This window comes from Streptomyces sp. NBC_01515 (assembly GCF_045040345.1).
Taxonomy (GTDB): domain Bacteria; phylum Actinomycetota; class Actinomycetes; order Streptomycetales; family Streptomycetaceae; genus Streptomyces.
The window spans coordinates 6276868-6388598 of record NZ_CP109416.1; the positions used below are offsets into that span (position 1 = coordinate 6276868).

Below are 111731 nucleotides of genomic sequence, written 5' to 3' on the forward strand. Positions count from 1 at the left end.
GGGACACGACGTTCGTGGAACAGTCGCACCTGTGGTTCAACGCACTGTGGGAGACGATCAGTTCGGAGCTCACGCTGACACCCACGAGCTGATCGCCTCCCGCAGTGGCTGACCTGATGTGACCTTGGGGGCGGCCTTCGGGTCGTACGGTCACAGGGCCGGTCCGGTGACCAGCAGGGCCAGGACGACGGCCCCGATGGAGCTGATGGCCGGGCTCTTGGCCTTGATGCCGATGGAGAGCAACAGCAGGCCGATGATCCCGGTGGCGCCGTACTTCCACTGGACGATCTGCTCGAAGCCGACGACGAAGACGGCGGAGAGGAGGGCGATGGCAGGCACGGTGGTTCCCCCTTCGGGCTGTGGAAGCAAAACTTCCACCAACTTGGAGAAGTTGGCAGCCAACTCTGCTTAAGTTGTTCCCGATTGGCACCTACTCACACCTACTTACAATCAGGTTCCAAACAACTCCCCTTAGATGGGACAGAGTTATACCGTTTGGTCGTGACCCAGGAGAACGTGGCAGTGAACGGCAGCAGAAGCTTCTCGCCCCAGGAGATCGCCGACGCCCTACGCGACCGCATCCGCACCGGCGACCTCAGGGCAGGAGACCGCCTGCCCACCCAGGCCGACCTGGCGGAGGAGTTCGGGGTCGAACGAGGCGCCGTACGCCAGGCGTTGCGACTCCTCCAGGAGGCGGGCCTCCTGACCAACGTGAGCAAGGGGAGTCCGCCGCGGATCGCGGTGCCGCCGGCGCCGGCAGCGGGCGAGCCCCAGCCGACCATGGTCGGCCTGGCCCCGCGCCTGTCGGACGCGTTCGCGGCATCGAACGTACGCGTGGACGTCGTGTGCCACACGGCGGAGACACTGATGCTGGCCCTGGGCGAACCCCTCCGCCAGATCCACGAGGGCCGCCTCGGCCCCCAGTCGATCGAGGTCCGCATCCTGGTCCCCTCCAAGGAGATCACCCTCGCGTTCCCCGTCCCGGCCGACGGCAGTGGCGAGGACAACTCGGTCCACCAGCGCTGGCTGTCGATGCGCAACGCCCAGGGCCAGGTACTCCAGCACAACCTGCTGGCCCTGAGAGCCACGCACGGCATGGACGTACACGTCACCTTCCGCGCCCTGCCCTTCACCCCACCCGTGAAGCTCTACCTCCTCAACGGCCAGGAGGCGCTGCTCGGTTACTACTTGCTGACGCGGCGGGAGGAGGAGTACGGCAGCCAGACCCTGGACATGTACGACGCCCTCGGCTCCCAGTCCCTCCTCTTCTCCTTCCAGCGGCAGAGCGGCGAGCGGGACGCCGCGTTCGTGGATCAGTCGCAGCTGTGGTTCGACGCCCTCTGGGAAACCATCACCACGGACCTGACACTCTCCTAGTGACTCCTGATACGACGCAGACTGAACCGGTGACAGTAGAGACAGAGAACCTGCGAGAACTGATCACCAAGGCCCGCAACGTCCTGTTCGACTTCGACGGTCCGATCTGTCGGCTGTTCGCGGGGCACACCGCGGAGCGCGTGGCGGGCGAACTGGTCGAATGGCTCGAAGGGCGGGGACTGCACGGCCTGTTGACGGAGGCGGAACGGGACTCCCTGGACCCGCACATGGTCCTGCGCGCCGTCGACCGCCGGCACCCGGGCAGCGACCTGGTCGCGGAGCTGGAGGAACGCCTCACGCAGGAGGAACTGCGGGCCACGGACTCGGCGATGCCCACGGCGTACGCCGACCCGCTGATCCAGACCTGGTCGGCGGTGGGCTCACGGCTGGCCATCGCCACCAACAACTCCCCGCGGGTGGTGCGCACTTACCTGTCCGGCCGCGGGCTCTTGTCCCGCTTCGCCCCGCACGTCTACGGCCGCACCCAGGACCTCCAACTCCTCAAGCCCCACCCGCACTGCCTCAACCGTGCGCTGAAGGGCCTGGGCGCCGCACCGGCGGCCACCTTGATGATCGGCGACACTCCCACGGACTTCGAAGCCGCGGAAGGAGCCGGAGTGTCGTTCCTCGGCTACGCGCGTAACGACCGCAAGGAGAAGGTGCTGCGCGACGCGGGAGCCGAGCATGTGGTCGGCTCCCTGGACACGGTGTTGCGGATGCTGCGGGATCAGGCCTGAGTCATCAGGAGCACGAAGATCACGGCTCCGACGGACATGCAGGTGGTGTTGCGGGCCTTGAAGCCGACGCCGAGCAGGAAGAGGCAGAGGAGGCCGAGGGCCCCGTAGCGGGACTGCATCAGTTGCTCCACGCCGAGAGACATAACCGCCCCCAGCAGTTCTAAGAAGATCACGGGACCCCACCCCTTGTTTCTCTCTGCTTGTTTCTCTCCGGCACTGGTTCTGTCCGGTTGCGGATCAACAACCGTTCCAATTGGACTGGTTGCCGTAAATTTGATGTGCCCTGATGGCTTGATCGGTTAACGTAACCGCCCTATTTGCATGATGGGCGGTCACATTGAGCCGCCAATATGGCTGGAAGCGGTTTGGTCGCCATGCCGAAGAGGTACGGTCGCGATGTGAGCTCAGGACGTGGCGAAGGCGGCGGCAGGGAGTACAACACCCTGCTGGAGGAACTCCGTGTCCGTATTGCCGACGGGACGTACGCGGTGGGCCAATCGCTGCCCACGCAGCGCGAGTTCGCCGACGAGTTCGGGGTCTCCCGTGACACGGTGCAGCGTGTGCTGCGCGAGCTGAAGGACGAAGGGTGGATCGAGTCCCGTCAGGGAAGCGGTTCGCGGGTGGTGAAGAGCCCCATACACTCCGGCAAGGTTCCGCAGCAGGCACCCCGGCTGCGGGCGGCCCTGGGGCCCTTCGTCACCCGGGCGTTCGCCCAGCCGACGGTGCGGCTCGACGTCTTCACTCTCACGTCGGAGAGCCTGGACGCCCATGTCCGGCTGCAGGCCGAGCACATCCGTACCGGGGAGATCGCCACCCCCGAACGCATCGAGTTGCGGATGCTGTTGCCCTCCGAGTCGCTGGAACTGCCGTACCCGCGGGCTCTGAAGCCGGTGGGCGAGCCTGAAGTTGCCTATGGACCCGAACAATTGGACCGGTTGCAGGAACAGATACAGGAACGGCTGCGAGGCATCACCCGAAGGCACACGACGTCGCTGCGCGCGGCCCTGCGGAACCTGGAGACGGAGGGACTGGTGCCGTCCGTGGAGGTGGAGGTCAGGAGCATCCCCCTGGTCCCCGCCTTCAAGCTGTACCTCCGCCCGGGCGCCGAGGCGCTGTTCGGGCCCTACGAGGTGGTGGAGCGCTCCATCCTCCTCGACGACGGGACGGAGATGGACGCCCTCGACGTCCTCGGCCTGGGATCGACGTTGATCAGGCACGTCAACGACGAGGGTGATCCCAACTCCACCGGATCGGTGTTCATCGAGACCATGCAGGCCTGGTTCGACGCCTGTTGGGAGCGCTTGGCTGTGGCGTTCTGAAATCCGCAGGTCATTGGGTCTACGTCATCAGGTGAGTTGCGTTTTATCGATGTTGTGACTCCCGTTCCGGTCTTGGGCATTACAGTGTGGCCACCCATCTCGCGGCGCATGAACACCAGCGGCGACGTACAGCTATTCAGGAGTGACCTTGGGTGGTCCGCCAATGCCCCGAGCTCCCTTTTCGGAGAGGGAGGCGCATGATGCGTTCACCTCGCTCGTGGCTTGCGCCAGGGTCGAGGGAGAGTTCAGTCGGGGGCACCACAATCTGAACCATGTGGTGCAGCCGCCGGGTTCGGTGAGTGCACGGCTGCCGGAGCTGAGGGGGCATGAGCGGGTCACCATCCGTCAGCGGATCGGTGACGCGCTGCCCGTCGTCATCCGGACGTGGCAGGACGAGGCAGAGATCCTCGACGCGCTCCGCGGAGTGCTGCCCCATGTGCCGCAATGCCTCATCAGACACGGCGACATGACGGTTCTGAGCTATGTGCAGGGGGTGCCCCTGTCGACGATCTGCCGTAACGGCAAGCGGGTGGACTCTGATCTGATCTCAGCCCTCGCGGGCCTGCTCGCGGACATGACGCAGGTGCGCAGAAAGGATCTGCCACCGCTGCCGCAGTCCTGGCCCCGCAACGGCCGGGACAGCCGGGCCTTTCTCCGGACTCTGGCCATGACGACGGAGGAGCAGATCCGGAAGCGCAACTGGTCGGAGTTCGGCGGTCTGTTCGCCACGCTGGGCATTCCCGAGGACGCCATGGTGCGGTTCGCCGAGCGGGTGCCGGCCATGACCAGCCGCCCCTTCAGCCTGCTCCACACCGATCTGCACCGTGACAACGTGATCTTCTCGTACGACGGTGACCCGCCCCTGATCTGCGTCGACTGGGAGCTGGCTACCTTCGGCGACCCGGTGCACGACCTCGCCACCCATCTCGTACGCATGGACTACCCGGGTGAGCAGTGGTCCGAGGTGATGGACGCCTGGCGCACCGCCATGGACCATCGGTGCGGTGACGCGGTGCAGGGCGCCGAGCGGGATCTGAAGCACTACATCGATTTCGAGCGCGCGCAGTCCGTCTATCCGGACGTGATCCGGGCGGTGACCTCGCTCGGTGACAAGTTCGACCAGCGGGAGCTGGATGCCGCGACGCACGCGGTGCACCGGGCGTTGGTGGCGGCGGAGAGTCCCCTGCGGCTCAAGAGCGTGCCGGATGAGCAGGCCATCGAGGGGATGCTCTTCCGGTGGAACGTGTCCAACGGCAAGCGGCACAGCAAGGACCGGAACAAACTGACCATCGCCTGGAAGCGGGACTTCAGGGTTCCTGAGCACCCGAAGTTCCCGGCGTGGGCGGTCCGGGACGCGCTCTTCGGGGAGGGCGCCGCTCCCGCGGACCATGTGTTCAAGGGGACGGCCCATCTCAGTACGGCGGTGTGGGTGCGTGGCATCCCGTTGCCCGTCATGGTGCGGCGGAAGGTGGGACCGGCCAATCCGCGGGAACGGCGGTACCTCAACGAGCATGCCGTTCTGCGAGCGATCGAGAAGTCCGGGGTGAAGGTGCGTGCCCCGCGGGTGCTGGCCCTGGGCACCAGTCATCGCCATCTGAAGGACCAGTTCACCATCCATTCCTACGAGGGGCCGAAGGGCGAGATCCGGCACCCGGACCATCCCACCGAGGGGCTGCTGCCGCACGAGGCGGACGATCTCGTCGACCAGCTCTGTGAATTGACGAAGATCGACTGCGACGAGCTGGGCTCGGACACTCTGGGCCAGGACTTCTACCTCGGGCTGCGCCTCGAACTGCTCCGCATGGTGTCCGAGCTCCCCAAGGAGACGCTGGCGCTGGCCCGCGAGCTGGGCCTGCCCGGAAACGTCATCCGCCTGGGGGAGATCCTCGACCGGCACATGGTGACCCCGCGCCGGTCCGTGCTCCTGCACGGTGACCTCAACCCCTGGAACCTGGTGCGTCGCGAGGACGGCACGGGACTGACCCTCATCGACTGGGAGATGGCGATGGTGGGCGACCCGCTCTACGACCTGGTCCGCCACATGCACCTGACCCCGACGAGCCCGGACATTCGCGATCGGCTGTTCACCCGCTGGGCGAGGAGGATGCCGGAAGAGTGCACCAAGGGCTGGCGCGAGGGCTGGAACGTGTACCGCTGGATCGAGACCGTGCGGTCCGCCTATGTGGACCTCGACCGGCTCGTGACCGGAGACAGCCTGGAGGCTCCCAACGTCCGCCGGGCGGTCGACACCTACGCCATGACCCTGAGAACGGCGACCGCGTCACTCGGGCTCAGGGACAGATCGACGGCAAATCCCTATCTTGCCTTGGCACTTCCCGGGCCCGACCATGGACAGACGCGGACGCACGAGCACCCCGCGGAGGCATGACTCCTGACTGTGCGTCGCGTGACGGGGGAGAGGGGCTTCGATGGCCGGCGGTGGAAGAGGGCTGCCGGAAAGCACCCTGGGTGAGCGGCTCAGGCGGTTCCAGGCCCGCTACGAGCCGACGATCACGCGGCTTGTGCTCCTCTCCGTCTTCGTCGTCGGGCTGATCGCACAGTTCGTGAAGCCGGTGGGCGACGCCCTCCAGGGCAAGGTGTTCCTCGGCAGCGCCCTTCTCAGCGTCGTGGCCTATGTGCTGTACAGCAAGGTCAACGACCTTGACGCGTCGCTCAGGGTGCCGTCGCGCGCCCAGGTGAAGTCGTCGGAGCTGGGCACCTTCGTGACCGATGCCTTCCGCGACCGGACGGTGGAGATCAGTTTCCTCGGCTACACCGGCGAGACGCTGTACAACGAGCTCTATCACCGTCTGGAGGAGCTCCACGAAGATCCCGGTCCGACGCGGGAGGTAGTGGTCAGGTTCCTGGTCCCGGACTTCCGCGTTCCCATGACCGTGCCCTCCCGGGTGGGCGAGGGAGGCGTTCCCGTGGATGACGTGGAGTTCCGCGAACGGGTGGAGCTCAAGTGCCAGGAGTACGACCAGAGGCTGTCGGGCATCGCGCGGCGGCTGATGTCGGTGGGGCGGGTGACGGCCGCGTGCGAGTACCGCTTCTACCCGGGCATACCGCGCGACAAGATCTGCATCTTCAACCGGAAACTGGTCCTGCACGGTCTCTACGACGTGTCCGCCCGCACCATGGGGCTCAGTCCGGAACCGGACTACTACGACCCCCAGGGGTATCGCACCGACCTGAGTGTCTGGTCGCGGGAGGACACCGACGACGCCAAGGCCGCCATCGCGACCTGGAACAAGCACTTCGACGCCCTGTGGGAACTGGCCGAGAGGCCACCCTGGCACAGGGGCACGCCTGCCTGACCGCGCGCTCGGCTAGGGAGCGGCGTCGAACAACGGGATCAACTCCTCTTCCTCGTATGTCAGATGGGCCTCCAGCGCCGTCGTCAGCCGCTCCACCTCCGCGCGGACCACCGCCGGTTCCCCGGTCGTCGCGAGCGTCGCGCGCAGTTCCTCCACCAGCTCCGCGATCCGTTCGTGTTCCTCGCGGAGGCGGGTCAGGGCCGGGGCGGCGGTGGGGTGGCGTTCGGTGATGAGAGGGAAGAGGACGGTGTCCTCGCCGGTGTGGTGGTTGTGGAGGCCCTGGCAGAACGTGAGGCAGTTGACGCGGAGTTGGGCGCCGAGGGTGGTCGGGTTGGGGCCGGTGGTGAACTCGGCGCGGATCAGGGAGAGTTCGTGGCGGAACGCGTCGTGGACCACCTTGATGGCCTCGCCGAAGGATGCCGCGTTGATGGTTCCCGGGCCGCCCTGCGCCAGGCTGTGGAGGGCTACGACCGGGATCACCCGGTCGGTCTTCTCCTGGTACGTCGCCCAGCCCGGGTCCGCCTCCACCGCTCGGGCGAAGAGCTGGTCGCGTTCCTCGCCGGTGAGGACCTCGGCTCGGGCCTCGTAGGTGAACACGCCGCTCTCGACGGTGACTTGGGGGTGGACGACGAGGTTGTGGAACCAGTCCGGGTGCCGGTCGGAGCCGGCCGCCGAGGCGATGACGAGGACCCGGTCGCCGTCGGGGAGGTAGCCGACGAGGGTGGTGTGCGGGGTGCCGGTGCGGGCGCCGGTGGTGGTGAGGAGGAGCAGGCGGGCACCCTCGAAGTAGCCGCTCATACGGCCCCGGTTGGCGCGGAACTCGTCGATGACGGGTTGGTTGAAGTCGTTGGGCATGCGGTGGTGATCTCTTCTCTCTGTCGCTGCGCGGTGATGTGATGACTCGAATCGACTTCGACTTCGACTTGGACGCAGTGACAGATGGCGGGGCTCTCGCCCGCCTCGGCCTCACTCGGAGGCCGGGTACCCGACTCGCTCACGGCACAAGGCCGACCCGGCAGTCATGAGGGGGACGGTAGCGTCCGTCGTATGACTGATGCCACCGAATTCGAGGACATCCCTACGACCACCCTCGCCGATCTGCTCGGCCACGCGCAGGTGTTGGACCTCGGGGTCCGGGCGTTGTGGGGACCGATGGCGCGTCTCGCCGGGCCGGCCTTCACCGTGCGGTGTCCGCCCGGCGACAACCTCATGCTGCACGCGGCGATCTACCGTGCCGAGCCCGGTTCGGTCGTCGTCGTTGAGTCCGGTGATGTGGAGTACGCGCTCGCCGGGGGGAATGTGTGCGCCGTAGCGCAGCGGCGCGGCATCGCCGGGTTCGTCGTCGACGGGGTGATCCGGGACGTGGGGGAGGTGCGGGCGGCCGGGTTTCCCGTGTTCGGGCGGGGGGTCGTGCCGATCCCGGGGGTCAAGAAGGCTGTACTGCCGTTGAACGAGCGGGTGCGGTGCGGGGGCGTCGCCGTCGACGCCGGGGATGTCGTGGTGGCCGACGAGGACGGGGTCGTGGTCGTACCGGGTGCGCGGCGGGCCGAGGTGCTCGCGGGGGCGTTGGCGCGGTTGGCCCAGGAGGGCGCCGAGAGCCTTGACGAGTGGGAGGCCGCGCATCGGGCCCGGGTCGACGAACTGCTGCGCGCGGGCGGGTTCGAGGGGTGACGGGCGTGGCGGAGGAGTGGAATTTGGCGGCCGTGCGTCGCGTGGGAGCGGAATGGCTGACGGGCGTGGCGTGGGGGCGGATTGTGTCCGATCCTGTTGGCGATGCTCCTCTTCCTTGATGTCGACGGGACGCTGCTCCCCTTTGGTGCGTCGCGGCCCTACCCGGTCTACGAAACGGGCTTCGCGCCGCCGGCCGTCGCCGCCCCTCCGCTCCTGACCCGGATCGACCCCTCGCTCGGGCCGCGGCTCGCCGCGCTGCGGTGCGAACTCGTGTGGGCGACGACCTGGATGGACGACGCCAATGTGTGCGTCGCGCCCTGGCTCGGGTTGCCCCAACTCCCCCTGGTGGACTGGCTCGAACCGGCGGAGGGGAGTGAGCGCGAGGGGGAGAGTGCTGTCGGCGGTCGCCTGCACTGGAAGACCCGGTCGCTTGTCGCCTGGGCTGCCGGGCGGCCTTTCGTCTGGGTCGACGACGAGATCCGGGACGCCGACCGCGACTGGGTCACCGCCCACCATCCCGGGCGGGCGTTGTTGCAGCGCGTCGACCATCGGTACGGGATCACGGGTGCGGACTTCGATGCGATGGAGGCGTGGGTTGCGGTCAACCTGTAGTAAGGGGTGGGTAGTTGAGGAGCGGCGGAGGGTGAACCGTTAGAACGGGGGCTCTTCGGACGCCAGTTGCCGCAGCCACCTCGCGCTTTGCGTCGCGCCCGCTGCCCGCGTCTCGTCGGTCGCCCCGGGGAAGTGCCGGCCCCAGGAGACCGCGCGGCCGATGACGCCGAGCCGTCCCGCCAGGGTCAGCGCGCGGCGAAGTTCCTTGCCGGTACGGCCAGTTGCCGTCCAGGGTTCCAAGTAGGCGTCCCGCAGGCGGGGCAGCGCCTCGGGGCCGTAGCGCTCGGTGACTCGCCCCGCGGGGACCAGGAAGCTGCAGAACGGGTGCGATACGGCCGCGTCGCCCCAGTCGAAGAAGGTGAAGCGGCCGGGCCCCTGGTTGAACAGCTGGCCGTCGTGCAGGTCGGAGTGGTCGAGGGAGTCGGGGATGCCCAAGTCGGCGAGTTCCGCTGACCAGTTGAGCAGGCGTGGCCGTAGGGCGTGCAGGGTGGTGGGGTCGGCGTCGGGGGCGGGGTGTCGTAGCGGCGCCGGTGTTTTGTCCAGGACCGACCCGATGAACTCCACTGTCTCGTCGAAGACTTGGGGGAGGGCCGTCGTCCTCGCGCTGGGGACGCCGAGTTGTTCGAGGTCCTTGGTGTACGGGACGAGGGCGCGCTGCATCGTCGCGTACTGGCGCAGCGGTTCCTCCCAGGCGCGGGCGTCGGTGGGGGTGCGGTCGAGGACCTGCCGGAAGAGTTCGCCGCCGTCGGGGAGGAGGGACCAGCCGCGGTCGGCGTCGACGGCGAGGGGTTCCAGGACGTACTCCGGGACCCAGCGGGCGAGTGCGGCGGTGAGCGGTGCCTCGAAGGCGCCGGCGGGCGGATTGGCCTTCAGCCATACCGAGGTGGAGGTGGAGGTGGTGGCGCCTTCTACGGGGATGCGGACCAGGACGGACCACGGGCGGAGGCGTACGCCCCGGCGGGCTGTTCCGCTCTCGCGCAGGCCCCTTGCCGTGAGTTCGCGGGTGGCCCAGGCGAGGGCCGCGTTCCGCCAAGTCGCCTGGTCCCAGGGTGTCTTGGCGTTCTCGTACTGGCCTCGGTCCATGACCGTCGATGTGTCGTCGCCGTCGCCGTCGCCGTCGCCGTCGCCGTCGTTGTCGTTGTCGTGCATCGGGTCATTTCAGCAGTGGGGCCGTCCGGGTTCCATCGAATTCCGCGCGGTAGCGTGCCGATCATGGCGGACTGGGAGCTACGGGCCGCGTCGGCCGCCGATGTCGACGCGATCGCCGAGCTGCGTGCCGTCGTACTGCGCGATGACCTGGAACGGCTCGGGCGGTACGACGCGCGGCGGGTGCGGCAGCGGTTGCGGGACGGGTTCGAGCCGGGGTGGACCTGGGTGATCGAGGTGGGCGGGGCGTTCGCGGGGTGTGCGGCGCTACGGCCGGACGCGGGCGCCCGTTGCCACTGGCTGGAGCATTTCTATGTGGGCGCGCCATATCAGGGGCGCGGGATCGGTTCCGGGGTGCTGGGGGAGCTGCTGGAGCGGTGCGACCGGGATGGGGGCGGCGTCGTACGGCTGAACGTGTTGCGAGGGAGTTCGGCTCGGCGCTTGTACGAGCGGTACGGGTTCGTCGTCGAGGCGGAGGACTCGGTGGACGTGTTCATGGTGCGTGCGGGGAGCGAGCCGAGGGCAGCCTCCTGAGCTGCGTCTTCGGCGTCCGGACCGGGCCGGCCTGACATTCGCGGGGGCTGTGTCGTCGTACGGGTATGAACACAAGAATCCGGTACGTCAGCCTCGGTCTGCTGGCCGTGGTCAGTCTGTACACAGGGCTGTGGGCCTACTTCTCGCCGACGGGGTGGTACGCGAACTTCCCCGGGCTCGGGCTGAGTTGGCTGCCCCAGCTGGGTCCCTACAACGAACACCTCGTCAAGGACGCGGGGTCGATGTTCCTCGCGCTGGCCTGCCTGACGGTCATCGCGCTGCGCCATGTGCGGAACACCCGGCTGGTGCAGACGACGGGTGCGGTGTGGCTGGTCTTCAACGTGCTGCACTTCAGCTATCACGTGCAGCATCTCGACATGTACGGGACGCGTGACCAGGTGCTGAATGCCGTGTCCCTGGCCGCGTTGATGCTGTTGTCGGCGGTGTTGCTGGTGCCGACGTTTCCTGGACGGCGGGGTGACACCCAGTGAAGGAGAGGGCCGGCATGCGGGTGGCGGTGGCGGGCGGTACCGGGCTGGTCGGGCGGTACGTGGTCGAGGAACTGGTCGCGGCCGGGCGGGAACCGGTGGTGCTGAGCCGGTCGCGGGGTGTGGACCTGGTCGCGGGCGGCGCGGGGCTCGATGCGGCGCTGGAGGGTGTGGACGCGGTCGTCGACGTGAGCAACGTGACGACCACGAGCGCGCGGAAGTCGGTCGCGTTCTTCGAGGCCGTCGGGCGCAATCTGCTGGACGCGGGGGAACGGGCCGGCGTACGGCATCACGTGGCGCTGTCGATCGTCGGCATCGACCGGGTCGGGCTCGGCTACTACCAGGGCAAACTCCGCCAGGAGGACGTGGTGCGGGGTGGGTCGGTGCCGTGGTCCGTGCTGCGGGCGACGCAGTTCCACGAGTTCGCGGAGCAGACCCTCGAACGGGTGCCGAAGCCGTTCGCTGTGGTGCCGCGGATGCGGACCCAGCCGGTCGCCGCGCGCGAGGTCGCGCAGCACCTGGTGAAGCTGGCGGTGGGCCCGGCTCAGGGCATGGCCCCGGATCTCGCCGGGCCGCGCGTCGAGCAACTCGTCGACATGGTGCGGCGGTTGCTGCGGGTCCGGGGGGAGCGGCGGTTGGTGGTGCCGGTGCGGATGCCGGGTGGGGTGGGGGCGGCCATGACGGGGGACGGGCAGTTGCCGGTGGGGGGTGGGGTGCGGGGTCGGCAGACGTTTGACGAGTGGCTCGGGGAGCGGAATGTGGACGAGGGCGTGCGGGGCGTGGACGAGGATGCGAGGGGCGTGAAGGAGGGCGTGCGGGGCGAGCGGGAATCGTCGGGCGGGCGGGATTCGCGGGACCCGCGGGACTCGCAGGGAGGGTGATTGTCGCGGTGCCGTTCAACTCGTCGTCCGGATTGTCGTCGGGATCGGGTCAGGGCCCGACTGTCCCGGCTACCCCGGCCATCCTGAACTCGCAGGACTCGCAGGCAGGGTGATCGTCGCCGTCCGGACCAGGCCAACCCGGCCATCGCGAACTCGCAGGATTTACAGGGAGGATGATCGCCGCCGTGCCGTCCAACTCGCCGTCCGGATCGACGCCTGGATCGGGCCAGGGCCCGGCCACCCCGCCGGTCCCGGCCAACCCGGCTGTCCCGACGCTCGGTTCGCTCATGGCCGAGCGTCGTCGGCTGCTCAACCTCGGGTACCGGATGCTCGGTTCGGTGCAGGATGCCGAGGACGTCGTACAGGAGACGTACGCCCGTTGGTACGCGCTGTCCGAGGAGGGGCAGCGGTCGATCGACGCGCCGATGGCTTGGCTGACGCGGGTCGCCTCGCGGATCTGCCTGGACCAGTTGGGGTCGGCGCGGGCCCGGCGGGAGCGGTACACCGGTGAGTGGTTGCCGGAGCCGGTGCGGCACGGGGCCGGGTGGGCCAGTACGGGCGGGGCGGGTGCCGACGATCCCGCCGACCGGATCACCCTCGACGAGTCGGTCAGCATGGGGATGCTGGTGGTGCTCGACTCGATAACTCCCGCGGAGCGCGTCGCCTTCGTCCTCCACGACGTCTTCGGCCTGCCGTTCACCGAGATCGCCGAGACGGTCGGCCGTACGCCGGCCGCCTGTCGCCAACTCGCCTCGTCCGCCCGCCGCCGCCTGGCCCACCGCCCGCCCGGCAGCGCCACGGCGGAGGAACACGGGCGCGTCGTCTCCGCGTTCCGCGAGGCCTGTGAGACCGGGGACCTCGACGCGCTGGTCGCCCTGCTCGACCCGGCGGTCGAGTCGCGCAGCGACGGGGGCGGCAAGGTGCGGGCGGCCCTGCGTCCGGTCGTCGGCCGCGACAAGGTGGCTCGCCTCTTTCTCGGGCTCATGCGGCGGGAACCCGAGGTGGAGCTGGTTGAGGATGACGTGAACGGGACGCCTGGGGTGGCGGTACGGATCGGCGGGATCACGTTCGCTGTGCTTGCGGTGGGGGTGGGGGGTGGTGGGCTGATCTCCGATTTGTGGTTGGTGGTCAACCCGGACAAATTGCGGGCTTGGAATGGGTACGGCGATGGCGATGGGTACGGCGGCGGTGAAGCTCCGTGATGGCTTCGCTCGCCCTGGGGGCCGTCACTGACCTGCATGGCATTCCTCGCCCCGCAACGATCAACTGCGGGGGCAGTGTGGCCAATTGGGGCGCTCAGACTGCCGCGTCGTCGACGAGTCGGCGGAGGTCCGTCGTACAGGCGTTGCCAGACCGGGCGTTGTCGGACGGGGCCTTGTCAGAGGGGTCTGGCACAGTGCCCGCGTGGACATCGATACCTTCTGGGGTCTCATCGAGGAGTGCCGGCGGCAGGCGCGGGGCCGGGGCGAACGGCTCGCGTGGTTGCGCGGTGAGCTGTCGCGGCGGCCGTTGGCCGAGATCGTGGGGTTTCAGGTGTGCCTGGACGAGGTGACGTACGAGGCGTCCGCCTGGGAGCTGTGGGCGGCGGCGGAGCGGATCCTCGGTGGCCGGTGTTCGGACGACGGGTTCTGTTGCTTCGGGTTGTGGATGGTGGGGCTCGGCCGGGATGTGTTCTCCCGGGCGGTGACCGGTCCCGATGCCGAGCCTGATGCCCTGGCCGACGCCCCGGAGGTCCGGGAACTGGCCCGCCGCCCAAGGGAGTTGTGGAACGACGACTGGCCCGACTGGGAGTCGCTCGACTACGTCGCCATGGAGGCGTACGGGATCGCCACCGGTGTCGACGACGACGGCGACGCGTTCGATGACGCCGTCGAGGCGGAACAGGGTGAGGGGAACGGTGGTTCAGGGCCGCTCGGCGAACGTCGGGGCGTGCGCGGCGAGGGTGAGGCGGCGCACGGGCTGCCGAGACTGAGCGCGATGTTTCCGGTGAGGCCGCGCTCAGGGTTGGTGCTGTGACGGGCTCGATCGGCGTGGTGCGGTGCTGGGTGTCGGGCGTTCGGCGGGCCGGGGCGCGGTCATGTCGAGGAGGAGCAGGGCGTCGTGGTCGGGGGTGCCTGGCTCGGCGGTGTAGACGCCGATGCGTTGGCCGGGGGTGCCTTCCACGTGCAGGGACTGGGAGGTGAGGGTGAGCGTGCCGACCTGGGGGTGCTGGAACGTCTTCTGGGTGGGCCTGCGGCCGGTCACTTCGTAGCGCTCCCACAGGCCCGCGAAGTCCGGGCTCTTGAGGAGGAGTTCACCTACGAGGCTGGTCAGGTCGGGGGCGTCGGGGGCCGTGCCGGCGATGGCGCGCAGCCGGGCGACGCAGCCGGTGATCTGCCGGTCCCAGTAGCCGGCGAACAGCTCGCGGGCCGCGGGGTGGAGGAAGAGGTAGCGGGCGAGGTTGCGCTGCTTGACCGGCCAGTCGTCGAGGCCCGGGTAGAGGGCGAGGCCGCCGGGGTTGTAGGCGAGCATGTCCATGCTGCGGCTGATGACGTAGGCGGGGTTCGGGCGGAGCGATTCGAGCAGCAGCCTGAGGTGGGGGCGCACGGTGCGGCTCGGGGCCGGGGGCGGTTCGGGGGCGTAGCGGGCGGCACGGGCGGCTAGTTCGCGCAGGTGCTGGTGCTCCTGGTCGTCCATGTGCAGGGCGCGGGCGAGCGCGTCGAGGACGGCGGGGCTGGGGCGGGTCTCCTTGCCGCGTTCCAGGCGCACGTAGTAGTCGATGCTGATGCCGGCGAGGGTGGCCAGCTCCTCGCGGCGCAGGCCGGGGGTGCGGCGGAGGCCGGTGCCGACGGTGAGGCCGACGTGTGCGGGGCTGGTCTGGGTGCGGCGGGCGCGCAGGTAGCGGCCCAGCTCGGCGCCCTCGCTGTGCGCGCTCTCGGATGGCATGACTCCAGTCTCACCCGTCCGGTCCGTAGCGCGCGGGCGCGTGAGGGGCCCTGCCGTTACCCCTGAAGAGCCCGCCCTGCCACACCGGCGTGATCCGGGCCAAGGTGGGTGAGGAAGACGCCGGTACCCCCGGCCCCGCTCAGCCGCCGCAGGTATCACCGCGGGCACCATCGCGGGCACGACCTGCCGGGCCGGGCGGGAGTGGGGGTGGGTGAGGGTGCCGGGCGACGCAATGAACCGGAGAGGGCGCGATGCGGTACATCAAGCTGCGTGACGTGGAGGTTTCCCGGATCGGGCTGGGCGCCATGGGCATGTCCCACGGCTACACCGGCTCCGGCACCGACGACGCGGAGTCGATCCGGACCGTGCACCGGGCGCTGGAGCTGGGCGTCACGCTCATCGACACCGCCGAGATCTACGGCCCGTACACCAACGAGGAGTTGCTGGGCCGGGCGCTCAAGGGACGCCGGGACCAGGTGGTGCTGGCGACGAAGTTCGGCCTGGTCTCGCACGGCGGCGGAGGTGCCTGGAACGTGGACTCCGGCCCGGCGAACATCCGTACCGCCGTCGAGGGCTCGCTGAAGCGGCTGGGCACCGACCACATCGACCTGTACTACCAGCACCGGGTCGACCCGGACACGCCGATCGAGGAGACCGCCGGCGCCGTCGGCGAGCTGATCACCGCGGGCAAGGTGCGGGCCTTCGGGCTCTCCGAGGCCGGCCCGGACACCATCCGCCGCGCGCACGCCGTCCAGCCGGTCAGCGCGGTGCAGTCGGAGTACTCGCTGTGGACGCGGGGGATCGAGGAGCGCGTCCTGCCCGTCCTGCGGGAGCTGAACATCGGCCTGGTGCCGTTCTCCCCGCTCGGGCGCGGCTTCCTGACCGGCACGGTCCGCTCCACCGACCAGTTCGACGCCACCGACTTCCGGCGTGACAACCCGCGTTTCTCCGGCGAGAACTTCGGGCGCAACCTCGCGATCGCCGACGAGGTGCAGGCCCTGGCCACCGAGGTCGGTGCCACGCCCGCGCAGGTCGCCCTGGCCTGGCTGCTGGCCCAGGGCGACGACATCGCCCCGATCCCCGGCACCAAGCGGGTCGGCCGCGTCGAGGAGAACACCGCCGCCGACACGCTCACACTGACCGCCGGGCAACTCACCCGGCTCGGCAGCCTGCCACCCGCGGCCGGCGACACCCACACCGAGGCCCAGGCCCGGTTGCTCGAACGCTGATCACTTGGACCGACCGGCACGGGCCGTGTTGAGACGGGCCGTCACGTGTATGGCGGTGCGCGAACGTTGTTCAGCCGGACCGCTCGGCACGGGCCCTGTTGGATCGGGCCCGTCATGCGTACGGCGATGCGCGAACGCTGTTCAGGCGGACCGCCTGGCACGGCCCCCTTGCTGGAGCAGGTCCGTCACGCGCACTGCGGTGCGCGAACGCGGTTCAGCTGAACCGCCCCGCCCCGCACGGCCCCCGCCCCGCCCCGCTCCCCGCCCCGCTCCCCGCCCCACACACCCGCCGCCCCCGTCGAAGCAGACCCGTCACGCGTACGGCGATGCGCGAGCACTGATCCCCGAACCACCCGCACGACCCCCGTTTGGAGCAGACCCCTCATGCGTGCAGCAGTGATGTACGGAGCCGGAGACGTCCGTGTCGAGGACCGGCCCGACCCGAAGATCGTGCGGCCGGGCGACGCCGTCGTACGCACCCTCGCCGCGTGCGTGTGCGGCAGCGACCTGTGGCCCTACGCGTCCATGCCCGCCACCGACACCGGCCGCCCCATGGGGCACGAGTTCCTCGGGGTCGTAGAAGAGACCGGCGCGGACGTGACCGGGCTGACGGCGGGTGACCTGGTCGTCGCCCCGTTCACCTACAGCGACAACACCTGCGACTACTGCGCCAAGGGGCTGCAGATCTCCTGCCGCAACGGCGGCCGGTACGGCTTCGACGGCGTCGACGGCGGGCAGGGCGAGGCCGTTCGCGTCCCGTACGCCGACGGCACCCTGGTGAAGCTGCCGGTGGCCGCCGACTCCGCGCTGCTGCCGTCGCTGCTGGCACTGTCGGACGTGATGACCACCGGCCACCACGGCGCGATCACCGCAGGCGTCGGCCGCGGCGACGCGGTGCTGGTCGTCGGGGACGGCGCGGTCGGCCTGTGCGCGGTGATCGCCGCCAAGCGGCTCGGCGCCGAACGGATCGTGCTCGCCGGCCGCCACGGTGCGCGCACCGACCTGGGCCGCGCCTTCGGCGCCACCGACGTCGTGGCCGAGCGCGGCGACGAAGGCATCGCCCGCATCCGCGAGTTGACCGGCGGTGTGGACAAGGTGATCGAGGCGGTCGGCACCCGCCAGGCTCTCGACACCGCCCTGGGCGCGGTCCTGGACGGCGGCACCGTCAGCCGCCTCGGTTTCCCGCAGTACGAGCAGGGACCGCTCGGCCCGGCCGGGTTCATGCGCAACCTCACCCTGACCGGCGGCGCCAGTCCCGCCCGCGCCTACATCGAAGAGCTGCTGCCCGACGTCCTCGACGGCACGATCACCCCGGGCCGTGTCTTCGACCAGGAATTCGCCCTCGACCGTACGCCGGACGCCTACCGTGGCATGGCCGACCGCCAGGTCCTCAAGGCCCTCGTCCGCCCCTGACCGAGCCGTAGCCGTCGCGTCCGAAGTGGTCTGTCATCCGATGCCTGACGCCTTGGTGAACCGGGTCACCAGGGAGACGAACCGGCCGGAGTCCTGGACGAGCATCGCGTGGCCGGCGTCAGGGAACATGACCAGCTCGGCGTGCTTGGCCCGCTGAGTGATGATGCTCGCGTTCCGGGGCGGGGTGATCTTGTCGAGGGAGCCGTTGGTGATCAGCATCGGGATGGTGCTGTCGGGGAGCTTGTCCCAGGTGCCCTCGAAGGACCCGTACGCCTGTCCGGCCTGGTATTGACGCAGCAGCGTCTCGTCGCTGACCTTCTCCGGCGGGATCAGACCGAGCTGCTCGATGTACGCGGCCCGCGCGGCGGTGGCGTCGGCGGGGAAGAGCAGGTCCATCATCTGCGGCCCCGTGGTCTTGGGGCTGTTGAGCTCCTTGGCCACGGCGGGCGGCGTGTTGACGGCCTCGCTGCCGCCGAGGTCGCCGCCGGTGCTCACGAGCGCGCTGATGGCACCCGGGTGGAGCGCGGCGACGGTCAGGCCGATCTCGCCGCCCATCGACCAGCCGAGCAGGGCGGGGTGCCGTAGACCCAGCGCCTTGATCAGACCGACGGTGTCGTCCGCCATGAGCGGAATGGTGTCGGGGACCGAGGTGTCGTCGGTCGTGTGGCCGACGCCGCGGTTGTCGAAGATCGTGACGTGGTAGTGTCGGCCGAGCCGGCTCAGCAGGTCGGCCGTCCAGTCGCTCATGGTGCCGGTGTCGCCCATGACCATGAGGAGGTCGGGGCCGGAGCCGAACTGGCGGTAGCCGATCGTGATGCCGTTGACCGGGATCCGGCGCACCGGTCCGAGGAACGCGCCCCGCCCGCTCGGGGCGGAGTTCGGGACGACGGTCGACGCCGCCTTGGTGGCGGTGATGGCCGTCGCCCGTGTGCTCGGCCTGCTGCTGGATGCGCCGGTCGCGTGCCCGTCGCCGGACGAACAGGCGACCGCTCCGAGGGCCACCGTGGCGACGGCCACGGCCAGCCGGGGCAGGGTGCGGGCACGCGGTGTGCGGTGCGATGCGGACATGAGGGACCTCCGTGCTGATCGTGTGTGGGTGGGGGTTGAGCAGGAGATGAGCTGTGGGTCCGGTGCGCGGGTCGAGCGCCGTGCCGCGGGCTGGTCCGCGGCTCAGACGTAGGCGCCCGGGCGGTGGGCCGGCTTGTTCGCTTCGCGGTCGGCCCGTGCCTGGAGCAGCTGGCCGCGGATGACGATCGTGCCCAGGCGGACGACGACCTCGCCGACCGCCATCAGGAGCAGGGCGACGACCCAGGCCTGGCCGCTGGTGATGGTGTGCGCGGCGGAGAAGCTGGTCACGTGGGCGGCGCCGGAGGGGTGCGTGGACCACACCGCGAAGCCCAGGCGGAAGCCCATGCTGATGATCCAGAGTGCGGCCGCACCGCTGGAGGCCTTGATCAGCACGTGCCCGTCGGCGTGCCGGACACGGGTGAGCAGACCGCCGGCGAGGCCGAAGACGATCCCGGTGGCCGCGAAGATCACGGCCAGCGGGATGTCGTTGCCGGCGGTCGGGATGTCGGTCAGGTAGTTGCTCGCGGCCCAGGTGATCATGCCGAGCGGGAGCAGGATGGTGCGGGTGGTCAGCCGCTCCTCGCGCAGCTGGCGAAGAACGATGAGCAGGAGCGCGATGTCGATGAACCAGTCGGTCGTTGTCATGGGTACGAGCATTCGCCGATGCGCCCCGAACTCCTTCAACCCAGGGGTGTAACCCGGGTTGAGGTCCGCGCCGTTACCGCTCGGGGTTGTCGACTACCGCTCGGTGTTGTCGACCAGGCCGAAGCGCCAGGCCCAGGCGATCAGCGCGCCGCGATCCTCCAGCGCCAGCTTGGCCAGGACGTGGTTGAGGTGCGTTTTCACCGTCGCCAGGCTGACGACCATCTCGCGCGCCACCTGCCGGTTGTTCAGCCCCTTCGCCAGGAGCCGTACGACGTCGACCTCCCGCCTGGTCAGCCCCTCGGCCTCGGGAGGAAGCGTCGCCGGTGAGGACGCGGGCGCGGCGGCGGGCGCCTTGGGCTCCGTCACGACGAGCTGCACGAGCCGCCGCTGCACGGCCGGGTCGAGGACGGTCCGACCGGCCGCCACCTCCCGGACCGCGGCCAGCACCGCCTCGCCGGTCGCGTCCTTGGTCAGGTAGCCGAGCGCGCCGGCCCGCAGCGCGGGCATCACCGCGTCGTCGTCGGCGAACGTCGTCAGGATCAGCACCTGTGTCGCCAGGCCCGCCGCCACTATCTCGGCCGTCACCTGTGCGCCGTCGAGCCCGGGCATCCGCAGGTCGACGAGGGCGACGTCGGGCCGCTCCGCCACGGCGAGCCGCACCGCCTCGTTCCCGTCGCCGGCCTGCCCGACCACCTCGATGTCCGCCGCCGAGGTCAGCAGCAGCACCACCCCGTCCCGCACCACCGCCTGGTCGTCCGCGACCAGCACCCGAATCGTCACGCGTCCGCCTTCCCGTCTGCCGTAATGCCGCCTGCGTTGGTGCGAGGTGCCTTGGCGTCGCCCGCTGCGGCACCAACCTCGTAAGAGGTGTCCGCCGCGGCGCCATCGTCCTCCACGACCGGCACACGGAGCGCGATCCGCCAGCCCGGTCCCTCGGGCGCCGGTCCGGCGGTCAACGAGCCGCCGACGGCCTCGATCCGCTCGGCCATGCCGCGCAGCCCCGTGCCGCTGCCCTGTACTCCCGACGGGCCGCGACCGGCCGGCAGCCCACCGTCCCGTACGACAGCGCGCAGCTCGGAGCCCTCCCACACCAGGTCCACGTCGATGGCGCTACCGGTCGCGTACCGCGCCGCGTTCGTCATGGCCTCCTGCACCGCCCGGTACACCGCGTGCCCGGCCTCGGGTGCGAGCCGACCGGTCCGGCCGCTGACGCGCAGCCGCGCCTCGCCTGGAAAACCCCTGGTCAGGCCGTCGATATCGGCCACGCCCCGGAGCGGTACGGAACGCAGCGCACCCACCGCCGCGCGGGCCTCCTGCACTCCGTCGCGGGCGAGTTCGGCGGCGCGGTCCAGCGGCCCGGTCAGCGTCGCCGGAGCACCGTCACGCCGCGCGATCGCCCTGACCGCCTGCAACTGCATGGACAGTCCGGCGAGGCTGTGCGCGAGCACGTCGTGCATCTCGTGGGCGATCCGCCTGCGTTCCTCAAGGGCCGCCGCCTCCTGCCGGGCCGCGCGGGACGCCTCCACCTCGGCCAGCAGCGCGACCGCGCGGTCCCGCTCGGCCTGGAGCGCGGCGTGCTCGATCGAACGGTCGGCGAGCAGCCACACGCCGACGGCCGACAGCAGGCCGGCCACGCTGCCGAAGATCACCACGACCGCGACGCCGAAGCCGGCCGCCAGCAGCGCGACGCAGGCGTTGCGCACCGGCCCGGCCGGGATGCACATCGGCAGCACGGCGGCGGCGGCCAGCACGGGAACCTCGCCGAGCCCGTTGGGCACGAGCGCCATGATGGCGAAGCCGGTCCCGATGGTCAGCGCGACGCCGAACCAGGTCAGCGGCGTCGGCAGGGCCCGGCCACTGAGCACCATGCCCAGCTCGGCGCAGAGCCCGAGCACGGCGACGACGACCTTCAGCGCCGTCCCGTCGGCCGCGATCACCGAGACCACCACGCAGGCGATCAGCGCGCCCGCGCCGATCACGTCACCACGCTCGAAGATCCGGCGACGGCCGGGACCGGCCGCGGACCGGATCATGTCGGGCCACCTACTCACCATTCCCGCGCTCCGTTCGCCATCGGCCGGCTCCCGCCGTCCGCGCACCGCGCGTCCCCCCACGTGACCACGGCTGCGTCGGGCACGACCGACGCGGTGCACGCACGGCCGGCGGCGCACGGCGGCGAGCATATACGTGGCGTCGGCACGTGCCTCGCCGCGCTCGGTCACCGGCCCGGCACGTGGCATGGCGCACTTTTGCAAGCAGGTGCTTGCAATAGTTAGCGCGGGTGGTGCAAGGTGGAGGCATGGCAACGCTCAACGTCGGCAATCTCGGGGAGTATCTGCGTGAGCAGCGGCGCACCGCGCAGCTGTCTCTGCGGCAGCTCGCCGATGCCGCCGGGGTGTCGAATCCGTATCTGAGCCAGATCGAGCGCGGGCTGCGCAAGCCGAGCGCGGAGGTGTTGCAGCAGGTCGCCAAGGCGCTGCGGATCTCCGCCGAGACGCTGTACGTGCGCGCCGGCATCCTCGACGCCGAGCGGGACCGGGACGAGGTCGAGACGCGTGCCGTCATCCTCGCCGATCCCACGCTCACCGAACGGCAGAAGCAGGTGCTGCTTCAGATCTACGAGTCCTTCCGCAAGGAGAACGGGTTCGAGATCGCCGACGGGGGCGAGGACGGCGGCAGTAGCAGTAGCCCCGGCGTGGCCGATGTCGGCGACGGTGGCGAGGGCGGCGACGGTGCCGCGCCGCACGAGACCGCCGGTTGACCCGACGACGTACACAACACAAAACCCTCAGCTGATAGCAACCGGGAGGACCATCACCATGGCCATCACCGATGACCTGCGCAAGACCCTGAGCGACCCCACCCCCCTCTACTTCGCCGCCGGCACCGCCGACCTCGCGCTCCAGCAGGCCAAGAAGGTTCCCGGCCTGGTCGAGCAGCTGCGTGCCGAGGCGCCGGCCCGGATCGACGCCGTGCGCGGCACCGACCCGAAGGCCGTGCAGGAGAAGGCCGCCGCCCGTGCCAAGGAGGCCAGTGCCAAGGCCAAGGAGGCGCAGGAGACCTTCCAGACCAAGGTCAACGAGTTCATCACCAGCCTCGACGGTGACCTCAAGAAGCTCAGCAGCACCTTCGACGCCGACCTGAAGAAGTTCGGCGAGTCCGCCCAGGACTTCGCGCTGCGCGGGGTCGGCGTCGCCGCCGAGTACGCCGTCAAGGCCCGTGAGGCGTACGAGAAGGTCGCCGAGCACGGCGAGCAGGCCGTGAAGACCTGGCGCGGCGAGGCCGCCGACGAGATCGAGGAGCTGGCCGTCGCGGTCGAGCCCGACCCGACACCGGTGGCCGAGCCCGTCGTGGTGAAGGCCGAGACCCCGGCCCCGGCCGCTCCGCCGAAGAAGCCCGCCGCGGCCGCGAAGAAGGCCCCGGCCCGCAAGACCACCGCCAAGAAGACGACTCCGCCCGCGAAGTGACACGTACGGGTGATCGGTAACGGGTCGGGCACTCCATGAGTGCCCGGCCCGTTCTTCGGGTACCGGGAATCCCGTTGCGGGTACGGTGACCGCGTAAGAACTAGCCGAGTCTGGTGGTGGACGTAGTGCTGATGCAGGGCTTCGCAGGGTTCATGTGGCTGTTGAGCACCGCCCTGATCATTTTCAGCGGCTTCGCACTCGTCGACGCCGCCACGCGTCGCGAGGACGCCTACCGCGCGGCGGACAAGAAGACCAAGCCGTTCTGGCTGATCGTCCTCGGGATCGCCTTCGTGGTGAACCTGATCTTCAACATCCTGTCGTTCCTGCCGATCATCGGCCTCGTCGCGACCATCGTGTACATGGTCGACGTACGCCCGGCCCTCCGCGGCCTCCCCGGCGGCGGCCGCAGCCGCAGAGGCGGCTCCAGCAGCGACGGCCCCTACGGCCCGTACAACGGCGGCCGCTGAAGCCGTACGGCGACCACCGCACCGACCGGTCGCGCCGCTCGCCCCGTTCGCTACGGAGCTACGGCGCGCGGTCCAGCAGCACTACCGCCACGTCGTCCGTCAGCTCGCCGCCGTTGAGGTCGCGGACCTCGTTGACCGCGGCCCGGAGCAGTTCCTCGCCCCGCAGGCCCTCGGCGAGCTGGCGGCGGACCATGGCCACCATGCCGTCCTGGCCGAGCCGTTCGCGGCGGCCCTCGCCGATCCGGCCCTCGATCAGGCCGTCGGTGTAGAGCATCAGGCTCCACTCGGCGCCCAGTTCGACCTGCATCCGGGGCCAGCGGGCGCCGGGGAGCAGGCCCAGGGCGGGGCCGTTGTTGTCGTAGGGGAGCAGTTCGGCGGGGCGGCCGGGGCGGGCCAGCAGCGGGGACGGGTGGCCGGCCAGGCAGAGGCCGGCGCGACGGCCGTCGGGGGCGATGTCGACCGTGCAGAGCGTCGCGAAGATCTCGTCGTCGGAGCGCTCGTGCTCCAGGACCTGCTGCAGCGTGCCGAGCAGCTGGTCGCCGCAGAGGCCCGCCAGGGTCAACGCGCGCCAGGCGATGCGGAGTTCGACCCCGAGCGCGGCCTCGTCGGGGCCGTGACCGCAGACGTCGCCGATCATCGCGTGCACGGTGCCGTCGGGGGTGCGCACGGTGTCGTAGAAGTCGCCGCCGAGCAGCGCGCGGGAGCGGCCGGGGCGGTAGCGGGCGGCGAAGCGCAGCGGGGAGCCCTCCAGGAGGGGGGTGGGCAGCAGTCCGCGTTCGAGGCGGGCGTTCTCCTGGGCGCGCAGCTTGGACTCGGTGAGCTTGCGCTCGGCGCGGTCGGAACGTTTCCGCTCCACCGCGTAGCGGATCGCGCGGCTCAGCAGCCGGCCGTCCAGCTCGTCGCGGAAGAGATAGTCCTGGGCGCCCACGCGGACCGCCTCGGCGCCGCGCTCGGTGTCGCCGGACGCCGTGAGGGCGAGGACGGCGTGGTGCGGCGCGAGCCGCAGGACGTGCTTGAGCACGGCCAGCTCGTCGTCGGTGCCGTCCCCGGCCCGGGCGGGGGCGGGCAGCGCGAGGTCCAGCAGGATGCAGTGGACGTCGTCCGTGAGCAGCCGCTCGGCCTCGGTGAGGTTGCGGGCGGTGCGGACCCGGATCGGCTTGCCGGTCGGGTCGACCAGCTCGGGCACGACCGGCGAACCGCCGGGGTCGTCCTCGATCATCAGCAGGGTGAGGTGACCGGTCGGGGTGCCGTGGGCAGGGGCCTGGGCAGCGCTCGGCGCGGCGCCGGCCGGGCGGTCGTCCGCCTTGCCGTCGTCGGCCGTGTCCTGCGGGCGCGGAGCCGCCGTGGCTTCGGATACGGCTCCGGAGACGGCTTCGGACACGGCTCCGGGCACCGCCGTGGTGGCGGCTGCGGAGCTGTCCCCGGTGATGCCTCCGGAACTGTCTCCGGAGGGGCCGCCGATCGCGGGCCCGGTCTGCGCCTGACCACTTTCCGCGGCCGGGACGGCTCTCTGCCGCGGTATGGGTGCGGGCATCGTCCTGGTTCCTTCCCTCCCCCCGAGGGCACGGCGGAGCGAGGGACCTCGACCCACCGACCGGGACCATAGCGGTAGTGGGCGCCGTAAAGGAATGGTGTGAGGCAGGTCGCCCGGCAGGCGGCCACTGTCATATGCCGTGATCTGTACGGCAGTTGGGCAGGGGGGCTCCTACCCGGGGATGACGAAGGTCACGCCGGGAGGGAGTTTGGGGCGGGTGGTGCGTGCGCCAGGTCACGTGGCCCGGGTCACCGGCCACGCGCCCCGCTCACCAACTGGACGTATTACGCATCCGGTCGCACAACACCCAATATCGGCATCGAGCCCGCCCCCGCGACCGTCACCGTCCGCCCCGGCCGCGGGGCGTGGATGATCGCGCCGTCGCCGATGTACATGGCGACATGGCTGGCGTCGGCGAAGTAGATGATGAGGTCGCCGGGGCGCATGTCCTTCTCGGCGACGTGCGGGAGCTGCTTCCACTGCTCCTGCGAGGTGCGCGGGATCGGGTCGCCGGCGCTCGCCCAGGCCTGCGAGGTCAGCCCCGAGCAGTCGTACGTCGACGGGCCCTCGGCGCCCCACTCGTACGCCTTGCCGAGCTGGGCCGTCGCGTAGGCAACCGCCGCCTTGCCCGCAGCGGACGCCTTGCCACCGGTGTCCTTGAGGGCGCCGGAGTCGAGCCACGCGGTCTGCGCCTTCAGCGCGGCCTGCTGCTCCAGCTTGGCCAGCCGCTCCTTCTCCTGCTTCTCCAGCCGGGACTCAAGCTTCTCGGCCGCCGCGATCTGGGTCGTGACCTTCTTCTTGGCGGTGGCCTTGGCCTGGCGGTTCTTCTCCAACTGCTGCCACTGGGCGGAGGCGTCGGCGGTGTACTGCTTCAAGTCCTGCTGGGTGCGGGTCAGTTCGGCGATCAGGCCCTTGGTGGCGCGCTGGCCCTGGAGGACCCGGCCGGTACCGTCCAGGAACGCCTGCGGGTTGTCGCTCAGCAGCAGCTGCGCCTCGTCCGGGATCCCGCCCGTGCGGTACTGGGAGCGGGCCGCGGCACCGGCGCGGTCCTTCAACTCGTCCAGCTTCTCCTGGCCCTTGACGATCTTCTTGGCCAGCTCCACGATCTCCGCGGACTGCTTCTGGGACTTCTCCTCGGCCGCGTTGTAGGCGTCCGTGGCGACGGCGGCGTCGTGGTAGAGCGCGTCGAGCTTCTCGCGTACGGCCTCAAGGTCCTTGTTGGTCACAGGGGTTGGGGACGCGGTCGCGGACGGGGTCGACGAAGGCGTCGGAGCCGGGCTCGCGAACGCGATGCCGGGTGCCGCGAGTACGGTGACCGCGCAGACGACCGTGATGGCCGTCGTGATCAGGACCCGCCTGCCCGCTCCCATACCCCTGCCCCCACTTCTGATTGACCGTCAGTAACTTACGGATGCCTGGGGGATCGTGCCATGTCCCTACAGAAAGCGACAGAGGCAGGACTTCCTGTACTTCTCTCCTTTCCTTCCAGGTCATGGGCTGTGACGAACGGCCGCCGGAGATCGTTCCCCACACACCACACCCGCAACCGGATTCACCCGCGCGGGGCCAACGCCCCCCAGGACACGGTCACTTCGCCCTGCCGCCAGCGCACCGGACCGTCCGTCACCGGCCAGTTGGCCGACACATACCGAACGGCCTGGGTCCAGCGCTGCCGCGCACCGTAAGAGGCGAGGGGTGCGGCGGAGGCCCAGGCGTGATCGAAGTCGCGCAGGAAGGCGTGCAGGGGCTCGCCGGGGACGTTGCGGTGGATGAGCACCTTCGGGAGGCGGGCGGCGAAGTCGGACGGGCGCTCCAGCGACCCGAAGTGGGCGGCGAAGGTGACCGTGCGGGGACCCTCCGGCCCGAGGGCGATCCAGACGTGGCGGCGACCGATCTCGTCGCAGGTGCCTTCCACGAGCAGACCGCCGTGTGAGCCGACCGCCGGGTCGGCGGGCGTGAGGCGGCCACACATGAGTTCCCAGGCCCGGGCCACCTTGGACTCGTCGTACTGGCGCAGCACGTTCGCGGCCCGAATGAGGGTGATCGGACCTCGGACCGGGATCTCGAACCCTCCGCGCCGGAAGACCAGACCCTCGCGTGCGTACGGCTCCGCCCTCTGGACCCGCACCGGTTCGATCTCCACGCCCACGACACGCGTGCGGGGAGCGACGGTGCGGAGCCTGCCGAGCAGTTCCACGGCCGTCCAGGGCGCGGCGCCGTAGCCGAGGTCGACGGCGACGGGATCGACGGCCCGGCGGAGCTCGGCGCCGTGCGTCGCCGCGATCCAGCGGTCCATACGGCGCAGGCGGTTGGGGTTGGTGGTGCCGCGCGTCACCGTTCCTACGGGGCGGGTGGCTGCGCGGGCTGTCATGTGTACGAGGGTAGGCGGCACGGGGTGAGGGGCGCGGCAGGGGCATAGGCCGCGGCTGTCCTTGCCCTGTGCCCGGCCCGTTGTCAGTGCCGCCTGGCAGGATCGGAGATCGGGTCGGACGAGGTGGGGGCGGGATCGGTGAAGGTGCTTGTCAGCTGCGAAGTGCATGTTGATTACGGCCAGGTGTTCGTGGAGAGCGGCGGGGGCGACTGCGACCTGCACGACGCTTTCGCCGGGCAGGAGGGCGTCGGGCTCTGCGGGGGCGGGACGGACGGGACGCTGTTGCTTCTGACCGGTCTGCGCATCGGCGGCGTCGACTTCACCGCCGAGCTGCACGACAGCCGGCCCGAGCTGGACGAGACGTGGGAGGAGATCGTAGAGGTCCCGTTCCGGCCGGTGTCGGGGGAGACGGTGCTGCGGCAGTGGAACGGGAAGGCCCGGTGGGAGCTGGGCCTGGAGGAACGCGACTACCGCGTGCGGTACTCCGCCGTCGGCATGGACGCAGGCCGGAGCAAGAACGTCCGGGAGGACGACGAACCGCCGACCGACGACCGGTACCTGCTCCAGATATGGCCCGCCGCGCCCGAACCGGCCCGGCTGCTCAAGCGGACCGGCCGCGCTGCCGCGTACTGGCACGCCTTCGCGACGTCGCCGGTGGGCTGACCGGCGGACGGGGGTCGACGTGTCGCCGGACGGGAGTCGACGCACGGAAGGAGGCCAACGCGCCGCCCCCTCGAACGGTTGAGCGACCCACGGCAATGGCTCGGTAAAATCCCCATGCGTCGGAATGAGAATCCGGCCTCCCGATGTTGGCGTCCTTGGAGGGAACCCCACACCCTCCTTCCGGCATGCCCGCAGCGAGGAGGAACGCCACGTGAGCCAGTACGGCAGCAGGCTCGGGCGGCGTTCCGCGGCCTCGTCCGCCCGGCTGCGGCTGCACCGCAAGCCCCGCCGGGTCGCCATGCTCTCCGTGCACACGTCACCACTGCACCAGCCCGGCACGGGCGACGCGGGCGGCATGAACGTCTACATCGTGGAGCTCGCGCAGCGCCTCGCCGCGATCAACATCGAGGTCGAGATCTTCACGCGCGCCACCACGGCCGCCCTCCCCCCGACCGTCGAGCTGGCACCCGGCGTGCTCGTCCGGCACGTCGACGCGGGACCGTACGAAGGTCTCGCCAAGGAGGAACTCCCCGCCCAGCTCTGTGCGTTCACGCACGGAGTCATGCAGGCGTGGGCCGGCCACCGCCCCGGCTACTACGACCTCGTCCACTCGCACTACTGGCTCTCCGGCCACGTCGGCTGGCTCGCCGCCCAGCGCTGGGGCGTCCCCCTCGTGCACGCCATGCACACCATGGCCAAGGTCAAGAACGCCAGCCTGGCCGACGGCGACACCCCCGAACCCGCCGCCCGCGTCATCGGCGAGACCCAGATCGTCGCCGCCGCCGACCGCCTCATCGCCAACACGGCGGAGGAGGCCGACGAACTCGTACGGCACTACTCGGCCGACCCCGCCAAGGTCGCCGTGGTCCACCCCGGCGTGAACCTCGAACGCTTCCGCCCGGCCGACGGCCGCGCCGCCGCCCGCGCCCGCCTCGGCCTTCCGCAGGACGCCCTGATCCCGCTCTTCGCCGGCCGCATCCAGCCCCTGAAGGCCCCGGACGTCCTGCTGCGCGCGGTCGCCGTGCTCCTCGACGAGCGGCCCGAGCTGCGCTCGAACATCGTCGTCCCCGTCGTCGGCGGCCCCAGCGGCAGCGGCCTCGCCAAGCCCGAGGGCCTGCAGAAGCTGGCCGCGCGGCTCGGCATCGCGGACGTCGTACGGTTCCGGCCGCCGGTCGGGCAGGAGCAGCTCGCGGACTGGTTCCGGGCCGCGTCCGTGCTGGTCATGCCGTCGTACAGCGAGTCCTTCGGGCTGGTCGCCATAGAGGCGCAGGCGGCCGGTACGCCGGTGCTCGCGGCCTCGGTCGGCGGCCTCCCGGTCGCCGTGCGCGACGGTGAGACCGGCTTCCTGGTCCAGGGCCACGATCCCGTCGCCTACGCGCACGTCCTGAGCCGGCTCGCCGACGACCCGCACCTCGCGCCCCGCATGGGCGAGGCCGCCGCCCGGCACGCCCAGTCCTTCGGCTGGGACACCGCGGCCGCCGCCACGGCGGACGTCTACACGGCGGCGGCGCAGGCCCACCGCCGTCACGTACGCTCGCACCATGGGTGAGGCGGCAGCGGACCAGGAGCGGGCGGCGCAGGTCATCGAGGGTTTCCTCAAGGATGCCGAACTCGACTGGGAGAGCCCGGAGTCCGGCACGTTCGTCGTCCAACTCCCCGGCACCCGCAAGCTGTCGACGACCCTCTCCCTCCTCGTCGGCCGCCACTCCCTCTCGCTCAACGCCTTCGTCATCCGCCACCCCGACGAGAACGAGACCGGCGTCCAGCGCTGGCTCCTGGAGCGCAACCTCAAGCTGTACGGCGTGAGTTACGCCGTCGACCAGCTCGGTGACGTGTACGTCACCGGGCGGCTGCCGCTGTCCGCTGTCACCGAGGCCGAGATCGACCGCCTCCTCGGCCAGGTCCTGGAGGCCGCCGACGGCAGCTTCAACACCCTCCTGGAGCTGGGCTTCGCCTCCGCGATCCGCAAGGAGTACGCGTGGCGGGTGTCGCGCGGGGAGTCGACGCGGAATCTGGACGCGTTCACGAATCTGACCCAGCGGCCGACGAACTGACCTCGAACTGACCGCTGTTCGACCCCTTCCCTGCGACTAGGGCCCCGTGGCATGCTCACCGCCAGCACATTTCTGAACGACGTTCACATCCATGAAGAGCCGCGTGGGAGGACGTACGTACATGAGCAACCCCCGTCTCACCAGACGAACCCTGCTCGGAAGCACGCTGGCCTTGGCGGTCCCCCTGCCGAAACAGGGGCCCGGAGAAGGGCTCGGCGGAGGGCCCGGCGGTTCTGGGGGCGAAGTCCCGTCCCTCTGGCGGGAGTTCACCCGCACCCCCTTCACCCACCCGCAGATCCCGTACATCGGCAGAGCGGGCGCGCGACGCCACCCCCGGCGCCCCCTCGTCCTCGACGTCCGTCGCTACGGCGCCGTCGCGGACGGTACGACCGACTCCGCCCCCGCGATCAACCGTGCCATCGCCGCTGCCGGTAGGGCCGGCGGTGGCACGGTGCTCATCCCGCCCGGCACCTTCCGCATCGACGACGTGATCCGCGTCGGTCACTCCGGGGTCGTCCTGCGGGGCGCCGGCAGCGGCCGAACGAAGCTCTACGCGACGAAGAACCTGACGGAGCTGATCGGTGTCTACGGCTCCCGTTACGGCGGCGACAAGTCGTCCTGGTCCTGGGCGGGCGGCCTCATCTGGCTTGCCCCGACGGCCCGTTGGGACTCGCTGGTCGCCGCGATCAGGGCGAAGGCCTGGCCCTTCGAGGGCTGGACCGGCAACAAGCGTGACGAATGGCGGCAGTTGACGACGATCGAGCCCGCGCGACAGGGTGCGTGGACGGTCCGGGTCGCGGACGCCTCCCAACTGAGGCCGGGCGAACTGGTGTTGCTCCGCCTCGCCGACGACACCGGCCACACCCTCCTGGAGCACATGGCGGGCGGCGGCCCCGGCCCCGAGGCGTACTACTGGGACGACAAGACGAAGCTGCTGTCGTACGTCCCCTACGAATGGCCCGTCCGCATCGCGAACGTCCATGGCCACAAGGTGACACTCGAACGCCCGCTGCCCCTCGATATCCGCCCCGAGTGGAGCCCCCAATTCACCACGCACGTGGAGGAATTGACGGGCGCGGGAGTGGAGGGCCTGACCCTGGAGGCGGTGGAAACCCCACAACAACCGCACCTCCTCGACAAGGGCTACAACGGCGTCGTCCTCCAGTGCGCCTACGACTGCTGGGTGGACGACGTGACGGTCCGTCACGTGGACAACGGCTTCGGCCTGGTGGCGGCCTCGGCGTGCACACTGCGCGGTACGACGGTGGCGGGCCGCGGCTCTCATCACCCCTACTTCTGCCGCGAGGGCTCGCACGACAACCTCGTCGAGGACTTCACGATCGAGGAGCGCACGGTCCCGGCGCCGGCCAACACCCAGCTCCACGGCATCAACGTCGAGGGCCTGTCGTCGTACAACGTCTGGTCGCGCGGCGACATGCGGATGGGCACCTTCGACAGCCACCGCGGCCTGCCCTTCGCCAACGTCCGCACCGACATCACGGTCAACAACGATGGCCGCCACGGCGGTGACGCGAACGCCGGTCCGCTCTTCGGCGCCCGCTTCACCCACTGGAACATCCGCGTCACCAACGGCCGCGCGGGCCTGATGAAGATCGACCAACTCGCCCCGTACAGCGCGACGGTGGGTCTCAACACGGTCACCGAGTTCGACCAGATCGACGTCCCCGACTTCACCGGTGATCTGCACGCGCGGCTGGAGCTCTACGGCACGACCGGGGTCGTACGGCCGCGGAACCTGTACGAGGCGCAGCGGAAGCTGTGACTCAGCTCCGGCGCAGGACGTCGTAGCCGATGAAGTCGAACATGCGGGTGCCGATGGGGAGTTGGCGGGGTTCGCCGGTGAAACGGTGGGCGCCGACGGACTGGGGGATCGAGGGGTCCGACACCCACAGGCGCTCGAAGCCGCGCTCCTCCAGCCAGGCGCAGACCTGGGGGACGAGGTCGGGAGTGATGTCGCGGCTGCGCGTCCACACCAGCGTGCCGCCCGTCCGGCACAGGGCGGTGCAGTGGTCGAGGACGCGTTCGACGTCGGCGTCGGAGATGTTGCCGAGGACGCCGCACGCGAGGACGAGGTCGGCGGGGGCGAGTTCGGCGTACTGGTCCGTCAACGAGGCGTCTCCGGCGACGACTTCGACGCCGGGGAGGCCGGCGGCGCGGGCCGCCCGTCTCGCGACGTCCACGTTCCGCTCGTCCAACTCCACGAGCCGGGCGCGGACTTCGGGCCCTCGGGGATGCTCGGCCAGTACGCCGATCAGGTCGCGGCCCTGTCCGGCGCAGAGGCTGATCGCGGTGAGCGGGCCCGGCGGGGCGGTGTCGAGGGCGAGGCGGAGGCGTTCCTGGATGAGGGCCAGGCGGCGGCTGAGGTAGGAGTCGGGGGAGTCGTAGGCGTCGTGCCACGTGTGCCAGTCCATGTGCGATTCCCTGCGCGATGCCATGGGGCGAGGCTAGCCGCGGAGTTGATGTTCGTCGCGTGAATAGCGTCCCGGTGTGACCCCGACCAACTTCCGGAAATGGCGCGTGAGATGGGACTGGTCGTAGAACCCGGTCACCGTCGCCACCTCGCCCGGCGGGCGGCCGTCGAGGAGGAGCCGGCGGGCGCGGTCGACGCGGCGGGACATCAGGTACTGGTGCGGTGCTATGCCGTACGCCCCGCTGAACGCCCGTACCAGATGGGCGGGATGGGCGTGCACGAGCCGGGCGGCCTCGTCGAGGGTGATGCCCTCCGTGACGTGCTCGTCGAGGAGTTCGCGGAGGGTGCGGGCGAGGACGGGGCCGGGTGTCGGGGCAGGGGCGGCGAACGGCCGTAGCCGGGCGTGCAGTTGCTCGGCGATGAGGGTCAGGCGGCTCTCGGCCTCCAGCTCGTCGCCGGGGTGGTCGAGCGCGGTGTGCAACTGGCCCACGCGCAGCCGGAGTTCGGGATCGCGGAGGTCCGGCTGGTCGACGGCGGAACCGATCAGGCTGTCCGGGAGATGCGTGCCGTCGAGATAGAGGACGCGCTTGCGGAAGCCGTGTGGGGTGGCGGGGGAGCCGTTGTGCGGGACATGCGGCGGCAACAGCGACACCGTGTCGTGCGGGGTGCCGTGCTCGTGCCGGTCGAGGTCGTACCGTACGGCTCCGTCGTCCACGATCAGCAGCGTCCACGCGTCGTGCACGTGCATCGGGTACGCGTACTCGGTGAAGTGCGCGTGGAAGACCTCGACGACACCGGGGACACGGGGGCGCCAGGCGGAGACTTCCTGTTCGGGGCGCTGCGGGGCCATGCAAAGAACGTACAAGACGGACGTGCTGGGCGGTCGGCAGTCTCGACGTATGAGCACTGACACGACCGCCGACACGGCCCCCGACACCTTCACCGAACCGATCCGCTTCGACACCAAGATCGCCGTGCTGCTGCGGGAGGACCTTGAGCCCTGGCAGCGGTTGAACGTCACGTCCTTCCTGGTCAGCGGCCTGGGATCAGAGGTTCCCGAGGTGATCGGGGAGCCGTACGAGGATGCCGACGGGGTGCGGTATCTGCCGATGTTCCGGCAGCCGGTGATGGTCTTCGAGGCCACGAAGGAGGTCCTGGTGGCGGCCCACGGGCGGGCGCTGAGCCGTGCGCTGCCCCGGTCCGTCTTCACGTCGGACCTCTTCACCACCGGCAACGACCGGGACAACCGGGCGGCGGTGCGGGCCGTCGCCACGGCCGAGCTGGATGTGGTGGGGCTGGCGGTGTACGGGCCGCGGAACGGGGTGGACAAGGTGGTGAAGGGGGCGCGGATGCATCCGTGAGGGCGCCCCTTCGAGGCGGGTTGGACGGGGAGCGTCCAGTTCGGACCGTGCGGTTCGTCGAGCCAGATCTTTTGCGTGTGCGGGGTGATCGTCATCCTGAAGCACGTGCGGTGAGCGGTGTGGCGCTCCGCCGGCGCCAACGGGGCGGACCCTACTCCGCGAAATGTGACACTCAACAGGAAAGTGTCACATTTTCACGCCTACCCTCCCCGTCAGGCCGCGTTGACCTCGGGCTTCGCCGCGGCCGGTGTTTCCGCTTCCACGATCGCCGGTCCACTCGCCGGAAGCCCCCGCATCAGCGCCCCGTACCCCACCGCCGCCCCCGTCCCCACGACCGCGCACATCCCCCACAGCCACGCCGCCCCGAACCGGTCGATGACGAACCCGGACATCAGCGGAGCGACGAGCGCGGCGACCGCCCAGGACAGGGTGTACATGCCCTGGTAGCGGCCCCGGCCCTGGACGGGGGACAGTCGTACGACGAGGCCCGTCTGGGTCGGGGCGTTGATCATCTCGCCGAGGGTCCACACGCACACCGTGAGGGCGAAGACGCCGACCGAACCGGCGAACGCGGTGAGCCCGAAGCCGTAGCCCGCGAGGATCGACGAGACGACCAACAGGCGCTTGGCGTCGCGGTGTTCGATGAGGCGGGTGACCGGGATCTGGAGGGCGACGATGAGGAAGCCGTTGACGGCGATCGCGGTGCCGTAGTCGGCGGGGGTGAACCCGGCCTCGCCCATCGCGACCGGCAGACCGACCGAGCCCTGCTGGAAGACGACGGCGACGAGGAAGGACAGTCCTACGACGCTCATGAACCGCCCGTCGCGCAGGACCGTCCCGAGGCCGACCGGGGCGGCGGGTTCCTTGCCGTCGGCTGTCGTCGCGACGGTGGGCCGGGACTCGGGCAGCCGTAGGAACACGACGACCGCGCAGACCGCCGTCATCCCGGCCTCCAGCAGGAACCCGGCGCGGTAGCTGACCTCGGCGATGAACCCGGCGGCCATGGAGGAGACGGCGAAGCCGAGGTTGATGGCCCAGTAGTTGAGCGAGAACGCGCGGACCCGGTCCTCGGGACGCACGATGTCGGCCATCATCGCCTGCACCGCCGGACGGGACGCGTTGCTCGCCGCCCCGACCAGGCACGCCACGGCGGCGATGGCGACGGGGTCGTGCATGAAACCGAGGAGCGCCACGGACGCGGCGGTCGACGACTGCGCGATGAGGAGGGTGGGACGGCGGCCGATCCGGTCGGTCAGCACGCCCGAGCCGATCGACGAGACGACCCCGCCGAGGCCGTAGAGGGAGGCGACGAGGCCGGCGTAGGTGGCGGAGTAGCCGCGGTCGAGGGTCAGGTAGAGGGCCATGAAGGTCGAGACGAACGCCCCGAGCCGGTTCACCAGGGTGCTCGTCCACAGCCACCAGAACTCGCGGGGCAGACCGGAGACGGTTTCCCGGGCGGCACGTCTCAGGGCGGCGAGTGACATGGATCGTTCCCCCACGGTCGAACAGGTAAGTAAGTGGCTCAGGTGCTGGGCACAACTTACGAACGGGACGGCCCGGGGAACCACTCAATTAACAGAAGCCGTCAACTGTGGGGCTGGGAGGCAGGCGCCAGGCGGGGGCCCGAATGCGTGGATTACGCTCTGAGGCATGGCCGACGCACCGTACAAGCTGATCCTCCTCCGCCACGGCGAGAGCGAGTGGAACGCGAAGAACCTGTTCACCGGCTGGGTGGACGTCAACCTGAACGAGAAGGGCGAGAAGGAGGCGGTCCGCGGCGGTGAGCTGCTCAAGGACGCCGGCCTGCTCCCCGACGTGGTCCACACGTCCCTCCAGAAGCGCGCGATCCGCACGGCGCAGCTCGCGCTCGAATCCGCAGACCGCCACTGGATCCCGGTCCACCGCAGCTGGCGCCTGAACGAGCGCCACTACGGCGCCCTCCAGGGCAAGGACAAGGCGCAGACCCTCGCGGAGTTCGGCGAGGAGCAGTTCATGCTCTGGCGCCGTTCCTACGACACCCCGCCCCCGCCCCTTGAGGACGGCACGGAGTTCTCCCAGTCGGACGACCCGCGTTACGCGACGATCCCGCCGGAGCTGCGCCCCCGCACGGAGTGCCTGAAGGACGTCGTCGTCCGCATGCTCCCGTACTGGTACGACGGCATCGTCCCCGACCTCCTCGCCGGCCGCACGGTCCTGGTCGCCGCCCACGGCAACTCCCTCCGCGCCCTGGTCAAGCACCTCGACGGCATCTCCGACACCGACATCGCGGGCCTGAACATCCCGACGGGCATCCCGCTGGCCTACGAACTGGACGCGTCCTTCAAGCCGGTGAAGCCGGGCGGGACCTACCTGGACCCTGACGCGGCAGCGGCGGCGATCGAGGCGGTCAAGAACCAGGGCAAGAAGAAGTAGCCCCACCTTCCTGACCCCCTTCCTGGCCAAGCCCCCCACCTGCGGATCTCTCCGGTGGGGGGCTTCGTGCTGCGCGGGACACGGCACCGGGAGAGCGCGCCCGGAAGGCGCGGGGAGAAGCTTCGGTGCCGCCCGGAAGCGCATCGGAAGCGGATCGACCCTGGTGGCGGAAGCGGCGGTACTGGTGGCATGCAAGGGGTCAATCAGCCTTTTGTGCGGGTTTTCCCGCCGACCCCGATCGGTGGGTTCTCCCGCCGACCCTTCCCTGCCGCCCATCCCGTCGGAGCGTCCCATGAACGACCTCGGACCACCACCACCGCCGTCCACCCCCGCCGCACCGAACCCCCCGGCCCCCTACCGTGCCGGCGGCCTGATACCGCCCGCCGGAGCCGCCCGGACCTGGGGGCTCACCGTCATCGGGGTGCCCCTGCTGCTCGTTCTGCTGCTGGGGATGGTCGACGGGTCCTTCTCCACCGGCGGCGACGGAGCGCAGGCCCAGCCGTGGACCCCGCCCACCGCGTCGTACACGTACACCCAGTCCGCCACCCCGGACCCGTACAACGCCTCCGACTCGACCGCCACCCCGGACCCGTACAGCGCCTCCGACCCGGTCACCACGGAGACCGGGGACGCCGGGGGCGGGAGCTCCTTCGGTGAGCCGACGGGGGAGACGACCACCGCGGCGGCGGAGCCGGAGGCGGTCGTCACCGACTACTTCGCGGCGATCAACAACCGTGACTACCGGACGGCTTGGAAGCTCGGCGGCAAGAACCTGGGTGACGCCGACTACAACGCGTTCGCCAAGGGCTACGCCAACACCCAGCAGGACAGCGTCAGTCAGGTGTCCGTGCAGGGGACCGTCGTGCAGCTGGTCCTCAACGCCCTTCAGACGGACGGTACTTCGCGCTCGTTCAACGTCACCTACACCGTCGAGGACGGTGTGATCACCCACGGCACGGCAATCCGGGTCGGCTGACCATCCCCGTACGAGTGGAGCGCTGAACCATCGTGAGCACACAGGCACCGCACCACCCCCATCCTCCCGGCCGTCCGCCCGGAGCGCCGCAGGTCACCCGCGTGTACGCGCGGACCAAGGCCACCCGCCTGCTGTCCGCGGGCACCTACCTCGATCCCGTCTACCGCCGGGCCGTCATCCGGGAGTTGCTCAAGAACCGCTTCAGAGTGGTCGCGCCGTCGTACGGCTACGACGCCGTCTCGGTCCTCGCCCACGCGCTCGCGGCCCGCCGACTACGCCGTATCCAATGGGGAGTTGTCGGCGGCTCGGCGGTCGCGCTCCTGCTGCTGATGAGCAAGGGTCCGCTGAGCGCCTTCGTCGCCGCCCAGCTCATGTTCTGGGTGCTGTGGGGCGCCGCCTACCTGCGCCGGATCGTCACCCTGCACCTCCTGATGACCCGGCTGAAGGAGACCGGCCCCGCCGGCGGCTTCGACGGCTCCTACCCCGTCGGCGGCAAGCTCACCGACGCCCTGATCGGCAAGATCGACCGCGAACAGGCAGGCCAGACCGGCCTCGTCTTCTACGGCGGTTTCCGGCCCTTCGTCGGCGCCGGCGAGCCGCTGCGCGACTGGGCGAACGCCCAACTCCTGCTCGGCGCACCGAAGAACCGCCTCGCCGCCCGCAAGGACTTCGACGTCAACGGGTCGGGGTCCGGGGCCGACCTCGACGAGGTGGAGCGCAAGCCCGTCCTGCCGTTCACCGTCCGCGACATCACCAAGTACGTCGCCGAGAGGATGGGCGCGGAACTGCGCGACGAGGCCCGCTGGGACGAACGGATCGAGGGGCTGACCGTCGAGCGGCGCCGCTACACGACGGCGATCCGCACCAACGACCGTACGGTGGGCACCGGTTGGTCCCAGCTGCCGGGCATGGACGATCTCCCGGCCATCCACTGGCGGGAGGACTACGACTCGGCCCGCGAGTACCTGTGCATCCGCGTCGGATCCTGGAACGAGGAGCTGGTGACCTCGATCTTCGTCGGCTTCGACCTCAAGGGCGACACCCTCCACACCGAGTTCTACACCTACGTACTCGGGCCGCTGGTAAGGGAGTTCCACCTCGTCGACCGACTGCCCGACGTGTTCGACGGACGGCTGGCGGTGCGGGTCGCGTGGGACATGGTCAAGGCCGTACCGCGCTGGTGGCTGGCGCTGGCGCTCTGGCCGTTGCGGCTGGTTCCCCGACGCTTCCTGCCGAGGCGGATACGACGGTTCGTGCGGCCCGCGCGGGGCGGGTGGAGCACCATCACGTTCACCGGAGAGAGCGCGGCGGTCGACACCAGCGAGTTCCAACTCGGGCGCTACGCCAAGGAGTCGGTGGACTGCGGCGCGCTCACCAGCGTCCGGGAGATGGCCACCAGCGACACCTACCACCACTTCTTCCAGAAGACCGATGCCCTGAAGTACACGCAGATCGTCGAGCGCCGCCTGCTCCAGACGATCCGTCAGTTCCTGGGCGAGCACCACGTGGATCTCGCCGACCACGACCGCGCGCAGACCAACATCCTCGTCGGGGACAACTCGCAGGCGATCCTCGGCGGCCACAACGAGAACTTCGGATACAACTACCGCCCGCAGGGCCCCAGTTCGCCCGGCGGCGGAGGGGGAGGGGACTAGCCATGAGCGGGAACGAGAGCCATACGTTCGGGGACAACAGCCAGGTCATTCTCGGCGGGGAGAACAAGGGTTTCGGCTACAACTACCATGCGGCGCCGACGACTTCGGCCGCCGAACCACAGACCTCCGACCAGCCGTCGGGGGAACCCTCGGACCGGCCGCCCGCCGGTCACGACCGTGGCCGTAGCGTCTTCGTCGTGCACGGCCGGGACGAAGAGGTGCGCGCGGCGATGTTCGGACTGCTCCGCCGGCTCGACCTACGGCCCCTGGAATGGGAGGAGTTGGTGCGCGCCACCGGCAGAGCCTCGCCCTTCCTCGGCGAGGTGGTCATGAACGCACCGGCGCAGGCGCAGGCGGCCCTGGTCCTGCTCACCCCGGACGACGTCGCCAAGCTCCACCCGCATCTGCTCGGCAATCGCGAGCGGGACGACGAGACCCAACTCACCGGCCAGCCACGGCAGAACGTGCTGATCGAGCTGGGCATGGTGCTGATGGCCTACCCCGAGCGGACCGTCATCGTCGAGGTCGGCCGGCTGCGGCACGTCGCCGACACGGCGGGCATCAACGTCATCCGGTTCGACGGCACGGAGTCCTCCCTCGCGAAGATCGTCGCCCGGTTGCGGCTGGCCGGCTGCCAACTCGACGACACCCGGCCGGAATGGCGCGATACCCGGCACTTCCAGAATCTCTCCGCGTACCGACGGCTCGCCTGAATCACGGCGAAGAAGAAGAAAGGGGGGACGGACGCTCCGGCGTCCGTCCCCCCTTTCTTCTTCTATACGCGGTCCAGTCCCGACGCCAGCCCCCTCAAGAACGCCCCCACCTCCCGCATGTCGATCCGCTCCAGGTCGTCCGGCCGCACCATCACCCGCAACTCCCGGCAGACCGCGCCCTCCCGGGACCGCGCGATGAACGACATCAGGATCAGCCGCAGCAGACTGTCCTGGTCGAGATGGTCGAGCCGGGACAGCCCCGATCCCACCAACGGCATGGCCACCGCCTCCAGTTGGGCATGCCGGTGCAGCGCGTCCCACAGCCGGCCGAGGCCGAGCCAGAGGTCCTCGACGCTGGACGCGGCCACACAGTCGTTGCCGATACGGCTGTACGCGACCGCGAACACCAGCCGCGGCCGGGTGCCCAGCACCGCCACCGTGCCGACCGGGTAGCGGTCCAGCTTCCCCAGCGGCTTGCGGTCCCGGTCCTCCCGCCCGACCGGCGTGACCCCGGCGAGCGCCGCGTCCAGTTCCGCGTCGAGACGCCGTACGTCACCGTCGTACCGTCGGAGCAGCAACTGCCCTTGCACGCTGGCCGAGTTGATGACCTGGCTGTCGGCGGACGCGGTGTCGAAGGTGTCGCAGAATCCGACGACGAGATGGGCCGGCCGGTCGAACACGTCGCCCGCCTCGACCACCACTCTCAGGTCGGGCCGCCGGAACACCTGCTCCACCCGCAGCACCGGCCGTGCCTGGCCCAGCCCCCACACCAGGCATGCCGCCACCGACACCACCGTGACCGTGCCGGGGTCGGGAAAGCTCCGTGGGAAGAATTGCCCGACGAACTGAAGGACCGCGGATATCCCGCCGAACGCCACCATCGTGCTGCGCGCGAAAATCCTTCGGGCACGTCCGGTGCCGTAGAACCGCAGAAATCGAGAAAACACGGTTCCTCCCGGACATCATGATAATCTGCTGGTCACATATCGGTGACGCAGAGTGATGAAGCAGGGCGACACAGCGACACAGGAACGCGGCGGGGGCGACGCGGGTGGCCGATGGACGAGTGCGCATTCAGGTCAAGGTGCTGGGACCGGTCCAGCTCGACGTCGACGGAATCCCTGTCCGGCTGACACCGCTGACCACCCGGCTGCTGGTCCGCCTGGTGGCCGCCGAGGGCGAGGCCGTGCCGGTACGTCAACTGCGGCGCGACGTATGGGGGTTGGCGGACGGGCCGCGCCATCTGGACCAGCGCAATCGCAACGAGGTGCAGAAGCGCGTGCTGGAACTGCGGCGCGCCCTCGACCCCGGTCAGGACGGTACCGCCGCCCGCGTCCTGCGCACCGAGCAACAGGTCACCGTGCACGGCCCGGAGACCGCCTACCGGCTGGTGCTGCGGCCCGGGGAACTGGACAGCGCGCGGTTCACGGCGGTCGTCGGCACCGCCCTCCTCGCCCCGCCCGCGACCGCCGCCCATGAGCTGGCCGAGGCGCTGGCCCTGGTCCGGGGCCGGCCGCTGGCCGAGGTCAACGGCGAGAACTTCGCGGACCCCTTCATCCGCCGGCTCACCGCCCTGCTGGACTCCGCCCGCCGTGAACTGGTCCGGGTCCAGGCCGACTTGGGCCGCCCCGACCTCGCGCTGCCGGTCGCCGAGCTGATCGTCCGTGACCACCCCGACGACCTCGACGCCGTACGCACCCTCGACACCCTGCGCGCCGCGCTCCGGGCCCGCCACGGTGCCGAACTGCTGCGCCACCGGGTTCCGTTGCCGGGTCAGCGGGCCGATGTCGTCCTGGTCCGGGGCGACTTGTTCGAGCAGGCGGACTGCAACCTGGTGGTCGGCTTCACCGACACCTTCGACACGGAGACCGACCAGGACATCGTCATCAGCCGCGACAGCGTGCAGAGCCAGCTGGTCGACCGGCTCTTCGGCGGCCGACGCCGCCTGCTGGACGAGAAGTTGAAGGCCGGGCTGCGTACGGTGCGGGCCGTCGGCACGGAGAGCGCACGGGCCAAGCCGCGCGGCCGGCGGGTGCGTTACCCGGTGGGTACGACCGTGGCTGTACCGGTCGACGGCCGCCGGATCTTCGCGGTCGCCTATTCGCGGCTCGGCAACGACCTGGTGGCCAGGTCCGGTGACGAGGACCTGCGGACGAGCCTCGACAACCTCTGGGCCTCGGTCGCCGTGCACGGCCTGTTCAGACCGGTCGCCGTCCCGCTCATCGGCTCCGGGCTGGCCCGGGTGACCGACCTCGACCGCAGCCAGCTGGTGGCCCTGATCGTCGACTCGTTCATCACCGCGTGCCGCCGCTACCCCGCGCTCACCCCCGAACTCCGCATAGTGATCCGCCCGGAGGACCTGGCCAGCACCGACCTCTCCCCGGTCGAACGCCGCTTCCACGAACTGGTCCCGGACCTGGACGACCGGGTGGACTGACCAAGGCCGGCAAGGGAGTTGGGGCTGACCCGGCCGAATCCAACATGAGGCCGACCAGGTCCAACATGAGGCCGACCGGGTCCAAGGTGAGGCCGGGCGGTTCTCGGCGTCCAGCCCCCGCTCCGACGGGTTCCTCCGCATCTTTCGGCTCCCCCATGCGGCATCACCCACCGGTCACTGGCCCGCCACGGCCACCCGGCCTCACCGGTTCCCAGTGCACCGCTCCCGCCGCTTCCGCGGGTAGCCACCATCCGCTTCCGATCCGATTCCGACGCGACACGGACGCCGAGCGTCAACCGGACGCCGAGCGTCAACCGACAGCCGTACGACGGCCGGGCCGTTCCCGGGACCGGCGGGCAGCCCTCAGAGCTTCGGGAGCCTCGGCGGCTGCCCTCCCCGCGTCTCCGCCCGCGCTCCCGCCTCGCGCAACGCAACGACCGCCGCCTCGGCGTCCGCCTGCGGTACACCGTCGAGCACTACGGCCGGAACCTCCACCACCAGCACTTTGCTGCGCCAGAGACCGAGCCCCGTCAGCCGACGTACGACCTGGGCGACATCGAGCACCCGGGCACCGAGGTCGGTGACCACCACGTCGTAGTCCACGTGGTCGCAGACCAACGCGAAGTACTCGGTGTGCTCGGCGTACTCGGGCCGATCGGTCACCATCGCTTCTCTCCGCCGGGATCCACAGCCCCAGCTTCCCAACTCGCGGCCCCGCGCGACACCATGGCCTCGCAGGAACTCAGGGGGTGCCATGGGGAACAAAGAGACCGAACAGGCCGCGATCACCCACGTGTTGGCCTTGGAACGGGCCGCAGGCCGCGAGCCCAGGGACGTCCGCACGTCGGGCCTTCCGTACGACGTCGACAGCCCACCCCGCATGATCGAGGTGAAGGCGTTCAGCCGCTCGGCACGCAGCGAACCGCTGCCGCTGGAACACCGCCAAGTCCTGGCCGCACAGGCGAATCCCGGCCGCTTCTACCTCTACGTGGTGGACAACCTCGCCGGCCCGGACGGAACCGAGATCGGTGTCCGCGTCCTGCACGGCGAGATCCTCCGGGCGATGATCGAGCGCTCCCAGCCACAGATGACCTACTGGCCCACCTTCCGGGCAGCGGAGTACGACGAGGCGGAGCGGCTGTGCTGAGCAACCGGCGCGGCAGGGCGACAAACAGTTCCTTGGCAAGGAACCGCCCCCCTGTCACGATCAAGCCGTGGACGACCTCTCTAAAGTCACGTGGTGGATGGACGTCGTCTCCGACCTGGTGGGTCCGCCGGTCAGCGTTCTGCTGCTGGTGGAGGGGATCCAGATGTACCGCGACGGGGGCTCCATCGGCTGGGCCGTCGGGGCGTCGGTACTGCTCCTGGGCACCCTCTACACGCTCGGGCGTCGGCTCGCCCGGTATCGGAGACGGACGGCGACGTCATCGACTTCGGCGTCGTCCTCCACCTGACTCCACCCGGTCCGGTTATTTCTCGTCATTACGTAGATACGGGATGTGACCGGGCGGGAGGATGGACGCGTCCATACGCACTCTCGGGGGGAAGAGCACCCATGGCGAACCAGTACCCCGGACCACCTCCGGAGCAGCCGCCCGGACAACCCGGTCAGAATCCCTATGCCACCCCGCCCGGTGGGCCCTACGCCGAGGGTGCCTACGGCTATCCCGCGGCCCCTGTCTACGGCTACCCGCAAGCCGTACCGCCGCAGCCGCAGCCGCAGCCGTACGCGCAACAGCAACCCCAGCCCCAACCAGCCTTCGGCGCCCCGCTGTTGACCCTCGGGGACATCGCGGTCAACGGGGACACCATCGTGAGCCCGGCCGGGTCGATGCCGCTCAGGGGGGCGGTGTGGACGGCTACCGACATGTCCCGTACGGAGGAGCGGATTCCGCCGCATGCGATCGTGCTGGCGATTCTGTTCTTCCTGCTGTGCTTTGTCGGGCTGTTGTTCCTTCTGATGAAGGAACGCGTCACCACCGGTTTCGTGCAGGTCGGCGTGAACAGCGGGGGTCGGCACCACTCCACGATGATCCCGGTGCAGTCGCGCGACCAGGTCGTGTACGTCCTCAACCAGGTCAGCTACGCCCAGTCCATCAGCGTGTGAACCGTGTGAACCCTGTCAACAGGCGGACGGCCCAGGCGTGTTGCACCTGGGCCGTCTCAAGATGGGATGGGATGGGACGGGTCAGCGCCGGCTCGCCCTTGCCAGCGCCGGTACGAAGCGGAGCGCGTCCACCGTGCCGACGCCCGTAGCCATGTCGTAGCCGTTGACCGCGGTGTAACCGGTCACGCCCGCGTACGAGTTGTTCGTGCCGTCGTTCACGTCGACGATGCCGTTGCCCTTGGCACCGTGCTTCGCGAGCGCGTACAGCGCCGAGTTGATGTTGCCGACCCGGTGCCCCGCCGCCTGGTCGGCCAGCGCGACGATGCCCGAGAAGAGCGGGCTGGCCTCGCTCGTGCCGCCGTAGACGTCCCAGCCGACGGCCGTCGGGTCGAAGCTGGAGTACGTCCACGCGCCGCCGTTGACCGCCGCGGCCATCGAGACGTCGGGGGTGGCGCGCTGGGTGCCGACGATGCTCTTCACGCCGTTCTGGAAGGACGGGCGGGCGAACACGTGGGACTGGCCGCCGCCGCCCGCGCCGTAGTCGTTGTAGACGCTGTCCGGGGTGACGCGGTCGCCCTTGTCGTCCAGGTGCAGCTGCGTGCCGCCGATCGACGTGACCAACGGGTCGGAAGAGGGCCAGGAGTTGACGGGCTTGTCGTAGAAGGCCGAGCCGTCCGCGTTGTAGTCGGTGGCGCCGCCGTCGCCGGAGGAGGCGAGGACGGTCACGTGCTTGCGGTTGGCGGCCTCGAAGGCGTAGCGCAGCTTCTTGATGCTGGAGAAGTTCCCCTGGTCGAAGCCGGGGAAGGTGTTCTCGGTCGCGCCGAAGCTCTGCGTGATGACGTCGCCGACGCCGTGGTCGATCAGGTACTTCTCGGCGTCCATCATCTCCGGCAGCCCGGTGACGCCCTCGGTCTCGGCGACCGCCGTCTCCACCAGCACGATCTTCGCGTCGGGCGCGACCGCGTGCGCCATCTCGACGTCCAGGGTCGTCTCGCCGGCCCAGCCGGTCATGTCCGCGTTCGTCGGGTCGAAGACCGGGACCTTGCCCCACTTGACGACATTCACCTTGGCGCTGTGGATGCCGAACTGCTTGCTGTACGTGTCGAGATCGTGCTGGATCGTCGGCGAACCGAACGAGTCGACGATGACGATCGTCCGCCCCTTGCCCGTAATGCCCTTCTTGTAAAGCGAGTTGAGGTTGTACGCGGTGCGGTACTGCAGCGGGTTGTAGCACGCGATCTGCCACTTGGCCTCGCACTCCGCGCTGGAGAGCGGGGTCGGCACGTCGCGCGCGAGGGTGTGCCCGGTGATCGCCGGGATCGCCTTCGTCTGCGGTACGACGGCGGGCGTGGCGCCGGCGACACCGCCCAGCGGCGCGGTCGCCAGCGCGGCGACGGCGAGGCCGGCGGTGGCGGCCGTGGCGGCGGCCATGTTCAGTCTCGTGCGGGCTATGTGCATGAATCCCCCCTGAGTGCTGCGGAGTTCGCCCGGCCGTCAGCCGGACGAAGTGGTCTCCGCGCATCTCATCGAGTGAGACATGCACAGGACAAGACTGTTGAACTGTCGATGCCGAACCCTTTGCCCAAACAGCACCAAAGACTCGAACACCCCTGCCGATCCGACCTGTTGACTCGGATCGCGGTCGGCCGCCGGTCGTCAGATCGAGTACGGCACCGCGTGCACCTCGTCCGCCCGGTGCCCCGCGCGTTCGTGGACGCGCTGGACCGCCTCGGGCGACGGGGCCTCCGACAGGCAGTAGACGGTCCCGGTCTCCGGGTCCGCCCAGGCCCGCTCGAAGTGGACGCCCTCGTCCTTCTCCACGGCGAGATCCGCCTTGTGGGCCTCCATCAGCTGGTCGGCCGTGATGCCCTTCATTCCGTGATGTACGTCCATGTACTGAGCCATGGCCTCACACCTCCTCGTGCTTTCCCCCTCAATGCTGCGCTTCCACGGCGTCCGGGGCCACCGGCGGCCGAACATGCCGGAGGGGCCCCGGCGCCGTAGCACCGAGGCCCCTCAGGGAGTAGGCGGCGGTCAGCCGCACTGGCACGGATTGCCGGACTGGCACCCGCAGCCGCAGCCCGAGCCGCAGCCGCAGGCGCCGAAGAGCGGGAGGCTCTTGATCTCGGCGGGCTGCTGCGTCTCGCGCTCCTGCGTCGGGTCCGGTGTCGTGGCGGGGGATTCGGCCATGGGTCCTCCTAGAGGCTGGTGCCTGTGCCCATTGGATGCCCGCTTCGCCGGGCGCATCAACGGCGCATGGAGGCTCCCCCGCAAGCCGGGGTCATTTCTAACCAGTCTCAGACCGAGACGGTGGTTAGAAATGACCCCGGCTTCCGGAGACCCCCGGCCGAGCGACCGGGCGGAGAGCTACGCGCCCTCCGCCCCCGTCACCGGCTGGATGTCCGGCTGCAGTTCGTCCGCGTGCTCGCCCGTCACCAGGAACACCACGCGCTTGGCGACCGAGACCGCGTGGTCGGCGAAGCGCTCGTAGTAGCGGCCGAGCAGGGTCACGTCGACCGCCGTCTCGATGCCGTGCTTCCACTTGTCGTCCAGCAGGTGCTGGAAGAGCGTGCGGTGGAGGAGGTCCATCGCGTCGTCGTCCTGCTCCAGCTGGAGCGCGAGGTCGACGTCCTTCGTGATGATGACCTCGGCCGCCTTGGCCATCAGACGCTGGGCGAGCTGGCCCATCTCCAGGATGGTCGCGTGCAGGTCGTGCGGTACGGCCCGCTCCGGGAAGCGCAGCCGGGCGAGCTTCGCCACGTGCTGGGCGAGGTCGCCGGAGCGCTCCAGGTCGGCCGACATGCGCAGCGACGTGACGACGATCCGCAGATCCGTCGCCACCGGCTGCTGCCGGGCCAGCAGGGCTATGGCCCGGGCTTCGAGGTCGTGCTGGAGGTCGTCGACCTTCTTGTCGGCCTCGATGACGCTCTCGGCCAGCTTCAGGTCGGAGTCCAGGATGGCCGTCGTGGCGCGTCCGATCGCCGACCCGGTCAGCCGGGCCATCTCCACCAGACCGTCACCGATCGAGTCAAGTTCCTCGTGGTACGCGTCCCGCATCAGGGTTCCCTCTCCTACGTTGCTTCGGGGGCTCCGGGGCCCTGGGCCTGTCGATGTGACTAAAAACCGGCCCTTCCACCCCACGCTCCCACGTTCCCGCTCCTACGCGACGGTTTCCGCCACCCCGAATGAACCAATACTGGCTCCAAGGTGAACTCTGGGCGACGAGTGTTCGAGGTCGCACTCCGATGGCTGTGGCCAGGAGGTATCCCATGCCTAACCTGGGGGCATGGACGTGAACGCGGCGGTCGCCGCAGCGGCAGCGATCGCCGGGGTGCTCACCGGTGTCATCGCCATGCTGGCGTTCCGCTGGAGCGAACGCGACCAGAAGCGACCGACCAGGACCTCCCTGCATACGGACCCGGTGCTTCCGCCGGGTGTGGACACCGTGCTCTCGGTGCTCCGCTCCTCGGCCGTCGTCCTCGACGAGGCGGACGCCGTGGTCAAGGCCAGCTCGGCGGCGTACGCCCTCGGACTGGTCCGCGGCGGGAAACTCTCCGTCGACCCGATGCTCCAGATGGCCCGGGACACCCGGCGCGACGGCGAGATACGCCAGGTCGAGCTGGATCTGCCCCGGCGCGGCACCGGCCGCGGGGAGGCCCTCGCGGTCTCCGCCCGGGTGGCGCCGCTCGGCTCCCGGCTCGTCCTGCTCCTCGTGGAGGACCTCACCGAGGCCCGCCGTATCGAGGCCGTACGACGTGACTTCGTGGCGAATGTCAGCCACGAACTGAAGACCCCGGTCGGCGCGCTCTCCCTCCTCTCGGAGGCGGTCATGGACGCCTCCGACGATCCTGAGGCGGTGGAGCGTTTCGCCGGCCGGATGCAGATCGAGGCCACGCGCCTGACCAACCTCGTGCAGGAGCTCATCGACCTGTCACGGGTCCAGAACGACGACCCCCTCGAAGACGCCGAACCCGTCCGCGTCGACGAACTCGTCGCCGAGGCCATCGACCGCTGCCGGCACCAGGCCGGCACCAAGCAGATCACCATGGCCGCCGGCGGCACCGCCGACCTGCACGTCTACGGGAACCGGGGCCAGCTGGCCGCGGCCCTCGGAAACCTGGTCGAGAACGCCGTCAACTACTCGCCCGCCCGCACCCGCGTCGGCATAGCCGCCCGCCGGGTCTCCGCGGGCGGCGGCGACCACATCGAGGTCGCCGTGACCGACCAGGGCATCGGCATCTCCGAGAAGGACAAGGAGCGCGTGTTCGAGCGCTTCTACCGTGTCGACCCGGCCCGCTCGCGGGCCACCGGCGGTACGGGTCTCGGACTGGCGATCGTCAAGCACGTGGCCGCCTCGCACGGCGGGGAGGTCACGGTGTGGAGCTCCGAGGGACAGGGCTCCACGTTCACCCTGAGGCTGCCGGAGGCGGGTGCGGCCCGCGACCGTGCCCACCAGCACCCCGACCTCGACGACGAGGTCGAGGCGTCCCCTGAACCATCCCCGTACGAACCGCTTCCCGCCCCGGAGGTCCTTCCGTGACCCGAGTGCTTGTCGTCGAGGACGAGGAGTCCTTCTCCGACGCCCTGTCGTACATGCTCCGCAAGGAGGGCTTCGAGGTCGCCATCGCGACCACCGGGCCCGACGGACTCGACGAGTTCGAGCGCAACGGCGCCGACCTCGTCCTGCTCGACCTCATGCTGCCGGGGCTCCCCGGCACGGAGGTCTGCCGCCAGCTGCGCGGCCGTTCCAACGTCCCCGTCATCATGGTGACGGCCAAGGACAGCGAGATCGACAAGGTCGTAGGCCTGGAAATAGGAGCCGATGACTACGTCACCAAGCCCTTCTCGTCCCGCGAGCTCGTCGCCCGTATCCGGGCCGTCCTGCGCCGCCGCGGCGAGCCCGAGGAGGTCACCCCGGCCGCCCTCGAAGCCGGTCCGGTCCGCATGGACGTGGATCGCCACGTGGTCACGGTCTCCGGCTCCAAGGTCGACCTGCCCCTCAAGGAGTTCGACCTGCTGGAGATGCTCCTGCGCAACGCGGGCCGCGTACTGACCCGCATGCAGCTCATCGACAGAGTCTGGGGCGCCGACTACGTGGGCGACACCAAGACCCTGGACGTCCACGTCAAGCGCCTCCGCGCCAAGATCGAGCCGGACCCGGGCGCGCCCAGGTACCTGGTGACGGTGCGCGGCCTCGGCTACAAGTTCGAGCCGTAGACCGCGAACACTTCCTTACCGGCTCTACGACGATGGGCGGGACCTCTCCGTGAGGTCCCGCCCATCGTCGTAGACGTACGACTGTCGCTCAGCCGGTGGCGGTGCCCGTCTCCGTGGCCGTCGCGCTCGCGGAGGCCGAGTCGGTCGGGGTGGCCGACGTGCTCTTGCCCGGCTTCGGCGAGCCGGAGGTGGTCGCGGTGGCGCCCGCGGCCGGCGTCGAGGGGATCGAGCTGGGGCCCCACTTGGTGAAGTAGCTGTCGGCCGGGACGACGAAGGCGCTCAGGCTCACGCCGCCGGTCCTGCTGAGGGTGAAGGTGACCTTCTGGGCGTTGCCGTCCGTGATGCCGGCGGGGTCGGTCAGCGCCGCGGAGGCGTTGCCCTTGCCGCCCAGGACGAGCGAGCCGAAGGCCGGGACGACCAGCTTGCCCTTGCCCTTGGCGGGGGTCAGCGTGGCCGTGCCGGCGCCGTCGACGCTGACGGAGTCCAGGGTCTGGGGGTTCTTGCTGTTGTTGAACAGGGTCGCGGAGATCACCGCCGGGCCCGTGCCCTCGGTGCCGGACTCGGTGAGGGGCTGGGTGATGACGAGCGCGTTCTGCACCTTGATGGCGCCGACGGAGACGGCCGCGTTGTCCGGCTTGACCTCCAGCGTCTGTGCGTCGTTGCCGGCAGCGCACGCGGCGAGGGAGGCGATCGAGAACGCGATGGTGGCGGCGGCGAGGGCGCCGCGTCGAAGGCTGCTGCTCACGGCGGCGGCTACTCCTTGAACGTGGGCGGAGCAGGGCGACTCCCGAAATAAAGCCGCCCTAAGTGTCTGTCAGCGGCCTTAGGTTACCGAGCCGTTCCCGCACCATCGCACCCGACCCTCCCTCAACCGGGTACCCGTGTGCCGCAAGTGACTCACGGGTCACTTGCGACCGGCACTCGTCCGGCATTCACATAAGCAGCTCAGTCGTCCGTCGGCGGATTTTCGGTGAAGAATGCGCGGCGCCCCGGATAATCGATCATCGGCATCTCGGCGGGCTTCGGTGATCAATTCCGGATTCGTCTCGTACCGGGCTCCGCCCACCGAACGGAGTAGCGGAAGTCGAGCACTTGGAACCAGACATTTGGGGACGTTCGTCCGGTTGGAGGCGCCTCCGGATGTGTGTAACGTACGCGTTTCACCTCGCCCGGAGAGCCGCTCCGACCTGCGAATACCCTCTTCCGCTCGGCCTCCGCAGCACGTTCCTGTTGCTGTTGTCAAGCCCCGAGATGCGCTCTGACCTGCGAAAACGCCATTCAGAACCCGCAGTTTCCGTGTTACCCTGGATAGCCACGGAAGGGGTACCTGTCACATGACGTTCAAGGTTGGCGACACCGTGGTCTATCCCCATCACGGGGCCGCGCTGATCGAGGCTATCGAAACTCGCCAGATCAAAGGCGTGGACAAGACCTATTTGGTGCTGAAGGTCGCTCAGGGTGACCTGACGGTGCGTGTGCCAGCGGACAATGCGGAGTTCGTCGGCGTACGTGATGTGGTCGGTCAGGACGGGCTGGACCGGGTCTTCGAGGTGCTGCGCGCTCCGTATGCCGAGGAGCCCACGAACTGGTCGCGTCGTTACAAGGCAAATCTGGAGAAGCTCGCCTCCGGCGATGTCATCAAGGTCGCGGAAGTCGTCCGTGACCTGTGGCGTCGTGAGCGCGAGCGCGGACTCTCCGCAGGTGAGAAGCGCATGCTCGCCAAGGCTCGCCAGATCCTGGTGAGTGAGCTCGCGCTCGCGGAGAACACGAACGAGGACAAGGCCGAGGCCCTGCTCGACGAGGTTCTCGCGTCCTGACGCAGGCGACTGGTACGCCCTGCTCAGCACACTGAAATGCCGTGGTGCCCGATGACAGCTCCCTTGTCGCCGGGCGCTTCGGCATGTTCAGGGGATTTTTCCGAGCCCCGAACCCGACTCCGTCGAAGACTCCGAGACCTGAGACTCCGACTCCGTCGAACCTCGGAGAAACATCCCCCGATAATGGTGTGCCGGGCCCGGGCAGCTGTCTCGACCGGTGTCACGGAAGGGTCCGGTCAAGGCGTCGCGCCCGGCACTCCTGAGGCCATACCCACGTAGGTCGAGCACACAAACCTGACAGGAACCGATGTCTGACGATTCGCGCTCTTCGCAGGCGCAGTCCTCCGTCGCCGCCGTGATCCCGGCCGCCGGACGGGGCGTACGCCTCGGCCCGGGCGCCCCCAAAGCGCTCCGCGCGCTGAACGGCACCCCCATGCTGATCCACGCGATCCGCGCCCTGGCCGCGTCCCGCGCGGTCTCCCTGGTCGTCGTCGTGGCCCCGCCCGACGGCGCGGCCGAGGTCAAGACCCTCCTCGATGCACACGCACTCCCGGAGCGCACCGACTTCCTGGTCGTCCCCGGCGGCGACTCCCGCCAGGAGTCCGTGAAACTCGGCCTGGACGCGCTGCCGCCCGGCTACGACATCGTCCTCGTCCACGACGCGGCCCGCCCGCTCGTCCCGGTCGACACGGTCGACGCGGTCATCGAGGCCGTACGGGACGGAGCCCCCGCCGTCGTACCGGCCCTGCCCCTCGCCGACACGGTCAAGGAGGTCGAGCCCGCCGAGACGCCGGGCGCACCCGAGCCGGTCGTAGCGACCCCGGAACGCGCCCGCCTCCGCGCCGTACAGACACCGCAGGGCTTCGACCGCGCCACCCTGGTCCACGCCCACGAGACGGTCACCGACAACGTCACCGACGACGCGAGCATGGTCGAACAGCTGGGCCTGACGGTCGTGGTCGTCCCCGGGCACGAGGAGGCCTTCAAGGTCACCCGCCCCCTGGACCTGGTCCTCGCGGAGGCGGTCCTGACCCGCAGGAGGCTGAACGATGGCTTCTGAGACGTACCCCCTGCCCCAGGTGGGCATCGGCACCGACATCCACGCCTTCGAGGAGGGCCGCGACCTCTGGTGCGCCGGCCTGAAGTGGGAGGGCGAGGGCCCGGGCCTGGCCGGCCACTCCGACGCGGACGTCGTAGCCCACGCGGCCTGCAACGCCCTCTTCTCCGCCGCCGGCCTCGGCGACCTGGGTCAGCACTTCGGCACCGGCCGCCCCGAGTGGTCGGGCGCGTCCGGGGTCACCCTCCTGACGGAGGCGGCGAGGATCGTCCGCGAGGCGGGCTTCACCATCGGCAACATCGCCGTACAGGTGATTGGCCCGAGGCCGAAGATCGGCAAACGGCGAGACGAAGCCCAGAAGCTCCTTTCGGATGCGGCAGGAGCCCCGGTGTCAGTGTCGGGCGCGACAACGGACGGCTTGGGCTTCCCCGGCAGGGACGAGGGCCTGATGGCAGTGGCAACAGCCCTGGTGGTCAAACACGCTTAACTGGGCCGGGGCCGGCGTTTTTAGGGGCGCGGGGCTGTATCGATTTGCGGCTCCGCCGCGTGGGCGCGACCAGCCCCCACCGGCCCGCACACAACAATCGACCCAACCGTCTGAGGCACAGCGCAACGCCCACTACCCTTGTACCGTGACCATTCGCCTGTACGACACCAGCGCCCGGCAGATTCGCGACTTCACCCCGCTCACAGCGGGCTGTGTCTCGATCTACCTCTGCGGCGCCACGGTGCAGGCAGCCCCTCACATCGGCCACATCCGCTCGGGCCTCAACTTCGACATCCTCCGCCGCTGGTTCGAACACCGCGGCTACGACGTCACGTTCATCCGCAACGTCACGGACATCGACGACAAGATCATCACCAAGTCCCGTGAACAGGGCCGCCCTTGGTGGTCGATCGGCTACGAGAACGAGCGCGCGTTCAACGACGGCTACAGCGCCCTCGGCTGCCTCCCGCCGACGTACGAACCGCGGGCGACCGGCCACATCCCCGAGATGATCGAGATGATGCGCGGGCTGATCGAGCGCGGTCACGCGTACGAGGCCGACGGCAGCGTCTACTTCGACGTGCGGTCGTACCCGGACTATCTGGAACTGTCGAACCAGGACATCGACGACCTGCGCCAGCCCCCCGAGGACGGCATCACCGGGAAACGCGACCCGCGCGACTTCGCGATGTGGAAGGCGACCAAGCCGGGCGAGCCCGACTGGGAGACCCCGTGGGGCCGCGGCCGCCCCGGCTGGCACCTGGAGTGCTCGGCGATGGCGCACAAGTACCTGGGCCCCGCCTTCGACATCCACGGCGGCGGCCTCGACCTGATCTTCCCGCACCACGAGAACGAGATCGCCCAGGCCAAGGGCTACGGCGACGACTTCGCGCAGTACTGGGTGCACAACGCCTGGGTCACCATGAGCGGCGAGAAGATGTCGAAGTCGCTCGGGAACTCCGTCCTCGTGTCCGAGATGGTCAAGCGGTGGCGACCCATCGTCCTGCGCTACTACCTCGGCACCCCGCACTACCGCTCGATGATCGAGTACAGCGAGGAGGCCCTGCGCGAGGCGGAGTCCGCGTTCGCGCGGATCGAGGGCTTCGTGCAGCGGGTCGTCGAGAAGGCCGGGGGAGTCGTCGAGCCCGCCGCCGAGGTGCCGCCGGCCTTCGCCGAGGCGATGGACGACGACCTGGGCGTCCCGCAGGCGCTCGCCGTAGTCCACACCACCGTCCGGCAGGGCAACAGCGCGCTGGCCGCCGACGACAAGGAAGCCGCCGTAGCGCGTCTCGCCGAGGTGCGCGCCATGCTCGGGGTGCTCGGACTCGACCCGCTGGACCCGCACTGGATCGGCGAGGGCGGCGACCGGGGCGAGGACCTGCACGGTGTCGTCGACACCCTGGTCCGCATGGTCCTCGACCAGCGCGAGGCCGCCCGGGGCCGTAAGGACTGGGCGACCGCCGACGGCATCCGCGACCAGCTCAACCAGTCCGGACTCAACATCGAGGACGGCCCGCAGGGCCCGCGCTGGACCCTCGGCCCCCGCTGAACCCCACCCCGATCGCACCTTGATCGCACCCGGTCAACGAAGATCGACTGTGCCGCCCGGCCTCCCGGGCGGCACACTGCATAGACGTACGTATTCACCGCACCCCCAGACGGGTCACACAGACAGGTAGGTCATGGCAGCCAACAACCGCCGCATGTCCGGCAAGAAGGGCGCGCAGGTCGGCAGTGGCGGCCAGCGGCGCCGGGGCCTCGAAGGCAAGGGCCCCACCCCGCCCGCCGAGGCGCGCAAGGGCCACAAGAAGAACCGCGTCGCCAACTCCAAGGCCAAGCAGGTCCAGCGCCGTCCCGCGCAGCGAGGCCGCGGCGGCAAGGGCACGTCCGAGATGGTCGTCGGCCGCAACCCGGTCGTCGAGGCGCTGCGCGAGGGCGTCCCGGCGGTCACGCTCTACGTCCAGCAGTTCATCGACAACGACGAGCGGGTGCGCGAGGCGCTCCAGCTCGTCGCCGAGCGCGGCGGCGTCCACCTCATGGAGGCCCCGCGCCCCGAGCTGGACCGCATGACGAACGGCCTCAACCACCAGGGCATGGTCCTCCAGGTCCCGCCGTACGAGTACGCGCACGCCGAGGACCTCGCCAACGCGGCCTACGACAAGGGCGAGGACCCGCTGATCGTCGCCCTCGACGGGGTGACCGACCCGCGTAACCTCGGCGCGATCGTCCGCTCCGTCGCCGCGTTCGGCGGCCACGGCGTGCTCGTCCCCGAGCGGCGCGCGGCCGGCATGACCGCCGGTGCGTGGAAGTCGTCGGCCGGTACGGCGGCCCGCACGCCCGTCGCCCGCGCCACGAACCTGACGCGCGCGCTGGAGGCGTACAAGAAGGCGGGTCTGGCGATCGTCGGTCTCGCGGCCGACGGTGAGCACGAGATCGGTGAACTCGCCGCGCTGGCAGGCCCGGTGGTCGTCGTCGTCGGCAGCGAGGGCAAGGGCCTGTCCCGACTCGTGGGCGAGACCTGCGACTTCAGGGTCCGCATCCCGATGCCGGGTGGCGCGGAGTCCCTCAACGCCGGTGTGGCGGCCGGAGTTGTGCTCTACGAGGCGGCACGCAAGCGCTCCTGAACGGACGTTCGGCACCGTCCCCCACTCGGGGCAATCTGGGCGCCGGGCACACGCTTGACGCGGTCCGGACACTTCCGGCGAGTCAAAGCAGTGTCCTAAACACACGTCACTCGGTTAGATGAGTGTGGACACCAGAACACCCCGCACACCCACGGGGGACGGCCCGTCGGGCTTCGACGACGCTCCCGCGCTGAGCATGGTGAAGGTGCCGAGCGATCCGGCGCAGATCATCGTCAATCATGCGAGCTTCCGCGTGCAGTTGGGCGCCTCGTCGCGTCCCCCGTCGCCGCGGATCGCACGGCACCTGAGCGCCACCGAGGCCCCCGGCCGGATCCCCGCCGCCGGCGCGCGTCGCCGGCCCGTCGTCTGGAGCGGCAAGTCCGCGCCGGACGACACCGGCGCCCACCGGCTGCTCCAGGCCGTGCGCGGCACGGGCGTCCGCCACGGCGACGAACCGGCCGGCGACGCCGGAGCCACGCAGGTCATCCCCCGTATCGACAGGGGCGGTTACGACGGCGACCTGACCGCGCAGACCATCGAGACCCCGGTCGTCGGCGCCCAGCGCGGCGGCGACCACGACACCGGCGAGACCCGACTCCTGCCGCCCATGCGGACGGTGGGCAGCGCCTACGACGAACCCGCCTACGGGGACGGGGAGTTCGAGGACTTCGAGGGCGCGGAACAGGAGCGCCGCACCCGGCGCAACCCCAACGAGCCCGTACGGCACGCCTATTACCCCGGCCGCCGGATGAACCTCGGGGTCGTCCTCCTCCCGCTCCGCATCTTCCTCGGCTTCATCTCCATCTACGCCGGCATGGGCAAGCTGTGCGACCCCGTCTACTTCGACGGCGGCAAGCGCGGCTCGATGGTGAAGTGGCTCAACACCCTCCACCCGTGGGAAGCCGCCGAGCCGCTACGGCAGTTCGCGCTCCAGCACCCGGTCGGCTCCGGGCTCGTCATCGCCTTCGCCCAGGTCATCGTGGGCGTCCTGACGATCCTGGGCCTGTGGCAGCGGGTCGCCGCGGTCTTCGGCGCGCTGCTCTCGGCGGCACTGATCGTCACGGTCAGCTGGAAGACCGTCCCGGCCTACGACGCCCCGGACATCATCTATCTCGCCGCCTGGTCCCCGCTGATCATCGCGGGCGCCCCCGTCTACTCCGTCGACGGCCGCCTCGCGGGCAGCGCCTGGCGCCGCCTCGGACCCCGCGCCGACATCTGGGAGCTGCGCCGCTACGTCCTGCGCCGCGGCGCCCTCGTCACGGCCGTGGCCGTCGGACTCACCCTGCTCGTCGGCTCGTTGCTCGGCGGCGCGGTCCGCGACTCCAGCCGCGTGGTCGTCCCCGGCCCCGGCGAGGCCCCGCGCAACGAACTGCCGGGCGCCCCGCTCCCCGGCGAGCCGACCAAGAGCCACAGCAGCAGCCCCCGGGCGTCCAAGTCGCCGTCCCAGCACGCGACTTCGGCCAAGCCGTCGGGTGCCGCGACGACCCCGGGCGCGACCCGCTCCTCGTCCGGTACGGCCACCGGCGGCGCCCCCAGCCAGACCCAGGGCACCGCGGGCCGCACGCAGCCCCACCAGTCCTCCCCGGCCGGCCAGGCCCCCAGCACCACCTCAGGACCCACGTCCAGCGGCGGTACGAGCGGCGGCACCGGCTCCAACGGCGGCTCCAGCACCGGGGGTTCATCCTCCTCCGGCCAGCCGGGCCTGGTGGGCGGCCTGTTGGGGTAACTGGGCCGGTGGGCGGCTTGTTGAAGCAGTCGCCCACCGGCTGACCTCCGAGGAACAGGAAGTGGGCCCGCACTTGTCCAGTGCGGGCCCACGGTTCTGCCTTTGTCTTTCAGGGGCGCGGGGAACTGCGCGACCAGCTACGACGGCGCCGCACTCAACGCCCCAGCGCAGCAAGCTCCTTGGCGGCTTCCCGGAGGTCCTTCGCGGTATCGATGGCCCGCCAGTAAGCGCCCTGAGGAATCGGGAACCCGGCCAGCCTCAACTCACGCGCGAGGTGAGGGAAAGTCGTCCGCTCGTGATCCCCCCGCTCCGGCAACAACCCGGCGAACTCGGGCGAGAAGACGTACACCCCCGCATTGATCGCGTACTGCGTCGGCGGCGACTCGATGAAGTCCGTGACGCGCCCGAAGTCGTCGGTCTGCACGGCCCCCCAGGGGATCCGCGGCCGAGCCAGCGCGATCGTGGCGACGGCATCGCGCTCGGTGTGGAAGTCGGCCATGTCGCGCAGCGAGAACCGGGTCCAGATGTCCCCGTTCGTGGCGTACCAGGCCTTGTCCGGCCGGGGCAGGTGCGCGGCGGCGTACTTGAGCCCGCCGCCGCGGCCCAGCGGCTCCGTCTCGACGACCGTGGTCACGTCGACCGGCAGGTCGGCCGACTTCAGCCAGTCCTGCAGCACCTCGGCGAGATGCCCGCAGCTGACCACCACGTCGGTCACGCCCTCCTCGGCGAGCCAGACGAGCTGATGGCCGATGATCGGCGTCCCCGTGCCGGGGATCTCGACCATCGGCTTGGGCCGGTCGTCGGTGTACGGGCGCAGCCGGGATCCCTGGCCACCGGCCAGGATCACGGCTTGGGTGGGGCGCGACGCGGCGTTCGGATCGGTCATGACCCGAACTGTACGTGGCGGCCCCACCGTGTCCTTCGGCTGCAACCGTTCCTTAATCAGCCGTTACCGACCTCCTCCTCCGACCTCGTCCCCGGGCACCGGCTCCGGCTTCGGCTCCGGTCAGCTGTGCGCGGCCATGACCCCGGAGGCGAACGCGGTGTCGCACACGGGGCGGGCGTAGGACTGGGCACGTGCGGCGCCGTAGATACGGACCGCGGCGCGGCCCAGTGCGCGGGCGATGGAGGTGCAGTGCGTGGCGAGCGACGGGTGGCCGTTCACCGCCTCCTGGAGGTGCGTCAGGACGACGCCGGGGTTCTTGTCCTGGAGCTCGGTCATGAGCTGGTCGCGCAGGATGTCCTGCGGGGCGCGTGCGGCGGCCCGCGAGGAGGCTCCGGCCGCCGTGACGTCCGTCGCGGTGAGCATCGAGCTGGAGGGGCTCCCCGACCAGTTGACCCGGGTGACCGCGAGGGTCCCGGAGAGCACCATGACGACGGGCAGGACGAGGGCGAGCGTGCGGCCGACCCGGCGGGCGGGGCCCCGGCCGCGTCGCGGCTGTTGGTTATTGGAGTGCTTCACGCGTGTGAGGGTAGCGTCCGGTAATGATTTGGCGACATTTAGTCACCAATTCGGGGGATGGATCGGTGCCTCGTATTGGGTAGGGCGTTGACGAACACTGCTCGAAATGACGGGTCTGCCGGGGTATTTGTCGACAGGGTCGGGCGGGATCCGGCGGCGATCCCCAACGGGAAAGGGCCCCGCGGCGAACCGCGGGGCCCTTCCCTCGAACGTTTGATCAGCCGGTGAGATCTGATCCGTCGGTGAGACCTGATCAGCCGGTGAGGACTGATCGGTCAGCGGGATCTCGTCAGTCGGTGAGTCGCTCGCCCGTGGAGGTCGAGAACACGTGGATCTCGCCCGGACGCGGGACCACGTGGAGCGTGGAGCCCTTCTCCGGCACCGAGCGACCGCTGACGCGGACGACCAGGTCCGTGAGGGTGTCGTCGACCTTGGCGCTGCCGTAGACGTAGCCGTCGGCGCCCAGCTCCTCGACGACGTTCACGGAGACGGCGAGGCCGGCCGGGGCGTCCTCGGAGTCCTTGGTGAGGGTCTTCGCGGCCTCGCCGTTGTGCTCGTCGATGTCGAAGTGCTCGGGGCGGACGCCGACGGTGACCGTGCGGTCACCCTTGTCGGTGGCGGCCTTGAGCGCCTCGCGGTTGACCGGGACGACCGAGTTGCCGAACTTCACGCCGCCGTCGGTGATCGGGACCTCGATCAGGTTCATGGCGGGGGAGCCGATGAAGCCGGCGACGAAGAGGTTCTTGGGGCGGTCGTACATGTTGCGGGGCGAGTCGACCTGCTGGAGCAGACCGTCCTTGAGCACGGCCACCCGGTCGCCCATCGTCATGGCCTCGACCTGGTCGTGGGTGACGTAGACGGTGGTGATGCCGAGGCGGCGCTGCAGCGAGGCGATCTGCGTGCGGGTGGAGACACGGAGCTTGGCGTCGAGGTTCGACAGCGGCTCGTCCATGAGGAAGACCTGGGGCTCACGCACGATGGCGCGGCCCATCGCGACACGCTGGCGCTGACCGCCGGAGAGGGCCTTCGGCTTGCGGGCGAGGTAGTCCGTGAGGTCGAGGATCTTCGCGGCGTCCTCCACCTTCTGGCGGATCTCGGCCTTGTTGACGCCGGCGATCTTGAGCGCGAAGCCCATGTTGTCGGCGACCGTCATGTGCGGGTACAGCGCGTAGTTCTGGAACACCATGGCGATGTCCCGGTCCTTCGGCGGCAGGTGCGTGACGTCGCGGTCACCGATGCGGATGGCGCCGGCGTTGACGTCCTCAAGCCCCGCGAGCATCCGGAGCGAGGTGGACTTGCCACAGCCGGACGGACCGACGAGGACGAGGAACTCGCCGTCCCCGACCTCGATCTCCAGACCGTCTACGGCGGGCTTCTCGGTGCCCGGGTAGATCCGGGTCGCCTTGTCGAACGAAACAGTGGCCATGATGAAGGGCCCCCTTCTACCGGCAGGAACGTGCCGGACGATCCGTTGTAGGAAGGTGGTGGTGTAGTCCACGCGAGTGAACTGGGTCAGGACGGTACCTGGCGTTTGCCTGGTCTGTCAGTACCTGGACCCATGTGAACTTCGAGGAAATTTTCGACAGGGGGTGGCGGGGACCTGGGTACACTGCACGGGCACGTGATCGCGCGCGTCCTGGACATCTGGATATGCCGGGTGTCCCGGGTATGCATGTCGGGTGGGTCCCGCCGGGTGTTCGGCCGGGTATCTCCCGTCGGGTATGTCCCGTCGGGTACGCACGCATCACGCAGGCCTCCTTAGCTCAGTTGGCCAGAGCAACGCACTTGTAATGCGTAGGTCGTCGGTTCGAATCCGACAGGGGGCTCCTTCGAAGGCCAGGTCACATAGTCCGTGACCTGGCCTTTTGTGTTGCTCGGGGCATGACGGGGCACACGGCTGGGGTGCCGGGGGACGGCTTGCGTGAGCGATGCGTGAGCGGAGGGAACTGCCAACGCCCTGTGGCTTCTCGACCGGTTGGCTCCGGTTGGAGCTCAAGTCATCGCGCCAGTGCTTGCTTGGGTGGCACTCAGGCGTACCGCTCCCGAGGGGCCGTTTCTGCCTGAACACCGACAGCAAGTGAGTTCGGCGGCCAGAATAATCGGCATGGTCGCGATCATCAGGTGCACGGAGTCCGAGACGGCACATATCCAATGGCAAGAGGGATTGTTCCCGGCCTCCGGACGTCGTGAGTGGACATGGACGGCCACCCGGCCCAGGGAGTTCTGGACCAAGGGCAGTCACTTGACCTTGATCGCCACTCCCGACAGGCATGGTCTCTTGTATGTGACCAGACTCGGACACACCAAGCGACTGCGCCAAGTTGCCGACTTGGAGCAGAAGCTGGAGATCTCCCATGTCAGCGCGCTTTCACAGCCTGTGATGCTGAAGGAAGTCACAGCGCGCTTGGCTGCGCGGCATGACAGGCACCTGATTGATGAAGGGCAGCAGACCGAGGCGACGGGCAATGCTCTCCTCGCCGCCTTGGTCGAGTTGCGGCCTGATGCAGGCGATGTGATTGGCCGACTCCGAGCGACGCTTGACGGCTACACGGTGCGCTCGACCGCAGGAGAAGCCTTGGCGACCCAGCGCGACGCAGTCCTGGGAATTGGACGTATGGCAGGGATGTCCATCCCTCAGCTCGCCCGGTGGGATCCGCCGGCCGAGGAACTCTACGACGACCGGCCTCCTCCGGCATATCTCGACCTCCTGAGACGGCCCGGGGCGGCGTCAGCCGACGGAGGCCAAGCAGCCCCGCAGCACGACATCGCGATCGAAGATCACCACATCGGGCACGATGCCGAGATGTTTCTGGGCTGGATCGGTGAGCGCACTGGGCACGTCGCTTGGCGACAGTTCCGGCAGGACGACCAGTCGCTGTTGATCGCCAACGTGAACCGCACCGTCGTTGAGGGAAATTCCGGCGCTGACCTCCTGTATTACCACCAAAGCCGTGGAAGCCTTGTCCTCGTTCAGTACAAGAAGCTGAACAAGGTGGGCGGCTACTACTACCCGGATAGCGATCGCAAGCTGGCCGACGAACTGAAACGGATGGAAGACGTGGACGCCTATGCTGCGCGTCTCCGCCGAACGACCGACGACCACAGGCTGAGTCCCGATCCGAGCTGGATCAAGTTGTGCCCGCCCGAAGGGTTGATCCCGCAGGCAAACATCATGGTGCCGGGAATGTACTTTTCCCGCCAGCACTTCCAGCAACTGCGCGCCGACCCGCGACTGAGGGATGGCAGGGACAAAGCGCTGCGCTTTGGCTACTCCAACGTTCCGAGTTATTTGGACAACACCATGTTCACTCGGCTAGTGGAGACAGGCATGATTGGTACTGCCGGAGTGAGTACGGAGCTGGTTCGGCAGCAGATTACGCGGAGTGTCCGTGAAGGCCGACTGCTCACCGCCGGGATACTCACCGGCAAGGAACAGCCCCAATCTGCCCGCAACAGCGCCCGTCGTCGGCGCCGTTGAGTCAGCTGCGTGAGTGAGCCGATGAATACGGCCAGCCCTGCTGGCGTTTGGCCAGTCGACGGGGTGCTGGGGCGCGCGGAGGAGGCGTTGGGTCCTACTTCTTGGGCTTCTTCAGCCGGTCCTTGTTCTCGTTCCCGGCCTTCTGGGCACGCTTGGCCTTCTTCCGAACCTTCTCCGCCTTGCGTGCGGCCTTCTCGGCCGCCGCTTTGCGCTGGAGCGGAACCAGCTTGGCGGTGGCCTCAGCGGCGCTCTTGCCGACGTGGGGGAGGACGCTCTGGTAGATGTCCCGCGTGATGCGGGTGTCGCTGTGCCCGAGGGTGTCCGACACGATCTTCACGTCGATGCCGGCGGCGAGCATGAGCGTGGCCGCGCCGTGGCGGAGGTCGTGGAGCCGGATCGGCGGGAGGTCGGAGGCGGCGACGAGTCGCTCGAAGAGGTCCGTCACTTTGCCGGGGTGCAGCCAGGAGCCGTCTTCCTGGGTGAAGACGAGACCGGTGTCGACCCAGGCCGGTCCCCATTCCTCGCGGTCGGCCGCCTGCTGCTTGCGGTGCCGCTCCAGGACGGTGACGGTGTCGTCGTCCAGGGCGACGACGCGGAAGCCGCTGTCGGTCTTCGGTTCGGACGCCTCAACGTCCCAGCCGTCCTGGACGAGTTGGCCGGTGACGGTGAGGGAGTGCCGGTCGAGGTTGGTCTCCGACCATGGCTGGCCGCATGCCTCGCCGCGACGCAGGCCGCGGAAGGCGATCAGGTGCCACATGGCGTACAGCCGGTCCGCGGCGACGAAGTCGAGGAAGGCGCCGGTCTGTTCCGGCGTCCAGACCATGACGGGGGAGGGTTTCTCGCCGGTCTGCTGCCACCGGGCGACCCGCTCGTCCGTCCAGACGAGGGCCTTCGGCTTGCGGACGGGGTCGATCTCGACGTGGGCCGCCGGGTTGAACGTGATGATCTGCTGGCCGATCGCCTCGTTCAGGGCGGCGCGGAGCGTGGCCTTGACGTGTTGGCGCGTCGAGGGGCCCGTGACGCGACGGAAGGGCGGCATCGCGTCGATCGCCGTCTTCATGGCCTTGCGGCGGGCCCGGTTCTCTACGCCCTTCCACGGCACGGCTGCCAACTCCTCTACCGCCGCACGCCGTTGGGCGTTCTGCTCCAGGATCTCGGCGTTGGCGTCGTTGATGACGGTGAACATCTCGCTGAGGTGGCTCACGCGCAGCCGGTCTAGACGCCGGTCGCCGATGTGGGGCTTGAGGTGGACGCGGACGTCGGTCTCGTAGCGGCTGACCCCCGACTTCCTGATGCGCTTGCCCGCGAGCCACCGGTCCAGCCACTCGCTCACGGTGAGGCTGCCGACGAGGTCCTGGCCTGCGTTGAGGCGACGCCGGGTCTCCTCGATATCGGGGAGCGGCAGCTTGTCGCGGCTGACCTCGGCAAGCATCTCGGCGATCAGCTGGACGCCTTCGGGGTCGTCCGACTCGGCGAGCGCCATGAGGGCGCGTACGTGGTCGAGGTCGGCCTGGGCCGCCTTGAGGCTGGCGTACCCGCCACGGGCGAAGGAGCGTCGGCTGCCGTCCTCGCGAGGCGGCAGCTCCTGGCGTATGGAGTAGGTGCAGTGGTTCCTGCTGTTGCGCTTCGGGCAGGAGGAGCCGAGTTCCTTGCCGGTCTTCGGGTCACGGCAGGAGCAGCGGCGGTAGGTGGAGCCCTTCAAAGGCGTTCCTCCGGGGTGGTGTTGGTGTCGGGTTCGGGGAGGTCGACGTCACCCAGCGCGGGTGGGAGATAGGGCGGGGTGGCGCCTTCGTCGCGGAGGTCGCGTCGGAGGTAGCGGAGTTTGTACTTGGCGGAGATGGCCTCGTCGGAGTACTTGGTCCGCCGGTGCTCGGCTTCCTCCTGCTGGGCGCGGTTGCTTGCCGTCTTGGCTGCGAACCGTGCCTGTTCCGCTTCTTCGAGGGCGGCCAGAGCGGTGCGTACGAGGTTGCTGTGCACTTCGAAGTCGGGGACCAGGCCCGCGTCGTGCATGGCCACGTCCTCGTCGCCGGTGAAGCGGCGCAGAGCGTCCCAGGTGGGGACGAGGTCCTGGAAGGGGAGTTCCTGGGTTCGGTCGACGTAGCCGACCGGGAAGATCAGGCAGACCGGATACGTCTCCAGGGCAGCAGCCAGGACGATGACGTCCACCAGGGGCAGGGTGGCTCGGCGGCCGGACTCCATGTTGGCGATCACGTTGCGCGGGACGGGATGCCCGAGCTGCTCGCACCGGTCGGCCAAGTCCTGTGCGCTCCATCCCATTTCCTTCCTTCTGCGCCGGACTTCGCCGGCGACGTTGGCCTTGACCCGGTCCTCCCACTCGGGAACGTCGTCCTCATCAGCATCCACGCCGCGTTGTGTCATGAAGACACATTAGCTTCCCGATGATGGTTATAGACGCCTGGAGCCGGACGTGAAGGCCACGTTCGCCGAGGGCTGTACCGAAAGGGGGCGCACTGCATGCGCGAAGACGCGACGGCCGGACGGATGAAGGACTCGAAGGGGATGAGCCGGGAGGAGCTTCTCGCCCTCCCCGTGTCCGTTGACCTGGACACAGGCAACCGCGCTCTCGGGCTCGGGCGGAGCAAGGGGTACGAGCTGGCGAAGCGGGGCGAGTACCCGTGCAAGGTGCTGCGGCTGGGCAACGCCTACCGGGTCGTGACTGCGGATCTGCTCGATCTGCTGGGCTTGGCGGCGTGATGGCACGGCACCGTAGCAAACCGTTCTGCGCTGAGCTGACACAGAAACGCTGGACTGTTGCCGGGTGTGGACGTACGGTCCGTGTTCCCTCGCGGTGGCCTGGTGCCCGCGAGACGGGGATGGGCCCCCGGCGGTGCAACGCAGGAGGCCCGAGCAACCCCAACCGGCCCGTGAAGAACCAACCCGGCGGCCAGGGCGCACCCGCCCGCCACCGCCAGAAAAGGAGCTGCCCCGTGGAACATGCGGGAGCCGAGCCCTATTCCGACTCCGACAAGCCCTCGTGGCCGCCCGTCACCATCCCTGGCCAGCTCGGCCACCACACCGGCGAAGCCCCGCCGACCGCCAACGACGGTGCGCCTGACGCCACCTCGGCGGATCAGCCCGCCGAGGAGACGGTGCCGGATCCGGAGCCGACGCCAGGCTCGGTGCTGCTGGACGAACTGCGTGCGCAGATAGCGAAGTTCGTGATCCTGCCCTCGCAGGAGGCACTGGACGCGGTCACGCTGTGGGTGGCGGCGACACATCTCCAGCCCGCGTGGCAGCACGCGCCGCGTCTGGCGGTGGTGGGTCCGGCGAAGCGGTGCGGCAAGTCGCGGCTGCTGGACGTGCTGACCGAGACGGTCCACGAGCCGATGCTCACCATCAACACCACACCGGCGGCCATCTTCCGGTCGATCACCGAGGAGAACCCGCCCACGCTCCTGGTGGACGAGGCCGACACCATCTTCGGCACCCCGAAGGTGGCCGAGAAGAACGAGGAGATGCGCGGCCTGCTCAACGCCGGCCATCAGCGCAACCGGTACGTCACCCGGGTCGTGGGCAACGACCACACCCCGCACCGCTTCGCGACCTTCGCGATGGCGGCCATCGCGGGCATCGGCGACCTGCCCGACACGATCATGGACCGGGCCATCGTGATCCGGATGCGGCGCCGGGCCGAGGGCGAGAAGGTCAAGCCCTTCCGCTCCCGCCGCGACATCCCGGCTCTGCATGAACTGCGGGACCGTATCGCTGCCTGGGCCAGGCCGTTGCTGGACGAGGCGGCGGAGCTGGAGCCGGTCATGCCGGTGGAAGACCGGGCGGCCGACACCTGGGAGCCCTTGGTCATCGTCGCCGACCTGGCCGCCGGGTCCTGGCCCCGTCGCGCCCGTACGGCGTGTGCCCGGATGGTGGCCACAGAGGTCGAGGCGGAGGAGGAGCGACCCGGTGGCGCGCGGATCCTCGCCGACATCCGCCGGGTCTTCGTCGCCCAGCGCGAGGCGGACAGCCTCTCCACGGACGAGTTGCTGTACCACCTGCGCAAGGACGCCGAGGCTCCGTGGGCGGAGTGGGGGCGCAGCGGGCTGGACTCCCGCGTTCTGGCACGGATGCTCAGCCCGTACGCCATCAAGCCAGGCAACGTCCGCCTCGCCGACGGGACCCAGCGCAAGGGCTACATGCGCAACAAGTTCCTCGACGCCTGGCGGCGCTACTGCCCCACCGTCCACCCGGTGGACGCCGGGCCTAGCGCCTCCGCCTCGGGCTGAGGCCCGCATCCCCCGGGTGGCCGTCCCTGCCGTCCCTGCCGTGATCCCGCAGGTCAAACGGCATGCAGCCAAGACGGAAACCGGGGGCAAGACGGCAACGCGATCATGAAGGCCGCGTTGCGGGGCCGGGACCACGTCCCGATCCGTCTTGTGCCGTCCCGCACGTCCCTGCCGTATCGCCGCAGGTCAGGGCGCCAGCCGTTGGGACGGCACACCACCACTAAGCCGTCCCGGCCGATGCCGGAGAACGCCTCCGGCATCGGCCGGGACGGCAGACCGAACCCCGTGCCGTACCTGCCCTGACCTGCGCTTGCAACGGCCAAGACGGCAAAGACGGACCACGCCAACGCCCAGGAGCACCCCGCTTGACGAACCTCTCCACCGCCAGCAACCCAGACGACCACCTCGACCAAGGACGGCCGACCACGACCCAGCAGGCCGCCGAGCGATTCACGCTCATCGCAGCAGGGGTGGTCATCGTGGCCCTCACGGCCGGCGGGTTCTGGCTCTCGTACGCGCATCTCGCCGAGGTAGCCGGACAGCACGGGCTCAGGAACTCCCCGGTCCGACAGTGGGCCTGGCCCGCGACCCTGGACGCGTTCATCATCACGGGCGAACTGCTCATGCTCCGCGCTGGTTTGCGCCAAGCGACCGACGGGTGGGCCATCGCCCTCACCGCCACCGGATCGGTCGGCTCCATCGCGCTCAACGTGGCGGGCGTCAACGGCACGGGTGGTACGGGTGCTGTGCCCCTGCTCGACTACGTGGTCGCCGCGGTCCCCCCGACCGCCGCGCTGCTGGCCTTCGGTGTCCTGATGCGGCAGATCCACCAGCTTGTTGCCGAGCCCGCCGACGCCACTCAACGCCACAACACCGCCGACCGCAGCCACAACAGCACCCAGATCGCCCGCCTTACGGAAGACGATTCCGGTCAGCCGCAGCCAGCCGCTCTCGAAGTGGCGGACTGGCACACCGAGGTGGCGCGGGCTGCCGCCAATCTGCCGGAGCTCCCGCATCCTTCGGACGAGCCCGAAGACCAAGAGTCCAGCACGGTCTCCGAGGAACTCCTCACCATCGCCCGCAACGCGCCACTCGGACGAGGAGGCCGCGCTTCGCGCCGCCACATCGAGGCGGCGATACGAGACAAGGGCCTGTCCATCGGCAGGGCTGACGCGGAAAAGGTCAAAGACGCCTTGCAGACCGAACTCGACGAGGCCGTCTCGCAGCGGTAGGCCGAAGGCGACAGGGCATCTGCCCGCACCTTCTGAGACGACCGCTTCCCGCCCCACGAACGCACCACGGAGAACCCCCTCATGCACGACCCGGGCTACGAACTCCCCACTACCCAACGGGAGATGACCACCACCGCAACCCAGCCAGCAAGGTATCCCGTTGGACCGTCCAAGGGCCGGTCCAACGAGGGTGCCTCCGCCCCAGGAGTGGCGGAGGGGCTCGGGCACCAGGGGGTGCCCGAGGAGGACAAGCTCGTCGAGAGCCTCGCCCTTCCGCTGCCGCGAGCAGCCGATGCCGCCGCACTGCACCGAGTCACCCGCCGCCGTCAGCGCGAACCCGTCCAGCGCAAAGAGCGCGTCGACGTGCGCTACAGCACCGACGAAAAGACCGCGATCCTCGCCAAGGCCCGGTCCCTGAACATCGCCGGCGCCCACTACGTCGGCGCCGTCGTCATGGCCCACCTCCACGGCGACCTCGCCCTCCCCGGCCAGCGCACGCCCCTCGACGACTACATCGACGAACTGACCGCCCTGCGCCGCGAGGTCGCTTGGATCGGCCACAACATCAACCAGATCACCAAGAAGCTCAACTCCGGCGGCCATCCACACCCTGGGGACAATGCCATGCTGGCCCAGGTCGAACCCGCCTTGGACGCAGTAAGTGCCACCGTCGGCCACATCGCGTCCGCCGCGAACCAAGCGGTCGCCAAAAGGTCCGCCCGATGATCGCGAAGATCAGCGGCGGCACGGACACCGCGGGCCTGATCCGGTACCTGTTCGACACGAAGAAGGCCAAGGACCACACCGACCCCCACCTGGTCGCCTCCTGGGACGGCTTCGCTCCCGACCCCGGCCGCACGGACGACTTCCGCGCTGCCAAGAGGCTCCTCGTGGCCGACCTCGACCTGCACGTCAAGCAGGCCCGACGGCTGGGCCGCGCCTCCGAGAAGCACACGTGGCACTGCTCGATCCGGGCCGCCGAGAGCGACCGCCATCTCAGCGACGAGGAGTGGGCCGACATCGCCCGCCGCGTCGTCGCGGCCACTGGCATCGCACCCGAGGGCGATCCGGATGGCTGCCGTTGGGTCGCCGTCCGCCACGCGCCGGACCACATCCACATCGCCGCCACCAAGGTCCGCGCCGACCTGCGTACGGCCCGCCACTGGAACGACTACCTCACCGCCGACCGTGAACTCGCCGCGATCGAGAAGGAGTACGGCCTCTTCCAGGTCCTCCGCGGAGACCGCACCGCCGCCAAGCGCCCCACTCGCGCCGAACAGGAGAAGGCCCGCCGCGCCGGCCACGACACGACCGCCCGCGAACGCCTGCGCACCACCGTCCGCACCGCCGTGGCCGCCGCCTCCACCATCGAGGAGTTCGTCGACCTGCTCAGCCACATCGACGGCGTACTCGTCGAGATCGTGCACTTCCCCTCAGGCGACGTACGCGGATACAAGGTGGCCGTCGCGGATGACGCCCAGGGTCCCATCTGGTACTCCGGCTCCAAACTCGCCCCGGACCTGTCCCTCCCCAAGATCCAAGAGCGGCTGGTGAGCATAGGGCCGCAGCCCACCGTCCAGTCGGACAGGCGCAGGCCCAACCCCTGGCACCAGGCCACCGCCGCAGCCGAACGCATACCCCACCACTTCGACCAACCCGACGACGAAGCCTCCCAAGGTCACCTCGCCGCCTTCGGTGAAGCTCTCGACGTCCTTCCCCTCGTCACACCCCAAACTGTGCGCCACCAACTCCGAGAAGCGGCCACCGCGTTCGAACGCGCCACCCGCTCCCGCATCCGCGCCGATCACCACCACGCCCGCGCCCTGCGCGGCGCCGTACGCGCGATGCTCCGAGAGCCTGCCCCAAAGGACGGCGCCGCCCTGGCGATGTTCCTCGACGCCGCGATCCTCGTCATCATCGCCGCTGCCCGCTGGCACCAACTCCGCCACCACGACCAGCAGGTCGCCGCCGCCCACCAGACCCTGGTCCACCTCCAGGCCGCCTACGACCAAGCAGCCGCCGTACCGCTGGCTGCCCTCGCCCAACGCCGACCACCGCAGCAGACTGTGGACCGGCACATCTACCACCTGCGCCAAGCTGTGCCGGACCATGCCGAGCATGTCGTCGAAGACCGCGCCTTCGGCGCCCTCACCGCCGCCCTCGCCGAGGCCGAGGCAGCAGGCCACGATCCGCAGCAGCTCCTCCAACAGGCCGCCGACCAGCGCGCCCTGGACGACGCCGACTCCCTTGCACGGGTCCTGACGTGGCGCATCCAACGCCTCAGCGCACGGTCGGCACCCAGCCCACGAGCCCGAGCAGCACAGGCCCGCAGCGCTACCGCACAGCACACCGGCGCTTCGGCTCCGATGACAGCAGCCGCCCCAGCCCTGCAACAGCCAGCACAAGCACGGCCGCGCTCTCGGTGACGCTCGGCGACCGGGTTCCGGCGGAACGCCGTCTGTGCCGTCGGTAACCCCACAACACGGAGGCGCCTTTCGGTCATTGTTCGATGTGAATGCCTCAGTGTGCCGCTTGTGCGGGTTTGCGCTATGGCAGCGCTTGCCATGCGCGAGGACGATGCCCCTCTGCGTCCGCCGTATTCAGGTGTCGCGGTGGGGCATCGGAGACACGGGGGTGGGGGACTTGTCCTACGGGGAGCATCAGTCTGTCTTTTCGGCACCGGCGGTGCCGTTGGGCACGGCGACTGATGCGCGGGGAGTGATCAAGCACGGGGTCTATACCGAGGGGATCACCCGCCGGTTGAGTGCTGCGGCCTTCGCCCGTACGGACTGGCTGGCCGTGTTACGCGCCGAACTGGCCCGGCTGTGGAAGGAGTTGAAAGCAGCCGTAAAGAAGCGGCTGCGGTGGCTCTTTCCTCCCAAGGAGGCGGAGAAGGCCCCGGGTTCCTCCGAGCCGGCACCGCCGTCGGTCGTGGTGGGTGAGGATTACGCGGTCTGGGTTCGGCGGAGGATCAAGAAGTCGAAGCGGCCGGTGCCGGTGTACGGCTTCCACCAGGAGCCCGTGGTGGAAGCCTCGGACCGCGCCATACGCCATATGCGGAAACGGCGATGGTCCGTCGCTGCGGTGGTCGCGGTTGTTGTCTGGCAGGCCATCGCCGGCAGTCTGACGGTGGGGTGGGCCGCCCTCACCCTGGTCGTCGGGGTGTGGGGCGTGTACCTGGTCGAGCGCTACCTGGCACAGACGCGCCTCAACGCCTTGTTGGCTGGTGAGTTGCATGCGGCTCCGACAGCCGTTCAGGCGCACGCTCTGCCGTATCTCCGCGAGCGCCGCGACAGCGGCGATCGGGACCGCTTTCTCGGAGCGGGTCTTCAGGCATGGCCGCCTGCGGTCATCGGCATCGACGTCGAACCGGCCCCCGAGAACCAGGATGCGGGAGACGACGACACCGGACTGCCTTCGGGACTCGCTTCGCCAGCACAACGCCCGGGTCAACCCGACATGGCCGAGGTGGCAAAGGCCGTTCTGGATGCCCTGTCTCAGCACAACAAGCCAGTGGCCCGCAAACCGCTGAAGCACTTCACCGTGGCCCAGTTGCACACGCATGTCGCGCGCCGACTGGACGACCCGGCACCCGCCCATCACCGCGATCACCCCATCCCGCGCATGGAGGTCATCGGCATCGCCGGCATCCACTACAAGCGCTGGGATCAGATCGGCGACGACGCCTGGCGCACCCTGCACGCCCTCGCCGAAGACAACATTGGCGACAAGCCCGTTGAGGAGATCGCCCGCCGCTATATCTGGGCCCGGGTCACCGCCTGGAACGGCGAACTCATCGCCGCCGTCCTGGTTCACCTCGCTTACCAGGGCGGCTTTCTGCGCGTCACCGTCCGGCCGCACATCATGGCCCCGCTCAACCCGAAGGTCGCCGGTCTCAAGCCCGCCGACCCGCGGAGCCTGAGATGGCTAGGCCGCACCGCGTTCAACGCTCTCGGCGACATCTACATCGGCCTCGACCGGCTCATACGCCGCACGGCCCGCGAACGCCCCGAGCTGGACACGGGCAGCGGGCCGGTCAGCCTCCGCGAGGTCTACAGCGTGCGCTGGATCGAGGACATGCACACCAATGACGACGCTCGTTACTACGTGCAGATGATGCAGCGCCGCGTCTTCGACTCCACCGAGATCTTCCTGCGCGACCACAACGTCGACATCGCCGCCTACCAGCAACAGGCCACTGCGATCTACAACTTCGGCGTCATGAACGGCGGCACCATGATCGGCCCCGCACAGGCTGCCCCGTTCTCCCAGAACCCCTCCCAGAAGAACTGACCCGCGCCCTCACCAGGAGCCTCACATGGCCATTCGCCGCCAGCCCGACCCGGCCCCCAACGGACCCAACTTCGGCATCATCAACACCGGCAACATGACCGGGCCCGCCCAAGCCGCTGCGTTCTCGCAGAACGTCAGCCAGACCAACAACATCACCAACGAAGCCGTGGACAAGGCCCGCGAGAGCATCGAAGACCTCCGACGGCGCCTGGAAGAACTACGCGGCCAGTACCCCGAGGTGGACGCCGCCCTGCGCGACCTAGCCATGATCACCCCGCGCCTGGACGAACCCGAACGAGACCCCGGCACCCTGCGCTACATGCTCCAGAACCTCGTCGAGCGCTGCGGCGGATTCCCCAACCTCCTGGCCGCAGCCCAACTCGTCCAATCCACCGTCATGGCACTACTGCCTGGATCCTGACGGCCCCTGGCTGCGGCTACCGAGCGAGCCGGGACTCCAGCAGGTCCAAGACTTCCTCCCAGCGGAAGCGGTCCGCGCCGCCGCCGGCCTTCGGCCGATGAGGCTCGTACGACCCGATCAGGATGCCCATCTCGCGCAGCCGTTCCAGGCTTTGGCGGTACGCGGGGTGGGCGGCCTGGGCGGAGTTGAGGTACGGCAGCACGGCGACTGGTACGCCCATGGCGGGTGCTTCGCACAGGATGCCGAGCGCGAGGTTGTCGGAGATCCCGGCGGCCCATTTGTTGACGGTGTTGAAGCTGGCCGGGGCGACCGCGATCGCGTCCGCGGGGCGGGTGGGGCGCGGTTGGTCCGGAGTCCGCCAGGCCGAGCGGATGGGGAGACCGGTCTGCGCCTCGACCGCTTCCACGTCGAGAAAGCCGAGCCCCTGCGGGGTGGCGACGACACCGACATCCCAGTGCCGTTCCTGTGCCGCAGTGATCAGCTTGCCGACGTCGGTGGCGACTCCGGCCGCGCAGACGACGATCTGGAGGAACGGCTTGTCGGGCTGATCACTCACGCGGGCACTCCCAGTTGGCGGCTGAAGTGGTGCAGCTCGGGCAGTGCCCGGCGCCGGTCGCGGGCTGCCATGTCGGCGACCAGTTCGCGTACGGCCGGGCGGCGGATGTCCTGGGCCGCACAGCTCTCGGCGATGCGCAGGGCCTGGTAGCCGTCGGCGAGTCTGCCCTGCTGACTGTAGGCGCGGGCGGTCTCCACCCAGAGCGCGGCCCGGCGCTCGGGGACGGGAATGTGGCGCCGCATGAGGGGCCGCGCGGTTTCGAGCGCGATGCCGGCGTCGCCGAAGGAGACGGCCGCGCTGATCTCGTGCAGAGCCACGTTGGTGGGGCTGAAGTTCGCCCAGGCGTCGGGCCGGTCGAACGAGACGTAGCGCGCGACCTCCTTGGCCTCGGTGAGGAAGTCCTGGGTGGTGGCGCGATCGCCGTTTCTGCTGGCTGCGGTCGCCCCGCGCAGCAACAACAGGCCGACCGCCGCCAGATACCGGGGCGAGCGCTGGTCGTAGGAACCGGTGAGCTGGTCGGCAGTGTGGCGGACCATGTTCACGGCCTGGGCGGTGTGCTTCTCGCGCACGAGGACGTGGGCGTGAACGCGGACACTGGCGGCGAGGACGATGGGATCCCCGGATCGCTCCGCCTCGGCCATGGCCCGGCCGGCCGCGAGCCAGGCGTTGCCCTGATCGGCTCGCTTCAGCAGCAGACTCACCGACGTCTGGTACGCGGTGGCGAGCAACCCGGACGCCTCCGCCGAGCCGGACGAGCCGCCGGCGGCATGGCGCAGGTCGGTGATGAGACCCGGCAGCGTTCGTTCCAGATCCGTGTAGTCGCACGTACAGAACATCCGGCGTACGTCCCGTGTCCGGTCCCGTAGCTCGTCGATGTCCAGGGCTTGCCCGGTGGCAGCAGGGCTCGTGCTTGGCAGCAGGACCTGTACCAGGTCGAAATGTGCTGCGGTGGACGACGGCGGAGCCGCGAGAGCTGCGACGCTCGCGGCCAGGAAGGTACGGCGGTGCATGTCCTCTGTTCCGGGGTCGGCGGGGCTGGTGTCGGAGGAGGCGGCGAGACCGAGACGGTCCAGCGGAATGTCCAGCACCTGCGCGATCTCGCGCAGCGTGCGCACGTCCTCGGTGCCCCTGCCGCTCTCCAGACGGCTCACCTTCGACTGGTGGTACCCCAGGGCGGCGGCAACCTCCGTCTGCGAACGCCGCTGTAACACGCGGGCCTGACGGATCACTTCGCCGATCCGTCTCGCTTCACTCTGTGCCTCGGCCATCTGTGCCACGGCCCCTTCTGCCGTCGCCGATCCTGCCTGCTCAACCGAGCGTAACCGAGCGGCAATTGACCGCGATGCAGCTCCTGCATAAGTCATGCGGCGCCGGCACACGGCGTGGCCCCGCCTGCCTCCGAAGCGGTTGCGTGGAGTTGCCACACCGATCCAGGAGGCCGCTCATGGAAGCGCATCAGATCCATTTCCCCGTTCACGGCACACCTGCTGCCGCCAGCTCCGCGCGCCGGCAACTCGCCATCGGGATAAGGGCCTGGGACGCCTCCCTCGATCAGGAACTCCTGGAAACAGCGGAGTTGGTCGCCGCAGAGTTGCTCGCCAACGCGGTACGGCACGCGGGCCACGGCCCCATCTCGGCCGGCGCCCGACTGAACGACGAACGCCTGCTGATCGAGGTGACCGATGCCAGCTCCAAGGCCCCACAGGTCGGACTGCCGGACACGGAAGAGGAAGGCGGACGCGGCCTGTTCATCGTCGCCGCCCTCGCGGACCGCCACGGGATCGAACCACTGCCGTCCGGCAAGCGGTGCTGGGCGGAGTTCAAGGTCAGCGGCCCGGACCAGCCCTCACGATGCCTTCCCCTGGAAAGGAGTTGGCGGTTGACAGCCGTAAGGATTCCCCCAGTCGCCGCCGAAGTGGTCGCCATCCGGCCCGGCACCTCTCTCGCCGGTTCCGTGACAGTCGACGGGTCCAAGAACGCAGCCCTGCCCCTCCTGGCCGCCGCCGCGGCCCTGCACCGCCCGGTACACCTGGGCAACGTCCCGGCGAACACCGACGTCGAAACGATGCTCACCCTGCTCCAGCAGTGCGGCTGGCACACGGCACGCCCCGTCACCGATCCCCACACTGCGGTCATCCTGCCCAGCGACAGGCCGCAACTGGGCCCCGACTCCGAGACCGCCGCACGCATCCGAGCCTCGTACTACCTCGTACCAGCACTGCTCGGCGCCTACGGACGTGCCCGACTCCCCTGGCCAGGCGGGTGCCGGATCGGGGAGCGCGGCATGGAACAGCACTTCGCGGTCTACGAGCGCTTCGGCGACCGTACGACCGTCGACGACCGGGGCTACCTCGCGGAAGCAGCCGCCGCACGGACCGGAACGGTCTCGATCACGCTGCCCTTCCGCTCCCGAGGTGCGACCATCGCCGCGGTCCTGCGCGCGGTCGTGGCCGGACGGCCACTGCGGCTGGGCGGGCCCAACCTCTCGCCGGAAGTCCTCAGCGTCGTAGAGGCGCTACGGCTGGCCGGATGGCAGTGCCGGGCCGGCGAGTCTCTTCTTTCGCTCGCGCCGCCCCCGTCCGCCCCCACGGAGACCATCGCGTGGAAGGTGCCCGGCGACAAGATCGAGGCAGGCACCCTGGCCTGTGCCGTCGCAGTGACGGGCGGCGAGGCGCGTATCTGCGGCGTACGCGGCGATGACGTCGTTCCCCTGGTCAGCGCGCTGCGACAGCTCGGTGTGCCCGCGAGCACCGAGGACGACGTACTGACCATCCATGCCCAAGACACCCGCCCCACCAGCCGGCCGCTACGAGCCGTCGCCTCCCTCGCCCCCGGCGGCCTGGACGCCGACTTCGAACCGCCCCTGATGGCCTTGGCCCTCACCCGCCCCGGCACCCACCTTTTCTCCGACACCATCAACCCCGGCCGCCACGGCAACCTGCTGCCCCAATTCGCCCGCCTCGGCGCCGAGATCCACGACCTGTCACCCACCAAGTGCCGTCTCACCGGTCCGCAGCAGTTGACCGGGACCGGAGTGGAGGCCACCGACATCCGCACGGGCTCCGCCCTGCTCATCGCCGGCCTCACCGCACGCGGTGTCACCACGCTGGGCGGCCTCGACCAACTCCGGCGCGGACACGCCGACCTGCCCACCAAGCTCCACGCCCTCGGCGCCGACATCTGCGAGGTCACCCCATGAGCCGACGCTTACGGAAGATCATCGCTACGACCGACGTCCACTCCGCCTTCGACGCGGCCACGCCGATGCTCACCCACCTCCACACCGCCAGGGCCGAGAGCCTGATCGTGGACTGCGGCGACTTCTTCGAAGGGAGCGGCTACTACCGCTTCGGCAAGGGCCAGATCGAGCGCGAGATCCTCACCAGCCTGTACGACCTGCTCGCGCCCGGAAATCACGGCTGGCCGCACTACTTCGAACCAGGGCTGCACGAGATGACCGTGTGCGCCAACGCCTCCGACACCAACGGCAAACCGCTCTTCGACCGTGTACGCATCAAGCGGATCGGCGGCAAACGGGTCGCCATCACCGCGGTGATCGGCCCCCAGGCGTTCAACACGATCCCCACCCGCGACCGCAACGGCCATCACGTCACCAACCCCGCTCACGCCCTGCGCGAGGTGATGCTGGAGAACCACTACCGAGCCGACGCCTGGATCGTGTTGTCCCACTCCGGCTTCGAGGAGGACCTGAAGCTGGCCGCCGCCTGCCCGTTCGCGGACGTCATCTTCGCCGGCCACTGCCACAGTGACACCTACGGCCCGGTGCGCATCGGCGACACCTTGGTCGTCAAGGGACGCGAACTCGGCGTCGGCTACGCCACCGCAGAACCGGTCGGCAGCGGCTGGGCCGCCCGCACATGCACCTTTCCGAACGCCACCGCAGTTCCCGAAGACCTCGCCACGGTGCGGGAGAAGATCTCCCTCTTCAGCCGGAAGCTGGCGAGTCCGCTCGGAACCGTGAACGAGCCCTACCGCAATGGGGAGTTGGACCGCAGCCGTCTGCTGCGAGAGATCGCCGGTCGACTCCACTCCGGCCTCGGCGCAGACGCGGTGATCCTCAACGAGACCGCGCTCCGTTCCGTACCGCTCGGCGAAGTGCTCACCCTCGGCGACCTGTTGGCCATCGAGCCCTTCGACAACCAACTCGTCCACGCCGTCCTTCCTGACGAGCACGCCCAGGACCACGACAAGCTGCTCACGCAACTCGCTGAATGCGTGGGCCCGTTGGTCATCGCTCCCACGCCTCTTCCGTCGGCGATGAGCAGCGTGCTGACGACGGGCTACCTCGCCGACAGCCATCTGGGCGGCCGAACACATCAAGCCGGGCTCCGGCTCAGCCAAGCAGTACGCCGCGTCCTGGCCACCACCTTGCCCGGCGGCGCCACCGGGGGAGGCGAGCAGTGATCCTCACCGGCCCCGAGATCACCGCCGCTGCCCGCGACGGTCGCCTGACCATCGACCCCTTCGAGCTGGAGCAGGTCAACCCCAACAGCTACAACGTCCGCCTCGGCCCCACCCTGCTGACCTACGCCGACACCGTGATCGACTCCCACCGTCCCAACCTCACGCGTGAGATGGAGATCGGGACGGACGGATACGTGCTCCAGCCCGGCGAGTTGTACCTCGGGCACACCCTCGAACAGGTCGGCTCCAACTCCTTCGTGCCGCTGCTGTTCGGCCGCTCCTCGGTCGGCAGGCTCGGCCTCTTCGTCGAAATCACCGCACCCATCGGCGACATCTGTCCCTCCCCTCGTAGCGTGGAGTCCGTGAATGCAGGGGAAGTTGAGGTTCATGGGGTCCAAGCAACGGACGTACACACCTGAGTTCCGTGAGGGTGCTGTACGCATTGTGATCGAGACGGGCAGGCCGATCCCGGAGGTCGCCGAGGAGCTCGGCGTGCACTCCGGCACGCTGCACAGCTGGGTGTCGCGGTGGCGGCGCAACGGCTCGGCCTCCTCCGACCGGCCCGCGCCCGCTGCCTCTGGTGGCCGGTTGCGGGAAACCGAGCGCGCCGAGCTGGAGCAGCTGCGGCGGGAGATGAGCGAGAAGAACAAGCGGATACGCGAGCTGGAGATGGAACGTGATGTCTTCAAACGCTGCATGGCCTTGTGGGTGAAGTAGCTGCGGCGGACCCGGCCCAGGTGGCCGGGGTGATCAGCGACTGCAAGGCCGAGCAGGACATTCCGCACACCCTGACGTGCCGTGCGCTGGGTGTGAGCGAGTCCTGGTTCTACAAGTGGCGCAACCAGCCCGTCACCGCTCGCGAGGTGCGGCGCGGGAAGCTGGCCGACGCTATCCGGCAGATCTTCGATGAGTCGGGCGGCACGTATGGTTCCCCGAAGGTCTGGATCACGCTTGTGCGCCAGGGCTGGAGGGTGTCGGTGAACACCGTCGCCAAGCTCATGGCCGAACTCGATCTGGCCGGACGCAAGATCCGAAGGCGCCGGGGGCTGACCAGGCCGGGCAAGCGGCCCGCGTTCCCGGACTTCGTTCGCCGCGACTTCAGCGCCACCGCTCCCGACCAGGTGTGGGCTGGGGATATGACGGAGATCGTCACCAGCGAGGGCAAGCTGTACCTGGCCACCGTGATCGATCTGTTCTCGCGCCGTCTGCTCGGCTACGCGATGGGCGAGCGCCACGACGCGGAGCTGGTCGTCGCCTCCCTGCATATGGCCGCGGCCACCCGCGGCGGCGACGTCAGGGGCGTGATCTTCCACTCGGACCGCGGCAGCGAATACCAGTCCCGGCGCTTCAGGCACGCCTGCCGCCGGCTCGGCGTGACCCAGTCCATGGGCCGTGTCGGCTCGTGTTTCGACAATGCCGTCAGCGAGGCGTTCAACAGTGTGCTCAAGGTCGAGTACGTCCACCGGCGCACCTTCACCACCCGCACCGATGCGCGGCTGAAGATCGCCACCTGGATCACAGGCTTCTACAACACCCGTCGGCTACACAGCGTGTGCGGATACCGGAGCCCGATCGCCTACGAACGAGACCATCAGGCCGACCCCACCGTGGAGTTGGCCGCTTGAAAGATCTCCACGGCGCGAGGGGATTGACACATCGGCTTCCACGGCCAGTGGACGCTGATGCTCTCGCCAGTCCGTCCGCTACGGGTGTACGCCGGCATGAAGATCGCGCAGATCATGTTCTTCGTCTCCACCGGTGAAATCGACCCCTACCAAGGCAAGTACCAGGCCGCCACAGGTCCGCAGCCGTCGAGGTACTGGCGGGACGTCGCTCCGGTGAAGGCGGTCGCCTCGTGATCCTGACCCGCCCCGCGATCAGAGCCGCCCTTCAGGCTGGCGAGATCACGATCGAGCCGTACGATCCCGCCCGTCTCTCCCCGAACGCCTACGACTGGCGGCTCGGCGACACTCTTCGCGTCTGCGCCGGTGAACTGGACGCCGCCGCCCCCACCGCGTTCGTCGAACAGGTCATCCCCGCAACGGGCTTGGTGCTCAAGCCGGAGGTGCTTTACCTCGGTGTCACGCTGGAGAAGACCGGTTCGGAGACGTACGCGCAGATGCTCAACGGCGATCGGACCATCGGCACCCTCGGCATCTGGGTCCATGTCTCCGCCCCGCTCGGCCATCAAGGCCACGCCATTCGCTGGACGTTGGAGATCCGCGCCGCCAAGCCCGTCCGGGTCTATCCGGGGATGACCTTCGGCAAGCTCGTCTTCCTCACCGCCTTCGGCACGCCGACCAGCTACCAGCAGCAGCTTTCCAAGTACGCGGATACGGACGGCATCGACATCTCCCGCCTCTACGAGGAGATCCCCGGAGGAGTCCTGTGAGTCCCCGCCCAGCCGCCGGGCCGCTGGCCGCCACCCTGCTGGACCTGCCCGCCGGAAGCCCGGGCGGCAGCGTCGAACTCTTCCTCGACCTCTACACCGGCGACCGCCCTCTGATCCCCGCACGCGCGTTCATGCTCGGCCCGTCCAACGCGAGGCGCCTTCTCCCCGCTGGGCTCGACCTGCTGCCCGTGGCCGGCAAGTGCCTGGAAGGCCCGGCCTTCGGCAGCTACGTCACAGCTCTACGCAGGGCCCTCACTGCCGCGATCGACCCAACCCAGATCGACGTACTGCACCTCCAGCACCTGACCTTCGGCGCTACCCCAGCCCTGATCAGAGCCCTGCCCTTGCATCCCCGCATCGCCCTGGTCCACGGCACCGACCTGATCTTCGCCGAGGCCCACCGCGATCAACTCCGCGTCCTGCGCGAGACCGCGAGAGCCGCAGACGCGATCGTCGTGCCGACGGTGGCAATGGCCGACCGATTGCTCAAGCTCGCCCCGCAGATCGACCGCAGGAAGATCACCCACATCCCCTGGGGCATCCCCGACCACCTGCTCACCGCTCCACCGACCCGACCAACCCGCGCTTCCACCAGCCACCTACGACTGCTGTACGCAGGACGGCTGACCGCCGAGAAGGGCGTGGCGGCCCTGATCAGGAGCCTGGCCCCTGTGCCAGGTGTCGAGCTGAGCATCGCCGCGCCCCGGGCCCAATTCCACGCCTTGGCCCCGCTGTTGCAACAGGCCGGCGTGAGGGCCCACTACCTCGGGTGGCTACGCCGTCCACAACTGTGGAAGGCGTTCGCCGAGCACGACGTACTGGTCATGCCGTCCACCACCCTGGAGGCCATGGGCTTGGTCGCGCTGGAGGCCCAAGCCTGTGGACTGCCAGTCCTCTACCAACCTGTACCGGGCCTGAGCGAGGCCCTCGCCGCGACTGGCGTAGCCACCGATTTCACCAAGTCGGCCGCCCTCGCCCGCGATCTGGATCGGCTTCGAACCTCTCCCGGTCTGCTCTCCGCGCTGCGGCAGGCGGGCTACGTGAACGCCACCCGATACCCGCTCTCGGCTACCGCGCAAGCCCTCACCGACCTCGGCCACCAACTCTCCTGAGGAGGTTCAGAAACCGGTGTCGGCGTCGTCTGAACGGTGACCCTCTGACGGCGGATCAAAACTGACTCACTTCGTGGCATCCATACCAACCTGATCTTGATTGGAGATCGGGAGGAGAGGGTGATCCAAGTGGAGGACTGGGCAGAGATCCGCAGGCTGCACCGGGCCGAGGAGATGCCGATCAGGGCGATCGCAAGGCATCTGGGCATCTCGAAGAACACGGTGAAACGGGCGCTGGCCACGGACCGGCCGCCGGTGTACTCCCGGCCGCTGAAGGGCTCGGCGGTCGACGCGGTCGAACCGCAGATCCGTGAGCTGCTGAAACAGACCCCGACGATGCCGGCGACGGTGATCGCGGAGCGGATCGGCTGGGACCGCGGGATGACGATTCTCAAGGACCGCGTCCGCGAGCTGCGGCCCGCCTACCTCCCTGTGGATCCGGTCTCGCGCACGACGTATCAGCCCGGCGAACTGGCTCAGTGCGACCTGTGGTTCCCGCCGGTGGACATCCCGCTCGGCTATGGCCAGTCCGGGCGGCCACCGGTGCTGGTGATGGTCTCGGGCTACTCGAGGATCATCGCTGCACGGATGCTGCCGAGCCGGATGACAGGCGATCTGATCGACGGTCACTGGCAGCTGCTGACCGGCTGGAATGCGGTGCCGAAAATGCTGGTCTGGGACAACGAGGCCGGTATCGGCCAGGGCAGGGTCACCGTCGACTTCGCCGCCTTCGCCGGACTCCTCGCGGTCAAGATCTTCCTCTGCCGGCCCCGTGATCCAGAAGCGAAGGGGCTGGTCGAGAGGGCCAATGGCTACCTCGAGACGAGCTTTCTGCCCGGCCGCACCTTCAGCGGACCCGGCGACTTCAACACCCAGCTCGAACAGTGGCTGCACGTCGCCAACCGGCGCATCCACCGCACCCTGGACACCCGTCCCATCGAGCGGTGGGAGGCCGACCGGGCCGGCATGCTCGCCCTCCCGCCCGTCGATCCGCCCCGCTGGTCGCGCTTCTTCACCCGCATCGGACGCGACCACTACATCCGCGTCGACACCTGCGACTACTCCGTGCACCCCCTGGCGATCGGCAAGAAAGTCCAGGTCACCACCAGCATCGAGGAGGTCATCGCCATCCTCACTCCCGGCGGGGCCGTCGTGGCCCGCCATGCCCGCTGCTGGGCCAAGCACCAGACCATCACCGATCCCGATCACGCCCGCACCGCCGCTGCCCTGCGCGGTGAGTACCGCCACCACACCGCGGCCCAGGCGGCCCGACTCCGCGCCACGGCCGCCGCCGACCGCCTGGTCGACGTCGAGCAACGCGAACTGACCGACTACGACCGGGTGTTCACCCTCATCGAGGGCGACGCCGGCCGCGACGAGACCGGGGACGGGGTGTCCTGAATGGCCCGCACCGCCATCAAACCGGTCACTACGAAGACGGGCAGCGGCCGGACCGGCGAGCAGACCGCGTCCGACCTGGCCTTCTACTCCCGCGCGATGAAGGCCCCGGCCCTGCTGGACGCCGCCGAGCGCCTCGCCGAGCGGGCCCGCACCGAATCCTGGACCCACGCCGAGTTCCTGGTCGCCTGCCTGCAGCGCGAAGTCGCCGCCCGTGAGAGCCACGGCGGCGAGGCCCGCATCCGCGGCGCCCGTTTCCCCGCGATCAAGACGATCGAGGAACTCGACGTCACCCATCTGCGCGGCATAACGCGCCAACAGCTCGCGCATCTGGGCACGTTGGACTTCATCACCGGCAAGGAGAACGCCGTTTTTCTGGGACCGCCCGGGACCGGGAAGACACACCTGGCGATCGGACTCGCGGTCCGCGCCTGCCAGGCCGGCCACCGGGTCGCGTTCGCCACCGCCGCCGAATGGGTCGACCGCCTGGCCGCCGCCCACCACGCCGGACACCTCCAGGCCGAGCTCACCAAACTGTCCCGCTATCCGCTGATCGTCGTCGACGAGGTCGGCTACATCCCCTTCGAATCCGAGGCCGCGAACCTGTTCTTCCAGCTCATCTCGAACCGATACGAACGCGCGTCCGTGATCGTCACGAGCAACAAGCCCTTCGGACGCTGGGGAGAGGTCTTCGGCGACGAGACCGTGGCCGCCGCCATGATCGACCGCCTCGTCCACCACGCCGAGGTCCATTCCCTCAAAGGCGATTCCTACCGGATGCGCGGACGGCAACTCGGACGCGTCCCCACCGCCACAACAGAAACCGACTGAACACCACCAACCACAAGCCACACGGGTCACGATTCAACCGACCAGAGTGGGTCCGCGTTCAACCGCCGCCGACAACCGGGCCGTTCGGCACAGAAGATAACCGGCCTGCCATGAGGGCAGCTCAGCACGCCGTTCCTCCACTCGTCCCACCCGCGTCACTACGCTGACCGACGGGATGCCCACTGCGAACAGGGAGACCATGACGTACCGCACCGACCGCATCGAACAGCTCCTGAGCGAAGGCGTCCGCGACAAGGTCTACCCCGGCGCTGTATGGGCCGTCGGAGACGCCGCCGGAACTCATGTGCACGGCACCACAGGGGTCCTCGACCCCGAGCAACCGGACGTGCCGATGCGGCCCGACACCGTCTTCGACGCTGCCAGCCTCACCAAGATCCTCGCCGTGTGGTCCTCCATCGGCTCCCTCTGGGAAGAAGGCAAGCTCGACCTCGATTCTCCCCTGGGCACCATCTGGCCCGAGGTCGAAGGCCACGCGCTCGGATCGGTAACCGCCCGCCAGTTGCTGACTCACACGGCCGGCGTTCCCCTGCGGGCCCAGCTCAAAAACCTCTACGGCACCGACCCGCAGGACATCCGCGACGGCGTACTGAGGGAAGCACTGCACCGCCAGCCCGGAGAGGCCGTCGAGTACACCGACCGTGCCGCCCTCATCCTCGGCTACCTCGCCGAACATCTCTCGGGCCAGCGCCTTGACCAACTCGCCACGGAGCGGATCTGGCAGCCGCTCGGTATGAACACCACCCGGTTCGGGCCGCTGCCCTCGGAGATCGCCGCGCGGTGCGCACCAACAGAACTCGACGAGGACACCGGCACTCACCTCAAGGGCGTCGCCCACGACTTCTCCGCACGACTCCTGGGCGGCGTGTGCGGCATCGCCGGCGCCTTCACCGTCCTCGACGACCTCGCCGCTTTCCTGCAGTACATGCTGGGCGGCACTTCCGCATCTGAGCAGGCCGACTTCGGGTTGGCCTGGGTGACTGAGTCGCTGACGATTCAAACCGGTGAACTGGAGCCCGTACGTGGCCTGTTCTGGCACCCGGCTCCCGGTACCGAGCCGACCCAGGATGTCTGGGTGCACTACGGCTTCACCGGAACCGGCATGTGGATCTCACCCGCCCAGGGGCGCTGGGCCGCACTGCTGACCAACAAGCTCTACTACACCCGCGACCGGCAGCCTCTCACCGAGATCCGCAACACATTCCGCTCACTCGCCTTCGCTTAAACGATGTGCTGCAAGGATCGGACCCTGTCAGCAGCTACGACAAGTCAAGTCCAAGCTCAGCAGCATATTCCTCCGAAGGTGCTTAGGTTGAAGGCCAGATTTCTCCTTGCTGACCACCTGGCGACTTTGCTTCGTCGATCCAGCCGTCAAGGAGAATCAGCCGCTCGTTAAGCGTGTCCACCGTTGCCTGCTCAATGTTGCCCTCCCTGAATTCGCTATGCAGACGAAGGTGAATATTCCGGTGAGGCTGCCGAGTCAGGACGGCCAGGTGTCCAACTTTACGGTTCACCACAGCCCTCAGCTCTTTCTTGCGTTCGGCGAGCGTTTGCTCCTTAACAACAGGCCAGGGCCTACCATCGCCGATTTGGTTACCTGCCAAACGCATGAGACGGACGATGGCAGAAGGTTCAGCACTGGCAGGAAGCCCGGCTTCCCGGCCTAGACGCCGCGCGTTCAGAAGGATTCCTTCACCAAATGCCTCACCACTATTGATGGTGTACGGATGCACGGACTGTGAAGAGCCAATCACCTCAAGTCGGCGCGGCAATACAGGAGGCAGATTTTCGCTGGCAGCCGCAGATTCTCCTACGGCCTGGCGAGTTCTAACCCTGTCCTCCTCATCGCGTAGCACGTGTTGCACAGTCAGTTCAATCCGTGCGGCCGGGTCAAGAAGCGGCTGGATTGTGGGAATGAATACACGTGCGCATAGCTCATCGTCATCACCACGTCGACGGATGCACCGGCCGACGACCTGACGGAAGAACAGCTCTGTTCGAGTGCGGGTCGCGTACACGATCACGCCCAATCGCGGGATATCGACACCCTCAGCAACCATCTGCACTGCAACGATCCAGCGGGAGGAGTTGGATGCGAACTCGAAAATTCTTTTGGATGCACTGCGGGCATCCGAGATAACGACTGTGGCTGATTCGCCGGTAATTTCCTGGAGGATCTCGGCATACGCGCGGGCATGCTGACGATTACTCGCCAGAACCAGACCGCCAATGTCAGGGGTGTCTTGCCGAATCAGTGACAGCTCATCGTTGGCCCGACGCAGAACCGACGGAATCCAATCCTTGCCGGGGTCAAGCGCTGCAGACAGGGCATGAGAGATAGTCCTGGGATCAGTCTCGGAGAGCTTCCTCGACACTGCATGTTCGGACGCGAGACGCCACCTGGCTTCACCGTCCAAGGCCGGAAAGACCACCGGGCGAACCACTTCTTGGTCCTGCAGAGCCATACCATAGTCATAGTTGATATCAGGAATTACACGTCGCTCCTCGTCATAGCGCAGAAATGGGATGGGTTTTGCGTCAGTTCGGAAGGGAGTGCCGGACAACATGAGTCGCCGGTGCACGCCACTGAATGCCGTAAAAAGTGCCGGACCCCAAGCTAGGTGTTCAGAGTCTCCAGCATGGTGCACCTCGTCCAGAATGACCAGGCATGGACGACTCGGCTGGCTGGACATTCCATTCCAGACACCTGGATCGGCTGCGACAGACTGGTAGGTCGTAACCACGCCGTCGTAGTCCGGTGCTGTTCTCTTCTTCGCGTTGGTGAAGGCGGGATTGAGTTTAATTCCCTGGCGGGCGGCGGCTTTAGCCCACTGCCCTTTCAAGTGATCGGTTGGAACAACGACGGTAATCCAACCAATCTCACCCCGATCCATCATGGCCTGCGCCGCGAGCAGGGCAAACGCGGTCTTGCCTGCCCCTGGAGTGGCCACTACCAGAAAGTCTCGGCTCACCCCCAAGAACCGCCGTAGTCCGTCATCTTGCCATTGCCGCAAACGCATATGCCTGAACCTTCCGTGGTGTCCGTGCCTCTGCTGCTGAAAGGGCATCACGGCAAGCCAGGGTTACCAACACGGCAAGGATCACTGTGGAGGCTGCGAGCAGGGTTGGTTGCCGGATAACGACGGGGCCACCGCAGCAGTGCCGTGGAGGTCTAAGCATTGCATCGTGCTGATGACGAGAACCCGTTTGGCGGGGATGCAGGTGGGGGGTACGACAGCACTAGCGGGGCGCGTGAGTCAGACGATGCGCCGGCACGGTGTAGGGAACGCGTGGACGCTAACGAGGTGACGAGCGCACTCGACTTTCTGGCATCACCGCGTCTCGCGGTCGTGGAGAGGCCAAGCCGCGGATACCGAGCAATCGCATCCGCTCACACCGCCCTTCAGTGACTGGAAGGGTTGGGATGCCAGTGGCTCCTCCTGGCTTCCGCGCCGTAGTAGCGCTACGCCACCGGAGACGCTGGTACCGCTCTTGATGCGCCTGCCTGAAATTCTCCGCTTCCGCGGTGTCGCAGCGGAGCCGTCTGGACAAGTCGCCTCGCCTGTCCGACCGAACTGCCATGCTTCCTGGATGGCCAGTAGGAACAAAGGACGGCGAGGGAGGCCCGCCGTACCGGTGCGACGAGGCGATCCGGTCAGTGGACCCGCTGAATCCCTGTGGACGAAGACGCGTTCGGGGGCACGAGCCGGTCGTGGGTTCCACTACCAGGATGCCGTCGGAGCATGGCTGTGCGGCCGGGTTCTGTCCGGTCGGCTCGCCATTGATCGCATTGTCCCGGAGGGGTTTGAAGACCTCTCTTGCGAGGGCCCGATCTCCTGGCATGTCCAAGTAAAATCACGTCAGGAACGGGTCGGTGATTTCACCGCTGCCGATGTCGCTGGGCACCTCGTCGCCATGGCGAAGGCGCACGCCGAGCGGGCAGCGGCGGGAGTGACCGATCGCGCGATCCTCGTTCTCGAACGGCCAGTGGCGGGAGAGCTGTTCACCCACTGGGATCGTCCGTTGAGCGTTCTCCCAACAGGCCATCCCGTGCTGCGGGAGTTCGCCACGAAGGCTGCGCACGCCGGTCTGAACAGGGACGAGATCGACGCCTGGTGCGAGGGGGTCGGCCTGTACGTGCTGCCATGGGGCGCCGCGGCAGAGGAAACCCGGGCCGCGGTGGTACAGCGCTTCGGGCTGCTTCCTGCTGCCGCTCAACCTGTTGTGCTGGCCCTGCGCGACGAAGTGGCAGGCCAAGCGGATGCCAACGCAGAGGCAAATCTGAGTGAGGCGACCGGGCTCACGCGAACGAGCATCCAGCGCATCGCTCAGGAGGTCGTGGAAACCATCGATCGCGAGTCACTGGAAGAAGCCCTGTCGTCAGGTGCCTGCGAGCCGGTGGATTTCGACCGACCGCTTCTGCCAACCGGCTTCTACGAAGGCATCGATGTGCAGCCCGGCCACATCGCAGCCGGCCTGCCCGCACCCAGGCAGGCTCTCACCGGCCAGGTGGTGACTGCGATCGACCGCGAAGAGAGCATCCTCATTGTCGGCCCGTCAGGAGTGGGCAAGTCGACTGTCATGTGGACGGCCGCCTACGTGACCAGGCATGTGCTCTGGTATCGGATCAGGCGTCTCCGAGATGGGGACATCGCCGCATTGGTGCGGCTGGCAAGAGCGTTGAAACCCTCGACACGCTCGCCGGTTGGATTCGTGGTGGACGGCATCGGGATCGGCTCGGCCGAGGCTTGGGACGCCCTTCAGCGAGAACTCGCCCCGATTCCCGGAGTGCTGCTGTTGGGTTCTGTCCGCAGTGAGGACTTGCTGCCCCTGCGGAGCCGGGCCAGGTGTACGCAGATCGCGGTGACACTTGACGAGGACGTCGCGAAGGAGATCCACACCGGGCTGACCGCGTCCGGCGCCACGACGGCACCGCACTGGCGGGAGGCATACGAGGCAGCCGACGGTCTGACTCTGGAGTTCACTCACCTCCTCACCAAAGGAAGGCGGCTCTCGGACGTTCTGTTGGAGCAGGTCGACCGGCGGGTAGTCGAAGGACGACAGACAGAACTCGACATTCTGGCCAGGATCTCGGTGGCCCATCGATGGGGCACCGATCTGCCAGTACGGGCGCTCCAGCGACAACTCGGCATTGACGACGTTGAACTCCGCACCGCGCTCTCGCGTCTGGTCCACGAGCACCTCGTTCACGAGCGTCTCGGGCATCTGTCCGGGCTCCACCAACTGCGCTCGGGCAGATTGGCGGATGCCGTACACGCGGTGCCGCCACCCGTACTCGACGAGACCGTCATCGCGGTCATGCGGATGCTGACGGACGAACAACTCCAGCCGTTCGTGGCCGGCGTCCTCACGGACTGCCCCGACCTCGATTCCGTCGTACTGGACCAGATTGTCGTTGAAGTTGGGCAAAGGCACGGAACAGCTGCGGTCACCGGTGTCCTCCAGGCGCTCCGGCTGGTCGATTTCACTCGTTGCGCCACCGACTGGAAGCAGATCCTCGACCGGCATCAGGTAGCGCTCGCACACCGTCGAACCCTTCTGCAGTTCGCGCTGCTCGACGGGGATCCACTGCCCGACCTGCAACCCGAGATCGCGGCGGCCACAGCCGAGATCCGCGCGTACCTTCCGCTGAGCTCGCCGCTGCGCGACACCCTGGTGGAACGGCTCGGGACGGCCCAGTTGGCCCACCTTCTCGCACAGGGCGCGGAACCGGCCGAGGCACAGAGGGTCCTGGCCGTCCTGACAGGGGCAGACCTGGATCTTACGATCTGGGCTCCGGCGCTCGCGGATTCTCCGTTCGGCCGACTGCTGACCGGTTCATCGATCGAGTTGCTGGGGGACCTTCTCACAGCGGCGCGAGTCGTGTCGTTGGATCTGGCGAACGGCCTGCTGGAACTCGTGGGCGGAGAGGAGGCTGTTCTGACGAGACTGAGAGCCCACTTTCCGTGGTTGTACGAGGTAGCCGTCGTAGAGCGGGAAGGTCGACAGGTTGCGTACGCCCGTCTTCTGCACGTGTCTGATCGGGCTCAGCCGGAGGCGGAACAAGCGATCCGGGCCTTCGGGCGGATCCTGCTGCGCTGCCTCCCTCACTGCGAGAGCGTGGACGTTCAGAGCCTTCTGCCCGGCGGCATCCCCCAGAACTTCGGTGACTTCACAGCTGGGATCAGCAGTCTGGAGCGTCAGTACGATCGCTCACCGACCCAGGTGGCATGGACTCGCGCGCAGAGCCTGATCGCCACCACGCTGGCCGGCACCACCGACCGGACCAGCAGGACCGCTGCGGCAAGCGCCCTGCTCCCCGAGTTGTACAAGTACTTGATTGATTTGACCCGAGTCTGGCTCACCGGACGCAGCCACTCCCGGGACGCTGCCAGGCTTCAGACGATGCAGGCTCTACTGCACACGCAAGCCACGGCGCTGACACTGCCCACTGACGGTATCAACCTGTCCTCGTTGCCTGCCGACGATGCGGTCCCGGGTGGCAGGACGGACCACTTGCAACTGCTCGCAAGCGGAATCGCGGACAACCTGACGGGAAGGATCGTCCGTCCCGAGGAGTACCGATCACTCGCCGGGTATGCCCGAGACACGCTGAGGAAAAGCGCGTTGGCCGTACGGGACGAGGAGCAATGGCACCTAGTCGACCAGGAACCGCCAGTTGTCCTGGACCAGTTGGCGAAGGCTCTCACCGACCTTCATGCCGTTCTCGCGGAGCTTACGTGGGGCACCCTCGGCCTACAGGCCATCAGGACTGCGGCACGATCAGGGCCGTCCGGCCTCGCTCTTGCCCGTGCGGCGGACGTTGCCCGCACCGCCGCTGACGCCCGAGCGCCCGCCGCACAGCAACAGCTCCAAGCCGACGCCGAGGCCGCGGGACTCTCCGTTCAGCTCTTCACCCGCCCTCCCGCCGATCCGAACGCGATGGAATGGCCAGCTGTTGAGTCGGCGGTGGGCGTGTACCTCGATGACGTCATCGGATGGTCAGCGGCGGTGGACGAACTGAGCGCCTTGATGTGCCACGATTATGTGTCGCAGGGCTACCGGGGACCCGTCCTCCTCATGCCACTCGTCGACGGCAGACCGGTCCGCCTCCTGACCCGACAGCTCCAGACCACGTTGTGGCTGGGAGTCGACCTCTTCGACACCTGGAGTGCAGCCCTCCCTGAGGCCCACCCGACCCCGCTCACCAATGCGGTCATCGACGCCCATCAGGCTCTTCAATGCCTCTCTGGTCTGGCGCACCTGGCGACCTTGCGGGATATCGCTCCACTGCACCAGAGCGTCGCCGACGAAGCCGCGACGCGATGCCAGGAGGCACATCGCGTCATCACGGAACTCCGTCCAGGAGACCCGGTCATCAGAGAGATCGTGGACTTCCTCGGCTCCCTGGCTCTCCGGGTGCAGAGCGAAATCGACACGGGCACAGCGGTCCGAGACCCGGGCGTACCGAATCTCGCCGTCGCCATTGCTGAAGGCGCCACTGGCCAACCGACCGACGACTTCCAGGAGATGGAATTCCTGATCATGGTCGCCCTGCAGTGGGACCTCTCCCCCGAACGCGCGGCACAGCTCCTGGCCACAGCCGATGACTGAGGCACTGGTGTCGGGCGACGAGAACACCCACCGTGCTCTGCTGCGGATTCCGACCTTCAACGAGGTGAGGCAGTGAACAGCCCGGTACGGACGAACCAATACGCGGGCCGCTGTGCCCGGTGCGGCGCAGACGTCGCGGCAGAGGCCGGGGTGCTGCTCCGAAGCGTGTGGGGTGGCTGGGTGACCTATCACCCGGCTCACGCCCCGACACCCGATCCGGACGGCACCACGTCTGACACGTCCGCGATGCGCCCCAATCAGCGAGACGGGGAGTGCGAGACCTGCGGCTCGGTCGTTCTGGCTGGGCTGGGGGTGCTCGTGAACACTGGCTTCGGTGGATGGGACGTCTATCACCGTGAGCACGTTCGTGAGCCTGCTCCACCACCACGCCGGCACCATCCGGGCTGGCACCGACGCCGCCTCATGGCCCTGGACATCGCAACCACCGGCAATCGTTACGGTGTCGACCGCATTCTCGGGGCGGCGGTACGGACCACTGACGGAACGAATCGGTTCTGGCTCATCGATCCTGGTCCCGGCCCGCTGTCCGTCACGCCTCGCAAGAATCACGGCATTTCAGTGGAGCGTGCCCGTGCCCACGGAACGCCTGCCACCGAGGCTCTGGAGGAATTGACGACCGTGCTTGTGGGGCAGTTGGCAACCAAGGAACCGATGGTGGTCTGGTACGCCCAATTCGTGCTGACCACGTTGGAGAGTGAACTGCTCCGGCACGGACTCACACCGCTGTCCGATCGCTTGGCCAACGGCATGTCACCGATCTGCGACCCACTCGTTCTGGACCGGCACGCCGAGCCCTTCCGCTCCGGCGGACGCGCCCTGGAAACGGTCGCCGAGTGGTATGGCATCCCGCATGAACGCCCCGGTGATCCCTCCTGCGACGCCGAGACAATGCTCGTCCTCGCGCAGGTCATCGCGGCCTGCCACCCCGCCGTAGGCCGCTTGTCCCGTCCCGCGCTGCACCGGGAACAGGTCCGTTGGTACGAGCAGTACGTGCAGGAGGCTGAGGCTCGGCGTCCCAACAGGGACAGGGATCGTTGGTGGCCCCTGGAGACGGTCCAGGCGCTGGACTGGAAGGAGCACGAACTCGTCTGACGAACGCCATCAGTGACCGCACCCTTGTGACGGCACACGCTGTCACCGGCCCTGCGGTGAGCACACGGCGCCCGATAGTGCGCCCGGAGAAAACGCTGCACAGCGTCGCCCCTCCCCGTGAGCTGGTGTATTACTCCGACGACTCGCAACTCCCTCGGTCGTACTGATCCTTTTGATGACGACCTGCTGTGGCAACGCGGCTCGGCACGCCGTTGTCGGCTCCGATCGGTCCGCCCCTACGTCAGCGCACGTGTGTGGCCCGGCACCTCAGCACAAGGCCACGCACAAGGCTCGTCTCATCAGGTAAAGAACTTGCGAGTGGCCGACCCGCTTCTTCCGTTTTAGCGTGAAATGGACCTATGTGATGGCAGGGGTGATGTCAGTGCCGTGGGGAAGAATCCTTGGTGGGGAGGGAAACTCATGACTGACGATGGCAATGCCTTTGGCCAGCACATACCTGCTCCGAGTGGCTGCCGTTGGTGTGGGCTTGAGGCTCGGGGGCATGCCCAGCGGTGGAAGCCGCCGGTGGGCTGGCACAAGTGGGAACCGCCGACGCCGGAGCAGCGCAAGGAGCGCATGCTTGCGAGACGAAGGCAGGCTGGCGGCACTGGTCCAGCCAGGCCGCGCCGGAGCGCCTTTACCCTGCGGCCAGCTTTCTGAGCTGACTGAAGATTTCCCGCAACTGTGCGGGCACCTGATCAGGGCTGGTGAGCGTGCTCACCAGCCCGAACATCATGTCGGGCTTACCGCTGGGCCCATCCGGACTGCCGTCCCGGAGCATGTTCAGCACTTCCTTGCTGAATTTCTTACCGGGGCGCTGAGCAGCGAAGTCGGCTGCCGTCCATGGTTCATCCTTCGGCCAGAGATCGTTGGCGGCCGCAGCCCACAGGTCATCGGAGAACAACTCCTCCAACTCATTGAAGGAGTCCGGTTCCCCTACGAAGCGGACCACGTCGTTGAAAGCGCTACCGAAGAACTGCTGAAGGCGGGCTTCTTTGAACAGTCCTTTGGGCAGAGAACGGCTGTCGGCGTCGACCATGAGCATCACGGTTCGACCGTGCTCGACCAGGTAGTGGGCTAGGTGCAACGCACCCTCGTTGTTGAAGCATGCCCACAAGGCGATGCCGGCCGACTGCAATGACTGCCCCTCGGACAGCCGGAACAGTGTAGGGATCACACGCTGCTCGGTGTCGCCTTCGACAGCCAGGAAGCAGCGCTCGTGCAGGAGAACGGAGTTGCGCAGACCGACCGCAGCAGCGATCCGCCCCAGGTGACCGTCGATCTCGTCGTGGGCGTCGGACCCCAACCGCTCCATGAGGGTCCGGCCGTTCTCCAGCCGCAGATGCACGACGTCGGCGATGTCGACATCGTCGATCAAGTTCATGGAATGGGTGGCGACGATGACATTTACATGGGGCAGCGCACTCTGGTCACGGATGAGCTGCATGATCTTGCGTTGGTAGCCGTAGTCGAGATGTGTGTCCGGCTCGTCGTAGATCACGATCGTTTGCACCGGCGGTGGAGCATCCTCGACAGCCTCAGGCTCGACGGCGGGGTCAACCTCGCCGAGTTCCTCGCTCTTGAGTAGTCGGCTGGTCCACTCCCAGATCGCCAGGGAGATACGGCGTGCACTGCCCAGCCCGGATCGCTCCAGACCGACGGCCTCGCCCTTTGTACGGGCGATTCGCAGCGGTGCGCCCCGAAGGCCATGTGAGAAGGAGACCTCGGGCTCGACGTACACGTCGGTGAGATCGTCGCAGCGGCTCTGGATATGCGCGCACAGAGATTGGGCGTCGTCCTGAAGGCGCTGCCTGATCCCGTCCTCGATCTGCTGCAGGCGTCCTTGAAGCGTGGGATCTGCCATGTGAGCCTGGTAGCGGCCCATCAACGCCGTCCTCACAGACCCGTCAGGATCAGCCGACTTGCCGTCGAACGGCATAAGCCGGGGCAGACGACGTTCCATCTCCTTCGGTGCCAGTACCCATCCGGACGTGGACGCGTGTGCCGTGCCGTAAGCGCGCAGGGCGGGTTCGATGTCGACGCGCTTGATGGACGTCAACTCAGGGAGCAGTTCCTTGGCCAGTCCTCGCACCTCGGCGACGGTCAACTGGGAAGGGTCACGCAACCGTTCGTCATCAGCAAGCGGCGCCCAGCACTCCAGCACCGGCGTTTCGCCAGCCGTGGCCCGCCGACGTACGCGCAACTCCTCCACAGGCAGCCCGAACGCCTCCTGCTCCCAAGGATCGAGGGTGAACAGTCCCTCCACCCAGGTGGTTGAGCACCTTGAGAGAGAGGTCAAGCCGTCGGCTGCCTCGACAGACGAACCGAGTTCGTACATACGGTCATGCTCGGCCAACTGCTCGGCACCCACGAGGAAGGCCAGCGCGGCGAGCACTGCGGTCTTACCGCCGTCGTTCTGCCCGGCGAGGATGGTAGGCGTACTGACGGGGATGTCGCGGACATCCTTGAGGGACCGGAATCCACACGCAGTGAAGCTGTGCAGGTACACCGTTCTCTGCCGCTCCGTTCCCTCACGCCTGGGCGGCAGCATTCCGACCAGCGCCTGGCCCCAGACATTGACCTGGGCATCAGGCACCCCAGGCGCATCATCTTATGTCTTACGAGGATGGCTAGTTGATGCCGTGAACGCATCTGACCGAATCAAACCGATCGCGATTGAGTCTGCTCGATTCGTATCCGGCAGCCCCGATGGACGGATGTCTCCGAGGGTTCCAAGAGGTCGAGCAAACCGCCACGTCCTCCGGTGTGCGTGAGCGATGCGTGAGCGGACGGTGCGGCAGGAGCTGTCCTGACGTGGACCGGCCCCCATGGCGAAGCTGTCCTGACCTGGTGGTTTCGCACACGGAAGAACCGTCCAGCAGCATCCAGCAAGATCCTGCCCGGACTTGTAATGCGTAGGTCGTCGGTTCGAATCCGACAGGGGGCTCCTTGAAAAACCCCGGGTCAGGCCTCTGACCTGGGGTTTCTTGTTTTCGGGTGGCCTTGGGATGCGGGCTGATCGGGCGCCTGTGGGCTACGCGTCGCAATGCGTAGGGCCGAGGTCGACTGCCAGTGGGCGGGTCGGCTCGTAGGGCTGTGACCTGGCTTTTTGCTCCGTGCCGCCGGGCGGCATCGGTCTGTCGGGTTCGGTGTGGTGGCCATGCGGTGGCCGAGCGTGCAGCGGTTGTGCGGATGGGTCCCGATCTGCCGTGCGGTCGCAAGCGCGCTTGGGGCCGCAGGGTTGTGGCGTCCGGACAGTCTCACGATCAACGCGCTCCGCCTGGGGCGCGATCGACGACCCGCCTGAGCCGCCCACCAACCGGCCGACGAAGGGACACCAGCCGTGGCTCAGCGGACAACCGACGACCAGCCCAACGTCCTACCGCCCGCCCTCGAACCCATGACCCTGCTGGTCGCCGCCGTCATTGTCCACGACAAAGCCACCAGCCGCGTCGTCCTCCTCCAGCGCAGCCAGAACGCCAGGTTCGCCCAGGGCATGTGGGACCTCCCCGTCGGCAAGAAGGAACCCGGCGAGCCCATCACCGAAACCGCAGTTCGCGAGTTGTACGAAGAGACCGGCCTGACCGTGAAGCCGGAATCCCTGAAGGTCGCCCACTTCATCCACAGCGCCTGGGGCGTTGAAGCTCCCAACGGCTTCCTCACCGTCGTCCTCTCCGCCCACGAGTGGACCGGCGAACCCGAAAACCGCGAACCCCGCAAGCACGCGCAGGTTCGTTGAGTCGATACCGACGCCATCCCCGAGGCATTCGTGGACACAATTGCCAGTGCCCTCCACTGCTATCTCGACAGCGGGCCTCAGGTGTCACTTGATGGATGGGAGTAGCGAGGCGCGCGTACCGACGAACCAGCGTGCGGGACGTTCCGGCCCCTGGCAGCGCCCGAGGGCTCGCCGCAGTCGCTCGTTCGGCGAGCGGGTGAGAAGCCGCGCTGGATCTACGTGCTCCAGTGGTCAAGGCTTTTGCGGCTACCTGACCGCAGCACTGCCCTGCCGATCGGTTCGTCGAGCAGTGCTGTCCGTCAGGCGACGGGCAGCGGGTTTTGGTGGGAGCGCTCAGTACCGTCGCGGGTTGATTCCCGGACCGCGGCGAAGCCGTATGCCGTCAGGTCGTCGGCCTCGTACTGGCGCAGTTCGGGGATGAGCGGTGCGCCGGTGGCGGCCTGGGTGAGGGCTTCGGCCAGGCTGTGGCGTCACGGAGAGCGGTGTTGGCACCGGCGCCACCGGCCGGGTTCATAACGTACTCGTGCCGCAACACATGGGGACGTGACCCTGTTGAATTCGACCTTGCGGACAGCCGCGTACCTCCCCGCGCCCGGGCGGACCTGGTTGCGGCTGGCGACTCCGCTTTTCTGGAACGTTGCACTGTGAGTGAGTCAATAACTGTGTTTGTGAGGTGAGAGTTTGCCGGACCATGCAGCGAGAGTTTTTGTCGCAATGGGAGGAGTGGAATTAGTTAACCGGCGCGGGCCGTGGTGGCGTGCTACTGTTGATCTCAGTTGCAGTTTTGGTTCCCGAAACTTCAAGTGCTCCCACTCGGCTTCGGCCGGGGAGAGCGCTTTTGTATTTTCCGGTCGTTTTCCGGGCGGGGTAATCATTGCGGCGACACGGTGTCCGCACAGTGTGGATTCCGATGTACTGCCCCGAAGGAGATATGACATGGCTGCTGGTACCGTGAAGTGGTTCAACGCGGAAAAGGGCTTCGGCTTCATCGAGCAGGACGGTGGCGGCGCTGACGTGTTCGCCCACTACTCGAACATTGCCGCCCAGGGTTTCCGCGAGCTGCTGGAAGGCCAGAAGGTGACCTTCGACATCGCGCAGGGCCAGAAGGGCCCGACGGCCGAGAACATCGTTCCGGCCTGACGCTGACGAGCACTTTGTAGCTGGGGCCCGCATCCCTCGGGGTGCGGGCCCCAGCTACACGCGTTTTCCCGCAACGGTTTCACCTGCGGGACGGCTCGGAGAAATCCCCAGCCTCACCACGTGCGGCTCATCCTTCAGAGATGCAGGCGCAACCTGAAGAGCCGCACCGCAGTCGACGCCCGGATTGTGCGTCCCTGCCACGTCACCCATTTCAGCACCTGTGCCCGCGTGGATTTCCGTCGGCCGGATCTGCTTTCTTTTGCATTTTGCCTATTTGTCATCGGTCCATACTTGTGGTTCTCCGTGCTGCTCAACGCCGCGGGAATTCCTTGATATGTGCCACATCGAGGAAGGTTCCGCATGAACCGTACACGTACGAACGACCGCTTTGCCCGCACCCGTAATGGCAGTGCCGACGCCGGGAAGGGTGGCAGCCGCTACGGCTCATCGGCACCGCGCCGTTCCGGCGGGCCTGTCCGTTCCGGCGGTTACGGCCGCCGGCCCGCCGCGGTGCAGGGTGAGTTCGCGCTCCCCGAGACGATCACCCCCGCGCTGCCTGCTGTTGAAGGCTTCGCCGATCTCGACATGCCCGAGCAACTGCTTGCCGAACTCGGCAGGCAGGGTGTGAGCGCACCGTTCCCGATCCAGGGCGCGACGCTGCCGAACACTCTGGCGGGCCGTGACGTCCTGGGCCGCGGGCGCACCGGTTCCGGCAAGACCCTCGCCTTCGGCCTCGCCCTGCTCGCCCGCACGGCCGGACAGCGTGCCGAGCCCCGCCAGCCGCTGGGACTGATCCTCGTACCGACGCGCGAGCTGGCACAGCAGGTGACCGACGCACTCACTCCGTACGCCCGCTCCGTCAGGCTGCGGCTCGCCACCGTGGTGGGCGGGATGTCGATCGGCAAGCAGGCCGGCGCGCTGCGAGGCGGGGCCGAGGTCGTCGTCGCGACCCCGGGTCGACTCAAGGACCTCATCGACCGCGGCGACTGCCGTCTGAACCAGGTGGGCATCACGGTGCTGGACGAGGCCGACCAGATGGCCGACATGGGCTTCATGCCGCAGGTCACCGCACTGCTCGACCAGGTGCGCCCGGAGGGGCAGCGGATGCTGTTCTCCGCCACCTTGGACCGTAACGTCGACCTGCTGGTGCGCCGCTATCTGACCGACCCCGTCGTGCATTCGGTCGACCCGTCGGCCGGTGCGGTCACGACGATGGAGCACCACGTCCTGCACGTCCACGGCGCCGACAAGCACGCCGCCACGACCGAGATCGCCGCCCGCGAGGGCCGGGTGATCATGTTCCTGGACACCAAGCACGCCGTCGACCGGCTGACCCAGGACCTCCTCAACAGCGGGGTCCGGGCCGCCGCGCTGCACGGCGGCAAGTCGCAGCCGCAGCGCACCCGCACACTCGCCCAGTTCAAGACGGGGCACGTCAGCGTGCTGGTGGCGACCAATGTGGCGGCGCGAGGCATTCACGTCGACAACCTCGACCTGGTCGTCAACGTCGACCCGCCGACCGACCACAAGGACTACCTCCACCGCGGTGGCCGTACCGCCCGCGCCGGGGAGTCCGGCAGCGTCGTCACCCTCGTGACACCCGGCCAGCGACGCGGCATGGTCCGTCTCATGTCGGACGCCGGGATCCGGCCGCAGATCACCGAGGTCCGCTCCGGCGAGGCTGAACTGAACCGCATCACCGGTGCCCAGGCTCCGTCCGGCATCCCGGTCGTCATCACCGCACCGGTGGCCGAACGCCCCAAGCGCAGCGCCTCCTCCAGGGGCCGGCGCCGCCCCTCGTCGGGTGCCCGGCGCGGGCCCGTACGCCAGTCCGTCGTCGGTGCGGCGGCCTAGAACCTTCGTGATCAGGTAGCTGGCCCATCTCTGCAGGAGGCATCTTTTGACGCTGGTTCAGACGCAGCCCCGCCCGGCGAACGCCGGCCCTGTGCACAGGACGCCGACTGAGGTCATGGAGGCGGCCGGACCGCAGGTCTGGGACGACATGAGCGTCGAGGTGGCGCTGTCCGTCATGACCGCCGCCCGCACGGGCCGGCTGGTCGTCTGTGACCAGGACGGCCAGTGCACCGGTCTGGTCACCCGGACCGAACTCACCGCCGTGCGCGACAACTCCGCCTACACGGACCGCGTCCGCCTGCGCGACATCCTCGGCGACCACCGGTCGTTCACGTCACCCGTGATGACGATGGCCGAAGCCGAGCACGCGATGCGCTCCCGTCGGCGGCTCGGTGCCCTGCCGGGCGCCGACGGGCAAGGCGGCGCGCTGGGCGTCCTCGCCCTCTCCCGCTGATCAGCCTCACCCCGGTCGGACCGTTCACCCCTTCTCCCTGTGAGGCCCCATGCGCTGCGTCATCGCCCGTTTCCCCTTCGAGCTCACCAAGAGCGGTGTGCTGGAATCGATGAAGGGCATCAAGCCCGAGCAGGTCATGGGTGAGTCCGTGATCATCGGCCGCCGTCACTACCCCGTCAAGCAGGTCGGCCAGGTCATCACCCGCCAGGACCGCCGCGACTTCAGCGCCGACGAAGTCCGCCGGGCGATGACCAAGCTCGGCTTCACCTGCCGCGCCCTCCCCAAGGCCGTACCCGTAGGCATCCTCGGCTCGCTTCGGCAGGCTTCCGCGATGCTCGGCACTCCCATGTCCGTCTGACCGACGCGACAGGCACGCGCCGATACCTGAACAGCAACGGGCCCGGCCGACGCAAGTCGGCCGGGCCCACTGCGTGCGACGGGTTCCCGTCGCCGTGGTTCCTCAGCGGCCGGAATATCAGTGGTCGGAATAGCTGAAGTCGCCCACGGTCCAGGCGCTGACGTCGTCGATCGCAACCCGGTACATCCCGCCCGTCTCCGGGATCCCCACCGTGCCCTGAAGAATTCGGGCGACGTGGAAGTGCAGATGAGTGGGTGGCCCGTCCTCCTTCGCGGGGGTGTCGAACACGGCGGAGAACTCTCCCAGGCGGGCGGAATCCGTCAGAACCTCCGACACCCTCCGCCTCCACACGGCTTCGGGAGCCAGCCGGCCGGTGATGACAGCGCCGCCGGTGACCACGGTCAGGGACATCTGGGTGCTCTGCCCGGACTCCACCACGGTGGCGACGTCAACGAGCAGCTCGTCACGCTTCGACATGGGGCAGATTGTATTTGCCGACCATCCGGGTGCTTAAGCGGTGGCGTTACCGGGCGAGGAGGGCGCTCACGATCTTGCCGCCGGCCGCCTGGCGGGTGACCGCGGTGGTACGTGCGAGGCACTTGACCATGGGCCAGCCGAAGCCTCCGGTGCCGTCGTTCAGGTCGGGGGTGCGCATGCGCGGCGCCTGCGGACTGTGGTCGTGCACGGTCACCTCGATGCTGTCCGGGTGCGCGGTCAGGTCCAGGGTGCAGGTGCCGCCACCGTGGCGCAGGGCGTTGGTGACGAGTTCCGAGACGACCAGGACCACGGTGTCGGCATCCTCGGCTGCGATCGGAAGTCGGAGACCTCCGAGAAAATCCCGGGCGCTTTCGCGTGCGCCGGCGACGGAGGTCGCGGAGCGGACGGCTGAGACGTTGACGCTCATTGTGTTCATCAGGTCTCCCCGGTCTCTGGATCGTCGATGTCCGGTTCTGCCTGCCGTGTCTCGTTCCCCCGCCTGTGGCCCGTTAACCAGGCGGTGACAGTCCTTCCTCCTGCGCCTGCCGCTGTTCGAGGGCGATTGCCTCGCTGTCGAACGCGCGGAAATCTGTGTTTGTTGGAGTAGACATTGGAGCGGGGTCGTGGTTATGGTTCTCTCGTAGCCCAGAGAAACAGCAGGGCCTGGCAGACACGAACTGCCGGGCGGCAGTACATGCAAGTGCAGTATCCGCAGGTGCAGTTCGCAGGACGGTGCGGTGGTGGAGTTCCGAAGCCAGGGCGGTTGCAGGACGGCGACGGGACTGACGACCGGACCGGGTGGCCCGCAGTGATCAGGGGCCGCCGTGAGCAGGACCGCAGTGGCAGTACCTGTCCATGCGGTTCGCAGGACCCAGCAGTGAAGTAAGTGAGCAGCACCTCGGTGAAGGCGTCGGCTGCGGACGCGCGCACCGGGAGGTTCGGCAGTGGGGTTCCAAGCCAGGGCAGACGCAGGACGGGCGACGGGGCTGGCTGCCGAAGAGCGGCGCTGTCACAGGCCGCTGAGCAGTTCGCATCACCAGCAGTACGCAGTACCGGCAGTGCGCAGTACCCCACTTGTAAGCAGTTGATCCCAGAGGGAAGAACGGAGGAGCCGAGCGCCATCAGGATCGCCCGGGCCGACATCTTGAACCCGGGTACCGCAGGACATCGATAGTGAGGTGGTCTCCGGTCAAGCAACCGCGATCCCAGCACCCGCGACAGTGTTCAGGTCCGGGCTGCGGAAACAGAAGGCCGGCGCAGTACGAGGGTCGGCAGATGGTGTAGCAGTTCCTTCGGGGCCCTGGTGCGATGAGCACCAGGGCCCCTCCAGGCGTTCCACAGAGAGGTGCAGATGACAGCAGACGACTCGTTCAGCCGTATCGACGACGACGACTACCCCGCCTACACGATGGGCCGGGCCGCGGAGCTGCTCGGTACCACGCAGGGCTTCCTCCGCGCCATCGGCGAGGCGCGCCTGATCACCCCGCTCCGCTCCGAGGGCGGTCACCGCCGCTACTCCCGCTACCAGCTGCGCATCGCCGCCCGCGCCCGGGAACTCGTCGACCACGGCACTTCGGTCGAGGCTGCCTGCCGCATCATCATCCTTGAGGACCAGCTCGAAGAAGCCCAGCGCATCAACGCCGAATACCGCCGCACCACAGAAGCGGCGGAAGCGGCGAACCCGACGACCACCGCCTGAGACAGGGGCCCGCCGGCATCGGCGGGCACCCCAGTACACCCGGTCCTGGTGTGCGGCGTGATCGCTTTCCCTGGTGACGCGGTGTGTGGGCGTGTAGCGTCTGCGTCAGCTGTCGTGGTTCGGAGTTCCCCCAAGCCCATGCTCCTGGTGTGGGCTTTTTGCTGTGCTGTGCCGCAGGGACCAGGGCGATCACCTCCGCCTTCCCCATGGAGGGGAGGCGTTCATCGACTGGGAGGCATGAGACATGGCTACAGGAACTGTGAAGTGGTTCAACGCGGAGAAGGGCTTCGGCTTCATCGCCCAGGACGGCGGCGGCCCGGATGTCTTCGCGCACTACTCGGCGATCAACTCCTCGGGCTTCCGCGAGCTCCAGGAGGGCCAGGCCGTGACGTTCGACGTCACCCAGGGCCAGAAGGGCCCCCAGGCCGAAAACATCAGCCCGGCCTGACCCTCGCAGCCCTGACCTCGCAGCCCTGCCCGAGGGATCGCGCACGCCGCGTCCGTGACTGCCGCCGACTGCGCGCGCCGTGCTGCTCACCCGGTCACGGGGACCGGCTCTCGTGCCGGGCGTCGACAGGATCTGTGGTGTAGCCGATCAGGGCCGCGCAGCAATGGCCGCGCGGCCCTGATCGGTTGTTGAAGTGAATCCCGGGCCGGCGTGGCCTCGGCCGCGCGTTTCCTGTGCGGCTGTCGTACGGCTTGGAGACGGAGACGTTCAGACGTTCGTCCAGACGTCGAGGAAGGCTCTGCGGCCGGGCGGGATCGCCAGACCTGCGGTCTGCGTGTAGGACGCGCCAGGCGGTGAGTTCGAGATCTCGGAACCACAGCTCTCCGATGGCCTCTGTCTTGAGGTCGGGAAAATCGTCGGACTCGACGAGGGCTTGACCGATCACCTCGCCCGCTGCGCGGCGCTGGGGCGGGGTCATCTGATCGAGGGCCGAGAGGACCTGTCGGGCCAGGGCGGTTCCCTCTCCGGTCAACGAACGCAGCACCAGGGCCTTGATGTTGGCGGGCAGCAGGTACGCGGTACCCGAGGACCTCCACAGCTCCGCCCAGAATGTTCTCCTGCCTTGATGCGAGCAGGCAGCGCGGCCAACAGCCCCAGGAGATGACCGGTGGCGGCATAGCCGTCGGAGTGGGCAGCTACGACGACTGCGATGCCGGCGACGCGCTCCACATCGAGATGGCCCACTTCGAGATGCGCAGCCAGGCCCAACCGATGCCCCAACTGGCTTGCGAGGGGGGCGGATACGCGGGGACGGACCTCAGGAAGCATCGACGATCCTTGCGCGTAGGCGGGCGGAATGCCCGTTCGGAAGTCCTGATCGTTCCCGTGGCCGGCCGGTCTACTCGGCTTCGGCAGGCCCGATTGACGGCAGTATCAACGAGGGCCGGAGTTGAAACGGTTGCGGACCACCATGCCGACGACGTGGACGTCGGGTTCGCGACCGACCTCCCGGAATGGCGTCCGGGTGCCGTCTTCTAGCATGACCCCATGATCACCGGTGACGCCCAGGAGTCCGAGAGGGGACGAGGAGCCGTGTCCCGCGACGCCGCTGAAGCCGAATACATTCACGGCGCCTCACGGAGTGCGGAGAGTCGGGAAGACCGGCCGCCCGTCGGACCAGAAGACGATGAAGCAGAAAAAGAAGTTCATCCGGTTGCCGCTCTGGTCAAGCGGGCGGCCGACCTGGCCGAACCGATCAAGCCGAGGCTGCGTGGCTGGCTCCATGCCGCGATGGTCCCCGCCTCACTGATCGCAGGCATCGTTCTCGTCTGTCTGGCTCGCACCCCGCAGGCGGCCCTGGCCTGCGCCGTGTACTCGGTCACCGCCTGGCTGCTGTTCGCAACGAGCGCGATCTACCACCGTGGCACTTGGGGGCGGCTCGGCGAGGCTCTCCTGCGACGCCTCGACCACGCCAACATCTTCCTCATCATCGCCGGCACCTGCACACCCCTGGCGGTGCTTCTCCTCCCGCCGGACCAGCGGTCCGTACTGCTGTCGATCGTGTGGGCGGGCGCATTGGCCGGTATCGCGTTCCGGGTTTTTTGGGTCGGAGCTCCGCGCTGGCTGTACACCCCGTGTTACCTCGCCCTGGGGTGGGCACCGGTGCGTTACCTGCCCGACTTCCTGCACACCGGGGGAGGGGCCGTACTCATCCTGATCGTGGCCGGCGGGCTCCTCTACAGCGCCGGCGCGGTGGTCTACGCTCTCCAGCGCCCCAACCCCTCACCCCGCTGGTTCGGCTTCCACGAGGTGTTCCACGCCCTGACCGTGGCGGCCTTCACCGCGCACTACATCGCCATCTCCCTGGCCGCCTACTGACCGCGACGCGTTCTTGGCCGCGGCGGCTCGTCACACGCGTCGCCGTGCTGGTCCGCGACGGGCCGGGCGGTCGCCGAGGCATCGCGCCGCGCGTGAAAGTCGTCCGCCGTCCGGCCTACAAGTTGGCTGCTCTGAAGGTGTGACGCTCCGTGGACAGGTAAGGAGGGAGGAGAACGTGACGCCAGCGGTCTTCAGCTGACCTGCGACAGAGGGGCTGCCGTGTTCGAGGCGCAAGACATCAGGGAATGGCGAGGCCATGACGTGGTCGACCAGGAGCAGCACAAGATTGGCGTCCTGGAGGCGGTCTACGTGGACACGGCCACAGACCAGCCCGCGTTCGCGACGGTCATGGTCGGCCTGCCGACCCGGCACCGGCTGGTGTTCGTCCCCCTGGGCGATGCGACGGTCGGTCCCGGCTATCTGAAGGTCGCCTACGACAAGAAGCAGGTCAAGGAAGCGCCCTCGATCGGCACGGACGGCGAACTGCTCGCGGAGGACGAGAAGACGGTTTTCGCGCACTACGAGCTCGCCTACAGAATGGGTGAGGGCGGCGAACGTCGCCTCGCCCGCCGCTGATGCCCCCACCAATGCGCCCCACGATGAGGTGACACCGATGGCTCTCTTTCTCCTACTGGTCCTTGTGGCCATCGTGCTCGGCATCATCGGTGTGGTGGCGAAGGGTCTTTTCTACCTGTTGGTCATCGGTGTGGTGGTTCTGGTCGCCGACTTCGTCCTCCTTGGCCTGCGCCTGGGCCGCCGTCGCAGGCGTCTCCCCCGCTGACGCGGTCAGCCGGGCAGGTGCCCCGGGCCGCCCCCGCCTGGGGACCGGACGCAGGAGGATGCCGGAGCAGGCGTCGCGTCATCGCGCAGAATTCATCCGCCTTGTCCGTGATGGTGCGGAGGCGTCGGTGAGGTCGGCGCCGGTGTTGGCGTCCCGCTCCGAGTGGTCGACGCCGTGCCAGTCCAGGCACATGACGGTCGCGTCGTCCTGTAGGTGGCCGTGGTTGGCGTCGACGATCGCCCCGATGAGAGTGCGGGCGGCCTCACGGGGGTGCAGCGCGCTGGTGCGCACGATCAGGTCCGACAGATCGAGGCTGTTGGCGTTGCGCTCCAGCATGCCGTCGGTCAGCATCACCAGCCGGTCGCCCGGCTGTAGGTCCAGCGACTGGACCCGGTAGGTGTGAGGGTCGTGGAAGCCGAACGGCATGTCGATCTTCGGAGTGATCTCCTGCACTTCGCCGTTCCGCATGCGCAGCGGCCAGGGGTGGCCGGCGTTGATGAACTCGGTTGTGCCGTCGATCAGGCTGATGCGGAGAAGCTGGCCGGTGACGTAGCTCTGACGGCCGTGCTCACGCATGGCCTGGTCGGCCTGGCGGGCCTGTTCGGCGAGGTCGGCACCGGACCGCCGGGCCCGGCGCAGGGCGCCCACCAGGAGGGTGGCCAGCAGCGCGGCGTCGACATCGTGGCCCATGGCGTCGGTGACGGAGAGCTGGACGATGTCCCGGTCGATGACGTAGTCGAAGGTGTCACCCCCGACGTGGTCGGCCGGCTCCAGCGCCCCGGCCACGGCGAACTGCGCGGCCTCGCACGCCAGCGAAGCCGGGAGCAGCCGATGCTGGATCTCCGCGGCCAGGCTCAGCGGAGTGGTACGGCGGCCCCACTGGTACACGTCGGTGAAGGACCGGTTCGCGATGACGATGTACGCCAGGGCGTGTGCGGTCTCGCCGACCTCCCGCATGGTCTCCGCGTCCGGTGCCGTGGGCAGGAACAGTTCGAGGAGCCCGATGGCGTCCCCGCGGTTGGTCACCGGGGCGACGATCCGCACCAGTGCGCCCTCGCCCTTGTCCTCCACGCTCGGCCGCTGGGTGCGGATCACGTCGTCGTAGAGGGTGCCCCGCAGGGTGATGCGCCGGGCGGGTTCATCGGTATCGACGCTGCCTGCCGCACCCAGCCGTACCACCGAGCCGCCGGTGAAGTCGGTGATGAGGAACGACACCGACGCGGCCCCGAGGTGCTCCTTGAGCATCCGCGCGACCACGTCGAGCGACTCCACGGGTGCCGCTGTCTCCGCTGCGGCCAGTGTCCCCGCCAGGGTCATCACCCTGTCCTGGCCACCCCGGTTCACGGGAGTGGGAACGGTCGGCTCACCGGGCCCTTCATGCTCGCGTACGGGCACGGTGACTCCTCGCTGCTCGCTGGTGCTCAGGGCTCCCGCCCGGGTACGCGAGGGGCCGGCGCCGAGCCCGCTGTCAGGGAGGAGCTAGTGCACCACAGAGTGCCTGAACGGATGCGCCTTATCGGCCGACCACCCGTCGAGCGGTCAAGCCACCGGTCACGTTCGCGGGACTGATGTATTGACGCCCACTCGGTGATCTCGTCTGAGGCTGTGCGGTGAGTTCGGCGGGCAGGCCGGTCTAGTCGAGGCCGGCGGCCACGTACCCATGAGCGAGATCTGCGGACGCGGTTGGAGCTGTCCTGCTGGTGGCCCGTATACGCAAGGGCACCGCATTGCCCAAGTGCCCGGAGCTCCCGAACTCGCCCGCCGCGCACGCGAAGCACTGCCCTAAGCTGCCCACCAACCAGCCGGCGAAGGGACACCAGCCGTGGCTCAGCGGACAACCGACGACCAGCCCGAAGCCCTGCCGCCCGCCCTCGAATCCATGACCCTGCTGGTCGCCGCCGTCATCGTCCACGACAAGGCCACCAACCGCGTCGTGCTTCTCCAGCGGAGCCAGAACGCCAAGTTCGCCCAGGGCATGTGGGATCTTCCCGTCGGTAAGAGCGAGTCGGGCGAGCCCATCACGGAGACCGCGGTACGGGAGCTGTGCGAGGAGACCGGCCTGACAGTGAAGCCGGAGTCCCTGAAGGTCGCCCACATCATCCACAGCGCTTTCGGCGTCGAAGCCCCCAACGGTTTCCTCACCGTCGTCTTCGCCGCCAGCGAATGGACCGGAGAACCGGAGAACCGGGAACCGCGCAAGCACGCGCAGGTCTGCTGGGTCGACGCGGACGCCATCCCCGAGGAGTTCGTGGACACCACCGCCGGCGCCCTGCACCGCTACCTCGCCGGAGGTCCGCAAGTCTCCCTCGACGGCTGGCAATAGAAACACCGAAGCTTCGCCCAGGAGCGGTATGGCGCCGTGAGAACGGTTGGGACCGCTGTCGTGCGACCGGCCCCGCGGACTCGGCTGTCCTGCCTGTCCCTACGTGATCGGTACGGTGGTGTCGGGACGACGAGAGGGGCGGCGCTGCCGTGGGTGAGGAAGCGGAGATCAGGACGGCGAAGGAGGCCGCGGATCACGAGCTCATCTTGGCGTTCGGGCGTCTGCAGGGGGCGGCGAACCGGCTGGAGTACATCCTCGGCCGGGCGCTGGAGGTGGAGTGCGGGATCAGCCATCTGGTGTTCGAGGTGCTGCTGATCCTCGGGCGTGCGGGTGAGCCGGGGCTTTCGATGCGTGCCATCGCCCAGGAGCAGGTGCTGACCACGGGCGGTGCCACCCGGCTGGTGGATCGTATGCAGGCGGCGGGTTTCGTGACGCGCGCGGATTCCCCCGACGACCGGCGCGGAAAGCTGGTGCGGCTGACGCCGTTGGGGGAGGAGACGGTCGTACGCGCGTCCCGGGTCCACCTGGAGAACATCAAGCGGTACCTCGTGGACCCGCTGCCCACGGCGGACTGGAAGCGGTTCGCGGAGGATCTTCGCATCCTCAGCCACACGGCGCGGGACCTGCTGCCCCGCCTGCCCTGACCTGCGGACCAGCGGCCACGCTGGTGTAATGACGTGGTCAGCCACGCCTATGTGCCCCACCTCACACGAACCTTGAAATATCTGACGCGTCAGTTACTGTTCTGTCAGGTGAATCGCTCGCACCCCGCGGGCGCACATCTCTGCCGAGGTCTTCGATGAAGCTCGTCTACGTCTTCGACGCCTACTGCGGCTGGTCCCACGGGTTCTCCGGAACGCTGAGCGAGGTCGCCGCCCGTCACCCCGAACTGCCGGTCGAGGTCGTCTCCGGCGGCCTGTTCACCGGATCGCGGCAGGTGCCCGTCCGCCAGTTCGGCTACGTCCAGGGCGCGAACGCCAAGATCGCCGAGCTGACCGGCGCCGAGTTCGGCGCGGCCTACGAGCAGTTGATCGCCGACGGCTCGTTCGTGATGGACTCCGAGGCCGCCGCCCGCGGCGTCGCGGCCCTGCGCCAGGTCGCCCCCGACCGCGCGGCGGAGCTGGCCGCGGCCCTGCAGGCCGCCTTCTACGTCGACGGACTCAGCCTGTCCGATGTGGCTACCTATCGGAAGGTCGCGGAGGAGGCCGGGCTGGACGCCGACGCCGTCGTCGCCGCCTTCGAAGCACCCGACGCACAGATCGCGGCCCGCGCCGACTTCCGCCGCGCGGTCCAGCTCGGCGTTACCGGGTTCCCCACCCTGCTCGCCGTCGACGGCGACTCCGTCACCCCGCTGGCCTACGGCCAAGCCACCGCCGACGAGGTCGACGCACGCTTCGCCACCCACTGACCTTCCCCTGCCCCCACCCCACCCATTCCTCGCGTAAAGGAGCCCCCGCATGAGCACCCTCTCCTTCAAGGTCCTCGACCTCGACTTCCCGGCCGGTAGCAAGAACAAGACCGCCACCCTCGTCACCGGCGAGAACGACGCCCTGCTGGTCGACGCCGGCTTCACCCGCGCCGACGGCCACCGCCTCGCCGCCGAGATCCTCGACTCCGGCAAGAAGCTGACCACCGTCTTCGTCAGCCACGCGGACCCCGACTTCTACTTCGGTGCCGAGGTGATCGCCGACGCCTTCCCCGACGCGGCCTTCGTCGCCACCCCGCTCGTCATCGAGCACATCCAGCACTCCTACGAAGGCAAGCTCAAGGCGTGGGCCGCGCTCGGCCCGAACCTGCCCACCCGCCTGGTCGACCTGACCGCGCTGACCGGTGACCTCACCCTGGAGGGCCACCGTTTCGAGCTCAAGGGAGGCCCGGCCGCGCTGCCCGACCGGCACTACCTGTGGCAGGCCGAGCAGCGTGCCCTCCTCGGCGGTGTGCTGCTGTTCCAGCGGGAGCATGTCTGGGTCGCCGACACCCCCACCCCGGGCGACCGTGCCGCGTGGATCGGCCTGCTGGACGAAATGGCCGCCCTCCAGCCGGAGTTGGTCGTCCCTGGTCATCGTCTGCCCGGTACGGCGGCGGACGCGTCCGCCATCACCGCCACCCGTGAGTACCTCGTCGCCTTCGAGGAGGAGCTCGCTACGGCGGCCGACGGTGCGGCCCTGACCGAGGCGCTGGTCAAGCGCTACCCCGACAACGGCATGCTGATCGCCGCCCAGATCGGTGCGAAGGTCGCCAAGGGTGAAATGAAGTGGGGCTGACCATGGCCGAGTTCGCGACCTCCACCGCCCCCGCCGATGTCGTACGGCGCCAGTACCTCGCCTCCGCGGCAGGTGACCTGGAGGCCCTTCGGGCCACCCTCGCCCCCGACGTGGAGTGGACGGAGATGGCGGGCTTCCCCCTCGCCGGCACGTACCGCACCCCCGACGGCGTCACCGCCGGCGTGATGGAGAAGCTCGGCCAGGACTGGGACGGCTGGACCGCCCACGACGACACCTACGTCGTCGACGGGGAGAACGTCGTCGTCCTCGCCCGCTACACCGCGACCAACAAGGCGACCGGGAAGCCGATCGACGTCCGCGTCGCCCACCACTTCGTCGTACGCGCAGGACGCATCGTCCGCTTCGAGCAGTTCGTCGACACGGCGCTCGTCCGCGACGCCATGACCGTCTGACGCACGACCCGGCACCCGGCACCCAGCACCCAGGTGGCAGGAGAGCTCGTGTCCGCTGCCGACAACAAGGCGCTCGTCATCGCGTTCTACGGGCGGGCGTTCAACGACCATCAGCCGGAGCAGGCCGCCGCCGCGCATCTCGGCGACCGGCGGGGACGCGGTAGACCGTGGCACCGAGGGGTGCTGACCCTTGTTCACGCCCTGGCGGTCGCCGTGTTCGTGTGCGTGGGCGGCATGCAAGTGATCGGTACACATCGAAGCGAGCCGAGGTGGCCACCTCGGCTCGCGCGTCCGCGAATACTTGGCTAGCCACACGATCGCTGCTACGGTAATCATGTGGCTAGCCACACTTTCTCTTGAACTTCCCCCGCACACCTGAGGAGACCCCATGGGTGTGCCATCGGAGGGGGCCGAACTGCCTTGGAGGAGCGACCCCATGTCCCACGAGAACTCTCAAGTGAAGCCTCCGGTCAATCAACGCGTGCTGACCCTCGGCATCACCCCTGACGCGCTTTCGCCGGACGATTTCCCGCCGGGGGTTACGACGCTCGAAGAGCTGGTCGCCATGAGGAAGCGCAACTGGGCTGCGCTCCGGGCCACAGGCATCGACGGCGAGGAGGGCTATGTCAGCCTGGACCCCGACGAGGCCGAGGCCGAGCTGCGCCGGTTGTTCGACGGGCGCTCGTTCGGGGTGGTGCTCATCGGCGGCGGCATCAAGAACGTCCCGGAGTACACCGTCCTGTTCGAACGGATCGTCAACGTGCTCATCGACCTCCAGCCCGCCATCCGGTTGAGCTTCAGCTCGCATCCGACGAACGTGCCCGAGGCGCTGCAACGCTGGCTCAAGAAGTCCTGACAAAGGCGTCTCACGGAGCTGGGCGTTGGACGTGCCGTTGGGTGGGCGACCGGCTGGCTGTCCTCACACTGAGCGGCCCCAGTCGTAAGCTCCCGGAGTCGGCAAGCTCGTCACCACCGTCAGTACCTACCCGCTCGACCGGCAGGCCGGCGACGCCGGGCACGTGCGGGGCAAGCGCGTCCTGACCGTCGGCTGAGCACGTCCGCCCACGGCCGTCCCCAGGCGGCGGAGCGGCCGGCTACGCCGACTACCCCACCCACACTGGCTGAGGAACCGAACCATGCCCACCCCCGAACCCCGCATCCCCACGACGGCCGGCACAGGACCGATGAGCTACGCGATCTTCCAGCTCGCCCGCGCACACCGCGCCTCCGCCGCCGCCATGCTCCGCGAGATGGACCTGCATCTCGGACAGGAACTGCTGCTGATGCAGCTCCTCGACCGGGACGGCCAGACCCAGTCCGAGCTGCTCGACAGCGTCGGCCTGGACCACTCCACCGTCTCCAAGTCCCTGCGCCGCATGCAGGACGCCGGCCTGCTCATCCGTGAGCCGGCCGCACATGACCGGCGCGTCCTGGTCGTCCACCTCACCGACAAGGGCCGGGCGATGCGCGAGCCCCTGGCCGCCATGTGGCGGGCCCTGGAGGAGACCTCCGCACGGGACCTCTCGGCGCAGCAGGCGGAGTCCTTCGTCCGCACCGCCTACGCCATCGCCGACGCGCTCAACAGCCGCACGCTGCCGCGGGAGGAGTCCGAGTAACTCCCCTTGGCTTGCACGCCGGTTCGGGCCCGGAGCGCACATCGCTTCCGGCGTTCCTGCGAAGCGGACCGTGCCGCAGCGCATTCAGCCGCACGAAGGCCCGTGCTGGACGGAGCCAGGCTCCCCGACTGCCGGAAAAAGCCCGGTGAGCCGAGCCGGCGGATGTGGCGCGACCCCCGCTCACCCCGGTACGTCAGGGAGAACGGGCTGAGCGGGGCCTCAGCGTCAGGGGCAAGCGCGAGCTGTCCCGGTGCGGGCAGGCGGAACTCGTCCGTGGGAGACGGCAACACCCCTCCCATGGGGATGTCGAGCCCTTTCCCGTCGCCGGCCAGGCCGCATATCGAGACGACCGCATCACCCGCGTCCCGTTCACCGTCGGCCTCCGCAAGCTCCTGCGGGCCGGCGATGACCCACACCGCGGATCCGCCCCACAAGCCACCACTGACCTGCTGGAGAGCGAGACACCCATGACCACCACCCTGCCCGTCCTCGTCGTCGGCGCGACCGGCTCTCTCGGGGGCAAGGTCGTCGACGAACTGCTCAAGCGCGGCAAGAACGTCCGCGCCCTGGTCCGGCCGACCACCGACGCGAGCAGACTCGAAAGCCGGGGTGTCGAGATCGCCCGCGGCGACATGCTCGACCTCGGCTCGCTCGTGGCCGCCATGAACGGCGCCGACGCCGTCATCACCACCGCCGCCGGCTACACCCGCGGCGGCAAGAACGCCAACGACATCGACACCGTCGGCAACGCCAACCTCGCCGA

At 68.8% G+C, this 111731-nt stretch carries 112 protein-coding genes, 1 tRNA gene and 4 pseudogenes (2 of these 117 only partly in view); 81 read left to right on the forward strand and 36 right to left on the reverse strand.

All coding sequences use genetic code 11. The annotated features are described in order from the left end of the window. Positions 1-92, forward strand: the final stretch of a protein-coding gene (locus OG407_RS28285) for a winged helix-turn-helix domain-containing protein (protein WP_403591639.1). It extends 823 nt beyond the left edge of the window; 92 of the gene's 915 nt are visible here — the last part of the coding sequence; the start codon falls outside the window, past its left edge; it ends in the stop codon at positions 90-92. 58 nt (positions 93-150) lie between these two features. On the opposite strand, the gene OG407_RS28290 is transcribed toward OG407_RS28285, so the two are convergent. Further along, positions 151-339 carry a hypothetical protein gene (locus OG407_RS28290; protein ID WP_019062567.1) on the reverse strand — a complete coding sequence of 63 codons (189 nt, stop codon included), beginning with the start codon at positions 337-339 and terminating at the stop codon, positions 151-153. Between the two features lie 156 nt (positions 340-495). On the opposite strand from OG407_RS28290, the gene OG407_RS28295 reads away from it, so the two are divergent. After that, positions 496-1377 carry a winged helix-turn-helix domain-containing protein gene (locus OG407_RS28295; protein ID WP_405862268.1) on the forward strand — a complete coding sequence of 294 codons (882 nt, stop codon included), beginning with the start codon at positions 496-498 and terminating at the stop codon, positions 1375-1377. Next, on the forward strand, positions 1377-2114 hold the full coding sequence (locus OG407_RS28300) for an HAD family hydrolase (protein WP_403591645.1): 738 nt from the start codon (positions 1377-1379) through the stop codon (positions 2112-2114). Before OG407_RS28295 ends, OG407_RS28300 begins: the two co-directional genes overlap by 1 nt. Here the strand turns inward: OG407_RS28300 and OG407_RS28305 are convergent. Then, positions 2105-2287 (reverse strand): hypothetical protein, encoded by a 183-nt coding sequence (locus OG407_RS28305; RefSeq protein ID WP_403591648.1) that lies wholly within the window; start codon positions 2285-2287, stop codon positions 2105-2107. The two genes, OG407_RS28300 and OG407_RS28305, sit on opposite strands and share 10 nt — an antisense overlap. A gap of 201 nt (positions 2288-2488) precedes the next feature. Between OG407_RS28305 and OG407_RS28310 the strand changes: the two genes are divergently transcribed. The 3 genes from OG407_RS28310 to OG407_RS28320 all read left to right on the forward strand — a co-directional run bounded on the left by OG407_RS28310 (position 2489) and on the right by OG407_RS28320 (position 6750). Beyond that, the gene (locus OG407_RS28310; RefSeq protein WP_405862271.1) at positions 2489-3433 is read left to right on the forward strand and encodes a GntR family transcriptional regulator; all 945 of its coding nucleotides are present in this window, start codon (positions 2489-2491) and stop codon (positions 3431-3433) included. Between the two features lie 163 nt (positions 3434-3596). Then, entirely contained in the window at positions 3597-5822 is a 2226-nt protein-coding gene (locus OG407_RS28315) for an aminoglycoside phosphotransferase family protein (RefSeq protein ID WP_405862273.1), read from the forward strand. Between the two features lie 40 nt (positions 5823-5862). Next, on the forward strand, positions 5863-6750 hold the full coding sequence (locus OG407_RS28320; protein WP_405862275.1) for a hypothetical protein: 888 nt from the start codon (positions 5863-5865) through the stop codon (positions 6748-6750). A gap of 12 nt (positions 6751-6762) precedes the next feature. On the opposite strand, the gene OG407_RS28325 is transcribed toward OG407_RS28320, so the two are convergent. Then, a complete protein-coding gene (locus OG407_RS28325) occupies positions 6763-7605 on the reverse strand; it encodes a nitroreductase/quinone reductase family protein (protein ID WP_405862277.1) in 843 nt (280 codons plus the stop codon). Positions 7606-7797: 192 nt separating this feature from the next. Between OG407_RS28325 and OG407_RS28330 the strand changes: the two genes are divergently transcribed. Both OG407_RS28330 and OG407_RS28335 read left to right on the forward strand, forming a co-directional pair. Continuing rightward, positions 7798-8421, forward strand: coding sequence for an RraA family protein (locus OG407_RS28330; RefSeq protein ID WP_405862279.1), 624 nt, complete (start codon positions 7798-7800; stop codon positions 8419-8421). Positions 8422-8523: 102 nt separating this feature from the next. Next, positions 8524-9033 carry an HAD domain-containing protein gene (locus tag OG407_RS28335; protein WP_405862281.1) on the forward strand — a complete coding sequence of 170 codons (510 nt, stop codon included), beginning with the start codon at positions 8524-8526 and terminating at the stop codon, positions 9031-9033. 39 nt (positions 9034-9072) lie between these two features. On the opposite strand, the gene OG407_RS28340 is transcribed toward OG407_RS28335, so the two are convergent. Beyond that, positions 9073-10182: an aminoglycoside phosphotransferase family protein gene (locus tag OG407_RS28340; RefSeq protein WP_405862283.1), complete on the reverse strand. Its 1110-nt coding sequence runs from the start codon at positions 10180-10182 to the stop codon at positions 9073-9075. 63 nt (positions 10183-10245) lie between these two features. Between OG407_RS28340 and OG407_RS28345 the strand changes: the two genes are divergently transcribed. From OG407_RS28345 to OG407_RS28365, 5 genes are all read left to right on the forward strand, one after another. Next, complete coding sequence (locus tag OG407_RS28345) at positions 10246-10713, forward strand: GNAT family N-acetyltransferase (protein WP_405862285.1); 468 nt, start codon at positions 10246-10248, stop codon at positions 10711-10713. A 65-nt stretch (positions 10714-10778) separates the two neighbouring features. Continuing rightward, positions 10779-11204 (forward strand): hypothetical protein, encoded by a 426-nt coding sequence (locus OG407_RS28350; RefSeq protein WP_405862287.1) that lies wholly within the window; start codon positions 10779-10781, stop codon positions 11202-11204. 14 nt (positions 11205-11218) lie between these two features. After that, positions 11219-12082: an SDR family oxidoreductase gene (locus OG407_RS28355; RefSeq protein WP_405862289.1), complete on the forward strand. Its 864-nt coding sequence runs from the start codon at positions 11219-11221 to the stop codon at positions 12080-12082. Positions 12083-12255: 173 nt separating this feature from the next. Continuing rightward, complete coding sequence (gene sigJ / locus OG407_RS28360; protein WP_405862291.1) at positions 12256-13284, forward strand: RNA polymerase sigma factor SigJ; 1029 nt, start codon at positions 12256-12258, stop codon at positions 13282-13284. 202 nt (positions 13285-13486) lie between these two features. Beyond that, a complete protein-coding gene (locus OG407_RS28365) occupies positions 13487-14098 on the forward strand; it encodes a DUF4240 domain-containing protein (protein ID WP_405862292.1) in 612 nt (203 codons plus the stop codon). On the opposite strand, the gene OG407_RS28370 is transcribed toward OG407_RS28365, so the two are convergent. After that, positions 14081-15007, reverse strand: a complete 927-nt coding sequence (locus tag OG407_RS28370; RefSeq protein ID WP_405862294.1) for a helix-turn-helix transcriptional regulator — start codon at positions 15005-15007, stop codon at positions 14081-14083. The two genes, OG407_RS28365 and OG407_RS28370, sit on opposite strands and share 18 nt — an antisense overlap. A 251-nt stretch (positions 15008-15258) precedes the next feature. On the opposite strand from OG407_RS28370, the gene OG407_RS28375 reads away from it, so the two are divergent. Both OG407_RS28375 and OG407_RS28380 read left to right on the forward strand, forming a co-directional pair. Then, positions 15259-16236: an aldo/keto reductase gene (locus tag OG407_RS28375; protein ID WP_405862296.1), complete on the forward strand. Its 978-nt coding sequence runs from the start codon at positions 15259-15261 to the stop codon at positions 16234-16236. Positions 16237-16620: 384 nt separating this feature from the next. Beyond that, positions 16621-17649, forward strand: coding sequence for a zinc-binding dehydrogenase (locus OG407_RS28380; RefSeq protein WP_405862298.1), 1029 nt, complete (start codon positions 16621-16623; stop codon positions 17647-17649). Positions 17650-17682: 33 nt separating this feature from the next. Here OG407_RS28380 and OG407_RS28385 read toward each other — a convergent pair whose 3' ends face one another. The 4 genes from OG407_RS28385 to OG407_RS28400 form a co-directional block, all read right to left on the reverse strand. Beyond that, positions 17683-18717 carry an alpha/beta fold hydrolase gene (locus OG407_RS28385; protein WP_405862300.1) on the reverse strand — a complete coding sequence of 345 codons (1035 nt, stop codon included), beginning with the start codon at positions 18715-18717 and terminating at the stop codon, positions 17683-17685. A gap of 102 nt (positions 18718-18819) precedes the next feature. Next, positions 18820-19362, reverse strand: a complete 543-nt coding sequence (locus tag OG407_RS28390; RefSeq protein ID WP_405862302.1) for a hypothetical protein — start codon at positions 19360-19362, stop codon at positions 18820-18822. Positions 19363-19455: 93 nt separating this feature from the next. After that, positions 19456-20142: a response regulator gene (locus OG407_RS28395; RefSeq protein ID WP_405862304.1), complete on the reverse strand. Its 687-nt coding sequence runs from the start codon at positions 20140-20142 to the stop codon at positions 19456-19458. Then, positions 20139-21395, reverse strand: coding sequence for a sensor histidine kinase (locus OG407_RS28400; protein ID WP_405862306.1), 1257 nt, complete (start codon positions 21393-21395; stop codon positions 20139-20141). Before OG407_RS28400 ends, OG407_RS28395 begins: the two co-directional genes overlap by 4 nt. Positions 21396-21661: 266 nt before the next feature. Here OG407_RS28400 and OG407_RS28405 point away from each other — a divergent pair, with 266 nt between their 5' ends. The 3 genes from OG407_RS28405 to OG407_RS28415 all read left to right on the forward strand — a co-directional run bounded on the left by OG407_RS28405 (position 21662) and on the right by OG407_RS28415 (position 23296). Next, a complete protein-coding gene (locus tag OG407_RS28405) occupies positions 21662-22123 on the forward strand; it encodes a helix-turn-helix domain-containing protein (protein ID WP_405862308.1) in 462 nt (153 codons plus the stop codon). A gap of 58 nt (positions 22124-22181) precedes the next feature. Continuing rightward, on the forward strand, positions 22182-22829 hold the full coding sequence (locus OG407_RS28410; RefSeq protein WP_405862310.1) for a hypothetical protein: 648 nt from the start codon (positions 22182-22184) through the stop codon (positions 22827-22829). A 131-nt stretch (positions 22830-22960) separates the two neighbouring features. Next, positions 22961-23296: a DUF2516 family protein gene (locus tag OG407_RS28415; RefSeq protein ID WP_327407202.1), complete on the forward strand. Its 336-nt coding sequence runs from the start codon at positions 22961-22963 to the stop codon at positions 23294-23296. 58 nt (positions 23297-23354) lie between these two features. Here OG407_RS28415 and OG407_RS28420 read toward each other — a convergent pair whose 3' ends face one another. From OG407_RS28420 to OG407_RS28430, 3 genes are all read right to left on the reverse strand, one after another. Further along, positions 23355-24830 carry a PP2C family protein-serine/threonine phosphatase gene (locus OG407_RS28420; protein ID WP_405862312.1) on the reverse strand — a complete coding sequence of 492 codons (1476 nt, stop codon included), beginning with the start codon at positions 24828-24830 and terminating at the stop codon, positions 23355-23357. Between the two features lie 284 nt (positions 24831-25114). Continuing rightward, positions 25115-26200, reverse strand: coding sequence for an NlpC/P60 family protein (locus OG407_RS28425; protein WP_405862314.1), 1086 nt, complete (start codon positions 26198-26200; stop codon positions 25115-25117). Positions 26201-26382: 182 nt separating this feature from the next. Further along, positions 26383-27201: a class I SAM-dependent methyltransferase gene (locus tag OG407_RS28430; protein WP_405862315.1), complete on the reverse strand. Its 819-nt coding sequence runs from the start codon at positions 27199-27201 to the stop codon at positions 26383-26385. Positions 27202-27339: 138 nt separating this feature from the next. Between OG407_RS28430 and OG407_RS28435 the strand changes: the two genes are divergently transcribed. The 4 genes from OG407_RS28435 (at position 27340) to OG407_RS28450 (ending at position 31701) form a co-directional block, all read left to right on the forward strand. Further along, a complete protein-coding gene (locus OG407_RS28435; RefSeq protein ID WP_405862317.1) occupies positions 27340-27864 on the forward strand; it encodes a hypothetical protein in 525 nt (174 codons plus the stop codon). A 211-nt stretch (positions 27865-28075) separates the two neighbouring features. Further along, positions 28076-29413 (forward strand): D-inositol-3-phosphate glycosyltransferase, encoded by a 1338-nt coding sequence (gene mshA, locus OG407_RS28440; protein ID WP_405862319.1) that lies wholly within the window; start codon positions 28076-28078, stop codon positions 29411-29413. Then, complete coding sequence (locus OG407_RS28445) at positions 29406-29918, forward strand: YbjN domain-containing protein (RefSeq protein WP_405862321.1); 513 nt, start codon at positions 29406-29408, stop codon at positions 29916-29918. The genes mshA and OG407_RS28445 overlap by 8 nt, the downstream gene beginning before the upstream one ends. 121 nt (positions 29919-30039) lie before the next feature. Beyond that, the gene (locus OG407_RS28450; RefSeq protein WP_405862323.1) at positions 30040-31701 is read left to right on the forward strand and encodes a glycosyl hydrolase family 28-related protein; all 1662 of its coding nucleotides are present in this window, start codon (positions 30040-30042) and stop codon (positions 31699-31701) included. A gap of 1 nt (position 31702) precedes the next feature. Here OG407_RS28450 and OG407_RS28455 read toward each other — a convergent pair whose 3' ends face one another. Both OG407_RS28455 and OG407_RS28460 read right to left on the reverse strand, forming a co-directional pair. Continuing rightward, entirely contained in the window at positions 31703-32350 is a 648-nt protein-coding gene (locus OG407_RS28455; RefSeq protein ID WP_405862325.1) for a methyltransferase domain-containing protein, read from the reverse strand. A 33-nt stretch (positions 32351-32383) separates the two neighbouring features. Continuing rightward, a complete protein-coding gene (locus tag OG407_RS28460; protein WP_405862327.1) occupies positions 32384-33199 on the reverse strand; it encodes an AraC family transcriptional regulator in 816 nt (271 codons plus the stop codon). A gap of 49 nt (positions 33200-33248) precedes the next feature. Here OG407_RS28460 and OG407_RS28465 point away from each other — a divergent pair, with 49 nt between their 5' ends. Continuing rightward, complete coding sequence (locus OG407_RS28465; RefSeq protein ID WP_405862329.1) at positions 33249-33710, forward strand: DUF2000 family protein; 462 nt, start codon at positions 33249-33251, stop codon at positions 33708-33710. 212 nt (positions 33711-33922) lie between these two features. On the opposite strand, the gene OG407_RS28470 is transcribed toward OG407_RS28465, so the two are convergent. Beyond that, the gene (locus OG407_RS28470; protein WP_405862331.1) at positions 33923-35194 is read right to left on the reverse strand and encodes an MDR family MFS transporter; all 1272 of its coding nucleotides are present in this window, start codon (positions 35192-35194) and stop codon (positions 33923-33925) included. A gap of 166 nt (positions 35195-35360) precedes the next feature. Here OG407_RS28470 and OG407_RS28475 point away from each other — a divergent pair, with 166 nt between their 5' ends. The 4 genes from OG407_RS28475 (at position 35361) to OG407_RS28490 (ending at position 39466) form a co-directional block, all read left to right on the forward strand. Then, positions 35361-36122 (forward strand): phosphoglyceromutase, encoded by a 762-nt coding sequence (locus OG407_RS28475; protein ID WP_403591732.1) that lies wholly within the window; start codon positions 35361-35363, stop codon positions 36120-36122. A 292-nt stretch (positions 36123-36414) separates the two neighbouring features. Further along, positions 36415-37098: a hypothetical protein gene (locus tag OG407_RS28480; RefSeq protein WP_405862334.1), complete on the forward strand. Its 684-nt coding sequence runs from the start codon at positions 36415-36417 to the stop codon at positions 37096-37098. Positions 37099-37130: 32 nt separating this feature from the next. Next, positions 37131-38753: a hypothetical protein gene (locus tag OG407_RS28485; protein WP_405862335.1), complete on the forward strand. Its 1623-nt coding sequence runs from the start codon at positions 37131-37133 to the stop codon at positions 38751-38753. Between the two features lie 2 nt (positions 38754-38755). Next, positions 38756-39466: a TIR domain-containing protein gene (locus tag OG407_RS28490; RefSeq protein WP_405862337.1), complete on the forward strand. Its 711-nt coding sequence runs from the start codon at positions 38756-38758 to the stop codon at positions 39464-39466. A gap of 62 nt (positions 39467-39528) precedes the next feature. Here the strand turns inward: OG407_RS28490 and OG407_RS28495 are convergent, their stop codons facing one another. Then, positions 39529-40413 carry a macro domain-containing protein gene (locus OG407_RS28495; RefSeq protein WP_405862339.1) on the reverse strand — a complete coding sequence of 295 codons (885 nt, stop codon included), beginning with the start codon at positions 40411-40413 and terminating at the stop codon, positions 39529-39531. 119 nt (positions 40414-40532) lie between these two features. On the opposite strand from OG407_RS28495, the gene OG407_RS28500 reads away from it, so the two are divergent. Then, the gene (locus OG407_RS28500; RefSeq protein ID WP_405862341.1) at positions 40533-41903 is read left to right on the forward strand and encodes a macro domain-containing protein; all 1371 of its coding nucleotides are present in this window, start codon (positions 40533-40535) and stop codon (positions 41901-41903) included. A 363-nt stretch (positions 41904-42266) separates the two neighbouring features. On the opposite strand, the gene OG407_RS28505 is transcribed toward OG407_RS28500, so the two are convergent. After that, the gene (locus OG407_RS28505; protein WP_405862343.1) at positions 42267-42569 is read right to left on the reverse strand and encodes a ribosomal protein L7/L12; all 303 of its coding nucleotides are present in this window, start codon (positions 42567-42569) and stop codon (positions 42267-42269) included. A gap of 88 nt (positions 42570-42657) precedes the next feature. On the opposite strand from OG407_RS28505, the gene OG407_RS28510 reads away from it, so the two are divergent. From OG407_RS28510 to OG407_RS28520, 3 genes are all read left to right on the forward strand, one after another. Continuing rightward, positions 42658-43050 (forward strand): DUF3883 domain-containing protein, encoded by a 393-nt coding sequence (locus OG407_RS28510; RefSeq protein ID WP_405862345.1) that lies wholly within the window; start codon positions 42658-42660, stop codon positions 43048-43050. A 67-nt stretch (positions 43051-43117) separates the two neighbouring features. Continuing rightward, positions 43118-43357, forward strand: coding sequence for a hypothetical protein (locus OG407_RS28515; protein WP_403591782.1), 240 nt, complete (start codon positions 43118-43120; stop codon positions 43355-43357). A 101-nt stretch (positions 43358-43458) separates the two neighbouring features. Then, positions 43459-44010 carry a hypothetical protein gene (locus OG407_RS28520; protein ID WP_405862347.1) on the forward strand — a complete coding sequence of 184 codons (552 nt, stop codon included), beginning with the start codon at positions 43459-43461 and terminating at the stop codon, positions 44008-44010. Between the two features lie 81 nt (positions 44011-44091). On the opposite strand, the gene OG407_RS28525 is transcribed toward OG407_RS28520, so the two are convergent. From OG407_RS28525 to phoU, 4 genes are all read right to left on the reverse strand, one after another. Then, positions 44092-45468: a S8 family serine peptidase gene (locus OG407_RS28525; protein WP_405862349.1), complete on the reverse strand. Its 1377-nt coding sequence runs from the start codon at positions 45466-45468 to the stop codon at positions 44092-44094. A 198-nt stretch (positions 45469-45666) separates the two neighbouring features. Continuing rightward, entirely contained in the window at positions 45667-45915 is a 249-nt protein-coding gene (locus OG407_RS28530) for an SCO4226 family nickel-binding protein (RefSeq protein ID WP_327403109.1), read from the reverse strand. 129 nt (positions 45916-46044) lie between these two features. After that, positions 46045-46200 (reverse strand): hypothetical protein, encoded by a 156-nt coding sequence (locus OG407_RS28535; RefSeq protein ID WP_019062518.1) that lies wholly within the window; start codon positions 46198-46200, stop codon positions 46045-46047. Positions 46201-46377: 177 nt separating this feature from the next. Continuing rightward, positions 46378-47067 carry a phosphate signaling complex protein PhoU gene (gene phoU / locus OG407_RS28540; RefSeq protein ID WP_266858549.1) on the reverse strand — a complete coding sequence of 230 codons (690 nt, stop codon included), beginning with the start codon at positions 47065-47067 and terminating at the stop codon, positions 46378-46380. Between the two features lie 229 nt (positions 47068-47296). On the opposite strand from phoU, the gene OG407_RS28545 reads away from it, so the two are divergent. Both OG407_RS28545 and OG407_RS28550 read left to right on the forward strand, forming a co-directional pair. Then, the gene (locus OG407_RS28545) at positions 47297-48550 is read left to right on the forward strand and encodes an ATP-binding protein (RefSeq protein ID WP_318017122.1); all 1254 of its coding nucleotides are present in this window, start codon (positions 47297-47299) and stop codon (positions 48548-48550) included. Continuing rightward, positions 48547-49227: a response regulator transcription factor gene (locus tag OG407_RS28550; protein WP_009340348.1), complete on the forward strand. Its 681-nt coding sequence runs from the start codon at positions 48547-48549 to the stop codon at positions 49225-49227. Before OG407_RS28545 ends, OG407_RS28550 begins: the two co-directional genes overlap by 4 nt. A gap of 88 nt (positions 49228-49315) precedes the next feature. Here OG407_RS28550 and OG407_RS28555 read toward each other — a convergent pair whose 3' ends face one another. Beyond that, the gene (locus OG407_RS28555; protein WP_405862352.1) at positions 49316-49972 is read right to left on the reverse strand and encodes a DUF461 domain-containing protein; all 657 of its coding nucleotides are present in this window, start codon (positions 49970-49972) and stop codon (positions 49316-49318) included. 589 nt (positions 49973-50561) lie between these two features. On the opposite strand from OG407_RS28555, the gene OG407_RS28560 reads away from it, so the two are divergent. The 6 genes from OG407_RS28560 (at position 50562) to OG407_RS28585 (ending at position 56938) form a co-directional block, all read left to right on the forward strand. Beyond that, entirely contained in the window at positions 50562-51044 is a 483-nt protein-coding gene (locus OG407_RS28560) for a CarD family transcriptional regulator (RefSeq protein WP_003953493.1), read from the forward strand. A 307-nt stretch (positions 51045-51351) separates the two neighbouring features. Then, positions 51352-52104: a 2-C-methyl-D-erythritol 4-phosphate cytidylyltransferase gene (ispD, locus tag OG407_RS28565; RefSeq protein WP_405862354.1), complete on the forward strand. Its 753-nt coding sequence runs from the start codon at positions 51352-51354 to the stop codon at positions 52102-52104. After that, positions 52094-52588: a 2-C-methyl-D-erythritol 2,4-cyclodiphosphate synthase gene (ispF, locus tag OG407_RS28570; protein WP_405862356.1), complete on the forward strand. Its 495-nt coding sequence runs from the start codon at positions 52094-52096 to the stop codon at positions 52586-52588. The genes ispD and ispF overlap by 11 nt, the downstream gene beginning before the upstream one ends. 145 nt (positions 52589-52733) lie before the next feature. Then, positions 52734-54137 carry a cysteine--tRNA ligase gene (cysS, locus tag OG407_RS28575; RefSeq protein ID WP_328682209.1) on the forward strand — a complete coding sequence of 468 codons (1404 nt, stop codon included), beginning with the start codon at positions 52734-52736 and terminating at the stop codon, positions 54135-54137. Positions 54138-54270: 133 nt separating this feature from the next. Then, a complete protein-coding gene (rlmB, locus tag OG407_RS28580) occupies positions 54271-55212 on the forward strand; it encodes a 23S rRNA (guanosine(2251)-2'-O)-methyltransferase RlmB (protein WP_403591806.1) in 942 nt (313 codons plus the stop codon). Between the two features lie 118 nt (positions 55213-55330). After that, positions 55331-56938, forward strand: coding sequence for a DoxX family membrane protein (locus OG407_RS28585; protein WP_405862359.1), 1608 nt, complete (start codon positions 55331-55333; stop codon positions 56936-56938). A 154-nt stretch (positions 56939-57092) separates the two neighbouring features. Here the strand turns inward: OG407_RS28585 and OG407_RS28590 are convergent, their stop codons facing one another. From OG407_RS28590 to OG407_RS28600, 3 genes are all read right to left on the reverse strand, one after another. After that, positions 57093-57824 carry an NDP-sugar synthase gene (locus OG407_RS28590; protein ID WP_403591812.1) on the reverse strand — a complete coding sequence of 244 codons (732 nt, stop codon included), beginning with the start codon at positions 57822-57824 and terminating at the stop codon, positions 57093-57095. Positions 57825-57944: 120 nt separating this feature from the next. After that, entirely contained in the window at positions 57945-58400 is a 456-nt protein-coding gene (locus tag OG407_RS28595) for a hypothetical protein (RefSeq protein WP_327403119.1), read from the reverse strand. Positions 58401-58689: 289 nt separating this feature from the next. Beyond that, positions 58690-59826, reverse strand: coding sequence for an ABC transporter ATP-binding protein (locus OG407_RS28600; RefSeq protein WP_405862361.1), 1137 nt, complete (start codon positions 59824-59826; stop codon positions 58690-58692). A 326-nt stretch (positions 59827-60152) separates the two neighbouring features. On the opposite strand from OG407_RS28600, the gene OG407_RS28605 reads away from it, so the two are divergent. Both OG407_RS28605 and OG407_RS28610 read left to right on the forward strand, forming a co-directional pair. Then, positions 60153-60226: transfer RNA gene (locus OG407_RS28605), tRNA-Thr, on the forward strand. Between the two features lie 278 nt (positions 60227-60504). Then, positions 60505-61878, forward strand: a complete 1374-nt coding sequence (locus OG407_RS28610) for a hypothetical protein (protein ID WP_405862363.1) — start codon at positions 60505-60507, stop codon at positions 61876-61878. Positions 61879-61972: 94 nt separating this feature from the next. Here OG407_RS28610 and OG407_RS28615 read toward each other — a convergent pair whose 3' ends face one another. Both OG407_RS28615 and OG407_RS28620 read right to left on the reverse strand, forming a co-directional pair. Next, positions 61973-63580, reverse strand: a complete 1608-nt coding sequence (locus OG407_RS28615; RefSeq protein ID WP_405862365.1) for a tyrosine-type recombinase/integrase — start codon at positions 63578-63580, stop codon at positions 61973-61975. Further along, positions 63577-64257, reverse strand: a complete 681-nt coding sequence (locus tag OG407_RS28620) for a helix-turn-helix domain-containing protein (RefSeq protein WP_405862367.1) — start codon at positions 64255-64257, stop codon at positions 63577-63579. The genes OG407_RS28615 and OG407_RS28620 overlap by 4 nt, the downstream gene beginning before the upstream one ends. Before the next feature lie 96 nt (positions 64258-64353). Here OG407_RS28620 and OG407_RS28625 point away from each other — a divergent pair, with 96 nt between their 5' ends. The 7 genes from OG407_RS28625 to OG407_RS28655 all read left to right on the forward strand — a co-directional run bounded on the left by OG407_RS28625 (position 64354) and on the right by OG407_RS28655 (position 72065). Beyond that, complete coding sequence (locus OG407_RS28625) at positions 64354-64593, forward strand: hypothetical protein (protein ID WP_201054394.1); 240 nt, start codon at positions 64354-64356, stop codon at positions 64591-64593. A gap of 233 nt (positions 64594-64826) precedes the next feature. Beyond that, positions 64827-66119 carry a DUF3631 domain-containing protein gene (locus OG407_RS28630; RefSeq protein ID WP_405862369.1) on the forward strand — a complete coding sequence of 431 codons (1293 nt, stop codon included), beginning with the start codon at positions 64827-64829 and terminating at the stop codon, positions 66117-66119. 365 nt (positions 66120-66484) lie between these two features. Further along, entirely contained in the window at positions 66485-67351 is an 867-nt protein-coding gene (locus OG407_RS28635; protein ID WP_405862371.1) for a DUF2637 domain-containing protein, read from the forward strand. A gap of 81 nt (positions 67352-67432) precedes the next feature. Next, positions 67433-68077: a plasmid mobilization relaxosome protein MobC gene (gene mobC / locus OG407_RS28640; RefSeq protein ID WP_405862373.1), complete on the forward strand. Its 645-nt coding sequence runs from the start codon at positions 67433-67435 to the stop codon at positions 68075-68077. After that, on the forward strand, positions 68074-69777 hold the full coding sequence (locus tag OG407_RS28645) for a relaxase/mobilization nuclease domain-containing protein (protein WP_405862374.1): 1704 nt from the start codon (positions 68074-68076) through the stop codon (positions 69775-69777). Before mobC ends, OG407_RS28645 begins: the two co-directional genes overlap by 4 nt. 76 nt (positions 69778-69853) lie before the next feature. Next, a complete protein-coding gene (locus OG407_RS28650; protein ID WP_405862376.1) occupies positions 69854-71644 on the forward strand; it encodes a hypothetical protein in 1791 nt (596 codons plus the stop codon). 25 nt (positions 71645-71669) lie between these two features. Then, positions 71670-72065 (forward strand): hypothetical protein, encoded by a 396-nt coding sequence (locus tag OG407_RS28655; protein ID WP_405862378.1) that lies wholly within the window; start codon positions 71670-71672, stop codon positions 72063-72065. A gap of 16 nt (positions 72066-72081) precedes the next feature. Here the strand turns inward: OG407_RS28655 and OG407_RS28660 are convergent, their stop codons facing one another. Further along, on the reverse strand, positions 72082-72621 hold the full coding sequence (locus tag OG407_RS28660) for a flavoprotein (protein WP_405862380.1): 540 nt from the start codon (positions 72619-72621) through the stop codon (positions 72082-72084). Further along, positions 72618-73889: a helix-turn-helix domain-containing protein gene (locus OG407_RS28665; RefSeq protein ID WP_405862382.1), complete on the reverse strand. Its 1272-nt coding sequence runs from the start codon at positions 73887-73889 to the stop codon at positions 72618-72620. Before OG407_RS28665 ends, OG407_RS28660 begins: the two co-directional genes overlap by 4 nt. A gap of 176 nt (positions 73890-74065) precedes the next feature. Here OG407_RS28665 and OG407_RS28670 point away from each other — a divergent pair. The 12 genes and pseudogenes from OG407_RS28670 to OG407_RS28725 form a co-directional block, all read left to right on the forward strand. Continuing rightward, a pseudogene (locus tag OG407_RS28670) lies at positions 74066-74494 on the forward strand (ATP-binding protein); the annotation flags it as partial. A 42-nt stretch (positions 74495-74536) separates the two neighbouring features. Further along, entirely contained in the window at positions 74537-75820 is a 1284-nt protein-coding gene (locus OG407_RS28675; RefSeq protein ID WP_405868649.1) for a UDP-N-acetylglucosamine 1-carboxyvinyltransferase, read from the forward strand. Continuing rightward, the gene (locus OG407_RS28680) at positions 75817-77046 is read left to right on the forward strand and encodes a metallophosphoesterase (protein WP_405862384.1); all 1230 of its coding nucleotides are present in this window, start codon (positions 75817-75819) and stop codon (positions 77044-77046) included. The genes OG407_RS28675 and OG407_RS28680 overlap by 4 nt, the downstream gene beginning before the upstream one ends. Next, positions 77043-77381 (forward strand): annotated as a pseudogene (locus tag OG407_RS28685) (dCTP deaminase domain-containing protein); the annotation flags it as partial. The gene OG407_RS28680 and the pseudogene OG407_RS28685, both read left to right, overlap by 4 nt. Before the next feature lie 109 nt (positions 77382-77490). Beyond that, positions 77491-77763, forward strand: a complete 273-nt coding sequence (locus OG407_RS28690; protein ID WP_405862386.1) for a transposase — start codon at positions 77491-77493, stop codon at positions 77761-77763. Positions 77764-77783: 20 nt separating this feature from the next. Next, complete coding sequence (locus OG407_RS28695) at positions 77784-78671, forward strand: IS3 family transposase (protein WP_329351876.1); 888 nt, start codon at positions 77784-77786, stop codon at positions 78669-78671. Between the two features lie 30 nt (positions 78672-78701). After that, a pseudogene (locus OG407_RS28700) lies at positions 78702-78905 on the forward strand (dCTP deaminase domain-containing protein); the annotation flags it as partial. Continuing rightward, complete coding sequence (locus OG407_RS28705) at positions 78902-79438, forward strand: dCTP deaminase domain-containing protein (protein ID WP_405862389.1); 537 nt, start codon at positions 78902-78904, stop codon at positions 79436-79438. The pseudogene OG407_RS28700 and the gene OG407_RS28705, both read left to right, overlap by 4 nt. Further along, the gene (locus OG407_RS28710) at positions 79435-80550 is read left to right on the forward strand and encodes a glycosyltransferase family 4 protein (RefSeq protein WP_405862391.1); all 1116 of its coding nucleotides are present in this window, start codon (positions 79435-79437) and stop codon (positions 80548-80550) included. The genes OG407_RS28705 and OG407_RS28710 overlap by 4 nt, the downstream gene beginning before the upstream one ends. Before the next feature lie 120 nt (positions 80551-80670). Further along, positions 80671-81951, forward strand: coding sequence for an IS21 family transposase (istA, locus tag OG407_RS28715; RefSeq protein WP_405856857.1), 1281 nt, complete (start codon positions 80671-80673; stop codon positions 81949-81951). Continuing rightward, on the forward strand, positions 81952-82779 hold the full coding sequence (gene istB / locus OG407_RS28720; protein WP_405856855.1) for an IS21-like element helper ATPase IstB: 828 nt from the start codon (positions 81952-81954) through the stop codon (positions 82777-82779). It begins immediately after the preceding gene. 199 nt (positions 82780-82978) lie between these two features. Beyond that, positions 82979-84022, forward strand: a complete 1044-nt coding sequence (locus OG407_RS28725) for a serine hydrolase domain-containing protein (RefSeq protein ID WP_405868651.1) — start codon at positions 82979-82981, stop codon at positions 84020-84022. Between the two features lie 82 nt (positions 84023-84104). Here the strand turns inward: OG407_RS28725 and OG407_RS28730 are convergent, their stop codons facing one another. Then, on the reverse strand, positions 84105-85865 hold the full coding sequence (locus tag OG407_RS28730) for a DEAD/DEAH box helicase (protein WP_405862393.1): 1761 nt from the start codon (positions 85863-85865) through the stop codon (positions 84105-84107). 847 nt (positions 85866-86712) lie between these two features. Between OG407_RS28730 and OG407_RS28735 the strand changes: the two genes are divergently transcribed. Both OG407_RS28735 and OG407_RS28740 read left to right on the forward strand, forming a co-directional pair. Continuing rightward, positions 86713-90411 carry a hypothetical protein gene (locus OG407_RS28735; RefSeq protein WP_405862395.1) on the forward strand — a complete coding sequence of 1233 codons (3699 nt, stop codon included), beginning with the start codon at positions 86713-86715 and terminating at the stop codon, positions 90409-90411. Positions 90412-90483: 72 nt separating this feature from the next. Further along, positions 90484-91524 (forward strand): hypothetical protein, encoded by a 1041-nt coding sequence (locus OG407_RS28740; RefSeq protein WP_405862397.1) that lies wholly within the window; start codon positions 90484-90486, stop codon positions 91522-91524. Positions 91525-92161: 637 nt separating this feature from the next. Here OG407_RS28740 and OG407_RS28745 read toward each other — a convergent pair. After that, complete coding sequence (locus OG407_RS28745; protein ID WP_405868653.1) at positions 92162-94033, reverse strand: ATP-dependent nuclease; 1872 nt, start codon at positions 94031-94033, stop codon at positions 92162-92164. An 891-nt stretch (positions 94034-94924) separates the two neighbouring features. Between OG407_RS28745 and OG407_RS28750 the strand changes: the two are divergent. From OG407_RS28750 to OG407_RS28770, 5 genes and pseudogenes are all read left to right on the forward strand, one after another. Next, a pseudogene (locus tag OG407_RS28750) lies at positions 94925-95368 on the forward strand (NUDIX domain-containing protein). 831 nt (positions 95369-96199) lie between these two features. Then, positions 96200-96403, forward strand: a complete 204-nt coding sequence (locus OG407_RS28755) for a cold-shock protein (protein WP_023586116.1) — start codon at positions 96200-96202, stop codon at positions 96401-96403. Positions 96404-96763: 360 nt separating this feature from the next. Further along, positions 96764-98257 (forward strand): DEAD/DEAH box helicase, encoded by a 1494-nt coding sequence (locus tag OG407_RS28760; protein ID WP_405862399.1) that lies wholly within the window; start codon positions 96764-96766, stop codon positions 98255-98257. Between the two features lie 46 nt (positions 98258-98303). Beyond that, on the forward strand, positions 98304-98711 hold the full coding sequence (locus tag OG407_RS28765) for a CBS domain-containing protein (RefSeq protein WP_405862401.1): 408 nt from the start codon (positions 98304-98306) through the stop codon (positions 98709-98711). A gap of 49 nt (positions 98712-98760) precedes the next feature. Beyond that, positions 98761-99069, forward strand: coding sequence for an SCO5918 family protein (locus OG407_RS28770; protein WP_369263695.1), 309 nt, complete (start codon positions 98761-98763; stop codon positions 99067-99069). Positions 99070-99186: 117 nt separating this feature from the next. Here OG407_RS28770 and OG407_RS28775 read toward each other — a convergent pair whose 3' ends face one another. Further along, positions 99187-99546, reverse strand: coding sequence for a hypothetical protein (locus OG407_RS28775; RefSeq protein ID WP_405862403.1), 360 nt, complete (start codon positions 99544-99546; stop codon positions 99187-99189). 46 nt (positions 99547-99592) lie between these two features. Further along, the gene (locus OG407_RS28780) at positions 99593-99982 is read right to left on the reverse strand and encodes an ATP-binding protein (RefSeq protein ID WP_405862405.1); all 390 of its coding nucleotides are present in this window, start codon (positions 99980-99982) and stop codon (positions 99593-99595) included. A gap of 915 nt (positions 99983-100897) precedes the next feature. On the opposite strand from OG407_RS28780, the gene OG407_RS28785 reads away from it, so the two are divergent. Then, positions 100898-101245, forward strand: a complete 348-nt coding sequence (locus OG407_RS28785; RefSeq protein ID WP_405862407.1) for a MerR family transcriptional regulator — start codon at positions 100898-100900, stop codon at positions 101243-101245. A gap of 244 nt (positions 101246-101489) precedes the next feature. After that, positions 101490-101693 carry a cold-shock protein gene (locus OG407_RS28790; RefSeq protein WP_105974444.1) on the forward strand — a complete coding sequence of 68 codons (204 nt, stop codon included), beginning with the start codon at positions 101490-101492 and terminating at the stop codon, positions 101691-101693. Positions 101694-101787: 94 nt separating this feature from the next. Here the strand turns inward: OG407_RS28790 and OG407_RS28795 are convergent, their stop codons facing one another. Beyond that, positions 101788-102237 carry a hypothetical protein gene (locus OG407_RS28795; RefSeq protein ID WP_405862409.1) on the reverse strand — a complete coding sequence of 150 codons (450 nt, stop codon included), beginning with the start codon at positions 102235-102237 and terminating at the stop codon, positions 101788-101790. A 590-nt stretch (positions 102238-102827) separates the two neighbouring features. Then, a complete protein-coding gene (locus OG407_RS28800; RefSeq protein WP_405869000.1) occupies positions 102828-102977 on the reverse strand; it encodes a hypothetical protein in 150 nt (49 codons plus the stop codon). Between OG407_RS28800 and trhA the strand changes: the two genes are divergently transcribed. The 3 genes from trhA to OG407_RS28815 all read left to right on the forward strand — a co-directional run bounded on the left by trhA (position 102960) and on the right by OG407_RS28815 (position 104352). Continuing rightward, a complete protein-coding gene (trhA, locus tag OG407_RS28805) occupies positions 102960-103571 on the forward strand; it encodes a PAQR family membrane homeostasis protein TrhA (RefSeq protein ID WP_405868655.1) in 612 nt (203 codons plus the stop codon). The genes OG407_RS28800 and trhA overlap by 18 nt on opposite strands. Positions 103572-103790: 219 nt before the next feature. Further along, positions 103791-104147, forward strand: a complete 357-nt coding sequence (locus tag OG407_RS28810; protein ID WP_405862411.1) for a PRC-barrel domain-containing protein — start codon at positions 103791-103793, stop codon at positions 104145-104147. A gap of 37 nt (positions 104148-104184) precedes the next feature. After that, positions 104185-104352: a hypothetical protein gene (locus tag OG407_RS28815; RefSeq protein ID WP_307020556.1), complete on the forward strand. Its 168-nt coding sequence runs from the start codon at positions 104185-104187 to the stop codon at positions 104350-104352. Positions 104353-104430: 78 nt separating this feature from the next. Here the strand turns inward: OG407_RS28815 and OG407_RS28820 are convergent, their stop codons facing one another. Then, positions 104431-105669 carry a PP2C family protein-serine/threonine phosphatase gene (locus OG407_RS28820; protein ID WP_405868657.1) on the reverse strand — a complete coding sequence of 413 codons (1239 nt, stop codon included), beginning with the start codon at positions 105667-105669 and terminating at the stop codon, positions 104431-104433. 505 nt (positions 105670-106174) lie between these two features. On the opposite strand from OG407_RS28820, the gene OG407_RS28825 reads away from it, so the two are divergent. From OG407_RS28825 to OG407_RS28865, 9 genes are all read left to right on the forward strand, one after another. Then, complete coding sequence (locus OG407_RS28825; RefSeq protein ID WP_405862413.1) at positions 106175-106675, forward strand: NUDIX domain-containing protein; 501 nt, start codon at positions 106175-106177, stop codon at positions 106673-106675. Between the two features lie 149 nt (positions 106676-106824). Then, positions 106825-107319, forward strand: a complete 495-nt coding sequence (locus OG407_RS28830) for a MarR family winged helix-turn-helix transcriptional regulator (RefSeq protein ID WP_405862415.1) — start codon at positions 106825-106827, stop codon at positions 107317-107319. 155 nt (positions 107320-107474) lie between these two features. Further along, a complete protein-coding gene (locus OG407_RS28835) occupies positions 107475-108083 on the forward strand; it encodes a DsbA family protein (protein ID WP_405862417.1) in 609 nt (202 codons plus the stop codon). Positions 108084-108132: 49 nt separating this feature from the next. Beyond that, positions 108133-108939 (forward strand): MBL fold metallo-hydrolase, encoded by an 807-nt coding sequence (locus tag OG407_RS28840; protein WP_405862419.1) that lies wholly within the window; start codon positions 108133-108135, stop codon positions 108937-108939. Between the two features lie 2 nt (positions 108940-108941). Further along, positions 108942-109352 (forward strand): nuclear transport factor 2 family protein, encoded by a 411-nt coding sequence (locus tag OG407_RS28845; RefSeq protein WP_403591966.1) that lies wholly within the window; start codon positions 108942-108944, stop codon positions 109350-109352. Between the two features lie 48 nt (positions 109353-109400). Beyond that, complete coding sequence (locus OG407_RS28850; RefSeq protein WP_405862421.1) at positions 109401-109661, forward strand: hypothetical protein; 261 nt, start codon at positions 109401-109403, stop codon at positions 109659-109661. 127 nt (positions 109662-109788) lie between these two features. After that, positions 109789-110208 carry a hypothetical protein gene (locus OG407_RS28855; RefSeq protein WP_405862422.1) on the forward strand — a complete coding sequence of 140 codons (420 nt, stop codon included), beginning with the start codon at positions 109789-109791 and terminating at the stop codon, positions 110206-110208. A gap of 280 nt (positions 110209-110488) precedes the next feature. Continuing rightward, positions 110489-110968 (forward strand): MarR family winged helix-turn-helix transcriptional regulator, encoded by a 480-nt coding sequence (locus OG407_RS28860; protein WP_405862424.1) that lies wholly within the window; start codon positions 110489-110491, stop codon positions 110966-110968. A 467-nt stretch (positions 110969-111435) separates the two neighbouring features. Further along, a protein-coding gene (locus tag OG407_RS28865) for an SDR family oxidoreductase (RefSeq protein ID WP_405862426.1) crosses the window boundary here: on the forward strand, positions 111436-111731 show its beginning. Its footprint extends 613 nt past the window's final position; 296 of the gene's 909 nt are visible here — the first part of the coding sequence; the start codon lies at positions 111436-111438; its stop codon lies beyond the right edge, outside the window.

What these genes read in the sequence shown, in the direction of transcription:
- OG407_RS28310 (WP_405862271.1), top strand. Translation starts at nt 2,489, where the DNA reads ATGCCGAAGAGGTACGGTCGCGATGTGAGCTCAGGACGTGGCGAAGGC.
- OG407_RS28315 (WP_405862273.1), top strand. Translation starts at nt 3,597, where the DNA reads ATGCCCCGAGCTCCCTTTTCGGAGAGGGAGGCGCATGATGCGTTCACC.
- OG407_RS28320 (WP_405862275.1), top strand. Translation starts at nt 5,863, where the DNA reads ATGGCCGGCGGTGGAAGAGGGCTGCCGGAAAGCACCCTGGGTGAGCGG.
- OG407_RS28325 (WP_405862277.1), bottom strand. Translation starts at nt 7,605, where the DNA reads ATGCCCAACGACTTCAACCAACCCGTCATCGACGAGTTCCGCGCCAAC.
- OG407_RS28330 (WP_405862279.1), top strand. Translation starts at nt 7,798, where the DNA reads ATGACTGATGCCACCGAATTCGAGGACATCCCTACGACCACCCTCGCC.
- OG407_RS28335 (WP_405862281.1), top strand. Translation starts at nt 8,524, where the DNA reads ATGCTCCTCTTCCTTGATGTCGACGGGACGCTGCTCCCCTTTGGTGCG.
- OG407_RS28340 (WP_405862283.1), bottom strand. Translation starts at nt 10,182, where the DNA reads ATGCACGACAACGACAACGACGGCGACGGCGACGGCGACGGCGACGGC.
- OG407_RS28345 (WP_405862285.1), top strand. Translation starts at nt 10,246, where the DNA reads ATGGCGGACTGGGAGCTACGGGCCGCGTCGGCCGCCGATGTCGACGCG.
- OG407_RS28350 (WP_405862287.1), top strand. Translation starts at nt 10,779, where the DNA reads ATGAACACAAGAATCCGGTACGTCAGCCTCGGTCTGCTGGCCGTGGTC.
- OG407_RS28355 (WP_405862289.1), top strand. Translation starts at nt 11,219, where the DNA reads ATGCGGGTGGCGGTGGCGGGCGGTACCGGGCTGGTCGGGCGGTACGTG.
- sigJ (WP_405862291.1), top strand. Translation starts at nt 12,256, where the DNA reads ATGATCGCCGCCGTGCCGTCCAACTCGCCGTCCGGATCGACGCCTGGA.
- OG407_RS28370 (WP_405862294.1), bottom strand. Translation starts at nt 15,007, where the DNA reads ATGCCATCCGAGAGCGCGCACAGCGAGGGCGCCGAGCTGGGCCGCTAC.
- OG407_RS28375 (WP_405862296.1), top strand. Translation starts at nt 15,259, where the DNA reads ATGCGGTACATCAAGCTGCGTGACGTGGAGGTTTCCCGGATCGGGCTG.
- OG407_RS28380 (WP_405862298.1), top strand. Translation starts at nt 16,621, where the DNA reads ATGCGTGCAGCAGTGATGTACGGAGCCGGAGACGTCCGTGTCGAGGAC.
- OG407_RS28385 (WP_405862300.1), bottom strand. Translation starts at nt 18,717, where the DNA reads ATGTCCGCATCGCACCGCACACCGCGTGCCCGCACCCTGCCCCGGCTG.
- OG407_RS28390 (WP_405862302.1), bottom strand. Translation starts at nt 19,362, where the DNA reads ATGACAACGACCGACTGGTTCATCGACATCGCGCTCCTGCTCATCGTT.
- OG407_RS28400 (WP_405862306.1), bottom strand. Translation starts at nt 21,395, where the DNA reads ATGATCCGGTCCGCGGCCGGTCCCGGCCGTCGCCGGATCTTCGAGCGT.
- OG407_RS28405 (WP_405862308.1), top strand. Translation starts at nt 21,662, where the DNA reads ATGGCAACGCTCAACGTCGGCAATCTCGGGGAGTATCTGCGTGAGCAG.
- OG407_RS28410 (WP_405862310.1), top strand. Translation starts at nt 22,182, where the DNA reads ATGGCCATCACCGATGACCTGCGCAAGACCCTGAGCGACCCCACCCCC.
- OG407_RS28415 (WP_327407202.1), top strand. Translation starts at nt 22,961, where the DNA reads ATGCAGGGCTTCGCAGGGTTCATGTGGCTGTTGAGCACCGCCCTGATC.
- OG407_RS28420 (WP_405862312.1), bottom strand. Translation starts at nt 24,830, where the DNA reads ATGCCCGCACCCATACCGCGGCAGAGAGCCGTCCCGGCCGCGGAAAGT.
- OG407_RS28425 (WP_405862314.1), bottom strand. Translation starts at nt 26,200, where the DNA reads ATGGGAGCGGGCAGGCGGGTCCTGATCACGACGGCCATCACGGTCGTC.
- OG407_RS28430 (WP_405862315.1), bottom strand. Translation starts at nt 27,201, where the DNA reads ATGACAGCCCGCGCAGCCACCCGCCCCGTAGGAACGGTGACGCGCGGC.
- OG407_RS28445 (WP_405862321.1), top strand. Translation starts at nt 29,406, where the DNA reads ATGGGTGAGGCGGCAGCGGACCAGGAGCGGGCGGCGCAGGTCATCGAG.
- OG407_RS28450 (WP_405862323.1), top strand. Translation starts at nt 30,040, where the DNA reads ATGAGCAACCCCCGTCTCACCAGACGAACCCTGCTCGGAAGCACGCTG.
- OG407_RS28455 (WP_405862325.1), bottom strand. Translation starts at nt 32,350, where the DNA reads ATGGACTGGCACACGTGGCACGACGCCTACGACTCCCCCGACTCCTAC.
- OG407_RS28460 (WP_405862327.1), bottom strand. Translation starts at nt 33,199, where the DNA reads ATGGCCCCGCAGCGCCCCGAACAGGAAGTCTCCGCCTGGCGCCCCCGT.
- OG407_RS28465 (WP_405862329.1), top strand. Translation starts at nt 33,249, where the DNA reads ATGAGCACTGACACGACCGCCGACACGGCCCCCGACACCTTCACCGAA.
- OG407_RS28470 (WP_405862331.1), bottom strand. Translation starts at nt 35,194, where the DNA reads ATGTCACTCGCCGCCCTGAGACGTGCCGCCCGGGAAACCGTCTCCGGT.
- OG407_RS28475 (WP_403591732.1), top strand. Translation starts at nt 35,361, where the DNA reads ATGGCCGACGCACCGTACAAGCTGATCCTCCTCCGCCACGGCGAGAGC.
- OG407_RS28480 (WP_405862334.1), top strand. Translation starts at nt 36,415, where the DNA reads ATGAACGACCTCGGACCACCACCACCGCCGTCCACCCCCGCCGCACCG.
- OG407_RS28490 (WP_405862337.1), top strand. Translation starts at nt 38,756, where the DNA reads ATGAGCGGGAACGAGAGCCATACGTTCGGGGACAACAGCCAGGTCATT.
- OG407_RS28505 (WP_405862343.1), bottom strand. Translation starts at nt 42,569, where the DNA reads ATGGTGACCGATCGGCCCGAGTACGCCGAGCACACCGAGTACTTCGCG.
- OG407_RS28510 (WP_405862345.1), top strand. Translation starts at nt 42,658, where the DNA reads ATGGGGAACAAAGAGACCGAACAGGCCGCGATCACCCACGTGTTGGCC.
- OG407_RS28520 (WP_405862347.1), top strand. Translation starts at nt 43,459, where the DNA reads ATGGCGAACCAGTACCCCGGACCACCTCCGGAGCAGCCGCCCGGACAA.
- OG407_RS28525 (WP_405862349.1), bottom strand. Translation starts at nt 45,468, where the DNA reads ATGCACATAGCCCGCACGAGACTGAACATGGCCGCCGCCACGGCCGCC.
- OG407_RS28530 (WP_327403109.1), bottom strand. Translation starts at nt 45,915, where the DNA reads ATGGCTCAGTACATGGACGTACATCACGGAATGAAGGGCATCACGGCC.
- OG407_RS28535 (WP_019062518.1), bottom strand. Translation starts at nt 46,200, where the DNA reads ATGGCCGAATCCCCCGCCACGACACCGGACCCGACGCAGGAGCGCGAG.
- phoU (WP_266858549.1), bottom strand. Translation starts at nt 47,067, where the DNA reads ATGCGGGACGCGTACCACGAGGAACTTGACTCGATCGGTGACGGTCTG.
- OG407_RS28545 (WP_318017122.1), top strand. Translation starts at nt 47,297, where the DNA reads ATGGACGTGAACGCGGCGGTCGCCGCAGCGGCAGCGATCGCCGGGGTG.
- OG407_RS28560 (WP_003953493.1), top strand. Translation starts at nt 50,562, where the DNA reads ATGACGTTCAAGGTTGGCGACACCGTGGTCTATCCCCATCACGGGGCC.
- ispD (WP_405862354.1), top strand. Translation starts at nt 51,352, where the DNA reads ATGTCTGACGATTCGCGCTCTTCGCAGGCGCAGTCCTCCGTCGCCGCC.
- ispF (WP_405862356.1), top strand. Translation starts at nt 52,094, where the DNA reads ATGGCTTCTGAGACGTACCCCCTGCCCCAGGTGGGCATCGGCACCGAC.
- rlmB (WP_403591806.1), top strand. Translation starts at nt 54,271, where the DNA reads ATGGCAGCCAACAACCGCCGCATGTCCGGCAAGAAGGGCGCGCAGGTC.
- OG407_RS28585 (WP_405862359.1), top strand. Translation starts at nt 55,331, where the DNA reads ATGAGTGTGGACACCAGAACACCCCGCACACCCACGGGGGACGGCCCG.
- OG407_RS28590 (WP_403591812.1), bottom strand. Translation starts at nt 57,824, where the DNA reads ATGACCGATCCGAACGCCGCGTCGCGCCCCACCCAAGCCGTGATCCTG.
- OG407_RS28600 (WP_405862361.1), bottom strand. Translation starts at nt 59,826, where the DNA reads ATGGCCACTGTTTCGTTCGACAAGGCGACCCGGATCTACCCGGGCACC.
- OG407_RS28610 (WP_405862363.1), top strand. Translation starts at nt 60,505, where the DNA reads ATGGTCGCGATCATCAGGTGCACGGAGTCCGAGACGGCACATATCCAA.
- OG407_RS28620 (WP_405862367.1), bottom strand. Translation starts at nt 64,257, where the DNA reads ATGACACAACGCGGCGTGGATGCTGATGAGGACGACGTTCCCGAGTGG.
- OG407_RS28625 (WP_201054394.1), top strand. Translation starts at nt 64,354, where the DNA reads ATGCGCGAAGACGCGACGGCCGGACGGATGAAGGACTCGAAGGGGATG.
- mobC (WP_405862373.1), top strand. Translation starts at nt 67,433, where the DNA reads ATGCACGACCCGGGCTACGAACTCCCCACTACCCAACGGGAGATGACC.
- OG407_RS28645 (WP_405862374.1), top strand. Translation starts at nt 68,074, where the DNA reads ATGATCGCGAAGATCAGCGGCGGCACGGACACCGCGGGCCTGATCCGG.
- OG407_RS28655 (WP_405862378.1), top strand. Translation starts at nt 71,670, where the DNA reads ATGGCCATTCGCCGCCAGCCCGACCCGGCCCCCAACGGACCCAACTTC.
- OG407_RS28665 (WP_405862382.1), bottom strand. Translation starts at nt 73,889, where the DNA reads ATGGCCGAGGCACAGAGTGAAGCGAGACGGATCGGCGAAGTGATCCGT.
- OG407_RS28680 (WP_405862384.1), top strand. Translation starts at nt 75,817, where the DNA reads ATGAGCCGACGCTTACGGAAGATCATCGCTACGACCGACGTCCACTCC.
- istB (WP_405856855.1), top strand. Translation starts at nt 81,952, where the DNA reads ATGGCCCGCACCGCCATCAAACCGGTCACTACGAAGACGGGCAGCGGC.
- OG407_RS28725 (WP_405868651.1), top strand. Translation starts at nt 82,979, where the DNA reads ATGACGTACCGCACCGACCGCATCGAACAGCTCCTGAGCGAAGGCGTC.
- OG407_RS28730 (WP_405862393.1), bottom strand. Translation starts at nt 85,865, where the DNA reads ATGCCCTTTCAGCAGCAGAGGCACGGACACCACGGAAGGTTCAGGCAT.
- OG407_RS28735 (WP_405862395.1), top strand. Translation starts at nt 86,713, where the DNA reads ATGGCGAAGGCGCACGCCGAGCGGGCAGCGGCGGGAGTGACCGATCGC.
- OG407_RS28755 (WP_023586116.1), top strand. Translation starts at nt 96,200, where the DNA reads ATGGCTGCTGGTACCGTGAAGTGGTTCAACGCGGAAAAGGGCTTCGGC.
- OG407_RS28760 (WP_405862399.1), top strand. Translation starts at nt 96,764, where the DNA reads ATGAACCGTACACGTACGAACGACCGCTTTGCCCGCACCCGTAATGGC.
- OG407_RS28770 (WP_369263695.1), top strand. Translation starts at nt 98,761, where the DNA reads ATGCGCTGCGTCATCGCCCGTTTCCCCTTCGAGCTCACCAAGAGCGGT.
- OG407_RS28775 (WP_405862403.1), bottom strand. Translation starts at nt 99,546, where the DNA reads ATGTCGAAGCGTGACGAGCTGCTCGTTGACGTCGCCACCGTGGTGGAG.
- OG407_RS28780 (WP_405862405.1), bottom strand. Translation starts at nt 99,982, where the DNA reads ATGAACACAATGAGCGTCAACGTCTCAGCCGTCCGCTCCGCGACCTCC.
- OG407_RS28785 (WP_405862407.1), top strand. Translation starts at nt 100,898, where the DNA reads ATGACAGCAGACGACTCGTTCAGCCGTATCGACGACGACGACTACCCC.
- OG407_RS28790 (WP_105974444.1), top strand. Translation starts at nt 101,490, where the DNA reads ATGGCTACAGGAACTGTGAAGTGGTTCAACGCGGAGAAGGGCTTCGGC.
- OG407_RS28800 (WP_405869000.1), bottom strand. Translation starts at nt 102,977, where the DNA reads ATGGAGCCAGCCACGCAGCCTCGGCTTGATCGGTTCGGCCAGGTCGGC.
- OG407_RS28815 (WP_307020556.1), top strand. Translation starts at nt 104,185, where the DNA reads ATGGCTCTCTTTCTCCTACTGGTCCTTGTGGCCATCGTGCTCGGCATC.
- OG407_RS28820 (WP_405868657.1), bottom strand. Translation starts at nt 105,669, where the DNA reads ATGACCCTGGCGGGGACACTGGCCGCAGCGGAGACAGCGGCACCCGTG.
- OG407_RS28835 (WP_405862417.1), top strand. Translation starts at nt 107,475, where the DNA reads ATGAAGCTCGTCTACGTCTTCGACGCCTACTGCGGCTGGTCCCACGGG.
- OG407_RS28840 (WP_405862419.1), top strand. Translation starts at nt 108,133, where the DNA reads ATGAGCACCCTCTCCTTCAAGGTCCTCGACCTCGACTTCCCGGCCGGT.
- OG407_RS28845 (WP_403591966.1), top strand. Translation starts at nt 108,942, where the DNA reads ATGGCCGAGTTCGCGACCTCCACCGCCCCCGCCGATGTCGTACGGCGC.
- OG407_RS28855 (WP_405862422.1), top strand. Translation starts at nt 109,789, where the DNA reads ATGTCCCACGAGAACTCTCAAGTGAAGCCTCCGGTCAATCAACGCGTG.
- OG407_RS28860 (WP_405862424.1), top strand. Translation starts at nt 110,489, where the DNA reads ATGCCCACCCCCGAACCCCGCATCCCCACGACGGCCGGCACAGGACCG.